This window comes from Serratia sp. JSRIV006 (genome assembly GCF_019968685.1).
Taxonomy (GTDB): domain Bacteria; phylum Pseudomonadota; class Gammaproteobacteria; order Enterobacterales; family Enterobacteriaceae; genus Chania; species Chania fonticola_B.
The window spans coordinates 403700-519042 of sequence record NZ_CP074137.1 but is presented as its reverse complement, the minus strand read 5'-3'; the positions used below and the strand labels follow the sequence as shown (position 1 = coordinate 519042).

106 protein-coding genes, 4 tRNA genes and 1 pseudogene (2 of these 111 running past the window's edge) are annotated in these 115343 nt (G+C 52.0%); 38 read left to right on the top strand and 73 right to left on the bottom strand.

Translation table 11 applies throughout. The features are described from left to right. The 7 genes from hflX to nnr all read right to left on the bottom strand — a co-directional run. Nucleotides 1-490: the beginning of a ribosome rescue GTPase HflX gene (gene hflX / locus KGP16_RS02345; RefSeq protein WP_021807555.1), read on the bottom strand. Its footprint begins 791 nt before the window's first position; the window shows 490 of its 1281 coding nt (coding positions 1-490); the start codon lies at nucleotides 488-490; its stop codon lies beyond the left edge, outside the window. 98 nt (nucleotides 491-588) lie between these two features. Further along, nucleotides 589-900, bottom strand: coding sequence for an RNA chaperone Hfq (gene hfq / locus KGP16_RS02340; RefSeq protein ID WP_021179001.1), 312 nt, complete (start codon nucleotides 898-900; stop codon nucleotides 589-591). A 114-nt stretch (nucleotides 901-1014) separates the two neighbouring features. Continuing rightward, on the bottom strand, nucleotides 1015-1956 hold the full coding sequence (gene miaA / locus KGP16_RS02335) for a tRNA (adenosine(37)-N6)-dimethylallyltransferase MiaA (protein ID WP_223500767.1): 942 nt from the start codon (nucleotides 1954-1956) through the stop codon (nucleotides 1015-1017). After that, a complete protein-coding gene (gene mutL / locus KGP16_RS02330; protein ID WP_094982809.1) occupies nucleotides 1949-3811 on the bottom strand; it encodes a DNA mismatch repair endonuclease MutL in 1863 nt (620 codons plus the stop codon). Before mutL ends, miaA begins: the two co-directional genes overlap by 8 nt. Nucleotides 3812-3839: 28 nt before the next feature. Continuing rightward, complete coding sequence (amiB, locus tag KGP16_RS02325) at nucleotides 3840-5582, bottom strand: N-acetylmuramoyl-L-alanine amidase AmiB (RefSeq protein WP_021807558.1); 1743 nt, start codon at nucleotides 5580-5582, stop codon at nucleotides 3840-3842. A gap of 7 nt (nucleotides 5583-5589) precedes the next feature. After that, nucleotides 5590-6060 (bottom strand): tRNA (adenosine(37)-N6)-threonylcarbamoyltransferase complex ATPase subunit type 1 TsaE, encoded by a 471-nt coding sequence (tsaE, locus tag KGP16_RS02320; RefSeq protein ID WP_021178997.1) that lies wholly within the window; start codon nucleotides 6058-6060, stop codon nucleotides 5590-5592. Nucleotides 6061-6070: 10 nt separating this feature from the next. Continuing rightward, nucleotides 6071-7585: a bifunctional ADP-dependent NAD(P)H-hydrate dehydratase/NAD(P)H-hydrate epimerase gene (gene nnr, locus KGP16_RS02315; protein ID WP_223500766.1), complete on the bottom strand. Its 1515-nt coding sequence runs from the start codon at nucleotides 7583-7585 to the stop codon at nucleotides 6071-6073. Between nnr and queG the strand changes: the two genes are divergently transcribed. Continuing rightward, on the top strand, nucleotides 7584-8723 hold the full coding sequence (gene queG / locus KGP16_RS02310; protein ID WP_059199518.1) for a tRNA epoxyqueuosine(34) reductase QueG: 1140 nt from the start codon (nucleotides 7584-7586) through the stop codon (nucleotides 8721-8723). The genes nnr and queG overlap by 2 nt on opposite strands. Before the next feature lie 288 nt (nucleotides 8724-9011). Here queG and KGP16_RS02305 read toward each other — a convergent pair. The 4 genes from KGP16_RS02305 to KGP16_RS02290 form a co-directional block, all read right to left on the bottom strand. Next, nucleotides 9012-9087: transfer RNA gene (locus KGP16_RS02305), tRNA-Gly, on the bottom strand. Between the two features lie 55 nt (nucleotides 9088-9142). Next, nucleotides 9143-9218 (bottom strand) — tRNA-Gly (locus tag KGP16_RS02300). Nucleotides 9219-9282: 64 nt separating this feature from the next. After that, nucleotides 9283-9358 (bottom strand) — tRNA-Gly (locus tag KGP16_RS02295). 233 nt (nucleotides 9359-9591) lie between these two features. Next, nucleotides 9592-10410, bottom strand: coding sequence for a helix-turn-helix domain-containing protein (locus KGP16_RS02290; protein WP_021807562.1), 819 nt, complete (start codon nucleotides 10408-10410; stop codon nucleotides 9592-9594). A gap of 102 nt (nucleotides 10411-10512) precedes the next feature. Here KGP16_RS02290 and KGP16_RS02285 point away from each other — a divergent pair, with 102 nt between their 5' ends. From KGP16_RS02285 to KGP16_RS02240, 10 genes are all read left to right on the top strand, one after another. Next, the gene (locus KGP16_RS02285) at nucleotides 10513-11679 is read left to right on the top strand and encodes an efflux RND transporter periplasmic adaptor subunit (protein WP_223500765.1); all 1167 of its coding nucleotides are present in this window, start codon (nucleotides 10513-10515) and stop codon (nucleotides 11677-11679) included. Continuing rightward, entirely contained in the window at nucleotides 11676-13202 is a 1527-nt protein-coding gene (locus KGP16_RS02280; protein ID WP_223500764.1) for a DHA2 family efflux MFS transporter permease subunit, read from the top strand. The genes KGP16_RS02285 and KGP16_RS02280 overlap by 4 nt, the downstream gene beginning before the upstream one ends. A gap of 38 nt (nucleotides 13203-13240) precedes the next feature. Beyond that, nucleotides 13241-13651, top strand: coding sequence for a hypothetical protein (locus KGP16_RS02275; protein ID WP_223500763.1), 411 nt, complete (start codon nucleotides 13241-13243; stop codon nucleotides 13649-13651). Nucleotides 13652-13920: 269 nt separating this feature from the next. Beyond that, nucleotides 13921-15093, top strand: a complete 1173-nt coding sequence (locus tag KGP16_RS02270) for an acyl-CoA dehydrogenase family protein (RefSeq protein WP_021807565.1) — start codon at nucleotides 13921-13923, stop codon at nucleotides 15091-15093. Between the two features lie 39 nt (nucleotides 15094-15132). After that, the gene (locus KGP16_RS02265; protein WP_021807566.1) at nucleotides 15133-15552 is read left to right on the top strand and encodes a thioesterase family protein; all 420 of its coding nucleotides are present in this window, start codon (nucleotides 15133-15135) and stop codon (nucleotides 15550-15552) included. A gap of 51 nt (nucleotides 15553-15603) precedes the next feature. Continuing rightward, the gene (locus KGP16_RS02260; RefSeq protein WP_037376538.1) at nucleotides 15604-16509 is read left to right on the top strand and encodes a CoA ester lyase; all 906 of its coding nucleotides are present in this window, start codon (nucleotides 15604-15606) and stop codon (nucleotides 16507-16509) included. A gap of 4 nt (nucleotides 16510-16513) precedes the next feature. Next, nucleotides 16514-17179, top strand: coding sequence for a pyridoxal 5'-phosphate synthase (locus KGP16_RS02255; RefSeq protein ID WP_223500762.1), 666 nt, complete (start codon nucleotides 16514-16516; stop codon nucleotides 17177-17179). Beyond that, nucleotides 17170-18399, top strand: coding sequence for a cystathionine beta-lyase (gene metC / locus KGP16_RS02250; protein ID WP_051363762.1), 1230 nt, complete (start codon nucleotides 17170-17172; stop codon nucleotides 18397-18399). The genes KGP16_RS02255 and metC overlap by 10 nt, the downstream gene beginning before the upstream one ends. Then, nucleotides 18393-19034: a glutathione binding-like protein gene (locus tag KGP16_RS02245; protein ID WP_094982814.1), complete on the top strand. Its 642-nt coding sequence runs from the start codon at nucleotides 18393-18395 to the stop codon at nucleotides 19032-19034. Before metC ends, KGP16_RS02245 begins: the two co-directional genes overlap by 7 nt. Before the next feature lie 23 nt (nucleotides 19035-19057). Continuing rightward, the gene (locus KGP16_RS02240; protein WP_094982815.1) at nucleotides 19058-19783 is read left to right on the top strand and encodes a glutamine amidotransferase; all 726 of its coding nucleotides are present in this window, start codon (nucleotides 19058-19060) and stop codon (nucleotides 19781-19783) included. 62 nt (nucleotides 19784-19845) lie between these two features. Here the strand turns inward: KGP16_RS02240 and orn are convergent, their stop codons facing one another. Next, a complete protein-coding gene (orn, locus tag KGP16_RS02235; RefSeq protein WP_021182111.1) occupies nucleotides 19846-20391 on the bottom strand; it encodes an oligoribonuclease in 546 nt (181 codons plus the stop codon). Nucleotides 20392-20553: 162 nt separating this feature from the next. On the opposite strand from orn, the gene rsgA reads away from it, so the two are divergent. From rsgA to mscM, 3 genes are all read left to right on the top strand, one after another. After that, nucleotides 20554-21603: a small ribosomal subunit biogenesis GTPase RsgA gene (rsgA, locus tag KGP16_RS02230; protein ID WP_021182110.1), complete on the top strand. Its 1050-nt coding sequence runs from the start codon at nucleotides 20554-20556 to the stop codon at nucleotides 21601-21603. A 64-nt stretch (nucleotides 21604-21667) separates the two neighbouring features. Next, complete coding sequence (asd, locus tag KGP16_RS02225; protein ID WP_021807572.1) at nucleotides 21668-22561, top strand: archaetidylserine decarboxylase; 894 nt, start codon at nucleotides 21668-21670, stop codon at nucleotides 22559-22561. 4 nt (nucleotides 22562-22565) lie between these two features. Continuing rightward, complete coding sequence (gene mscM, locus KGP16_RS02220; RefSeq protein ID WP_021807573.1) at nucleotides 22566-25919, top strand: miniconductance mechanosensitive channel MscM; 3354 nt, start codon at nucleotides 22566-22568, stop codon at nucleotides 25917-25919. A 50-nt stretch (nucleotides 25920-25969) separates the two neighbouring features. On the opposite strand, the gene epmA is transcribed toward mscM, so the two are convergent. After that, nucleotides 25970-26947 carry an elongation factor P--(R)-beta-lysine ligase gene (gene epmA / locus KGP16_RS02215; protein ID WP_021807574.1) on the bottom strand — a complete coding sequence of 326 codons (978 nt, stop codon included), beginning with the start codon at nucleotides 26945-26947 and terminating at the stop codon, nucleotides 25970-25972. 403 nt (nucleotides 26948-27350) lie between these two features. Here epmA and frdA point away from each other — a divergent pair, with 403 nt between their 5' ends. The 5 genes from frdA (at nucleotide 27351) to blc (ending at nucleotide 31290) form a co-directional block, all read left to right on the top strand. Then, nucleotides 27351-29153: a fumarate reductase (quinol) flavoprotein subunit gene (gene frdA / locus KGP16_RS02210; RefSeq protein ID WP_021807575.1), complete on the top strand. Its 1803-nt coding sequence runs from the start codon at nucleotides 27351-27353 to the stop codon at nucleotides 29151-29153. After that, nucleotides 29146-29880, top strand: a complete 735-nt coding sequence (locus KGP16_RS02205; protein WP_021182105.1) for a succinate dehydrogenase/fumarate reductase iron-sulfur subunit — start codon at nucleotides 29146-29148, stop codon at nucleotides 29878-29880. Before frdA ends, KGP16_RS02205 begins: the two co-directional genes overlap by 8 nt. 16 nt (nucleotides 29881-29896) lie before the next feature. After that, nucleotides 29897-30289: a fumarate reductase subunit FrdC gene (gene frdC, locus KGP16_RS02200; protein ID WP_021182104.1), complete on the top strand. Its 393-nt coding sequence runs from the start codon at nucleotides 29897-29899 to the stop codon at nucleotides 30287-30289. A 12-nt stretch (nucleotides 30290-30301) separates the two neighbouring features. Then, a complete protein-coding gene (gene frdD / locus KGP16_RS02195; protein WP_021182103.1) occupies nucleotides 30302-30661 on the top strand; it encodes a fumarate reductase subunit FrdD in 360 nt (119 codons plus the stop codon). 95 nt (nucleotides 30662-30756) lie between these two features. Next, the gene (gene blc, locus KGP16_RS02190; protein ID WP_021807576.1) at nucleotides 30757-31290 is read left to right on the top strand and encodes an outer membrane lipoprotein Blc; all 534 of its coding nucleotides are present in this window, start codon (nucleotides 30757-30759) and stop codon (nucleotides 31288-31290) included. On the opposite strand, the gene sugE is transcribed toward blc, so the two are convergent. The 4 genes from sugE to efp form a co-directional block, all read right to left on the bottom strand. Then, nucleotides 31284-31601, bottom strand: a complete 318-nt coding sequence (gene sugE / locus KGP16_RS02185) for a quaternary ammonium compound efflux SMR transporter SugE (protein WP_021182101.1) — start codon at nucleotides 31599-31601, stop codon at nucleotides 31284-31286. The genes blc and sugE overlap by 7 nt on opposite strands. Nucleotides 31602-31771: 170 nt before the next feature. Then, the gene (locus KGP16_RS02180; protein WP_021807577.1) at nucleotides 31772-31903 is read right to left on the bottom strand and encodes an entericidin A/B family lipoprotein; all 132 of its coding nucleotides are present in this window, start codon (nucleotides 31901-31903) and stop codon (nucleotides 31772-31774) included. 120 nt (nucleotides 31904-32023) lie between these two features. After that, the gene (locus tag KGP16_RS02175; protein WP_021807578.1) at nucleotides 32024-32155 is read right to left on the bottom strand and encodes an entericidin A/B family lipoprotein; all 132 of its coding nucleotides are present in this window, start codon (nucleotides 32153-32155) and stop codon (nucleotides 32024-32026) included. A 69-nt stretch (nucleotides 32156-32224) separates the two neighbouring features. Continuing rightward, nucleotides 32225-32791 carry an elongation factor P gene (gene efp, locus KGP16_RS02170; RefSeq protein WP_024484772.1) on the bottom strand — a complete coding sequence of 189 codons (567 nt, stop codon included), beginning with the start codon at nucleotides 32789-32791 and terminating at the stop codon, nucleotides 32225-32227. A gap of 42 nt (nucleotides 32792-32833) precedes the next feature. On the opposite strand from efp, the gene epmB reads away from it, so the two are divergent. Then, a complete protein-coding gene (gene epmB, locus KGP16_RS02165; protein WP_223500761.1) occupies nucleotides 32834-33862 on the top strand; it encodes an EF-P beta-lysylation protein EpmB in 1029 nt (342 codons plus the stop codon). Nucleotides 33863-33936: 74 nt separating this feature from the next. Here the strand turns inward: epmB and KGP16_RS02160 are convergent, their stop codons facing one another. From KGP16_RS02160 to KGP16_RS02150, 3 genes are all read right to left on the bottom strand, one after another. After that, entirely contained in the window at nucleotides 33937-34281 is a 345-nt protein-coding gene (locus KGP16_RS02160) for a DUF4156 domain-containing protein (protein ID WP_024484770.1), read from the bottom strand. A 303-nt stretch (nucleotides 34282-34584) separates the two neighbouring features. Continuing rightward, nucleotides 34585-36231, bottom strand: coding sequence for a chaperonin GroEL (gene groL, locus KGP16_RS02155; protein WP_021807582.1), 1647 nt, complete (start codon nucleotides 36229-36231; stop codon nucleotides 34585-34587). Between the two features lie 48 nt (nucleotides 36232-36279). After that, a complete protein-coding gene (locus KGP16_RS02150) occupies nucleotides 36280-36573 on the bottom strand; it encodes a co-chaperone GroES (RefSeq protein ID WP_004952634.1) in 294 nt (97 codons plus the stop codon). 391 nt (nucleotides 36574-36964) lie between these two features. On the opposite strand from KGP16_RS02150, the gene KGP16_RS02145 reads away from it, so the two are divergent. Further along, nucleotides 36965-38119 carry an IS481 family transposase gene (locus tag KGP16_RS02145; protein WP_371822128.1) on the top strand — a complete coding sequence of 385 codons (1155 nt, stop codon included), beginning with the start codon at nucleotides 36965-36967 and terminating at the stop codon, nucleotides 38117-38119. 80 nt (nucleotides 38120-38199) lie between these two features. Here the strand turns inward: KGP16_RS02145 and KGP16_RS02140 are convergent, their stop codons facing one another. Next, nucleotides 38200-38691, bottom strand: a complete 492-nt coding sequence (locus KGP16_RS02140; RefSeq protein ID WP_094982818.1) for an FxsA family protein — start codon at nucleotides 38689-38691, stop codon at nucleotides 38200-38202. 351 nt (nucleotides 38692-39042) lie between these two features. Here KGP16_RS02140 and aspA point away from each other — a divergent pair, with 351 nt between their 5' ends. The 6 genes from aspA (at nucleotide 39043) to KGP16_RS02110 (ending at nucleotide 44879) form a co-directional block, all read left to right on the top strand. Further along, entirely contained in the window at nucleotides 39043-40479 is a 1437-nt protein-coding gene (gene aspA, locus KGP16_RS02135) for an aspartate ammonia-lyase (protein ID WP_021807586.1), read from the top strand. A 122-nt stretch (nucleotides 40480-40601) separates the two neighbouring features. Then, nucleotides 40602-41903 carry an anaerobic C4-dicarboxylate transporter gene (locus KGP16_RS02130; protein WP_021807587.1) on the top strand — a complete coding sequence of 434 codons (1302 nt, stop codon included), beginning with the start codon at nucleotides 40602-40604 and terminating at the stop codon, nucleotides 41901-41903. Nucleotides 41904-42029: 126 nt separating this feature from the next. Beyond that, nucleotides 42030-42353, top strand: a complete 324-nt coding sequence (gene cutA, locus KGP16_RS02125) for a divalent cation tolerance protein CutA (RefSeq protein ID WP_021807588.1) — start codon at nucleotides 42030-42032, stop codon at nucleotides 42351-42353. Beyond that, on the top strand, nucleotides 42329-44044 hold the full coding sequence (locus tag KGP16_RS02120) for a protein-disulfide reductase DsbD (RefSeq protein WP_209530358.1): 1716 nt from the start codon (nucleotides 42329-42331) through the stop codon (nucleotides 44042-44044). Before cutA ends, KGP16_RS02120 begins: the two co-directional genes overlap by 25 nt. A gap of 40 nt (nucleotides 44045-44084) precedes the next feature. Then, nucleotides 44085-44660 (top strand): transcriptional regulator, encoded by a 576-nt coding sequence (locus KGP16_RS02115; protein ID WP_021807590.1) that lies wholly within the window; start codon nucleotides 44085-44087, stop codon nucleotides 44658-44660. A 143-nt stretch (nucleotides 44661-44803) separates the two neighbouring features. Continuing rightward, a tRNA-Phe gene (locus KGP16_RS02110) sits at nucleotides 44804-44879 on the top strand. A 229-nt stretch (nucleotides 44880-45108) separates the two neighbouring features. Here KGP16_RS02110 and KGP16_RS02105 read toward each other — a convergent pair. Together KGP16_RS02105 and KGP16_RS02100 are read right to left on the bottom strand one after the other, a co-directional pair. After that, nucleotides 45109-46152 carry a site-specific integrase gene (locus KGP16_RS02105; RefSeq protein ID WP_223500759.1) on the bottom strand — a complete coding sequence of 348 codons (1044 nt, stop codon included), beginning with the start codon at nucleotides 46150-46152 and terminating at the stop codon, nucleotides 45109-45111. A gap of 95 nt (nucleotides 46153-46247) precedes the next feature. Continuing rightward, nucleotides 46248-47546, bottom strand: a complete 1299-nt coding sequence (locus tag KGP16_RS02100; RefSeq protein ID WP_223500758.1) for a conjugal transfer nickase/helicase domain-containing protein — start codon at nucleotides 47544-47546, stop codon at nucleotides 46248-46250. Nucleotides 47547-47966: 420 nt separating this feature from the next. On the opposite strand from KGP16_RS02100, the gene KGP16_RS02095 reads away from it, so the two are divergent. Beyond that, on the top strand, nucleotides 47967-49100 hold the full coding sequence (locus tag KGP16_RS02095; RefSeq protein WP_223500757.1) for a DUF6035 family protein: 1134 nt from the start codon (nucleotides 47967-47969) through the stop codon (nucleotides 49098-49100). A 33-nt stretch (nucleotides 49101-49133) separates the two neighbouring features. After that, nucleotides 49134-50498 carry a hypothetical protein gene (locus KGP16_RS02090; RefSeq protein WP_223500756.1) on the top strand — a complete coding sequence of 455 codons (1365 nt, stop codon included), beginning with the start codon at nucleotides 49134-49136 and terminating at the stop codon, nucleotides 50496-50498. A 165-nt stretch (nucleotides 50499-50663) separates the two neighbouring features. Here the strand turns inward: KGP16_RS02090 and KGP16_RS02085 are convergent, their stop codons facing one another. The 5 genes and pseudogenes from KGP16_RS02085 to KGP16_RS02065 all read right to left on the bottom strand — a co-directional run bounded on the left by KGP16_RS02085 (nucleotide 50664) and on the right by KGP16_RS02065 (nucleotide 53447). Next, entirely contained in the window at nucleotides 50664-50918 is a 255-nt protein-coding gene (locus tag KGP16_RS02085) for a hypothetical protein (RefSeq protein WP_223500755.1), read from the bottom strand. 12 nt (nucleotides 50919-50930) lie between these two features. Then, the gene (locus tag KGP16_RS02080; RefSeq protein WP_223500754.1) at nucleotides 50931-51920 is read right to left on the bottom strand and encodes an ArdC family protein; all 990 of its coding nucleotides are present in this window, start codon (nucleotides 51918-51920) and stop codon (nucleotides 50931-50933) included. A gap of 113 nt (nucleotides 51921-52033) precedes the next feature. Then, nucleotides 52034-52429, bottom strand: coding sequence for a hypothetical protein (locus KGP16_RS02075; RefSeq protein ID WP_223500752.1), 396 nt, complete (start codon nucleotides 52427-52429; stop codon nucleotides 52034-52036). 566 nt (nucleotides 52430-52995) lie between these two features. Continuing rightward, nucleotides 52996-53179: pseudogene (locus KGP16_RS02070) on the bottom strand (transcriptional regulator); the annotation flags it as partial. 22 nt (nucleotides 53180-53201) lie between these two features. Continuing rightward, a complete protein-coding gene (locus KGP16_RS02065; RefSeq protein ID WP_223500751.1) occupies nucleotides 53202-53447 on the bottom strand; it encodes a helix-turn-helix domain-containing protein in 246 nt (81 codons plus the stop codon). Nucleotides 53448-53550: 103 nt separating this feature from the next. Here KGP16_RS02065 and KGP16_RS02060 point away from each other — a divergent pair, with 103 nt between their 5' ends. After that, on the top strand, nucleotides 53551-53811 hold the full coding sequence (locus KGP16_RS02060) for a helix-turn-helix transcriptional regulator (protein WP_223500749.1): 261 nt from the start codon (nucleotides 53551-53553) through the stop codon (nucleotides 53809-53811). Nucleotides 53812-53839: 28 nt separating this feature from the next. Here the strand turns inward: KGP16_RS02060 and KGP16_RS02055 are convergent, their stop codons facing one another. Both KGP16_RS02055 and KGP16_RS02050 read right to left on the bottom strand, forming a co-directional pair. Continuing rightward, nucleotides 53840-54721, bottom strand: coding sequence for an integrase domain-containing protein (locus KGP16_RS02055; RefSeq protein WP_223500747.1), 882 nt, complete (start codon nucleotides 54719-54721; stop codon nucleotides 53840-53842). Between the two features lie 1143 nt (nucleotides 54722-55864). Then, a complete protein-coding gene (locus tag KGP16_RS02050; protein WP_223500745.1) occupies nucleotides 55865-56128 on the bottom strand; it encodes a helix-turn-helix transcriptional regulator in 264 nt (87 codons plus the stop codon). A 118-nt stretch (nucleotides 56129-56246) separates the two neighbouring features. On the opposite strand from KGP16_RS02050, the gene KGP16_RS02045 reads away from it, so the two are divergent. After that, nucleotides 56247-56507, top strand: a complete 261-nt coding sequence (locus tag KGP16_RS02045; protein ID WP_223500743.1) for a helix-turn-helix transcriptional regulator — start codon at nucleotides 56247-56249, stop codon at nucleotides 56505-56507. Nucleotides 56508-56689: 182 nt separating this feature from the next. Here KGP16_RS02045 and KGP16_RS02040 read toward each other — a convergent pair whose 3' ends face one another. Then, nucleotides 56690-57457: a hypothetical protein gene (locus tag KGP16_RS02040; RefSeq protein WP_223500742.1), complete on the bottom strand. Its 768-nt coding sequence runs from the start codon at nucleotides 57455-57457 to the stop codon at nucleotides 56690-56692. 310 nt (nucleotides 57458-57767) lie between these two features. Here KGP16_RS02040 and KGP16_RS02035 point away from each other — a divergent pair, with 310 nt between their 5' ends. Continuing rightward, nucleotides 57768-58160, top strand: a complete 393-nt coding sequence (locus KGP16_RS02035) for a hypothetical protein (protein ID WP_223500741.1) — start codon at nucleotides 57768-57770, stop codon at nucleotides 58158-58160. Between the two features lie 31 nt (nucleotides 58161-58191). Here KGP16_RS02035 and KGP16_RS02030 read toward each other — a convergent pair whose 3' ends face one another. From KGP16_RS02030 to KGP16_RS02010, 5 genes are read right to left on the bottom strand one after another with little or no spacing between them, the layout of a single operon-like run. Further along, a complete protein-coding gene (locus tag KGP16_RS02030; protein WP_223501488.1) occupies nucleotides 58192-59733 on the bottom strand; it encodes a conjugal transfer protein TraG N-terminal domain-containing protein in 1542 nt (513 codons plus the stop codon). Beyond that, on the bottom strand, nucleotides 59733-60104 hold the full coding sequence (locus KGP16_RS02025; protein ID WP_223500740.1) for a hypothetical protein: 372 nt from the start codon (nucleotides 60102-60104) through the stop codon (nucleotides 59733-59735). Before KGP16_RS02025 ends, KGP16_RS02030 begins: the two co-directional genes overlap by 1 nt. Before the next feature lie 13 nt (nucleotides 60105-60117). Continuing rightward, entirely contained in the window at nucleotides 60118-61566 is a 1449-nt protein-coding gene (locus KGP16_RS02020) for an integrating conjugative element protein (RefSeq protein WP_223500739.1), read from the bottom strand. Between the two features lie 17 nt (nucleotides 61567-61583). Next, nucleotides 61584-62567: a TIGR03756 family integrating conjugative element protein gene (locus tag KGP16_RS02015; protein WP_371822659.1), complete on the bottom strand. Its 984-nt coding sequence runs from the start codon at nucleotides 62565-62567 to the stop codon at nucleotides 61584-61586. Further along, nucleotides 62564-62968 carry a TIGR03757 family integrating conjugative element protein gene (locus KGP16_RS02010; protein WP_223500738.1) on the bottom strand — a complete coding sequence of 135 codons (405 nt, stop codon included), beginning with the start codon at nucleotides 62966-62968 and terminating at the stop codon, nucleotides 62564-62566. Before KGP16_RS02010 ends, KGP16_RS02015 begins: the two co-directional genes overlap by 4 nt. A 171-nt stretch (nucleotides 62969-63139) precedes the next feature. Here KGP16_RS02010 and KGP16_RS02005 point away from each other — a divergent pair, with 171 nt between their 5' ends. Together KGP16_RS02005 and KGP16_RS02000 are read left to right on the top strand one after the other, a co-directional pair. Next, nucleotides 63140-63331 carry a stability determinant gene (locus tag KGP16_RS02005; RefSeq protein ID WP_223500737.1) on the top strand — a complete coding sequence of 64 codons (192 nt, stop codon included), beginning with the start codon at nucleotides 63140-63142 and terminating at the stop codon, nucleotides 63329-63331. After that, entirely contained in the window at nucleotides 63331-63606 is a 276-nt protein-coding gene (locus KGP16_RS02000; RefSeq protein WP_223500736.1) for a type II toxin-antitoxin system RelE/ParE family toxin, read from the top strand. The genes KGP16_RS02005 and KGP16_RS02000 overlap by 1 nt, the downstream gene beginning before the upstream one ends. 152 nt (nucleotides 63607-63758) lie before the next feature. Here KGP16_RS02000 and KGP16_RS01995 read toward each other — a convergent pair whose 3' ends face one another. The 27 genes from KGP16_RS01995 to KGP16_RS01865 all read right to left on the bottom strand — a co-directional run bounded on the left by KGP16_RS01995 (nucleotide 63759) and on the right by KGP16_RS01865 (nucleotide 93636). Next, a complete protein-coding gene (locus tag KGP16_RS01995; protein WP_371822658.1) occupies nucleotides 63759-66557 on the bottom strand; it encodes a conjugative transfer ATPase in 2799 nt (932 codons plus the stop codon). After that, a complete protein-coding gene (locus tag KGP16_RS01990; protein WP_223500733.1) occupies nucleotides 66557-66967 on the bottom strand; it encodes a TIGR03751 family conjugal transfer lipoprotein in 411 nt (136 codons plus the stop codon). Before KGP16_RS01990 ends, KGP16_RS01995 begins: the two co-directional genes overlap by 1 nt. A gap of 30 nt (nucleotides 66968-66997) precedes the next feature. Continuing rightward, nucleotides 66998-68473, bottom strand: a complete 1476-nt coding sequence (locus tag KGP16_RS01985) for a TIGR03752 family integrating conjugative element protein (RefSeq protein ID WP_223500731.1) — start codon at nucleotides 68471-68473, stop codon at nucleotides 66998-67000. Next, complete coding sequence (locus KGP16_RS01980; RefSeq protein WP_223500729.1) at nucleotides 68463-69353, bottom strand: TIGR03749 family integrating conjugative element protein; 891 nt, start codon at nucleotides 69351-69353, stop codon at nucleotides 68463-68465. The genes KGP16_RS01985 and KGP16_RS01980 overlap by 11 nt, the downstream gene beginning before the upstream one ends. Then, a complete protein-coding gene (locus KGP16_RS01975; protein WP_223500727.1) occupies nucleotides 69353-70003 on the bottom strand; it encodes a PFL_4703 family integrating conjugative element protein in 651 nt (216 codons plus the stop codon). The genes KGP16_RS01980 and KGP16_RS01975 overlap by 1 nt, the downstream gene beginning before the upstream one ends. Next, nucleotides 70000-70365, bottom strand: coding sequence for a TIGR03750 family conjugal transfer protein (locus KGP16_RS01970; RefSeq protein ID WP_223500726.1), 366 nt, complete (start codon nucleotides 70363-70365; stop codon nucleotides 70000-70002). Before KGP16_RS01970 ends, KGP16_RS01975 begins: the two co-directional genes overlap by 4 nt. 12 nt (nucleotides 70366-70377) lie before the next feature. Continuing rightward, nucleotides 70378-70755, bottom strand: a complete 378-nt coding sequence (locus KGP16_RS01965) for a TIGR03745 family integrating conjugative element membrane protein (protein WP_223500725.1) — start codon at nucleotides 70753-70755, stop codon at nucleotides 70378-70380. Between the two features lie 30 nt (nucleotides 70756-70785). Then, nucleotides 70786-71028: a TIGR03758 family integrating conjugative element protein gene (locus tag KGP16_RS01960; RefSeq protein ID WP_223500724.1), complete on the bottom strand. Its 243-nt coding sequence runs from the start codon at nucleotides 71026-71028 to the stop codon at nucleotides 70786-70788. Continuing rightward, complete coding sequence (locus tag KGP16_RS01955) at nucleotides 71028-71351, bottom strand: RAQPRD family integrative conjugative element protein (protein WP_371822657.1); 324 nt, start codon at nucleotides 71349-71351, stop codon at nucleotides 71028-71030. Before KGP16_RS01955 ends, KGP16_RS01960 begins: the two co-directional genes overlap by 1 nt. 159 nt (nucleotides 71352-71510) lie before the next feature. After that, the gene (locus KGP16_RS01950; protein WP_223500723.1) at nucleotides 71511-72674 is read right to left on the bottom strand and encodes a Shedu immune nuclease family protein; all 1164 of its coding nucleotides are present in this window, start codon (nucleotides 72672-72674) and stop codon (nucleotides 71511-71513) included. Between the two features lie 192 nt (nucleotides 72675-72866). After that, the gene (locus tag KGP16_RS01945; protein WP_223500722.1) at nucleotides 72867-73640 is read right to left on the bottom strand and encodes a TIGR03747 family integrating conjugative element membrane protein; all 774 of its coding nucleotides are present in this window, start codon (nucleotides 73638-73640) and stop codon (nucleotides 72867-72869) included. Further along, entirely contained in the window at nucleotides 73621-75723 is a 2103-nt protein-coding gene (gene traD, locus KGP16_RS01940) for a type IV conjugative transfer system coupling protein TraD (RefSeq protein WP_223500721.1), read from the bottom strand. The genes KGP16_RS01945 and traD overlap by 20 nt, the downstream gene beginning before the upstream one ends. After that, nucleotides 75716-76240 carry an integrating conjugative element protein gene (locus KGP16_RS01935; protein ID WP_223500719.1) on the bottom strand — a complete coding sequence of 175 codons (525 nt, stop codon included), beginning with the start codon at nucleotides 76238-76240 and terminating at the stop codon, nucleotides 75716-75718. Before KGP16_RS01935 ends, traD begins: the two co-directional genes overlap by 8 nt. 2 nt (nucleotides 76241-76242) lie before the next feature. Beyond that, nucleotides 76243-76866: a transglycosylase SLT domain-containing protein gene (locus KGP16_RS01930; protein ID WP_223500718.1), complete on the bottom strand. Its 624-nt coding sequence runs from the start codon at nucleotides 76864-76866 to the stop codon at nucleotides 76243-76245. Next, on the bottom strand, nucleotides 76845-77567 hold the full coding sequence (locus KGP16_RS01925) for a TIGR03759 family integrating conjugative element protein (RefSeq protein WP_223500717.1): 723 nt from the start codon (nucleotides 77565-77567) through the stop codon (nucleotides 76845-76847). The genes KGP16_RS01930 and KGP16_RS01925 overlap by 22 nt, the downstream gene beginning before the upstream one ends. Nucleotides 77568-77569: 2 nt before the next feature. After that, nucleotides 77570-78283, bottom strand: a complete 714-nt coding sequence (locus tag KGP16_RS01920) for a hypothetical protein (RefSeq protein ID WP_223500716.1) — start codon at nucleotides 78281-78283, stop codon at nucleotides 77570-77572. Beyond that, the gene (locus KGP16_RS01915) at nucleotides 78280-78873 is read right to left on the bottom strand and encodes a PilL N-terminal domain-containing protein (protein ID WP_223500715.1); all 594 of its coding nucleotides are present in this window, start codon (nucleotides 78871-78873) and stop codon (nucleotides 78280-78282) included. Before KGP16_RS01915 ends, KGP16_RS01920 begins: the two co-directional genes overlap by 4 nt. 421 nt (nucleotides 78874-79294) lie before the next feature. Beyond that, complete coding sequence (locus KGP16_RS01910) at nucleotides 79295-80209, bottom strand: hypothetical protein (protein ID WP_223500714.1); 915 nt, start codon at nucleotides 80207-80209, stop codon at nucleotides 79295-79297. A 159-nt stretch (nucleotides 80210-80368) separates the two neighbouring features. Beyond that, nucleotides 80369-81664: a hypothetical protein gene (locus tag KGP16_RS01905; protein ID WP_223500713.1), complete on the bottom strand. Its 1296-nt coding sequence runs from the start codon at nucleotides 81662-81664 to the stop codon at nucleotides 80369-80371. A gap of 62 nt (nucleotides 81665-81726) precedes the next feature. Next, nucleotides 81727-84393, bottom strand: a complete 2667-nt coding sequence (locus KGP16_RS01900) for a hypothetical protein (protein ID WP_223500711.1) — start codon at nucleotides 84391-84393, stop codon at nucleotides 81727-81729. Nucleotides 84394-85057: 664 nt separating this feature from the next. Beyond that, nucleotides 85058-86944, bottom strand: a complete 1887-nt coding sequence (locus tag KGP16_RS01895; RefSeq protein WP_223500710.1) for a hypothetical protein — start codon at nucleotides 86942-86944, stop codon at nucleotides 85058-85060. 2 nt (nucleotides 86945-86946) lie between these two features. Next, nucleotides 86947-87462: an ABC-three component system middle component 2 gene (locus KGP16_RS01890; RefSeq protein WP_223500709.1), complete on the bottom strand. Its 516-nt coding sequence runs from the start codon at nucleotides 87460-87462 to the stop codon at nucleotides 86947-86949. Next, nucleotides 87459-88586 (bottom strand): ABC-three component system protein, encoded by a 1128-nt coding sequence (locus tag KGP16_RS01885; protein ID WP_223500708.1) that lies wholly within the window; start codon nucleotides 88584-88586, stop codon nucleotides 87459-87461. Before KGP16_RS01885 ends, KGP16_RS01890 begins: the two co-directional genes overlap by 4 nt. A gap of 523 nt (nucleotides 88587-89109) precedes the next feature. After that, nucleotides 89110-90939 (bottom strand): hypothetical protein, encoded by a 1830-nt coding sequence (locus KGP16_RS01880; protein WP_223500707.1) that lies wholly within the window; start codon nucleotides 90937-90939, stop codon nucleotides 89110-89112. A 225-nt stretch (nucleotides 90940-91164) separates the two neighbouring features. Continuing rightward, nucleotides 91165-91602, bottom strand: coding sequence for a single-stranded DNA-binding protein (gene ssb / locus KGP16_RS27630; RefSeq protein WP_371822704.1), 438 nt, complete (start codon nucleotides 91600-91602; stop codon nucleotides 91165-91167). 97 nt (nucleotides 91603-91699) lie between these two features. Further along, nucleotides 91700-92170 carry an STY4534 family ICE replication protein gene (locus tag KGP16_RS01870; RefSeq protein ID WP_223500706.1) on the bottom strand — a complete coding sequence of 157 codons (471 nt, stop codon included), beginning with the start codon at nucleotides 92168-92170 and terminating at the stop codon, nucleotides 91700-91702. A 716-nt stretch (nucleotides 92171-92886) separates the two neighbouring features. Further along, on the bottom strand, nucleotides 92887-93636 hold the full coding sequence (locus tag KGP16_RS01865) for a PFL_4669 family integrating conjugative element protein (protein ID WP_223500705.1): 750 nt from the start codon (nucleotides 93634-93636) through the stop codon (nucleotides 92887-92889). Nucleotides 93637-93700: 64 nt separating this feature from the next. On the opposite strand from KGP16_RS01865, the gene KGP16_RS01860 reads away from it, so the two are divergent. Beyond that, a complete protein-coding gene (locus KGP16_RS01860) occupies nucleotides 93701-94426 on the top strand; it encodes a hypothetical protein (RefSeq protein ID WP_223500704.1) in 726 nt (241 codons plus the stop codon). 102 nt (nucleotides 94427-94528) lie between these two features. Here the strand turns inward: KGP16_RS01860 and KGP16_RS01855 are convergent, their stop codons facing one another. The 8 genes from KGP16_RS01855 to KGP16_RS01820 form a co-directional block, all read right to left on the bottom strand. Further along, entirely contained in the window at nucleotides 94529-95731 is a 1203-nt protein-coding gene (locus tag KGP16_RS01855) for an STY4528 family pathogenicity island replication protein (RefSeq protein WP_223500703.1), read from the bottom strand. A 68-nt stretch (nucleotides 95732-95799) separates the two neighbouring features. After that, the gene (locus KGP16_RS01850) at nucleotides 95800-96051 is read right to left on the bottom strand and encodes a hypothetical protein (RefSeq protein ID WP_223500702.1); all 252 of its coding nucleotides are present in this window, start codon (nucleotides 96049-96051) and stop codon (nucleotides 95800-95802) included. Nucleotides 96052-96112: 61 nt separating this feature from the next. Then, nucleotides 96113-96688: a DUF2857 domain-containing protein gene (locus KGP16_RS01845; protein ID WP_223500701.1), complete on the bottom strand. Its 576-nt coding sequence runs from the start codon at nucleotides 96686-96688 to the stop codon at nucleotides 96113-96115. Between the two features lie 186 nt (nucleotides 96689-96874). Beyond that, nucleotides 96875-98506, bottom strand: coding sequence for a ParB family protein (locus KGP16_RS01840; RefSeq protein ID WP_223500700.1), 1632 nt, complete (start codon nucleotides 98504-98506; stop codon nucleotides 96875-96877). Further along, entirely contained in the window at nucleotides 98503-99906 is a 1404-nt protein-coding gene (dnaB-PI, locus tag KGP16_RS01835; RefSeq protein WP_223500699.1) for an SPI-7-type island replicative DNA helicase, read from the bottom strand. The genes KGP16_RS01840 and dnaB-PI overlap by 4 nt, the downstream gene beginning before the upstream one ends. A gap of 13 nt (nucleotides 99907-99919) precedes the next feature. Continuing rightward, nucleotides 99920-100459: a hypothetical protein gene (locus KGP16_RS01830; RefSeq protein WP_223500697.1), complete on the bottom strand. Its 540-nt coding sequence runs from the start codon at nucleotides 100457-100459 to the stop codon at nucleotides 99920-99922. After that, nucleotides 100456-101331, bottom strand: coding sequence for a ParA family protein (locus KGP16_RS01825; protein WP_223500695.1), 876 nt, complete (start codon nucleotides 101329-101331; stop codon nucleotides 100456-100458). Before KGP16_RS01825 ends, KGP16_RS01830 begins: the two co-directional genes overlap by 4 nt. A 199-nt stretch (nucleotides 101332-101530) precedes the next feature. Next, on the bottom strand, nucleotides 101531-101749 hold the full coding sequence (locus tag KGP16_RS01820; protein WP_037376542.1) for a hypothetical protein: 219 nt from the start codon (nucleotides 101747-101749) through the stop codon (nucleotides 101531-101533). Between the two features lie 193 nt (nucleotides 101750-101942). Between KGP16_RS01820 and KGP16_RS01815 the strand changes: the two genes are divergently transcribed. Next, nucleotides 101943-103046: a hypothetical protein gene (locus KGP16_RS01815; RefSeq protein ID WP_223498750.1), complete on the top strand. Its 1104-nt coding sequence runs from the start codon at nucleotides 101943-101945 to the stop codon at nucleotides 103044-103046. A gap of 86 nt (nucleotides 103047-103132) precedes the next feature. Here KGP16_RS01815 and KGP16_RS01810 read toward each other — a convergent pair whose 3' ends face one another. Beyond that, the gene (locus tag KGP16_RS01810; protein ID WP_059199504.1) at nucleotides 103133-104053 is read right to left on the bottom strand and encodes a LysR substrate-binding domain-containing protein; all 921 of its coding nucleotides are present in this window, start codon (nucleotides 104051-104053) and stop codon (nucleotides 103133-103135) included. 348 nt (nucleotides 104054-104401) lie between these two features. Further along, entirely contained in the window at nucleotides 104402-112435 is an 8034-nt protein-coding gene (locus KGP16_RS01805; RefSeq protein WP_223500693.1) for an Ig-like domain-containing protein, read from the bottom strand. Between the two features lie 948 nt (nucleotides 112436-113383). On the opposite strand from KGP16_RS01805, the gene KGP16_RS01800 reads away from it, so the two are divergent. Beyond that, complete coding sequence (locus KGP16_RS01800) at nucleotides 113384-113881, top strand: CS1 type fimbrial major subunit (protein ID WP_059199502.1); 498 nt, start codon at nucleotides 113384-113386, stop codon at nucleotides 113879-113881. Nucleotides 113882-114350: 469 nt separating this feature from the next. Then, on the top strand, nucleotides 114351-115343 hold the start of the coding sequence (locus KGP16_RS01795) for a TcfC E-set like domain-containing protein (RefSeq protein WP_223498748.1). The gene runs 1128 nt beyond the window's last position; 993 of the gene's 2121 nt are visible here — the first part of the coding sequence; the start codon lies at nucleotides 114351-114353; its stop codon lies off the right edge, out of view.

Here is a 115343-nt window from a genome sequence, read left to right as displayed (position 1 = left end):
GGTCAGTTTCTAACTGAGTCTCCCCCGGCCCGCGTAGGCCAATCCCCCCTTTCTGACGTTCAAGGTGAGTCCAACCACGAACCAGACGAGTGGCAATATGACGCAATTGCGCCAACTCTACCTGCAGCTTACCTTCATGGGTACGGGCACGCTGGGCAAAGATGTCGAGAATCAACCCGGTGCGATCGATCACCCGGCATTCACACAGGCGTTCGAGATTTCTCTCCTGCGCTGCGGAAAGGGCGTGATCAAACAGGACAACAGACGCGCCGCTGGCTTTCACCGCATCTGCAATTTCTTCGGCCTTTCCTTCACCGACAAAGTATTTTGGGTGAGGTGCTTTGCGGCTACCAGTAACCACTTGCAAAGCCTCAACGCCCGCAGAGGACACCAGCGATTCGAACTCACTGAGATCTTCTGTATCTTTGTCTTGCGAGAAATAGATATGAACCAGGACGGCCTGCTCACCGGCTTCATAACGGTCAAACAAGCGTGCAACCTCTCAAACGGAACAAAACCGCGAGTTTGGGGGACATAAACAGCACTGCGCTGCTTATGCTCCCCGTCATGGTTGACTCGCAACGCGCTTTATTCAGCGTCATCGCTTTCCTGCTGCGGCTGTTGCGGCGCAGACGGGTTGTTACCATGGTGATAATTGCTGGTGCCGCCGCTGCTCGGGGTGTTGCTGTGGTGCGATACCGGGCGCGATGGAACAACGGTAGAGATAGCGTGCTTATAAACCATCTGGCTCACCGTGTTCTTCAACAGGATGACAAACTGGTCAAAAGACTCAATCTGGCCTTGCAGCTTAATACCATTCACCAAATAAATAGAAACCGGAACACGTTCACGACGCAATGCGTTCAGGAACGGATCTTGCAAAGATTGCCCCTTAGCCATTCTATCTTTTCCTTATTTGTTTGTTGTTTTTAACCAAGAACCTGTCGGCTCAAAATAAACGACCTAAAAAAATTTGCGCGCTGAATACTCATCAATTGTACACAATCACTCAACCTATGCACTAACAACCTGTGTTACCGAGTCTAAAGCCTCTCCCGGCTTTTCACTGTCCAACCACCGAACCGACTCCCAACCCCGTAACCAGGTCATCTGGCGTTTGGCCAACTGACGTGTTGCGCAAATACCTCGAAAAACCATCTCATCGTAACTAATCTCGCCAGAAAAATATGACCACATCTGGCGATAACCGACACAGCGAATGGAAGGCAAATCCGTATGCAAATCACCCCGTGCAAAAAGTGCACGCGCTTCCGCCTCAAAACCCGCCGCCAACATCTGATTGAACCGCAGCTCGATACGTTGATGCAACAACTCCCGGCTGACTGGCGCTATCGCAAATTGGTGAACATGATACGGCAACGATTCACCCGAAATTTTAGTCAGTTCAGTTAAAGTTTTACCCGAAATCAAAAAAACTTCCAGTGCTCTGGAGAGTCTCTGTGGATCATTCGGATGAATACGTAAGGCTGCAACCGGGTCTATCGCCTGCAATTGGCGGTGCAAAGCCTCCCAACCAAGCTCCGCCGCCTGCTGCTCAATCTGCTCGCGTACTGCGGGATCGGCAGAGGGTAATGGCGATAACCCTTCCAGTAACGCCTTAAAATAAAGCATTGTGCCCCCCACCAACAGCGGAATACGTCCGGCGGCAGTAATATCAGCCATTTCCCGCAACGCATCGGCACGAAAATCGGCCGCCGAGTACGCTTGCGCAGGATCGCGGATATCAATCAACCGGTGTGGTGCCAGGGCAAGCTCTTCCGCCGAAGGCTTGGCGGTTCCAATATCCATACCGCGATAAATCAGGGCGGAATCGACACTGATCAGTTCGACGGGCAAGCGCTCACGCAGCGCCATCGCCAAGGCGGTTTTGCCTGAGGCCGTTGGCCCCATGATAAAAATGGCTGGGGGACGAGAGTTCATTTCAATGTCAGTCATGCTTAAGCGCTGCCAATGCAGCCTGCAAATCAACGGGTTGTAAAAGAGCGGCAGGAGGGGATTTGACCAGTTGCGGGCAAAGTCGTTCAACTTCTGTCAACAATTGTATCGCTTGCGAGCTGTTCCACACTTCGTGTTCGCTGCCTAATTGGCTGGCGATCCAGATGGATAGCACCGTTGGCGACATCTCCTGATGTTCGGCCAGATAGCCTAACAGCTCGGGTATCAACTTTTGTAAATTTTGTTGGCGTAATGGTAAAGGTACTGCGCGCAACGTCACACGACCGTGATCGGATTGCAGCTCCAACCCCATTTTGACCAGCAGTGCCTGATGTTGCACGCAGGCGGCCGCTTCATTTTTATTCAACGTCAGCTTAATCGGGATCAGCAGCGGCTGCGGCCGTAATCCCTCTTCCGGCGGGCAAAGCTGCGCCTGACGCAGCCAACGTTCGGCCATGGTCAGATTCAGTAACGCCAACTGCTGACGCTGTTCAACCAGCGCATAGCTCGGCGGGCAAATCATCAGAACGCGGCCAAAACTGTGCTGACTACCAGCGAGCGGGGTTTCCTGCACGGCGTTAACCGGCGGGAACAGCGGCTGTTTTACCGTATCTGCTGGCGGTGTCGCCTGCAACAGCTTGCCATACAGCTCACCTTCACGCTTTTGGTAACCCGCACCGGCCTGATAGGCTGGCTGCGGGGCTCGTTCACGGGCAGCGGAGGGCTCTGCAGGCTGACGTTCACGCTGTGGCGCAGGCTGGGAGAAGTGGTTGCCACCGGCAGCAACGCGGTTCTCCGGCTGCCAGACGGGAGCCTCCTGCGCAGCGGACTCTTCAGCCAATGGCAGCGCGACATTACCCGCCTGCTGCAACACCGTGGTAACCGCCTGGTAGATAAAATCATGTACCAGCCGAGCCTGATGAAAACGCACCTCATGCTTGGCCGGATGAACGTTGACATCCACCTGATGCGGATCCACTTCCAGATACAGCACATAGGCAGGCAGTTGATCGTCTTTCAACTGATCCTGATACGCCTGACGAATGGCATGATTAATCAGCCGATCGCGCATCATCCGGCTGTTGACGTAGCAATACTGCATTTCGCCAAGCTGGCGTGCCCCTTGCGGATCCGCCACCCAGCCGCGGATGCTGAGATCGCCATGCTGCCAGGAAATCGCCAACGCATGCTGCAAGAAGGCGGGGCCACAAATGCTGGCCAGACGCCGCTCATGCTGGCTTTCTTCTTTTGCCGCGCGGTACTGACGCATTAGCTTGCCGTTATGGCTGAGGTTGATCGCCACATCGAAACGCGCCAGCGCAATGCGCCGTACCACTTCGTCGATATGACCAAATTCGGTTTTTTCGGTGCGCATGAATTTGCGCCGTGCGGGGGTGTTGTAGAACAGATCGAGCACTTCGAGCGTGCTGCCCACCGGATGAGCTGCCGGTTTGACGGTGACCGCCTGATCGCGCCCTTCCGCGTAGGCTTGCCAGGCTTCGCTCTGTTCCGCCGTGCGTGAGGTCAACATCAGGCGTGACACCGAGCTGATACTGGCCAACGCTTCGCCGCGAAAGCCCAGGCTGACTATGGCCTCCAGATCGTCAAGCGTACTGATTTTACTGGTGGCATGGCGCGCCAGGGCCAAGGCCAGGTCGGCTTTGGCAATGCCGCAGCCGTTATCACGGATACGGATCAGTTTGGCCCCGCCGCGTTCGATATCAATATCAATCCGCGTTGCCCCGGCATCCAGGCTGTTTTCTACCAGCTCTTTGACTACCGACGCAGGCCGTTCGACCACTTCTCCGGCGGCAATCTGGTTGGCTAGCTGTGGCGGTAACACCTGGATAGGCATGGGGCTCCCTCTGTTGTTGGCATCAGGCCTACGGAATGATCAGCGTCCGATCCAGCGGCGCAACATCCGACTTTAATTTGTTAACCCGTTTAAGCTCGCTGACGCTGACGCCATATTTCGCGGCGATGGATGACAGCGTATCACCGCGAGTCACCTTATGTTTGCTCGGTTTAGCGCTTTTTGCCTTGGCCTTGGCCTGAGCCGGTGCTGCCGCCGTTTTCCCGGCAGGGACCTTCAGACGCTGGCCAACCCAGACGCCATCTTTTTTCAGTTTGTTCAGCTCACGTAGCGCCGCCATGCTGGTGCCATAACTATCGGCAATGCCGGAAAGCGTTTCCGCCCGCTTCACCACATGGATCTGCGTTTTTCCTACGCTGGCGCTGCTTCTGGCCGGGCTGGTCACCGGCTCAGGCTGTCTGAGATCGTCTGTCGTGGAGTTAACCGCCGCTGCGACGTCCAGCGGGCGGTTTTCCACCTTTGGGTCGGCTTGTAGCGGATGCGCCAGGAAATAACTGCGCAGGCCGTTGTGGATCGCCCGTGCAATTTTATCCTGATATGCGCTACTGCCCAGCAGTCGCTCCTCCGTGCTATTACTGATAAACCCGGTTTCCACCAGTAAAGATGGAATATCCGGTGAACGCAGCACTCCCAGGCTGGCGTGTTCCGGACGGCGTTTGTGCAATGAACCTACGACCTGTAACTGCTGTAATACCTTGACGGCTACGTCATAACCGACGCGCTGCGAATGACCGAACTGCAGATCCAGCACCGCCTGACTCAGATAAGGGTCGGCCTGGCTATTGGCCAACAGATCGCCCGCACCGCCCAGCAGTTCGGACTGTTTCTCGTGCTGTTCCAACCAACCGGCCATCTCGCTGTTAGCCCGGCGATTGGACAATACCCAAACCGAAGCCCCTTTGGCGCTACGATTCGGCGCGGCATCCGCGTGGATGGACACCAACACGTTGGCCCCCTGCTTGCGCGCCACATCAGAACGGCCCATCACCGAAATAAAGTAATCCCCGTTACGCGTCATCACCGCTTTGAACATCGGATCGGCATCCAACAACGCACGCAGACGATGCGCGATAGCAATGGTGACGTTTTTCTCTTTCAGACCGTTTGGCCCGATAGCGCCAGGATCCTGTCCACCATGGCCGGCGTCGATCGCCACCACCACCCGATCGCCAGAACCGGCGGACACCCGGCTGCTACGTGGGGTAATGCTGGTTGCTGTGCCTGATACCGCAGCCGACTTCGGAGTAAATGGATTGGCGCTACTTGACGTGACCGGCGCCTTACGCACTGGCTCACTCACCACCGGCACAGGCACAGGAACTGGTGCCTTACGAACGGTGTTAGTCGCCGTCCTGGCTTCTGAGGTGATGGTGAAGACGACGATGTAACTGTTACCCTCTTGACGCGTCGCTACACGGGTTTTGGCACGTTGGGTTAAATCAAACACCAAGCGTACGCTTTGCGCATTTTTCGGCTGACTGGAACGAATTCTTTTTACCAGGTTCTGGCCGCTGAAGTTCAACGGTAGGCCGCCCACCTTGCCAGTTTGGGTAACGTCCAGCACCACCCGATCCGGGCCATGTAACGTGGCGAAGGTATACTCCGGAGGGCCAGTAAAGCTCACTGACACCGTGGCTTCACGCTGAGCATTGGTCACTTTGACGTCGGAGAGGGACGATGCCGCCCAGGCACCAAACGGCCCCAGCAGCGCAAGCAAGGCAATTACAGCAAATCTTCTTAACCCATACATCATTGCTGCGTCATCCTTGTTGCCTCTGGATACTTTCTAATAATTGTTCGCCATAGGCGGAAACCGCCTGGAGCTTCGCCTGACGCCCTTCGTCTTGGTAACTGAGATGCAGTTCCAGATCGGGATCGGGCAGCACGCCGGTACCCTGCTGCGGCCACTCCACCAGGCAAATCGAGTCCTGGGCAAAATAGTCGCGGATACCCATAAATTCGAGTTCTTCCGGATCGGCCAAGCGATAAAGATCAAAGTGATAGACCGCCAGCGGTTGCAGCGCATAAGGTTCCACCAGCGTATAGGTTGGGCTTTTCACATTGCCCTGATGGCCTAACGCCTGCAGAAAGCCGCGGCTGAAGGTGGTTTTACCGGCACCCAAATCCCCATAAAGATAAATCACGCTGGCACGATCGCATGCCTGGGCCAAGACGGCCCCCAGTGCGACTGTGGCTGCCTCATCCGGCAGCGGTAAAACGAGTTCTTTCATTCGATAATGTCTATTTTGCCAACTCAGGGTTAACGTAATAAGGGATCACCGCCAGCAGATCGGTGGCCAGTAATCCCCTTGTTCCTTGTTTTGCAGCAACCTGATCTGCCGCTGCGCCGTGCACTACGCAGCCCGCGCAGGCAGCATCATACAGCGGTAGCTTTTGCGCCAGCAAACCGCCAATGATACCCGACAGCACATCTCCCATGCCACCGGATGCCATGCCAGCATTGCCAACGTCGGCGATCGCCACCTGTCCATGCTCATCGGCGATCAAGGTACCTGCGCCTTTCAGCACCACAACGCCGCCGTATTGCGCGACCAACCTGCGGGTTGCAAGTAAGCGATCACTCTCAATATCAGCGGTGCGGCAGCTCAATAATCGCGCGGCTTCACCAGGATGCGGGGTAATAATACGATTCTGACGCTTCTCGGGGTGTAATGCCAGTAAGTTAAGCGCATCAGCGTCCCATAATGTTGGTTTATCACTGGCTTGCAGCTGTTGCAACGCGTTGCGGCCCCAATCGCCCTGGCCAAGCCCCGGGCCAATCACGACCACATCGGCCCAGTCCAGCGCCTGTTGCAGGATATCATTACTCAGGCGTTGCACCATCAACTCAGGCCGGGCGGTCAGCAGCGGCCCAATGTTCTCACTGTGAGTAAGCACTCGCACTAGCCCTGCCCCAGTACGCAGTGCGGCTTCTGCTGCCATGCGGATGGCTCCGCCAAAACCGTGATCGCCCCCCACCAGCAGTAAACGACCATGCTCCCCTTTATGAGAACAAGGGCGGCGAGGCTTCAGCCATCTACCCAAATCGTCAGCCGTAAGACGCTCGATTTGCAGGGACTGTGTTGCCAGCCAATCCGCTAATCCTAGCGTACTGTAATGCAGTTGCCCCACCCAATCACGCGCCTGCCCGGTCAGCAACCCTGGTTTGAGTGCAATAAAAGTCAGCGTAAGGGCCGCACGGATCGAGACTCCCGGCACGGCTCCGCTTTCAGCCAGCAGGCCAGAAGGGATATCCAGAGCAACCACTGGCGCCTCGGCTCGGTTGGCCGCTTCGATCAGGGCATCATAGGGCGCTCTGGGGGCCGCCCCCAATCCGGTGCCTAATAAACCATCAATGATGAGATCGACAGCCTCTGGCCAACGGCTGGTCGCGGGCAGGACTTCTCCGCCACTTGCCAACCAGGCTTGCCGGGCGTTGGCAGCCTCTGGTGGCAATGGACGAACGCCTTCGCAGGCAATCAGCGTCACCTTGATACCCGCCGCACGGGCCAGACGAGCAACCACGTAACCATCGCCACCGTTATTGCCATGCCCACACAGCACCAGCCAATGCCTGCTGGCCGGATACCGGTCGCACGCCAGCTGGTAAGCCGCCGCACCGGCACGCTCCATTAACGAATACAAGGAGAGACCCAGCGTTGCGGCAGCAGCAGGTTCTGCCTGGCGGATCCAGTCTGCAGACCAAACAGAGTGTGGTAAACTGGAACAGTATTGTTTCTCACTATGGCCCGTCATGACACACCCCCTCGATCTCGATCAACTAGCCCAACATATCAAGCAATGGGGGCAATCGCTAGGATTCCAGCAGGTGGGGATCTGCGATACCGATCTCAGCGCGGAAGAACCCCGATTGCAGGCGTGGCTGGATAAGCAATACCACGGCGAGATGGAGTGGATGGCACGTCACGGCATGATGCGCGCGCGGCCACATGAATTATTGCCCGGCACACTGCGGGTGATCAGCGTGCGCATGAACTATCTCCCCGCGAAAGCCGCGTTCGCCAGTACGTTAAAAAACCCGCAGCTGGGCTACGTTAGCCGTTATGCGCTGGGGCGTGATTATCACAAGCTACTGCGCCAGCGGCTAAAAAAACTCGGCGATCAAATCCAGGCTTACTGCGGTGAACTGAATTTCCGGCCCTTTGTGGACTCGGCCCCCATCATGGAGCGAGCCTTGGCCTCAAAAGCCGGCATCGGCTGGGTTGGTAAACACTCACTGATCCTCAACCGCGACGCCGGTTCCTGGTTTTTCCTGGGCGAGTTGTTAATCGATCTGCCCCTGCCGGTGGATAAGCCGCAGGAAGAGCAGTGTGGCCGCTGTGTCGCCTGCATCACCACTTGCCCCACCGGTGCGATAGTTGCCCCTTACACCGTCGATGCCCGGCGCTGCATCTCCTATCTGACCATCGAGCTGGAAGGTGCTATTCCAGAAGAATTCCGCCCTCTGATGGGCAATAGAATCTACGGCTGCGACGATTGCCAGCTCATTTGCCCGTGGAACCGCTTCTCGCAGTTGACGGATGAAGACGATTTCAGCCCTCGCGCTGCGCTGCATGCCCCGCAACTGATCGAGCTGTTTGGCTGGAATGAGGAGAAGTTTCTCCGTATCACCGAAGGCTCTGCCATCCGACGTATCGGCCATTTGCGCTGGTTACGCAATATCGCGGTAGCACTCGGCAACGCCCCTTATCTGGATCAGATCGTTATCAGCTTGCAGACCCGGCAGGGTCAGGATCCGATGCTGGACGAGCATATCAGTTGGGCACTGGCTCAACAGCTTGCACGCCGTGAAGCCCTGGCGGTTGAGGTGCAGACGATGCAGAAAAAACGTTTAATTCGGGCGGTCGAGAAAGGATTACCGAGGGATGCCTAGAAAACCCTCAGACTCTCCCTGTGGATTTGTGCATAAAAATAAAAATGCGTTGTCTTTCAAGCGTCACAAAAAGAGCAAGTGATCGAGATAACGTTTTATAAGAAATAAATATTGATTATTATCAATAAGATATAAATTTCATTTGTGAGGCGTTGCATTTTTGCACAGAAGGTATTATGTACAGGATCTGTGGATAACTCTGTTCACAACCTATTTTCTGAGTATGTATAACTGAAAGAAAGTCACACCAGAAGCGGCGTAGGATTGAATCTAAACTGGAGATAAATTTGGAGCGGGAAACGAGACTCGAACTCGCGACCCCGACCTTGGCAAGGTCGTGCTCTACCAACTGAGCTATTCCCGCATTGATATGCTTGAAGCATCCGGCCAACAATGAACAACATGGCCTTTGAAATTTTTGGAGCGGGAAACGAGACTCGAACTCGCGACCCCGACCTTGGCAAGGTCGTGCTCTACCAACTGAGCTATTCCCGCGTCGCATGGGTGTTACTTTAACTACTTTTTCTTCATCATGCTACATCAGCAGCATTTTTGAAGTTGGAGCGGGAAACGAGACTCGAACTCGCGACCCCGACCTTGGCAAGGTCGTGCTCTACCAACTGAGCTATTCCCGCCCGGCGTAACGATGGTGAATGAAACGAAATTCTTCATCGGTACGGGGTGCGCATTATACGAGAAATCCTTTTCGCCGCAAGCCCCTGAAAGCAAAAAAACGCGAATTTTGTCTGATTGCTGCTTTAAGCACCGAAATGGTGAATTTTCATGCCAGGATAGGTAAAAACCTGCTTTGCGGGCAACCAAGGTCAGGATTTGATCTCTCATCACGGTGAACAACCAATGGTCCGAATCACAGCGACTTGCGCTTGGAGAAATAATGGGCGGGAGAATCGCCGAAACACCGTCTAAACATCGCAATAAAGTTGCTGGGGGTCGCGTACCCCAAGGCATCCGCAATACTGCTCACAGGCATACCATTAGCCAACATTTCCAACGCGTGAGACAACCTTGCCTGTTGACGCCATTGTGCAAAGCTGTTGCCCGTCTCGGCCATAAACAATCGCGATAGGGTGCTGGGGGAAAGCCCTCCCCAAGCCGCCCAGGCTTGCAAGGTTCTGGTGTTATCAGGCTCGGCGAGGATCGCATTGGTGATCCGTAACAAGCGCCGGTCGGTAGGCATTCTCAAATGCAGCGGCTGATGGGGCGAACGCCGGATTTCATCCAACAACACCGCAATCATCCGCTCCTGTTCAACCTGCAAAGTCTCTTCAAACGACCAAGACACCGCACGGCGTACTAGCGCATTCATCAACTCACTGATGCCAATCACGCAGGGTTGGTCGGGCAAGTCTTTGCTCGCATCAGGCGTAATCAGCACCGTCCAGCCGCTCATGACGCCGCTGATGCTGACCTTGTGCGGCTCGTGTGAGGGTATCCAGCCAGCGCGGTTCGGGGGTAACAGCCAGGATCCCTGCCTGGTGCGAACATGCAACAAGCCGTTCTCCACGCAGAACAACTGCCCCCGCAAATGATGGTGCCAATCGTATTCGCGCGTCCCCAGACAAAACTCAAGCCCCGGATCGTCTTCACCCCACATAGCGATGAGTGAAGGGCCATCGGCTCGTTCACTGAGGTCGGAGGGATGGTTGGCAAGCACCGCTACCGTCATGATTGTTTCTCATTGTTTTTAGCCTAAATAACGTTACCCAACTTTTCGTCAATTGTCCATTATTCATACATTCTCCGCTCATTGACCAACCAGAGGCCCCTAATGAATGACGTTAAGACCCCTTCCCCCACCCCTGCCAAAAGTAAACGCCCTTGGCTGCTGTATTTACTGGGGGCAGCCTGTCTGCTTGCCGCTATTCTCTGGGGGGGATGGTATGGCATGTATGGCCGCTGGTATGCCAGCACCGATAACGCCTATGTTGAGGGTGATGTCGTACAGGTCACGCCACAGTTTCATGGCACCGTGGTGTCCATCAACGCCGATGATGGTGAATTGGTGTTCGCTGGCGATACGCTGGTTGTGCTCGATCCTGGTGACAGCCAACTGGCACTGGACAATGCCAAGGCCCATCTGGCCAACGTGGTGCGCAAAGTACGTGGTTTGTATAGTGCGGTCAGCGGTGCCAAGGCCGAAATCGCTGTCCGCCAGGCCACGCTGGACAAAGCACGCGCCGATTACCAACGACGCCGCGCACTCACCCTTTCTCATGCCATCTCCAAAGAGGAGTTAGCCCATGCCAACAACGCTTTTCTGGAGGCACAGAGCGCGCTGGACGCTATCGAGCAACAGTACCAGCAAACTCTCTCATTAGTTGATAACACCAGCCTGACTTCGCACCCAGAAGTACTGGCAGCGATAGCGGCATTGCGTGTCGCTTACCTCGATCGCTCACGCACCACCATCGTCTCCCCGGTCACAGGGTATGTCGCCAAACGCAAGGTGCAGTTGGGACAGCGGGTACAGCCAGGCGAAGCGCTGATGGCCGTCGTGCCGCTGGATAAAGTCTGGGTCGAGGCTAATTTCACTGAAGCTCAACTGCGTGATATTCGCATCGATCAGCCAGTAGAGATCTATGCCGATGTCTATGGCAAAACCATACGCTATAACGGCCAAGTTCAGAACCTGGGTATTGGAACCGGTGCCGCATTCGCGCTGCTGCCAGCACAAAATGCAACGGGGAATTGGATCAAGATCGTTCAGCGTGTACCGGTACGGATCTCCCTCACTCAGCCCGAGCAACTCATTAGCCACCCGCTACGCATTGGCTTGTCCATGCAGGTCAATGTGGATGTGCATGACCGCAGCGGTGCGTTATTAGCTCAACGCTCGCCAGAGCCCTTGCTGGCGACAGATGTCTATCTTGATCAACTGAGTCAATCAGACGCCTTGATCGAACAGATCGTTAAGGCCAACGGAGGGGACATATGAGCTCCTCTATCCCTGCCCAGGATTTCCGTCCGCCCAGCGTCAACTGGACCACCTTTGGCCTGGCTCTGGCGGTATTTATGTACGTGCTTGATGGCACTATCGCCAACGTGTCCTTGCCGACCATCGCCGGTAATCTGGGAGCCAGCAGTAGCCAGAGCGCCTGGGTGATCACCAGTTTTGCCGCCAGCAACGCGATTGCCTTGCCACTCACCGGTTTTCTGGTACGTCGTATTGGCCAACTGCGGCTGTTTCTCTGGTCAATGGGATTGTTCACTGCCGCTTCATTAGCGTGCGGAATGGCCATCAATATGGAAATGTTAATTCTCTGTCGCGTGTTACAAGGAGCGGTGGCCGGGCCACTGATCCCGACGACCCAAGCGCTGATGTTGTCGATTTATCCGCCGGAAAAACGGGGTTATGCGCTGTCGATGATCGCCATGGTCACCGTGGTCGCTCCGGTTGCAGGCCCTTTGCTCGGCGGGTGGATCACCGATTATTACTCCTGGCGCTGGACCTTCCTGATCAATATTCCCGTCGGCATTTTTGCCTGCACGCTGGTTGCCAGCCAAATGCATGGTCGCCCCGAGAGCACCCAGCGTGCCAAGGTGGATCGAGTTGGCCTAGTCGCGTTGATCCTGGGGGTTGGAGCACTCCAGATCTTGCTGGATAAAGGCAACGAAGAGGATTGGTTCAACTCTACCCAGATCGTCGTGCTGGCTATCGTTGCCGTGGTCAGCTTACTGTTTTTTGTGATCTGGGAACTGACCGACTCACAGCCGATCGTCAATTTGCAGCTATTTCGTCATCGCAATTTCCGGGTGGGTACGCTTGCGCTGATCGGTGCCTATTCCGCGTTTTACGCTACCAACGTCATCATGCCACTTTGGCTACAGCGCACCTTGGGCTACACCCCCATCTGGGCGGGGTTGGCTGTCGCTCCCATGGGGATCTTGCCGCTGCTACTGATGCCCTTTATGGGCAAATATGCGCCGCGTTTCAACATGCGCTGGCTGGTGTGCGGGGCTTTCATCCTGCTAGCTACGGCCTCTTACCTGCGCTCAGGCTTTGTCATTGAGATTGATTTCCAGCATATCGCGCTGATCCAACTGTTACAGGGGTTGGGGCTGGCCCTGTTTATCATGCCGATCAACGCCATCCTGCTCTCCGACCTCAAGCCAGACGAGATCGCGGCTGGCTCAGGGCTGGCCACTTTTATGCGTACGCTGGGTGCCAGCCTGGCGGTCTCCATCACCACCCTGATGTGGGATCGCCGTGCGATTTCCCATCACGCCCAATTAGGCGAGTCCCTGACGGCCTACGATCAAGACACTCACCAGGCGGTCGCGACTTTAGGGCAGGGCCAGGCGCAGCTAGGCTATAAACGGCTGAATAGCCTGCTCTCCGAGCAGGCCACACAGATCGCCTTCAATGATATTTCTTATGCGCTGGCTGGCGTATTTCTGTTAGCCATCGTGCTGGTTTGGTTTGCCAAACCGCCTTTTGTGCCTAAAGCCAAAGCATAGTCATCATCCCATTCACCTTAATAGACAGAGGAATCACCATGACACTGAGTTCACAACGCTTTACCGTCTACGACATTCGACAATTCCCTTTGGTGATCATGCGTAACCAGGCCATCGTGCCTGGTTACACCAAACGGTGGGAAGAGGAACTCAATAGCCTGATCGCTCAAGCTCTCCCCTTCGTGATCGTTTTCCCCCCCAATCGCCCTAAAGAAGAAAGCAATGACGATCGCAAATGCCGTATGCGCTGGTTCAAAGCGAACAAGGAAAAGTTTGGCAGCATCTGCCGCGCCCTGATTAGCGTCGAACCTGTTGCTAAAGAGCGTGAACAACAAATGGCTCATGCCAAAGAAATGATGAAGTTTTTCGGCACCCCGCTGGCAACAGCGGCAACCCTGGAAGAGGCGCTGACATTAGGTGAAAAGTTGATGAGTGCTGATAACCGTTAGCGCATTTTTCGGCGCTGTCGGGTGTCAGTCTCGCTGAATCTCCCAACAGCGTCGAAATAGGGCGACACAGTGATTCGCTAATATGGCCAAAATTCATTATTTTTAGTGCCAAAATCATTATCTGGCTTCCTTTTTATTGTTTAAATATAACCAGTAACGCTAAACCAGAAAAGCCAAGCCGAAAGATTATCAGTTTTTTCATTGATGAAAAAATACGTTTGTTATGGTGACATCAAAGGATCATAGCGAGAGACATGGAGGGGTTCAAAATGCAATTCGACTGGACGGAAGAGCAAAGAGAAATTCGAGCAAAATATTATGCTGTGGGTACCTCATTAGCCCATCAGGAAAACAACTCCCTCGGTGAATTTAATACCGAAGGATGGCAACGGCTTTTACAGGAAGGGCTTTGGCAGTATATCGTGCCATCGGAATATGGGGGTAACGGGTTAGGATGGTGGCATTTCACCACGGCGCTTGAAGGGGTCGCGTCATCCATCCGGAAACCCGGTTTATTGTTATCGATTATTGCTCAAGCGGGCATGGTACGCGCATTAACGCTGTACGGTAATGACATGCAGCGTGAACGGTATTTCCCTGCCATCCTACGGGGAGAGTTAAGTGCAACCGCCATAGCCGAGCCAGAGACAGGAACCGATACGCGTAACATTAAAACCATGCTCATTGAAGATGAACAAGGTTATCTGCTGACAGGCGAAAAATACAATATTGCTCACGCTCCTATCACTCAATTTACCTTGGTTGTCACTCGCCTGGCCAATACGGAAAATCAGGGTGGTATCGCTTTGGCACTCGTCGATCGCGAAACCACAGGGGTTACCTACCAAACACCAGACAATAAATTAGGGCTGGCAGATTTGCCTACCGGCAGCATACGTTTTGCAAATGTGCGTATCCCCCCTGAACAACTGCTTGGCAAACCGGGCGATGGCCATAAAAACTTAATACAAATCATATCACTAGGCAGAATATATTACGGCTTGGTCGCCGCGCTTATTCCCACCTGCTTTATGAAGGACGCCTTGTCTTACATCCACAGTCGGGCAAGCTTTGGCAGCACCATCGATCGGCACCAGTACGTTCAGCAACGCATCGTCGAAATACAGCTCGGGATCGAGCGCAGCCGCTGGCTGGCTTATGGGGCGTTAAGTCACTTGCTCAATGAGCATACGGAACAGGAATTATTGATGGTCAGTTCCATGGCAAAAATTATGGGTGCCAATGATTTGGTCAATAATGCCACCAGCTTGCTCAAACTGTACGGCAGTATCGGCTATCAGCAAGGGCCAATAGCCGACTTTGTTCGCGATGCGCTCGGTTTTTGCAGCGTGGGAGGAACAGAAGAAATGCATAAAAAGAATATTTTCAATCAGATTAATCGCCTGCCGATTTATAAGCAGCGCATTGACCCAACTCGATAATTTAACTCCCTATTTTCGTCATAACGTTGGAGAATACTTATGGAAAAGCAAGCCTTCATCATTGCGCTGGAAGTCAAATACCGTGACACTGATTCAATGGGGCATGTCAGCAGCCCGGTTTATTACGAATATATTCAGCATGCCTATGTAAAATATATGCACACCCTTTTAGCGATCCCTTACAGCGAAAAGTTACCGCAAATCATGGTGAAAACCTCTTGTGAATATATTGCGCCGGCTATATTAGGCGATAATTTAGAGGTCAGCTGCCGCGTGATCAATTTCGGCAGCAAAAGTTTTGAAATGCATTATGAAATCCATAAAAACCAGCATGGCGACAAGACACTGATTGCGCAAGGTGCCTCTACGCATGTCTGTTTTGATTACCTGATTAATAAATCGGTCCCAGTACCTGATGACATGAAACAACGAGTAATGAATTTCCAGGACTCGTTATAACGGCTCCAATACTCATCGCTTGATACAGCCTTTTAACACAGGGGATCGTTAATGCCATTATCCGCACCCATAACACCGTCAAACCCACGTCGTTCATGGCTATTTTTAGCTGGGGCCGATCGCGATGCCTTGCGACAAGGGGCAGAGAGTGGGGCTGATGTCCTGATACAGGAACTGGAGACTTTTACCCCCCCAGCACTAAGACCACAAGCCAGGCACTTGACCAAAGAGATCCTGCCCATCTGGCACGCCGCGGGTTCACTGACGTCAGTACGCATCAACCCGCTTGATGACGGGGGGCTAGAAGACCTTGATAGTGTGATGTCCGCACGCCCAGACATCATCATGATGTCCTTGGTTTCCACGCCACAACAGGTTGCAGAGTTGGATAAAGCGGTTCATCACTTTGAAATACGCTACGACATTGAGCCTGGTTCGACAGAATTGGTCCCCAATATCGAATCCGCTCGCGGGCTCATCAATACCTGCGCCATTGCACAGGCAAGTTCGCGTATTCGCGCCATTCTGGTCGGCACTGAAGATATGGTGGCCGATATCGGTGCGGAAAGAACCCGGGCCGGCAGCGAATTAAGCTACATACGCCAGCGCTTTTTGGTCGAATGTACGGCAATGGGCATTACACCGATTGATTGCCCCTACAGCTATTCGGATAACGAAGGTGCACAACGCGATATGCGCCAGTCCCGCAGCATGGGGTATCGGGCCAAAGCCATTGTTAATGAGCAATTTGTGGGGCTGGTGAATCAAACGTTAACCCCTTCGGCTCAGGAAATTGCACAGGCCAGGCAGATTATCTCCACGTTCGAAACCGCATGCCAGGCAGCAAATGGCAAGCGCGTTGCCGCCGCCGTGGTGAACGGCTTCCTCACCGAAGTGCCCGACTATCTTGCCGCACAGCGGCTTCTTACATTCGCCGCTCAATTTCACAGGGAGTAATGGCATGCTAATAGATATGAAAACCAAGCTGGCTCAGTTGCAGGTGTTTTCCGGTTATGCCCCCACACCGTTCGATACCGCAGTCGCTCCCGGCACACCCCAGGAACTGTTTGAACAATGGCTGGATCAGGCCATTGCCTTGCAGGTGATGGAACCCCACGTGATGACCTTATCCACCGTCGATCGTGAAAACATGCCCGATGCGCGCGCCGTCGTGCTGCTGGATGTCACCACGCAGGGTTGGCACTTCGCCATCAATATGCGCAGCCCTAAAGGCCAACAGCTCGATCATCACCCCTATGCTGCACTCACCTGTTACTGGCCTGAGTTAGCCCAACAAATCCGTCTGCGTGGCCCTGTCGTCCCCCTGTCTGCGGAAGCCAGCATTGCCGATTTTTCACGCCGCCCAGAACGCTCTCGTGCCGCTATTCTGGCAGCACGGCAAAGTGAAATACTCGAGTCCCCAAGGGACTTGGAGACAGCCATACAGGGACAACTGTATCGGCTTAGCGCCGAACCTGGCCTTATCTCTCCACACTGGGTTCTGTTTGCACTGGCCCCCAGAGAAGTCGAATTTTGGCAAGCCGATAGTAATCGCCACTTTACCCGCCTGCGATATCGTCGTGACGGCGACGATCAACGTTGGGAGCGTAACCTGTTATGGCCATAAATCACTCACACGACGAGGTCCTCTCCTCATCCCTAACCGTAGGCTGTAACACCTTGCTGACTCATACGGGGCGTAAATCCAGTGAGTACCACGGCTTTGTAAACCCACCGGTCTACCACGGTTCTACCGTGTTGAGCCCAACGGTGCAGGATTTACTCAACCGAACCCAGCCGTATATTTACGGGCGGCGTGGCACCCCCACTTCTGAAGCCCTGGAACAAGCCTTGAACCAACTGGAAGGGGGCGCAGGGGTGGTATTATGCCCCTCCGGCCTTACGGCCTGTAATCTGGCGTTACTCACCTGCCTGAAACCCGGTGACCACCTATTAATGACCCGGGGTAGCTATGCACCGGTGCGTCATGCCTGCGATACCCTGCTACGCCGTCTGGAGATCAAGACTTATTACTACCAGCCCACCATAGGCAGCGGCATAGCGGCATTAATCACTCGGCGTACCCGTGCCATCTACATTGAAAGCCCCAACTCCAACACCTTTGAGCTACAAGACGTTGCCGCTATTGCCCGTATTGCGCACCAGCGTGGAATTACCGTCATCATGGATAACAGCTGGGCCACCCCATTCTTTTTCAAACCCCATGAGCACGGCGTCGATCTCTCCATTCAAGCGGGCACCAAATACTTGGCAGGGCATTCCGATGCCATGCTCGGTACCGTATCCGCAACGGCACGGCTCTGGCCAAAACTAAAGCAGTTGCACGGCGATCTGGGGCTATGTGTCGGCCCTGATGATATTTATCTGGCACTGCGTGGCTTAAGAACGCTTGGCGTTCGGCTGCGTGAGCATCAACGTAACGCGCTGGCTATCGCACGCTGGTTAACCGGGCGGGAAGAAGTCCAGGCGGTGCTGTATCCGGCCCTGGAAGACTGCCCAGGCCATCCCATTTGGCAGCGTGACTTTAAAGGTGCATCGGGCCTGTTCTCAATAGTACTACGTCCTTTCCCGGCACAGGCGATTGCCGCCTTCTTAAACGGGCTCAGGCTGTTTGGCCTTGGCTATTCCTGGGGCGGTTTCGAAAGCCTGGCAATCCCATTTGCACTCGATAAACCAAGCGCAGCGGCACGCTGGGCCGCAGGGAGTTCAGGCATTCGTTTGCATATTGGGCTTGAAGATCCCGAAGATTTGATCGCGGATCTCAACGACGGTTTCACCCGGTTGACCACCGCATCCATTGGCTCACAGAGGGAGTTGCCATGCTAAGCGTTTGGGGGCGTAAAAACTCATTTAATGTGCAGAAAGTGATGTGGTTTATCGGTGAATTAGGCCTGCAATATCACCTTATTCCTTTTGGTGGGCAATTTGGCGATTGTGACACAGAGGAGTTTGCCGTCATTAATCCAACCCGCCATATCCCGGTGATCGACCTGGATCGGCAGGTTGTCTGGGAATCTCACACCATCCTGCGCTTCCTTGCTGCCGGTAGTCATTTTTGGCTTGATGACCCGCGAAAACGGGCCCATGTGGAATGCTGGATGGACTGGTGCCAAACCACCTTGGAACCGGATCTGATGATGGGGGTTTTTTGGGGGCTGATCCGCACCCCTGAGGCCGAACGGGACTGGCCAACTCTCCATGACAAGGTGGCCCGCTGTTCTCGTCATTTCCAGGTGCTGGAGACAATACTAAGCCGACAACCTTTTTTAAGCGGGGACAGTTTTGGCCTGGCTGATATTCCCACCGGGGCCACCTTGTATCGCTATTTTTCGTTGGATATCGAACGCCCGCCGCTCCCTGCCGTGGAGGCTTGGTATCAACGGTTACAAAGCCGCCCAGCCTATCGCGAGCATGTGATGGTTCCCTACGATGATTTACGTGGGCAGCGCATTCGTCTGTAAGGTTTCCCCAAAAAGATAATGATATGAAAACAATCGCTAAACCGGCATCTTTGCCAGTACTCATCGTTTTACACCGGGAGCAATCCGCTCCCGGGCGTGTTGGTCAGTTGCTGCTGCAACGGGGCTATTCCCTTGATATTCGCCGCCCACCGCTCGATGATCCGTTACCCGATACACTCGCCAAGCACAGCGGTGCGATCGTCTTTGGTGGCCCCATGAGTGCAAATGACAATACAGACTGGGTTAAGCGCGAAATTGAATGGATAGGAGTCCCCCTGCGTGAAGACGTTCCTTTTTTAGGCATTTGCCTTGGCGCACAGATGATGGTTCGTCATCTCGGGGGTCGGGTGATGGCCAGAGACGATGGACGAGTCGAGATTGGTTACTGGCCCATTTACCCAACCCGGCCAGGTCGAAAGCTAGGTGTTTGGCCGACACATGTTTATCAATGGCATAGCGAGGGATTCGACACTGTCGAAGGCATGGAGCTTCTTGCAACAGGTGAGCAATTTTGTCATCAGGCCATACGTTACGGCAGGCAGGCATATGGCGTACAATTCCACCCCGAGGTCAGCTACCAGACCATGCAACGCTGGGGTAGGGCTGCCGAACATAAATTAAGCCAGCCAGGGGCACAGTCCCTGGCCGAACAGCAACTCAACGGGCAAAGGTATGACCGTGAGGGTATTGCCTGGTTAAGCGCCTTTCTGGATATGTGGCTACGGCCAAACGATAGGAAAAATGATTAACCGCGCAATAGAAAAGGGGGCGAGGATTACTCCTCCGCCCCCTTTTATGAACCTGCTCCCGGCTACAGCTGAATAAAATGCTCGCGGTAGTACGCCAGTTCCGCAACGGATTCGCGGATATCATCCAACGCCTGATGGGTACCCTGCTTCTTGAAGCCTGGCAGGATTTCCGGTTTCCAGCGGCGTGCCAGCTCTTTCAGGGTGCTGACATCCAGATAACGGTAATGGAAGTAGGCCTCCAACAGCGGCATATAGCGGAACAGGAAACGGCGATCCTGACCAACGCTGTTGCCACAGATAGGTGATTTACCTGCTGGCACCCACGCTTGCAGGAAAGCGATAGTCGCCAGCTCGGCGGCACGATCGTCATGCTTGCTGGCTTTAACGCGCTCCACCAGCCCACTGCCGGTATGCGTACGCACATTCCAGTCATCCATTCGCGCCAGTTGCTCATCTGATTGATGCACCGCGATCACCGGTCCTTCGGCAAGGATATTCAAATTGGCATCGGTCACCAATGTCGCGATCTCGATAATACGATCGCGTTCAGGGTCCAACCCGGTCATCTCCAGATCGATCCAAATCAGGTTGTTTTCGTTTCCTGTCATGATTTTTCCTGCGTAAAAGCCGAAAGATAAACAAACCACGGGCAAACCCGCGGCTAATGCCAGCGTGCGTGGCGGTCAAGAACGGTTATTTAATATAAAATAGCGTGTATCATAGCCTTTTTGCTCGCCCCGAGCGATAAATGCCGATTCAAGTGAGGCTCAGTGAGTAAGAACAAACTGTCCAAAGGTCAAGAACGCCGCGTACAGGCCAACCATCAGCGTCGCCTGAAGCGTACTGACAACAAGCCGGAGCTGGATGATTCCCAATTGGGCGAACCGCAAGACGGGATCGTCATCAGCCGCTTTGGCATGCATGCCGACGTGGAAGCCGCAGACGGCGTCCAGCATCGCTGCAACATTCGCCGCACCCTACGTTCGCTGGTTACCGGCGATCGCGTGGTCTGGCGCCCTGGCGTAGGCACTCATGCGGGGGTCAAAGGCATCGTAGAAGCGGTGCATGAACGCACCTCGGTGCTGAACCGCCCTGATTTCTACGACGGCGTTAAACCTATCGCCGCCAATATCGATCAGATCGTCATCGTGTCGGCCATTTTGCCCGAACTTTCTCTCAACATGATCGATCGCTACCTGGTCGCCTGCGAAACGCTGCAAGTCGAGCCGCTGATCGTGCTCAACAAAATCGACCTGCTGGACGCCGCAGCGCGTAAGGTGGTCGACGGGATGATGGACATCTATCGCCATATTGGCTACCGCGTTCTCGAAGTGTCCAGCCAGACCCGCGAAGGGATGGAAGCCTTTGAGCAGGCGCTGGTCGACCGCATCAGTATCTTTGCCGGGCAGTCCGGCGTGGGCAAATCCAGCCTGTTGAACGCCCTGCTGCCGCAGACGGAAAAGCAAATTCTGGTAAATCAGGTTTCCGATGTCTCCGGCCTGGGGCAACATACCACCACGGCGGCGAGGTTGTATCACTTCCAACATGGCGGTGATGTTATTGACTCCCCCGGCGTGCGTGAATTTGGTCTGTGGCATCTGGAGCCAGAGCAGGTCACCCAGGCCTATGTCGAATTCCGCGACTATTTGGGCGGTTGTAAATTCCGTGACTGCCGCCACGACACCGATCCGGGCTGCGCCATTCGCGCCGCGATGGAAAGTGGCGCGATAGCCAAAGAGCGTTTCGACAACTATCACCGCATCCTGGAAAGCATGGCGCAGGTTAAAACCCGCAAAAACTTCCCGGACGCAGATAACTGATCCACAGTGCGGGGGTTGCGCTAATCGCCACCTTCGCCCTTATATCCCCTTTCAAGAGGTTAATGTGCTGGATAGCATCAAGATTAAATTACAGTATTGGCTGCCAAAGCTGGCGTTAACCCGCCTGGCGGGCTGGGGCGCAGATAAAAAGGCCGGTTGGCTGACTAAGCTGGTGGTAAAAGCGTTTGCCCGCTATTACCGCGTGCAGATGCAGGAAGCACAGAACCCGGATTTAGCCTCCTATGCCACGTTCAATGAATTCTTCGTTCGTCCATTACGTGATGGCGCACGCCCGATCGTAGAGGAGCCTCACGTGCTGGCACTGCCAGCAGATGGTGCCATCAGCCAGCTCGGTGCAATCCGCGACGATCAGATTTTCCAGGCCAAAGGCCATAATTACACGCTGGAAGCCCTACTGGCCGGTAACTATCTGTTGGCGGAGCCTTTCCGTAACGGCCTGTTCGCCACCACCTATTTGGCCCCAAGCGACTATCACCGTGTCCATATGCCATGTGACGGCGTACTGCGCGAAATGATCTACGTGCCGGGCGATCTGTTCTCGGTCAATCCGCTAACTGCCGCCAACGTGCCGAATCTGTTTGCGCGCAATGAGCGTGTGATCTGCGTATTCGATACCGCCTTTGGGCCGATGGTGCAGATCCTGGTCGGCGCGACTATTGTGGGCAGCATCGAAACCGTCTGGGCCGGTACCGTAACGCCCCCCCGCGAAGGCATCATCCGCCGCTGGACCTATCCAGCCGAAGGCATGGAAGGCGCGATCCAACTGGTCAAAGGTGAAGAGATGGGCCGCTTCAAACTCGGTTCCACGGTCATCAACCTGTTCACGCCTGGCAGCGTACAGTTCGCACCGCACCTGAACAACGGCACCGTAACCCGGATGGGCCAGGCTTTTGCTGAAGCCGCAGCCGCGCCAGAAGCCACCTTCGAAGGGAATTGATGCTGTGCGCCTGATTATCGCTTTATTGCTCAGCCTGCTACTGATCCAGCCGGCTCTCGCCGCCGCGATCCCCAACGAGTCCCAGTTACGGCAAGAACTGAAGCTGGCCGAGGGCAATAAAAACGCGCCTAATCAGGCGGAAACGGTTGAGGCGCTGCAAAGCGCCATCAACTGGCTCACCGAACGCAAAGAGTCGCAGAACAATTCCCAGCAGTATCAGCGGGTGATCGACGATTTCCCGAAGATGACGCAGGAACTGCGCCGCCAGCTTACCCTCGAAGAAACCAAAATCCTGCCCAACGGTGAAAACCTGCCCGCCAGCGATCTGGAACAGTTAATCCTGCAAACCAGCAGCCAACTGCTGGAACAGGCCCGCCTGTTGCAACAGGAGCAGGACCGGACACGCGAGATCAGCGACTCTCTCAGCCAGCTGCCACAGCAACAAACCGAAGCTCGGCGCGCATTAACGGAAGTTCAGCGCCGCCTACAGGCTCAGGGCAATAACCAAACCACACCGTTGGCACTGGCGCAGCTTGCTCTGTTACAGGCAGAAGCGGCGGCACGTAAAGCGAAAGTGGATGAGCTGGATCTGGCTCAACTCTCGGCCAATAACCGCCAGGAACTGGCGCGGATGCGTGCCGATGTCTACAAAACGCGGCATGAAAAAATTGATGTCCAGTTACAGGCGCTGCGTAACAACCTCAACAGCCAACGCCAACGGGAAGCGGAACGGGCGCTGGAAAAAACCGAGCAATTGGCCGAACAGAATGGCGATTTACCCGCCAGCCTGCGCAAGCAGCTGCAAATCAACCGTGAACTTTCTGCTGCGCTGAACGATCAGGCGCAACAGATGGATCTGATCTCTTCCCAACAGCGCCAGGCCGCCGCACAAACGCTGCAGGTACGCCAGGCATTGAGCACCATCATTGAGCAGTCCCAATGGTTGAGCGCCTCTACTGCACTGGGGGAAACCCTGCGCGCCCAGGTCGCCATCTTGCCTGAAATGCCAAAACCCCGGCAGTTGGACAGCGCCATGGCCGATCTGCGCGTTCAACGCCTGAATTTTGAAAACCAGCTGGAGAGCCTGCCTCAGCGAGCTAAAGAGCTTAAACAAGACGACGGTAGCCCCCTGACCAGCGCCCAGCAGCGTATCGTCGATGCCCAGCTACGCACCCAGCGTGAGCTACTGAATTCGCTGCTTTCCGGCTGCGATACCCAGATCCTTGAGCTGACCAAGCTGAAGGTGGCCAACACCCAGTTGGTCGATGCGCTGAACGAAATTCAGGATGCAGCGCACCGTTACCTGTTCTGGGTACCAGACGTCAGCCCCATCACCCTGTCGTATCCGCTCAATGTGGCACAAGATCTGACCCGTGTACTGTCACTGGATACTCTGACGCAGCTCAGCGGCGCTTTCGTGATGATGGTCACTAGCCGGGAAACCTTGATCCCGCTGTTTGGTGCGGTGCTGTTGGTGATTTTCAGCATCAGTTCGCGCAAGCATTACCATGCGTTCCTGGCACGGGCCAGCAGTAGAGTAGGCAAGGTCACGCAAGATGAATTCCTGCTGACGCTGCGTACCGTATTTTGGTCAATCCTGGTGGCCTTGCCGCTGCCGGTCTTGTGGGCAGCGCTGGGCTTCGGCTTGCAGAATGCCTGGCCGTATCCGGTTGCTGTCGCAATTGGTGAGGGCGTCACCGCCACGCTGCCAGTGTTGTGGATCTGTATGATCAGCGCCGCCTTCGCCCATCCGCAGGGGTTGTTCATCGTGCATTTCGGCTGGCCGGTGAAGCAGGTTTCCCGCGCCATGCGTTATTACCAGATGTCGATCTGGCTGATCGTGCCGTTGATTATGGCGCTGATCACCTTCGACAATCTCAACGATCGCGAATTTGCCAATACCCTTGGCCGCCTGTGCTTCATTCTGCTCTGTCTGGCGCTGGCGCTGGTCACCAACAGCTTGAAGCGGGCCGGTATTCCACTGTATCTGGATAACAAAGGCTCCGGTGAAAATCTGATTAACACCGCGTTGTGGGGGCTGTTGCTTTCCGCACCGCTGATTGCTGCGCTGGCTTCCACCGTCGGCTATCTGACCACCGCACAGAAGCTGCTGGCACGCCTGGAGACCTCGGTTGCCATCTGGTTCCTGCTGTTGGTGATTTACCACATCATCCGCCGCTGGATGCTGATCCAACGGCGCCGCATCGCCTTTGATCGTGCCAAACAGCGCCGTGCCGATATCCTGGCGCAGCGTGCCAAAGGCGAAGAAGAATCCACACATACCCCTAACAGCATCGAAGGTGCGATTGAGGTAGATGAAACGGAAATCGATCTGGATGCCATCAGCGCCCAGTCGCTGAGGTTGGTGCGTTCGATCCTGACGATGGTGGCACTGGTCTCGTTGATCGTCCTGTGGTCAGAGATCCACTCGGCCTTCGGCTTCCTGGAAAATATCAAGCTCTGGGATGTCAATTCCACGGTGAATGGCATCGATATCGCTCAGCCGATCACCTTGGGGGCGCTGCTGATCGCTATCCTGGTGCTGATCGTCACCATGCAGCTGGTGCGTAACCTGCCAGCGTTGCTCGAGTTGGCGGTGTTGCAGCACCTGGATCTGACGCCTGGCACCGGCTACGCCATTACCACCATCACCAAGTATCTGTTGCTGCTGTTCGGGGCGATCCTCAGTTTTTCCTGGATCGGTATCGAGTGGTCAAAACTGCAATGGGTGGTCACCGCGCTCAGCGTGGGCTTGGGCTTTGGTATGCAGGAGATCTTCTCCAACTTTATTTCAGGCCTGATCATTCTGTTTGAAAAACCGATCCGCATCGGCGATACGGTGACAATCCGTAACCTGACGGGCACGGTTACCAAGATCAATACCCGTGCCACTACCATTTCAGACTGGGACCGCAAAGAGATTATCGTGCCTAACAAGGCCTTTATCACCGAGCAGTTTATCAACTGGTCGCTGTCCGACACGCTGACCCGTGTGGTGTTGACCGTACCGGCACCGGCAGAGGCGAATACGGAAGAGGTGACCAAGATCCTGATCAACTCGGCCGAACGTTGCTCACTGGTGCTGGATAACCCAACACCGGAAGCCTATCTGGTCGATCTGCAACAGGGTATTCAGATCTTCGAACTGCGTATCTACGCCGCCGAAATGGGCCACCGCATGCCGTTACGCCATGAGATCCACCAGTTGATCCTGGCGGGTTACCGTGAACACGGCATCACGCTGCCATACCCACCTTTCCAGGTTCGCACCGAGACGCTGTCGCGCATGACCAGTAATGGCCGCACACCGCCTTCAACTCCTCCGCGCAACACGCGCCGCGAGTCGGGCGGGCTATAAAAGCAAAAAGGGTTCGGCAAGCCGAACCCTTTTTCATTGAGGCAAAAACGTTATGCCCGGCTGACCGGAAACGCGATCACTTCGCTCAGGCTTTCGGCTCCCAACGCCAACATCACCAAACGATCGACGCCCAATGCCACGCCCGCACACTCCGGCATACCATGCTTCAGGGCATCCAGCAGGTTGTTATCAATCGGGTGCTCCGGCAAGCCACGCGCCACGCGTTTACGATTGTCCTGCGTAAAGCGCTGGCGCTGCTCATCGCCGTCGGTCAACTCGCGGAAACCATTCGCCAACTCAAGACCTTTGAAATAGACCTCGAACCGCTCTGCGACACGGTGATCTTCGGTGCTGATTTCTGCCAACGAGGCCTGTGAGGCCGGGAAGTGGTAAACGAATGCCGGTTTATCACGGCCGATATGGGGTTCGACGCCCACGGTAAACAGCAGTTGCAGCAGGGTATCGCGGTCTTCTTCCGTATCGGCAATGTTGCTCAGATCGAGCTTGGCCGCAGCCTCACGCAGCTGTGCCTTCTCCGCCGACAGCGGATCGAGATCCAGATGGCGCAGGAACGCCTGCTGATAGGACAGGGTTTCGGCGCTGTCGCAATCCAGTACCTGTTGCAGCAGATCGTCCACCTCGTTCATCAGGCGATACATATCATAGTGCGGGCGATACCATTCCAGCATGGTGAATTCAGGGTTGTGATGCCGCCCCGCTTCTTCATTACGGAAGCTGCGCCCCAGCTGATAGATCGGGCCGCTCCCTGCCGCCAGCAGACGCTTCATGTGGTATTCCGGGCTGGTCATCATGTACAGCGTCAGGCCATCTGCCGCGCCCGGGCCGACGAAACGCGTCTGGAACGGGACCAGGTGGATGTCGGTGACTGTCGCCTGGCTCATCGCCGGGGTCTCCACCTCCAATACGCCACGATCGGCAAAGAAACGCCGGATCTCAGCCAGTATCGCTGCGCGCTTCAACAAATTGGCGATGGGTGCACTTGGCTGCCAGCTTGCCGTTTCGCTCATGGTAATTACTCCGAAATCAAACAGGGGGTGCAGTCTACTCGCATCCTCTCAAGCAAACAAATTCTTGGCTATTGTGGGCGCTGGTCTACATTAAAATCATAAAAAACATATAAGCCATATAAACCACCGACAATCGCGCGAATCAAAGACAAAGGCGAGGCAACACCTTATTTTTGCAGGAATGCCTCTTGCGTAACGGTTAAAAGGCAAAACAATCGATCACATCAAATTTCTACTACTTAACTTTAGGTATAGTGATAACCCTATATTCGGTAGCAGTTATCTATCCTTAGTGTTTAGTTTTAAAAGTCACTGAATTTAGCTTAGCACCCGAAGCACCTTTATAAATATTAAGCATAGATTAATTAAATTGTCGTTTTAACGAGAACATTGGAGGAGTGCAGTGCAAACCTTTAACGCCGACCTAGCCATCATTGGTGCCGGGGGAGCTGGTTTACGGGCCGCTATAGCCGCCGCGGAAGCCAATCCCCAACTGAAAATCGCGCTGATATCTAAAGTATATCCAATGCGTAGCCACACGGTAGCCGCCGAAGGGGGCTCCGCCGCAGTCACTCAGGATCACGACAGCTACGACTATCACTTCCAGGACACCGTAGCCGGTGGCGACTGGCTGTGTGAGCAGGACGTGGTCGATCACTTTGTTCACAGCTGCCCACGTGAAATGGCCCAGTTGGAGCAATGGGGTTGCCCGTGGAGCCGTAAGCCAGACGGTTCGGTCAACGTGCGCCGCTTTGGTGGCATGAAGATTGAACGTACCTGGTTTGCCGCCGATAAAACCGGCTTCCACATGCTGCACACTCTGTTCCAGACTTCGCTGAAGTACCCACAAATCCAACGTTTCGACGAGCACTTCGTGCTGGACGTACTGGTGGATGATGGCCAGGCGCGCGGCGTAGTTGCCATGAACATGATGGAAGGCACCCGCGTGCAGATCCGTGCCAACGCGGTCATCATGGCCACCGGCGGTGCGGGCCGTGTTTATCGCTATAACACCAACGGCGGCATCGTCACCGGCGACGGTATGGGGATGGCGTTCCACCACGGCGTGCCACTGCGCGATATGGAGTTTGTGCAATATCACCCAACCGGCCTGCCAGGTTCAGGCATCCTGATGACCGAAGGCTGCCGCGGTGAAGGCGGTATTCTGGTTAACAAAGACGGCTACCGCTACCTGCAAGACTACGGTATGGGCCCGGAAACCCCGCTGGGCGAGCCAAGAAACAAATATATGGAGCTGGGCCCGCGTGACAAAGTGTCGCAGGCTTTCTGGCATGAATGGCGTGCTGGCCGCACCATCGCCACCCCGCGCGGCGACGTGGTCTATCTGGATCTGCGCCACCTGGGCGAGAAGAAACTGCTGGAGCGTCTGCCGTTCATCTGTGAACTGTCGAAAGCCTACGTGGGTGTCGATCCCGTTAAGGATCCAATCCCGGTCCGTCCAACCGCGCACTACACCATGGGCGGTATCGAAACCGATCAAAACTGTGAAACCCGCATCAAAGGCCTGTTCGCCGTCGGCGAATGTTCCTCGGTTGGCCTGCACGGCGCGAACCGCCTGGGTTCCAACTCGCTGGCTGAGCTGGTGGTGTTTGGGCGTGTGGCAGGTGAACACGCAGCCCGCCGCGCGCTGGAAAGTGGCCCGGCCAACGGCAGCGCTTTGGAAGCACAAGGCCGCGACGTGGAAACCCGTCTCAGCAATCTGATGAAGCAAGAAGGTAGCGAGAACTGGTCGAAGATCCGCGATGAAATGGGCCTGTCGATGGAAGAAGGCTGTGGTATCTACCGTACGCCGGAGCTGATGCAGAAAACCATCGATAAGCTGGCGGAGCTGAAAGAGCGCTTCAAGCGCGTCAAAATTACCGACAACTCCAGCGTGTTCAACACCGATCTGCTGTACACCATCGAGCTGGGCTATGGCCTGGACGTTGCCGAATGTATGGCGCACTCGGCCTTCAACCGTAAAGAATCGCGCGGCGCACACCAGCGTCTCGACGAAGGTTGCACCGAGCGTGACGACGTGAACTTCCTGAAACATACGCTGGCGTTCCATAACCCGAACGGTGCACCACGCCTGGAGTACAGCGACGTGAAAATTACCAAACTGCCACCGGCCCAGCGTGTTTATGGCGCCGCAGCCGAAGCGCAGGACAAAGAGAGAAAGGATAAGGAGCAGGCGAATGGCTGAGCTGAAAACCCTGAAAATCGAGGTCATGCGCTATAACCCGGAACGCGACGCCGAGCCGCATTTCGAGACCTTCAGCGTACCTTACGATGAGCAGACTTCGCTGCTGGACGCACTGGGTTATATCAAAGATAACCTGGCGCCAGACCTGTCCTACCGCTGGTCGTGTCGTATGGCCATCTGTGGCTCTTGCGGCATGATGGTCAACCGCGTGCCTAAGCTGGCCTGTAAAACCTTCCTGCGTGAATATACCGATGGCATGAAGGTTGAGGCGTTGGGCAACTTCCCGATCGAGCGCGATCTGGTGGTGGATATGACCCACTTTATCGAGAGCCTGGAAGCGATTAAGCCTTACATCATCGGCAACGATCGCAAGCCGGAAGATGGCCCGAACGTGCAGACCCCGGCGCAAATGGCGAAGTATCACCAGTTCTCCGGCTGCATCAACTGTGGCCTGTGCTACGCCGCTTGCCCACAGTTCGGCCTGAATCCGGAATTCATCGGCCCGGCAGCGATTACGCTGGCGCACCGTTATAACCTGGATAACCGCGACCACGGCAAGAAACAGCGTATGCCGCTGCTTAACGGCCAGAACGGTGTCTGGTCCTGTACGTTTGTTGGCTACTGCTCTGAAGTCTGTCCAAAACACGTCGACCCGGCCGCTGCGATCCAGCAGGGTAAGGTAGAGAGTGCCAAAGACTTCATGATCGCAATGCTGAAACCGCAATAAGGGAGGGGAGACAGCAATGACAACACAACGTAAGCCCTATGTGCGTACCATGACGCCAACCTGGTGGCAAAAGCTGGGTTTCTACCGTTTCTACATGCTGCGTGAAGGCACTTCGGTGCTGGCGGTGTGGTTCAGCATCGTGCTGATCTACGGCGTCTTTGCCCTGAAGGGTGGCCCTGAAAGCTGGGCCGGGTTTGTCGGCTTCCTGCAAAACCCGCTGGTGCTGCTGATTAACATCATCGCCCTGCTGGCCGCCGCACTGCATACCAAAACCTGGTTCGATCTGGCACCGAAAGCCGCCAACATTGTCGTCAACAGCGAGAAAATGGGGCCGGAGCCAATCGTTAAGGCGCTGTGGGCAGTGACGATCGTCGTCACCGTGATCATTCTCGCCGTAGCGTTACTGTAATCCGGAGGAAACATGATAAATCAATCACCTAAACGCTCTGACGAGCCGGTTTTCTGGGGATTATTTGGCGCTGGCGGTATGTGGGGAGCGATCGTTGCTCCAGCTATCGTGCTGCTGGTCGGCATCCTGTTGCCACTCGGCCTGTTCCCTGGCGAAGCTTTAGGTTATGAGCGCGTCCTGGCGTTTTGCCAAAGCTGGATCGGCCGCCTGTTCCTGCTGCTGATGATCATTTTGCCATTATGGTGCGGGCTACACCGTATCCACCATGCCATGCACGATCTGAAAATCCACGTGCCTGCAGGCAAATGGGTGTTCTACGGCCTGGCAGCCATCCTGAGCGTCGTTACCCTGATCGGGGTCGTCACGCTGTAAGACCTCTGGCGGCCAACTCCCGTTGGCCGCCTATTCCGCTACTCCCACTCTTTCGACTACACTGTTTATCTGTAACTGAAAAACAGGAGTCACCCATGCGTTTTTGGTCAAAGCTTTGCGTCATTTTATCCGCCCTCGCTTCCGTTGCCTGTAGCGTGACACCCCCGAAGGACGTCAAGGTCATAGATAACTTCGATAGCAAACGCTATCTGGGCACCTGGTATGAAATCGCGCGTCTGGATCATCGCTTTGAACGAGGCCTGGAGCAGGTTACGGCCAATTACAGCCCGCGCACAGACGGCGGTCTGAAGGTGATTAACCGGGGTTTCGATAGCAAAAAACAGCAGTGGCAGGAGAGCGAAGGCAAGGCGTACTTTATCGGCTCGCCGCAAACGGCCTCGCTGAAAGTCTCATTCTTCGGCCCTTTCTATGGCGGCTATAACGTCATCGAACTCGATCCGGAGTACCGCTATGCGCTGGTTAGTGGCCCAAACCGCGACTATCTGTGGATATTGTCGCGCACGCCGACGTTGGAAGCCGCCACGCGCGACAGACTAGTGCAGATTGCCAAGGGCTACGGCTTTGATACCGAAGCGTTAATCTGGGTCAATCAGCAGCCCACTCATTGACTGCTGAATTTTAGCCCCAGGATCCCGGCCACGATCAGGCACAGGCTGAGAATACGCATGATGTTGGTCGACTCACCGAGCAGCACCATGCCCATTACCGCCGCGCCCACCGCCCCAATCCCGGTCCACACGGCGTAAGCCGTGCCCGCAGGCAACGTTTTCATGGCGTGCGCCAGCAACACCATGCTCACCACCATCGCAGCGACGGTAATCAAACTGGGGGTCAAACGGGTAAAACCGTGGGTATATTTCAGGCCAATAGCCCAGACGACCTCTAACAGGCCCGCAAAAAGCAAAATGATCCATGCCATGACACTGGCTCCAGAACTTATGGGGTCGTCCCCAGACAACAGAAGCGCAGGCGGGTCGTCCCACTTGGCTGATTGAAGACGTGGATTATAGCAAACAAGAGAATTAAATGGGTATTCCACGGAAGGGAAAATCAAGCGCTGCCGTGGAATACCGTTGAACCCAAAGGAATTTACTGTGCGCTACGCTGGATCGCCTGACCACCAGCTTCAACATCTTTGCCCACACCTTCGGTAGTATTACAGCCCACCAGCGATGACAGGATCAACAAGGAAAAAATGGCGAAAATAGTTTTCTTCAGCATAAGATTACCCTTATTCGTTATTAGTGAAAAAGTGTAGCTCTCTAAGCGTAGTAAAAATCAGGAGGGTTGCCGGAATAAACGGATTTTTCTGCATTATCCGATTAATGGCGCTAATAGGTATCAGCTGGCACTGCGGGAAATCGCGCCGCCTAGGTGTTGAACGTCTTCACCAAAACCACGGAAGGTATTACAGCCGCTGAGGGACATCAGCAACAACAGAGAGACCACGGCCAACAGCGTTTTCTTCATCATGCGGTTCTGCCAACGTGTGACGGGAAGGGATAACACAGAGGAACCACGAGGGTTCCTCTGTGTTGAAACTTATTTAACGCGGGAGACGTATTCGCCAGAGCGGGTGTCAACCTTGATCACTTCGCCAATCTGCACGAACAATGGCACTTTAACTACGGCGCCGGTGCTCAGGGTAGCTGGCTTGCCGCCGGTACCTGCGGTGTCGCCTTTCAGGCCTGGATCGGTATCAGTGATTTCTGCTTCGATAAAGTTCGGTGGCAGAACAGCGATAGGACGGCCATCCCACAGGGTGACGATACATTCCGCGTTGTCCTGCAGCCATTTCGCTACGTCAGAAACGGTTTTCTCTTCAACTTGATGCTGTTCAAAAGTCTCAGGGTGCATGAAGTGGTAGAACTCACCGTCGTTGTACAGGTAGTTCATGTTGGTATCTACCACGTCCGCGCCTTCGCAGGAGTCGGTAGACTTAAAGGTTTTCTCAACGCGGGTGCCGGTCAGCAGGCGACGCATTTTTACACGCGCAAAAGCCTGGCCTTTACCTGGTTTGACGAACTCGCTGGATTCGACAGCGTAAGGTTCGCCTTCGAACATGATTTTAAGACCCGGACGGAAATCGTTGCTAGAATAAGTCGCCATGATGGCCCTCTGAAAATTTAAACTGGTAGCTTAGCCAAAAAAATGGCACACATTATAACCCAAAACACGGCGCATAGAGAAGATTGGTTGCATCAACTCGCCGATGTTATTACCGACCCAGATGAATTACTGCAGCTTCTGTCACTAAATACGCACCCGGAACTGCCACAGGGGCGCGATGCACGCCGCCTGTTTGCGCTACGCGTGCCGCGAGCCTTTGCCGCGCGTATGCAACCCGGTGATGCCAATGACCCGCTGCTGCGCCAGGTACTCACCGCCAGCGCAGAATTCATCGATGCCCCAGGCTTCACCACCGATCCGCTGGATGAACAGCGCAGCGTGGTGCCGGGGTTACTGCACAAGTATCGCAACCGTGCCCTGCTGTTGGTAAAAGGCGGCTGTGCGGTTAACTGCCGCTACTGTTTCCGCCGTCATTTCCCCTATCAGGAGAACCAGGGCAACAAGGCAAACTGGCTTCAAGCGTTGGAGTATATCCGTCAACAGCCGGAACTGGATGAAATTATTTTCTCCGGGGGCGATCCGCTGATGGCCAAAGACCATGAACTGGATTGGCTGATCGGGGAACTGGAGGCCATCCCACACCTCAAACGCCTACGTATTCATACTCGCTTGCCGGTGGTGATCCCTGCCCGCATCACCGCCACGCTGTGCCAACGCTTCTCGGCATCGCGCCTGCAGGTGCTGATGGTCACCCATATCAATCATGCCAACGAGATTGACCCACCGCTGCGCGCCAGTATGGCACAGTTGCGTAGCGCCGGAGTGACGCTGCTGAACCAGAGTGTGCTGCTACGGGGGATCAATGATAACGCGGATACGTTGGCAACGCTGAGTAACGCCCTGTTTGATGCGGGTATCCTGCCCTACTACCTCCACGTGTTGGATAAGGTACAGGGCGCGGCCCACTTTATGGTCAGCGACGACGAGGCTCGTGCGATCGTGAAAAGTTTGCTGAGCAAGGTTTCCGGCTATCTGGTACCCCGTCTGACCCGTGAAGTCGGCGGCGAACCCAGCAAAACGCCGTTGGATCTACGCCTGACGCAAAGTTAAGTGGCCTACATGAATGCAAAAAGAGGAATGCCTAGGCATTCCTCTTTTGTTTTATACGGGTGCTTATGCCAGCGTTATGGGCACTTATACACCTGGCCGATCATTTTGCTGTCCAGCGGTGCAAAACTTGAAAGCAGGTTCTGGCTTGGGCTGGTCGCACCGTAAATCACGTTGCCGCCCATTGCTGCTGCCTTGTTGCGCAGATCGTTAGCCGCGCCGCGCATAGAGCTGCCCTCACCACCGCTCCCCGACAGCCAGTTGCTCTGAGTGCCGGTGACTTCGCCTACCAACTGGCATTCTGCTGCGGGCTTGGTGTCGGTAAATTTGACCTGTTGACCTGCGGCGGTCAGTTCATTGGTGCTGCTGCACCCTGCCAGCAGCAGCGCTGCCGATAGACCCAGTAAGGCTTTAATCCGCATCTTGTTCCCCATATGATGTTGAGAATTACGCAAAAGCTTATCAGAAAGCGTTGCCATCTCTTAAGCATCCGTTGCCACCGGCCACAGGTGCCTGGTCAACGTCTTGAGCGACAGCTGATGAACTATCAGTTTACACGCTTAATGGATACGGTCTGCAAAAATATCATCAAATTCAGCACTGACGCATCGTTAGCCGCTGACGTTGAAAAAAACGGGCACGATATTCAGCCCCACACAGAAGAAAGGAATAAAAAAACCCGGCCGAAGCCGGGTTTTGTGGTTAGCTCACAGAGGTGAGGGGAATTACATCATTCCGCCCATACCACCCATGCCGCCCATACCACCAGCGCCACCCATGTCTAACTTGTCTTCTTTCGGCAAGTCAGTGACCATGCACTCGGTGGTGATCATCAGGCCAGCTACAGAGGCCGCGTACTGCAGAGCAGAACGGGTCACTTTAGTTGGATCCAGGATACCCATCGCGATCATGTCGCCGTATTCTTCGGTGTAAGCGTTGTAGCCGAAGCTGCCTTCGCCTGCTTTCACCTTGTTGGCAATCACAGAAGCTTCTTCACCGGCGTTGATCACGATCTGACGCAGTGGAGATTCCATAGCACGCAGGGCAACTTTGATACCCACGTTCTGGTCTTCGTTATCGCCTTTCAGGCCAGCAATTTTGTCTGCTACACGGATCAGCGCTACGCCACCGCCAGCAACCACGCCTTCTTCTACCGCAGCACGGGTAGCGTGCAGGGCATCTTCAACGCGGGCTTTCTTCTCTTTCATTTCAACTTCAGTTGCGGCGCCAACTTTGATAACGGCAACGCCGCCAGCCAGTTTAGCAACACGCTCTTGCAGTTTTTCACGATCGTAGTCAGAGGTCGCTTCTTCGATCTGCTGACGGATCTGGGAGACGCGACCCTGAATGGTGGTTTCGTCGCCCACGCCATCGATGATGATGGTGGTGTCTTTGTTGATTACGATGCGTTTTGCCTGACCCAGATCTTCCAGGGTAGCTTTTTCCAGCTCCAGACCGATCTCTTCAGAGATCACGGTACCGGCAGTCAGGGTAGCGATGTCTTGCAGCATGGCTTTACGACGGTCGCCGAAGCCAGGTGCTTTAACCGCAGCCACTTTCACGATGCCACGCATGGTGTTAACCACCAGGGTAGCCAACGCTTCGCCTTCAACATCTTCAGCAATGATCAGCAGTGGTTTGCCCGCTTTCGCAACGGCTTCCAGCACTGGCAGCATTTCACGGATGTTGGAGATTTTCTTGTCAGCCAGCAGGATGAACGGGCTTTCCAGCTCGATAGAACCGGTTTCTGGCTTGTTGATGAAGTACGGAGACAGGTAGCCGCGATCGAACTGCATACCTTCAACCACGTCCAGCTCGTCTTGCAGGCCGGTGCCTTCTTCAACGGTGATCACGCCTTCTTTGCCCACTTTCTCCATCGCTTCTGCAATCAGTTTACCCACGGTTTCGTCGGAGTTTGCAGAGATGGTGCCTACCTGAGCGATAGCTTTAGAGTCAGAGCAAGGTACAGATAATTTTTTAAGCTCTTCAACCGCAGCGATAACCGCTTTGTCGATACCGCGCTTCAGGTCCATCGGGTTCATGCCGGCAGCCACAGCTTTCAGGCCTTCGGTGATGATGGATTGAGCCAGTACGGTTGCAGTGGTGGTACCGTCGCCCGCAGCGTCGTTCGCTTTAGAGGCAACTTCTTTCACCATTTGTGCACCCATGTTCTCGAACTTGTCTTCCAGTTCGATTTCACGAGCAACAGATACGCCATCTTTGGTGATGGTAGGAGCGCCGAAGGATTTATCCAGCACTACGTTGCGGCCTTTCGGGCCCAGAGTCACTTTTACTGCATCAGCGAGAACATTCACACCGCGGAGCATCTTCACGCGAGCGTCATTGCCGAATTTTACGTCTTTAGCTGCCATTGGTATTTCCCTTCAACTCGTTCAGTTCAGAAGATTTATAAAGCGTTATTACGCTTCAACAATTGCCAGAATGTCGCTTTCGGACATGATCAACACTTCTTCATTGTCGATCTTCTCTGCTTTCACGCCGTAACCGTCGTTGAAAATCACGATGTCGCCTACTTTCACATCCAGCGGCTGGATGTTGCCGCTTTCCAGAACACGTCCTTTACCAACGGCTACCACTTCACCACGAGTAGATTTACCCGCTGCAGAGCCAGTCAGAACGATGCCGCCAGCAGATTTTGATTCAACTTCTTTGCGCTTGACGATAACGCGGTCATGCAATGGACGAATACTCATTGAACGCTCTCCTGTAAGAAGGTTTCTATCAGATTTAGGGTTGTGCGCCAGATTATTGATACCGGCTCCGTGGGATTTGAAATGGGGGCGTTCCATCCCCCTTCAAGGGGCAGCAGCAAAAAAATTTTCGATTTGATGGTCTGCGGTGAACGCCATTAGCAAAAACGCGGCCAATCTCCCCCTCACCCCGACCCTCTCCCACTATACGGACCGGATAATACATGAGCACTTGTTTAGGGAGAGGGGGTAGCCCAGAGTCGCGGTCAGGTACCGGGGGCAAATGTAGCACGTTGAGTCCCCTCTCCCTTTGGGAGTGTACAGACCGGGGACATCATGAACACTTGTTCGGGGACATGGTAGACACTTACAACATAGGTATGAGTACTTCTGAGTGGAGTTGCTTATGCCGTGGGATGAGAGATCTGCCATGTCATTACGTACCGAGTTTGTGCTTTTCGCCTCGCAAGAAGGCGCTAATATCCGTGCGCTATGCCGCCAGTTCGGCATAGCGCCTGCTACCGCATACAAGTGGTTACATCGCTGGCAGTCTGATGGGAGGGCCGGTCTGAACGAACGTTCTCGAGTGCCACACCATTCCCCCAGCAGAACCTCTGACACCGTTGTCCAACATCTCCGCGCTGCGCACCTGACCCATCCGATGTGGGGCGCGCGCAAGCTCAAGCGGTGGCTCGAGATGCAGGGGCATACGTTACCGGCCGCCAGCACCGTGCATAACCTCATGCGCCGCCATGACCTGCTACCGGGCGGTCCGTCACCGACGCCCACCGTCGGACGCTTTGAACATGACGCACCGAACCGACTCTGGCAGATGGACTTTAAAGGCCACTTCCCCTTCGCCGAAGGGCGTTGTCATCCGCTGACCTTGCTGGATGACCATTCGCGCTTCTCGCTCTGTCTGGCGCACTGCCCGGACGAACGACGTGTCACCGTGCAGTCTCAGTTGATAGCGGTGTTCGAACGTTATGGCTTGCCGGAGAGAATGACCATGGATAATGGGGCCCCCTGGGGCGACACGACGGGCAGTTGGACCGCGCTGGAACTGTGGCTGATGCGTCAGGGTATCCGAGTGGGTCACTCTCGGCCTTATCATCCTCAGACTCAGGGTAAGCTGGAGCGCTTCCACCGCAGCCTGAAGGCAGAGCTCCTGCAGGGACGGTGGTTTACCCATGCCGCGCAGTTGCAGGAGGTGTTCGACGCCTGGCGAAATACCTACAACCTGGAGCGTCCACACGAAGCCCTGTCAATGGCGGTACCGGCGTCCCGTTATCAGCCTTCATCGCGACAGTACAATGGCAATCCGGCGGCAGCCGAGTATGACGAGGGGGTTTTGGTCAGGAAAGTGGATGTCAGTGGAAAACTGAGCCTGAAAGGGATGGGTCTGAAAGTGGGCAAGGCCTTTATCGGTGAATATGTCGGACTGAAGGAAAGTGAGAGAGAGGGCTACTACGAGGTATGGTGGTACAGCACGAAAGTGGGGACGATCGACCTGAGAAATAGGTCGATCATCATGGGTAAAGGATGTTAAAAAGTGTTCACCATGTCCTTGAACACCTGTCTACCATGTCCCCGGTCTGTACAGAGAGAGGGTTAGGGTGAGGGGAGATATCAGCGGTCGTCACGCTTGTCGCGATCGTCAGGTTGATGATCCAAGGTGTAGCGGTCGTCTTGCTTGCGCTGGAATTCTCCGTCGAAGGTGTTGCCATTAGCGGCACCTCCGCCTTGACCCCAACCGCCTGGACGATAGATGTTCAGATGCGGCATCAGCTTCAGCGTCAACGATTTCTGCACCGGCGGCAACAGCAGCAACAGGCCAAGGAAATCGGTGAAGAAGCCCGGTATCACCAGCAGGAAGCCCGCCAGCACCAGTGAAACGCTTTTCACCATCTCCGCTGCCGGGCTTTCGCCCGCCGCCAGCTTTTGTTGCATCTGCACAAAGGTCTTCATGCCCTGATTACGCACCAGGGAAACGCCGACGCAGGAGGTAAACACCACCAGCAGCAGCGTCATTGCCACGCCGAACACGGCGGCAACTTTGATAAACAAGGATATCTCTATGTAAGCCAGTAGAAATATCAGCAGTAACGGTAACCAGCGCACCTGGTTCTCTCCTCTAGGTAGAGTCGGCGTACCCGCCCGATGGCGCATACGTGATAAATGGGGCCACTAATCGGCCAACCTTCTTACAATGGGGGCTTCCCGCCGCCATTTCAACCGGGCGATCTTTTTTATTCTCTATGTTACAAACGTGAAGCTCTTCACAGAAATCAAAAGCTGTCATTTGCTGAAGCACCAGATAGTGATCTACGTTCATTCATTTATTACCAACCAGCATATGATCTGGGCAGCGACAATAGCTGCGGTCAATACTTCCGCAGTTGGCCCGCTCGGCAACATTATTTTGTTATCCTGCACATAATTATATTCGGCAGCAACATAGAGAAGGTTCTCATGTCAAACAACATTCGTATCGAAGAAGACCTATTAGGAACACGTGAAGTCCCTGCAGAAGCCTACTACGGTGTTCATACTCTGCGTGCGATTGAAAACTTCTATATCAGCAACAGTAAAATCAGCGACGTTCCTGAGTTTGTGCGCGGCATGGTGATGGTGAAAAAAGCCGCCGCCATGGCAAACAAAGAGCTGCAAACCATCCCACGTAAAATTGCCGACGTCATCATCCAGGCATGTGATGAAGTGCTGGATAAAGGCAAATGCATGGATCAATTCCCGGTGGATGTGTTCCAGGGCGGTGCTGGCACCTCGCTGAACATGAACACCAACGAAGTACTGGCAAACATCGGCCTGGAGCTGATGGGCCACCAGAAGGGTGAATACCAATACCTGAACCCTAACGATCACCTCAACAAGTGTCAGTCTACCAACGACGCTTACCCAACCGGATTCCGCATCGCGGTTTACGCTTCCAACCAGAAGCTGATCGATGCTATCAACCAACTGCGTGAAGGGTTTGACCGTAAGGCCAAAGAGTTCGAAACCATCCTGAAAATGGGCCGTACCCAGTTGCAGGACGCGGTGCCAATGACCCTGGGCCAGGAATTCCACGCGTTCAGCGTGTTGCTGAATGAAGAAACCCGTAACCTGCACCGTACCGCAGAGTTGCTGCTGGAAGTGAACCTGGGCGCGACGGCGATCGGTACCGCGCTGAACACCCCGGAAGGTTACCAACACCTGGCGGTTAAGAAACTGGCGGAAGTCAGTGGCCTGCCGGTGGTCCCTGCCGAAGACCTGATCGAGGCCACCTCCGACTGTGGCGCTTACGTGATGGTGCACAGTGCGCACAAGCGCCTGGCGGTCAAACTGTCCAAGATCTGTAACGACCTGCGTCTGTTGTCTTCCGGCCCACGCGCTGGCCTGAACGAAATCAATCTGCCTGAACTGCAGGCCGGTTCTTCCATCATGCCAGCCAAAGTGAACCCGGTGATCCCAGAAGTGGTTAACCAGGTTTGCTTTAAGGTGATCGGCAACGACACTTGCGTTACCATGGCCGCCGAAGCAGGCCAGCTGCAGTTGAACGTGATGGAACCGGTAATTGGCCAGGCGATGTTTGAATCCATTCACATCCTGACCAATGCCTGCTATAACCTGCTGGAAAAATGCATTAACGGTATTACCGCCAACAAAGAAGTGTGCGAGTACTACGTATTTAACTCTATCGGTATCGTTACCTATCTGAACCCGTTCATTGGCCACCACAACGGTGACATTGTCGGCAAGATCTGTGCTGAAACCGGCAAGAGCGTACGTGAAGTCGTGCTGGAACGCGGTTTACTGACCGAAGCTGAGCTGGATGACATCTTCTCCGTAGAGAACCTGATGCACCCGGCCTATAAGGCGAAACGCTATACAGATGAAAATGAACAATAATAGACTCATCCGGTAGCCTGAAAGGCACGCTAATCCTCTGGATAGCGTGCCTTTTTTCTTTCTAAGAATACAAAGTTGCAACCTTTGGTTTTCATAAAAATCCATTTTAAGGGGTAAACACTATGCTAGTAGTAGAATTGGTGATCGTTCTACTGGCCATCTTTTTGGGGGCCAGGCTGGGCGGTATCGGAATAGGCTTTGCAGGCGGTCTTGGGGTATTGGTGCTGGCGATGATTGGCGTTAAGCCAGGCAGCATTCCCTTCGACGTTATTTCAATCATTATGGCGGTTATCGCCGCTATCGCCGCCATGCAGGTCGCTGGCGGGATGGACTACCTGGTGCAGCAAACCGAAAAACTGCTGCGCAAAAATCCAAAATACATCACCATTCTGGCCCCAATCGTCACCTATTTCCTGACCATCTTCGCCGGTACCGGTAATATCTCCCTCTCGGCCCTGCCGGTGATTGCAGAAGTGGCCAAAGAGCAAGGCATCAAACCTTGCCGCCCACTGTCTACTGCCGTGGTTTCCGCGCAGATTGCCATTACCGCCTCGCCTATCTCGGCAGCGGTGGTGTACATGTCTTCCGTTATGGAAGGCCACGGTGTGAGTTATCTGCATTTGCTGATGGTGGTGATCCCTTCCACCTTCCTGGCCGTGATACTGATGTCGCTACTGGTTACCTGGCTGTTTGACTCCAAGCTGTCTGACGATCCGGTGTATCAAAAACGCTTCGAAGAAGGTCTGGTAGCCCTGCGTGGTGAGAACGTAATCGTGATCAAACCGCGTGCGAAAACCTCCGTGATGCTGTTCCTGGCTGGCGTACTGAGCGTAGTGGCTTATGCCATCATCAACAGCCCAAGCATGGGGCTGGTGACGACGCCGCTGATGAACACCACCAATGCCATCCTGATCATCATGCTGAGCGTGGCCACCCTGACCACCATCCTGTGCCGTGTCGAGACCGACCTGATTTTGAACTCCAGCACCTTCAAGGCCGGGATGAGCGCCTGTATCTGTATCCTGGGCGTGGCCTGGTTGGGTGACACCTTTGTGCAGGCCAACCTTGACTGGATTAAAGAGACTGCGGGTACCGTGATCCAATCCCATCCTTGGTTACTGGCGGTGATCTTCTTCTTCTGTTCGGCGTTGCTGTACTCTCAGGCCGCCACTGCCAAGGCGTTGATGCCGATGGCGCTGGCCCTGAACGTCACCCCGCTGACGGCGATCGCCTCCTTTGCTGCCGTTTCTGGCCTGTTTATTCTGCCAACCTACCCTACCCTGGTGGCGGCGGTACAAATGGACGATACCGGAACGACGCGCATCGGGCGCTTCGTGTTTAACCACCCGTTCCTGATCCCTGGCACCTTGGGCGTGGCGTTTGCCGTCATCTTCGGCTTCCTGATTGGTAGCGTTATTCTGTGATCCTCAAGCGGGGCTTCGGCCCCGCTTTCTCCTCCTCATTCTCCTGCTGCTGATAATCTAACCTTCTAGCCAACACCGCTTCAGGGTATAGTGCCCTGTTACCAAACCTGGTTGAGAGGGCCGAAGATGTCTGATTGCGAAGCTATCGTCATACTCTGTACCGCACCCGATGAAGCCACGGCGCAAGAGCTGGCGGCACGCGTCCTGGGAGAGAAACTGGCGGCCTGCGCCACGCTGCTGCCTGGGGCAACATCGCTGTATTACTGGGAAGGGAAACTGCAACAGGAATACGAAGTGCAGATGCTGTTTAAAAGCGATCGCCAGCATCAACAAGCGCTACTCACCTACCTGAAACAACATCACCCGTACCAGACACCCGAACTGTTGGTGCTGCCGGTGATGGCTGGAGATAAAGATTACCTGTCATGGATCAACGCCTCATTAAACTGATATTGCTGCTTTGCAGCCTGTTCTTTCTGCCGACTGCGGCCCAGGCTTCACTGTTCGGCCAAAACGCGGGCAACCAGTTCGTCCCCGTCGATCAGGCATTTGCCTTTGATTTTAAACAACAGGGCCCCCAGCTGACGCTAAGCTGGCAAATCCGCCCTGGTTACTACCTGTACCGCCAGCAAATCAAGCTGGTGCCACAGCAGGCAACGCTAGGCCAGTTCGAGCTGCCCGCCGGGCTGAAGCATAAAGATGAATTCTTTGGTGAAGTAGCGATATTCAAAGAGCCATTGGCGCTGAATATTCCCCTGTTGCAGGCGGGAGACAATGCCAGCCTGAGCGTCACCTACCAAGGGTGTGCTGAGGCCGGTTTCTGCTATCCACCGGAAACCCGCGTGATCCCTCTGAGCGCAGTAGCGCTGGCCGCAGAGCCCGCAGCACCGGTAGCCGTAACACCAGCAGAAACAGCACCGGCCAATCTGCCCTTCTCCCCCCTGTGGGCCTTGCTGATTGGTATCGGTATTGCGTTTACCCCTTGCGTGTTGCCGATGTATCCGCTGATTTCCGGCATTATCCTGGGCCGTGAGCGGCCACACAGCAGCGGGCGCATTCTGGTGCTGGCCGTGGTGTATGTGCAAGGCATGGCGCTGACCTATACCCTGCTCGGCCTGGTGGTTGCCGCCGCCGGGTTGCAGTTCCAGGCCGCGCTGCAACACCCTTACGTGCTGATCGGTCTGTCGGTGCTGTTTGTCGCCTTGGCTCTGTCCATGTTCGGCTGCTACTCTTTGCAGCTCCCCTCGTCACTGCAAACGCGGCTGGCCAACTGGAGCAACACCCAGCAGGGTGGCTCACTGGTGGGCGTGTTTGTGATGGGCGCTCTGGCAGGCCTGATCTGCTCGCCATGCACCACCGCCCCTCTCAGCGCCATCCTGCTGTACATCGCCCAAAGCGGTAACATGTGGGCCGGTGGTGGCACGCTCTATCTGTATGCCTTGGGGATGGGTATCCCGCTGGTGATTGTGACGCTGTTCGGCAACCGCCTGCTGCCACGCAGCGGCCCGTGGATGCAGTACGTCAAGGAAGCCTTTGGCTTTGTGATCCTGGCGCTGCCGGTGTTCCTGCTTGAGCGGGTGATCGGCGACGTCTGGGGGTTGCGCCTGTGGAGCCTGCTCGGGCTGGCATTCTTCGGCTGGGCATTCGTCCTGAGCCTGAAATCATCCCGTGGCTGGACGCGAGCCGTCCAAGTGCTGTTGTTGGCGGCGCTGGTGATTTCGGCTCGTCCATTGCAAGACTGGGCATTCGGTAACACCGCCTCTGAGCAGGCGGCCCAGCCACATCTGAATTTCACCCGTATCAATAACGTTGAGCAGCTTAATCAGGCGCTGCAACAGGCGCAGGGCAAGCCGGTGATGCTGGACCTGTACGCGGACTGGTGTGTCGCCTGTAAAGAGTTTGAGAAGTACACCTTCAGCGATCCAGCGGTGCAGACCCAATTGGCCGATACGGTGTTGCTGCAGGCCGACGTAACGGCCAACAATGCCGAGCAGGCAGCCTTGCTCAAGCACTTGCAGGTGCTTGGCCTGCCGACCATTTTGTTCTTTGACCGAGATGGCAAAGAGTTACCCGCAGCCCGCGTGACGGGCTTTATGAACGCAGAAGCCTTCGACGCACATTTGCAGAAAACCACTCGGTAAACGACACTGAGTTTCAGAACATTTTTTGGAGGGAGCACTAGTGCAACGTGAACAGGTTTTAAATACAGCCCTGGAGCTGTTGGAAAAACAGGGCCTGGCGACCACCACCTTGGAAATGCTGGCAGAAAAACTGGGTGTGCCATACAGCGATTTCAAACCGTTCTGGCCGGACCGTGAGGCACTGCTGTATGACTGCCTGCGCTACCACGGCCAGCAGATTGATACCTGGCGCCGCCAGTTGCAGCTTGATGAGACGCTGAGCCCGCAGCAAAAGCTGCTGGCGCGTTACGACGTGCTGGCAGAACACGTGCAGAATGAACGTTACCCTGGCTGCCTGTTTATTGCCGCCTGTAGCTTCTTCCCAGAGAGCGACCACCCGATCCATCAACTGGCCGAACAGCAGAAGATCACCTCGCTGGACTTCACCCGCGATCTGTTACGTGAGATGGATGCCGACGACGCCGATTCGGTAGCGCAGCAAATGGAACTGGTGCAGGAAGGCTGCCTGAGTAAATTGTTGATAAAACGCCAGTTGCAGGATGTGGCCGTCGCCAAACGGCTGGCCGAAGATATCTTGCATATTGCCCAATGCCGTCAGTTCGGTGCGTTAAGCTAAAGCGTGATATGCAGTGACCTGGTGGCAACAGAGGCAGAATTACGCGGCCTTTGCCTGAAAAGCCAGCAATCGGCGCTGTTTTCACGTTTTTCGACACAAATCCGTTGACGCCGCACGGCCAATACGGTTTAATGCGCCCCGTTGCCCGGATAGCTCAGTCGGTAGAGCAGGGGATTGAAAATCCCCGTGTCCTTGGTTCGATTCCGAGTCCGGGCACCACTAATTTGCATCAAAGCACGCTGGTTAAGAGATGAGATGCTTAACGGGCGGTTAATACAGGGGCCGGTCATAGACGAAATCTCCTAGTGTAAGTTTACGTTGCACTGGGTTGAATTCAGATTGGTTTCCTCAAGTCAGGGAGTCTGTTCCAGCAGACTCCCTGTTCTCGATCGCCTTACATAATTACGTTAATTGATTTAGCTGTCAAGTCGTACAAATTTTCTCCTACCTAGCCAGACAATCCTTCCTGATAAAGATCTACCTCTACACAAATATCCGTGTGTAACGCCAATTCGTTTTCCAGAGTTCTGCCGATGATGTCCATCTTCATATCGATGTATTCCATTGTCGTTGTCACGCTGCGGTGCCCTAACAGTTCTCTGACTAACTGAAGGTTTCTATCCGGCGCTTTCATTAGCTCTGTAGCTAACGTATGCCTGAACCTATGCGGTGAAACTGCAAACCCGCACTCTTTTGACAGGCGGGAGAAAAAGGAGCGCACCGACTGTAAGGCGTTGTCGGCATCATATTGATACTCTTTTAAAGAGTACCCGGGTGTAAATCGCCTGACATCAAACACAAAATCAGATGACTCCGCGCCAGACTGCTGCGTTCGCATTATCAGGCGCTGTAATTGATGCTTGAGTTGTCGCACGATGGGGACACGCCATTCGCGATGCGTTTTGCTGCCATCCAACTGAAGCTCGATAAATCCCTCATCGTTATTGATATCCCTCAGACGAATATGCAGTAGCTGATTCAGTCGCATACCGGTATAGCGCAACGTATCCAGTACTGCCAGCCAGAACCAGACGGGGTAGAGTGCACAACGCCGTCGTCTCGCGCCAAGTCGACACATGGCTTCATCTTTTTCAAACTGCTGCATAATAAGATAAATGCGAGTCAGCTGGTTTTTGCTTAGCGTCTTCTTCTTTTTCCGATCTTTCTGTACCGCACAATCCGTTAGCGGATTTTTATCAAAGCAAAACAGCTGTTCTTCCATACCAAAATTGAACAATGCTCTCAGGTGAGCCACCTTATTATTCCAGGTATGCGTCGATAAGTTCCTCTCTTTGAGCAATACCCGCCGCCACTGTAATATTTCCCTTCGCGTTATCTCCCCTGGGCACTTAGCCTCCCCAATAAAGCGGATAAACCCAACCACCACTTTACTGTAGCTCCATTCAGTAGCAGAGCGTAAATTGCGCGCAAAGAAATACTCATCCAACAGTTCTTCCCAGGTAATGCCTGTTGCTTTAGGTTGCAGTTCCATATTTTATTTTCCCTGAATTGTTATCTACTCCTATCAATGAAATGTATGTGATGGCCACATACACGCCAGTTATATAAATACCTATATATCGTTGGTTATTGCAACATAAACAACAGACTATCATCCGGCAGTGGATCGCCCCGATATAGGGACGAGGCCTTGACCAGATAGCCGGTAACCGCGCGAAACGTGCCTGTGCCAGCCGGATTACTATAGACCCGGGCCTGCATAAAACGCTCACCCGCCCGAATTTTATGAATGCCCAAGCGTTCAAAAGCCGACTGAATGGTATTGCGTTTGGTTTTACTGCCGGTGTCCTTAATAAATAAATAAAAAATCTCGGGAACACAGAGAAAAGCGCAGCCAGCAATAAGATGTATCCTGGCTTGTTCTTCATTAATACCAATGGAACCATTACGTAGCCCCGAAGAGAGCCAAAAAAGAAACTCACAGCCCTTCCCCTCTTTTTGATTAACGTCGCCTTTATCAGAAACCGCTTCATCAGCAGGCGTTACCGCTAAAGTTGTGGGTTGATGGCCGCCATTATCCAGGCTAAATAAATCAATCGCGGGCTGAATATCACTATCATTTTTCAGCGGCAAAACGGATGTTGTCATAGGCACGGAGCCGTTTTCTGATATGGCGGTATTACCGACAGGCAAGGAGGGGGTATCCAGCGTCTGTGCCGCTTTGCCTAATAGTTCATCGATCAGCGGGACTGAGGCCGACGTACCATATAACCGGTCAGACAGGCAAAATAACGCCTCAGGGACGGAACAAAGCCAGAGCATAGCCTCCTCAGGCAGCAGGCGGAATGACAGCATGGCTGACAGGCTCTGTACCTGCGCAGCATTAAGGGGACTGGCCCTAAACCGGAAACGAAATGGTCGGTCCGGCACCGTTAGACCGAGAGCCCATAGCGCGCCGTCCCGCAGTTCAGCTTCCAGTTGGAAAAGCAGCGGTACGTGATAAAACAGCGCTGCCCAATAGATCACTGCGTTCCATAACACATTCTGGGCCGCCTGCTCTTCCGGCTCTGCGCCCGGAGGAAACATATATCCCCGGGCCAGACGCATGGCACAGGTGGTAAATTTTATCGTCATATCCCCGAACCCACCGACGCCAGACCAGGGGCCGGAAGGTGCTGCGGGAACATTCTGGGTACTTAGCAACAGTTGATGGAGAGGAGCCAGATACAGCAACGGATACAATTCGGCTGGCAGCGCGCTATTCTCCCGCATCTGGTTGAGCAAAGGTTGCCGACCAGAAAAGGCCGTCAGCGTATCGAGGCCCTGAGGAGAGAAATAACCAGGGATAACAGTATCCGCTTCAGGTTTGATGACGCCGCCAGGCTTATCAGGTGTTCTCAATAGGTTTTTCAATCGGCTAAGCATAAAAACTCCCACTAAGGTGCCATAAGGACATTCACAGCCAAACGCTAACCCTGCCCAGTGAGAACGACGGTCTGTATTGGGGCGATGGTATAGGGCATGACCGGCTCCATCTGTGGCAAATGACGCTACAGTGTTCAGAGCCCGCGTGGAAAGCCACCTTAAACCAGTTGTGAAATGGGATAAATTAACGGCTTAGACAAGGTGCCAGCAGCCTCACTGGCGTAGGTTGCATGATAGTCCCGCACCAGAAAGTGCCATCGACCTTATGATTAATCTTGTAATATCAACCACTCACCGACTAGTTAAAAATCTAAAAACGTTGCATTGAAGTGCATATGTTAAATATAGTGGTTTAAATTCAAGCATTCGATAAGCGTTAGCGATGGAGGTGTTTTGATTAGGAATATGACATCGGTTTTCATGACCGAAGAAGATCGGCATATTAATGCAAATGAATTCTTGGACAATTGTGATGAGGAGAAAATTTTTACTTTTCGAAGAAAACTGGAGGAAGCGCGCACCACTAGTCCGATTGCTTTATGCAGCGTTTGCTACCAACCCATTGTTTTAAGAGGAAATATTCAAAGATCGTTCTTTTTCGCTCATACAAAAAACTCTGACGATTGCCCAATCAAGACAACAACAAATTTGACGCATGATGAAATTCTGGCGATGAAGTTCAATGGACAAAAAGAGGGGCGAGCGCATAAAGAAAACAAATTTAAGCTAGCTGAATTATTAAAAATAGATGAATTTTTCACTAATGAAATATTAGTTGAATCGACATTTAGAGAAATAAATAGCTCCGGAATAGCAAAGCGTTGGCGAAGACCTGATATCAGCACTATTAGCGCTGAAAAAAAATACTCAATCGTTTTTGAATTACAGGTTTCAACTACATTTATCGAAGTAATCATTGGCCGAGAGAAGTTTTACAAAGAAAATGACACTTATATTATGTGGATTTTCCTCAACTTTGATAGGGATAAATTCACAACTCTCGACATAGGATATGGCAATAATTCAAACGTATTTGTCTTCGACGACGAGGCAAAAGAGATATCGTCAAAAAACCAGCGATTAACGCTGAAATGCTACTATCGCAAACCATACATATCCAATAGCTTATCAATTGATTACGCGTGGGAATGTCAACTTGTAGACTTTAATGATATGTCATTTGACTCTGTCGAGAAAAAAATATATTTCGCAGATTCTAATTTATTGACTCAACAAGTCACCAATGAAATAAATCGTACAAAACAAAAAATAGAACAAGAAAGAATTGAACGTAAAGAGAGAGAATTAAAAGAAAGACAAAAAGATCTAGAAAATAGAGCGCAGATTGAAAGAAACAGAAACTCAAACAATAAAAACCTTATTAGCTACCCAAGCAAAAGAGATAAAACAAAAGACGTCTCTTCATTGCATAAGACAAGTAAATCATTTGGTGATGTAGTTAAATGCGCTCACTGTGGGAAGATCGTTAAGATTAAAAAAATCTGCTCAATTCTTTTGTGTGAGAATTGCTTTCAACCCATTGATAAATTTTAGTGCAACTCAACCCTTTGGAGGAGTGTAGGCAAAATGAATCAACAGACACCAGCATTAACAAGATTACATCATTTCTACGTAGGGATTGCTAAGTTCCTTTTTCATCATCCGATGCATGGAATTGTGTCTGTGCGTGATCCTATCAAGCTAGAAGATGCTGCACGGTATGGCCTTAGCCCCTTATTACTTTATGGATTGACCGTTGCTGGGTTACCCATTAGATGGATGACATTTACCAGCGTAGACCAGCCTAGAGCCCTCAGGGATGTTCTTCTTGATGCATGGCGCAATGCCGATGGTTTACGTGGAAAACCAGATATATTGTTAATAAATCGCAATATTGAAAAATCCTGCCCTGATTTAGTGAGCGAAATGAAAACAATAGGTGTCCATGTTAAGGTGGCTGATGCAAAGGAAAAATCGCTTCCAGGATCCCTGCGTTCAGCTCAAAACGCGAGTCTATGGCTGCTAGGAAAACGTAGTCGGGAGAAACTGCCCCTTATCAGGTCCATCCAAGAACTTTGCTTGGACGCTCAATACAACCACGAATCCAGTATTCGTGAGGATCGCAGCGGTATCAACAGCAACAAAATTAATAATGAAATCCAACAATGGTTAAACTTACCATCACAAATACCAGAGCCAATAGTGACTAATGAACTCGACTGGAAACCGGGGCCATGGTTGTCATCTTGGGAATCCTTACTACCACCTGCTCAGCCTCGCTATTTCAATATTAGCACCCTTAACGGCACTATGTGGCTTCTAATAGGTGAGAATATAACGGAAAATATCGATATAGATGATGAGTGGATTGACAACAGTTATGATAATACTGCTAAGGTCGTCAAAAATCTTGTGGCGTGCTGGCCTAATTCACCCAAAGAAATTGCAACAACGGTAGGAGTTACCTTAAAGGAACTTCAGTGGTTCATGTCAGGAAAAGCCGAACTTAGCAGGCAGGCGTATTTTGCCCTGCGAGATTTGCTCAGCATTGAATATAACGAATCTATGTGTGGTTATGTTGGGACTGGTCCTTATGTACTCATGGCCAAAACACCTATGGCACTTCAGGGAAGCTATGAAAACCTTTCTTGTGGAGGTGATGCATGTCCCTGCGAAGTCATCCCGTACCAGGGAGTAGCAGACCCAAGTTGGCGATATGTGTTGATTAATAACTACAGTGGACCGCCGAGCATTGTGATGGTTCCTCGCGGAGAAAAAATCTTAGAGCATCTTCCTGATTTATTGATGAATTATGGCGAAATTACGTCTGTATCTCAGGAGTTTTATAGAAATATCGTTTCTACCTGTGCCCGAGCATGTCGTGAACCGACTGCTAACATTCGTGAGATGCAACACTTTAGCAAACTCTACGAAAAACACTGGCCAAATTAAATTTTTCAACCAGATGCCTTCAGCTTTCTACACAGTGCCAGATAACAACATACTTAAGCACCTGCCTATACTCAATGCGGGCAAGTTTATCAGATAGCAGGATAAAACGCCTCCGAAGAGGCGTTTTCATATCAGGACTGTATACCTGATAGTGGTTTAAAGTTTTTACCGCCGCGGCTCAACCATTGGCTGTCCATACGCAGCGCGGTATTGGGCATGCTGAGCACAGTCGGCAATCAGCCCCATCTGCATCAACATTCCGCGTTCCCATGCGCCAGGGCGGCAGCTGCCGTCCGCAACGCATGCCAGAATATAGTTAATCAGCTCACCTACGCTGTCCACCTTAACCGGTGCACCATACTCACGGTGAAGCATCACGATATACTCAAGTTCGCGTAGTACCAGAGGGTTAATCTGCATAATAACTCCTTGTTAAGCGGCACGTTGGTTATCATCGTTACTGTTCAACCTCAGTAAATATTCACTGGCTTCACGCGCCTGCCGACAGGCGCGAAAAAGCGCTTTCTTATCGGCCTTCAACACATTCAGCCAGTGGTCGATATAACTTTCATGGTTAACCTCACCCAGAACCTCAAGGTGCGCGCAGAGAAAGGCACTGCCCATCTCTGCGCATAGCTCTTCAAAGGCATAAACCGGGTTACCGAACTTACCCGAAGAGGCGGTTATCCCCTCTCGGTTAAGCCGTGAGGCATGGCCAGTGCTATGGACCATTTCATGCAATAACGTGGCCCAATAGTCCGCCTCGGTAAAAAACTGCCTAGACAACGGCATTACAATACGATCGTGATTTGGCGAGTAGAACGCCCGGTTCTGCGCTGCCGATGTCACCTGAACGCCGCTGGCATTCAGTATCGCCAATACCCGGTTGTAGGTTTGCGCCGATAGGGTTTGCACCTCCTGGTCGGGTATTCGTTCAGCGGAGACCTGCAGATGCGCCGGTAGGTTGTCACACTGCAGCACATTGAACAGGTACAGTGATTTCAACATCGCCCGCTCAACCATTAGCGGCTGGCCATCATCAGCCAACAGTTTATTTCCGTCACGGTCTTCGGCCTGTACCTGAAGCGGTTTATAGATCACCGCACCGGTAGCCTGCTCACCTTTACGGACCTGGCCGCCCAACTGTTGTGCCTGGCGATAGGTTAACCAGCGATTGGTGCTAAACCCCCGCTCTTCGGCAGACATCCATAACAGCAGGATATTCACACCGCTATAGGCATTGCCGGTTAATGCATTCGACGGCACGATGCCACCCCGCTCGTTATTAACCGAACGCCAGGGGCGTTTCCAGGGCGCAGTGCCGTTTTCCAGCGCGGCCACCACCTTGTCGGTGATCTGTTGGTAAAGGTCTTTAGCGTTACCGGGATGAGGTTTGCCGGATTGAGTCAACTTCTTTTTCATAAGAGACACCTCAAAAAGCGGACGTATCTCTCCCCCCCTAAAGGCGAAAGATACGCCCCAGGGGGATTTAAAGAAAATCAGCACTACTGTACTGAAAGAGAATTATTTCATTGTTACCACCAGGGCCAAAACACTAGGTCCAGGCGTTCAAAGTCAAATTCATTGAGCAAGTGATGTGCCCACTTGCGAATGTCATTAACATTCGACCAATATATTTCTTCATACTCTGTTGAGCCAAAGAAGAAACCAGGTACTGTTGGAAAAAGTTGAGCACAGTTTGTTATTGTCAATTCAGACAACGTACTACACAGTTGCTCCAAATGTTGCCGAGTTATCGGTATCTCCTGACAGTTCTCCACCTTAGCTATATGGGTGCTAACCCAGCTAACCAGTGCGTTAACCTTACGGAAATAGCCAACTTCGAACTTTATCTGACGACCACCGGATAAAAGCAGTTCATCTTCATCGGGCTGTTTGTCAGAGGCCAAAAAGTAAATATCAAGTCCCATAGTAATACTCCTTGTTTATTGAATAAGAAGCAGGGACCTTTCCAGCAGGAAAAAGTCCCTGCTGGGTGGAAAATGCTAAATCAGACGATTAGGTTAACGATAAATAGGCATGATGTTCTCCTTGAGGTTGAGAAATGGGAAAACGCCTCTGCCCGCAGGGAAGAGGTGCTCCCCGCGTAAAAGGTCAGTTGGCTGACCAATAGAAGATTAATGTAGCTTTGGTGCAGCTCGTTTAGCACCGCTAAGGTTAGATGTCTGCCTTGATACCCTGCTTAGGGGAAATTTTCCCGCTGAGTAACATCGGCTAACGTCAAAAAACAGTGTGAAAGGAACCTTGATCGCCGCGCTATAGTGCACTGATATTGGCGATATCTGCTTTCAAAGGTGCGCAGACTTACCACACGGATGTGTTCTCCCTTGCAGGCTACGGGAGAGTTGTTTTGCAGTCACCCGAAGGCGTATCTCACAGACCGCTGATACATTAGTGGTTGTCCGAAGACAACGTTAAGCCTAAATAATCTACACCACGCATTGTTTAAAAATCAAGCAAATCATTGTTCCAACATCTACCGCTCACCCGATTTATAACGTTGATAAAGTGCCAGTACAGCATCAGTAAACTCATCGTCAATGATATAGAAATAGCACTCAGGCGGCAAAAGCGCACACCATATCAAACGAAGGCTTATGCGTACCCTTTTCGTAGTGAGATAGCTGCGAATACGCCGTCGCCTCGTCAATGGCAGCCATGAAAATCACCGCGCTTTAACCCTCAAAGCGGGGTTACCTTTGGCATTATCTTTTGTAAAAGCGCGGCCGGTTCAATCCCTAATAGCCCGGCGATATAGGCGAACTCCAGCACATCCAGCCTCCTCTCGCCATTTTCAACCTTGGCAATAAAAGACTGTGGACGCTGCAGGGCCTGAGCCAGCTTTTCCTGAGTAATGCCCTTTTGTATCCTCGTTTCACGAAGCGTTTTTATAACCAGTTGATATTCTGGTGAATATACTGATGGCATGATGGTAATTCCGCATGATATCCCAAAATCGAATATCAGCTATTTACAGGATTATCCCAAAACAGGATAATCGGTAACCTGATAACGTTACGGAGATAAGCGCATGGACCAACAAGACTGGCATCCGGCAGATATCATCGCCGGACTAAAAAAGAAGGGAACATCACTTGCGGCAGTTTCACGCTGTGCGGGTCTGTCGAGCTCTACCTTGGCGAACGCACTGCTCCGCCCATGGCCGAAAGGAGAAAAGCTTATTGCCAACGCCCTGGAAACTTCACCGGAAAAGATCTGGCCTAGCCGCTATTTTGATAGCCAAGGTAAACCGCTTAAGCGCCAGATAAGAGACAAATGCGCTAGCCAATAGGGAGTGCATGGCTTTCGTCACCCAGGGCTCAATCCGGCTGATTGTACACGCGGGCCACATAGTGCCCTCGCCCATCGCCGTGCCCCAAATCCATAGAGACTAATGCCTCGGCCTCTTTTTGGCTCATACCGTTAGCAAGGTGAAAATTAACCGCATCCCTTGCGTAGGCATAGCGTAAACTATGGGGGGCATTTTTCCCGGTCATTCCACCATCCCGAACAATATTCCGGTAGCGTTCTATTGCCTTATGCAGGCTAGGTTTATCAATCAACCTGCCGTGGTTTTCATCACAGTATCGAATCGCCTGATTAACTATGGCCAGCACCTTTTCCTTATTCAATATCGTAGTATCCCTTGGTCGCCCTCCTTTGGTACCAAATACCACCCTTACTCGCTGATGATGATTTATTATCGACTGCCGCCAGGTTTTAAGGGATTTAACTGACTGAACGGCCTCTTCCGTTCTTAAGCCTAAATAACGAGCAAGTTGAATAGCAATGGCAACCCCTTGATCTTTCGACATGGCAAAGTGAATAATCTCATTCAACTTTTGATCAGAAATGGCTGCCTTAGCCCCATCCCTTTTTGCTCCTGCAATCCCCAGAGCCTGATTGCTTAATCTGTCATGATTAGGATCTGCCAGTTTGCTTCTTCCGGCAGTCGTTAAAATATTTCTCAGCGCCGACATCTCATTTTGCAACGTTCTCAGAGAGATATTCTCATCCAGACGGCTTTTCATATATTGTTCCAGATGCCGGGTGTTAATATGTTTAACATCACGGATTTGAATATTTAGCCTTGCCAGTCGCCCCGCGAAGCGACTGGCAATCTTTGAGCGATCCGATACGGTTTTAAAACCTCCACCGCCCTTTCGCGCCAACGTCACCAGCTGTTTCTCCAGTTTAGCCATAGCCAATGCTCCTTAAATTGACTGTACCCCATGTTACCAAACGCTAAAAATCTCACCCCGACGACACGGTTACTTTTGCGCTTGCTGCGCTTCAACGGGTATCTGTGCATCGGGGCGGCGAGAAGTTGAGTTATTTCGAGGCTCCCCAGGTCTCTGACCTGTTCGCTGCTTTCACAGGGCTGACTGACGTCAGACTGCCTCCACACACTACTGCTGGTAGTGTCGCCATCGATACCGAGTTGATTTCCTCCTGATTGATTAAAACGGCTTGTTTCACCGTCATTAGGTTGATGTAAAAGTGAGTTGAAGCCCGTATTGATACGGACTACCCGTTGGTCAGATGGTAGTAGTACGTTGAAAGCCACGAATTTCGTGGGTTGAGACGTTGCGCGCTATGCGCGTCACTTGGTGTTTGCTTCGCTTCCAGCCAAGTGACGCCGCATACAAAACGCAGCAGGTCTGGCGCTAACTGATGCCTTTCGGCATAGAAGAGCGCAGCCAGCGGCGTTTATTTGACGTTAGAGATTTGGCGATAGATAGCCTGGGTCGCTGTGGGGCAGCCCGGATTTAAAGATGTGGTGACCGTAACGCTTCAGCAAACCTACGGCTTCGCAGCCCGTTGCTCTACTAACGGTTAGTCTCACTTGGTTGAAGGCCAATCACAGTATCCTCGGTTAGCGATACTGGCGGCCAAGAAATGCTGGTTGTTAGCCATTCCGCTGGAATAAACTTACCTTCATCACATTGACTGCGATCCCCGCTTTCAAAGGTTTAGGGGGTTACCGCTGCTAAAGCGCTACATTTCAGGTCTAGGTAGCTTGTGGTCGCTCGAAAGCGTCAGTCTCAGACCACACTCCATTCCTTATGACTTTGGGTTTGCGACCACCCTAAGGCGTTTCTCACAGATCGCTGGTATCATCCTGATACTGGAAACATTGGTGCTGTCATTGACAGCCAAGTAACCTGGTTAAAAATACGACAAATCTTTTAGCGGTTCAAGAACTTCAGTTAACCAGGGGGTTACCGCTTCAGTTGAAGAATAAAGGGTTCACAGAGGCTAAAGAAATACCCCCTATTTAATATCGGTGTATCTACTCTTATTCCGTCCCAGCGCATTATTTAGCTGGGCTGGCGCTCATTTTCTTATGTCGCAGCTTTTTCCTGCCTATCATAATACCCAAGAATCACATCAGCCAAATCGTCTTCCACGGCATAAAAATAACAGGCGGGAATAGTCAGAACAGATGCCAATCGGCAGGCCAGTTCAAAGTCTGGCGTGTGCGTTCCGCGTTCATATTGATTCATACGAGCGCTAGCCGTCGCCTCATCGATCCCAGCAAGAATACCCAGGCGCTCCTGTGACAGGCCGGCCTTTAAACGTGCGGCTTTTAAGCGATGAGGCAACATAAGGATCCTGATTTTTAACGTGACTTGTCGCGATTCTCATCTTTGCGCCTTGAAAATATACTAAGTAATCCTTAGTATTTATGCTGTACGTTTACTTGAGATCTTAACGGGGGCAGGTATGACACCACAAAAAGATTGGCATCAGGCAGATATCATTGCTGGATTACGTAAGAGGGGAACCACTCTGTCGGCATTGTCACGTTCGGCAGGGTTAAGTTCTTCAACGCTCGCCAATGTCCTTTCTCGCCCCTGGCCGAAAGGGGAATGGCTAGTGGCAAAGGCACTGGAAATCCATCCTGCGGAGATCTGGCCCAGCCGTTATTTTGATGATTCAGGAAGATTACTTGATAGAAAGGCCAGAGCAGAAAAGGGAGAATGAGTTAATGATTGCTCGGAAAGAGCCCCCCTCATTTTATCCCCCACGTAAGGGTGGCTCCCGCGATGGGCGCTGCGCAGTGACCTGAAGGCACTCTTCCCAAACTGCTGTAGCATTGGTGGCCGCCAAAGCGGTGGTGCGACAAAATCGATAACATCAACGACGATAACTGTCGGTCAATGCTTCTACCGCTTTATATATTGCTCAATTTCCAGCTCTATTGCTCGCTGCTGCTCTGCTTGAGCCTTTTTCTGTTCTTCAAGCTTTTTATACAAAGGGGGGTAATACACCATATTGCTTATCTCTCTCGGCCAGCAGACAGTAACAGCATATAGCAAAGAAAGAACTGCACAGTAGAAATTAACAGTCCAATGAGAAACACCTTCTACATATTGCATTAACACATACTTCAGCCAGTCCAGGAAAATAAACGTCGAGCCATTACTTGAGAGCAAATACCACTCAATAAGAAACAAGAGAAAGATCCCTACTGAAACATATTCTGACCGTTGGTTGTCCTTTATCTTTTTATTAAGCTTCTCATTTTCCTCATGATATATGTTGTAGATAAATCCAGACTGATTGTTTAACGCTTCATCGTGAAGCTTCGATAATCTTACATAGCCAGGCCCATGTTTAAGATAATCAGACGAATCATCAATCTTCATATATCTATATTTAACTTCAATCAATATATAAGAAAAGAATAAACTAATGAATATTAACAGTAGAGATGAGAAGAAACCAAAGCTAAGGATAACGCCTAAAATATCACCCAACACAAATTTCGCTTCACTCTCCGTGGCAAAATAGAAAACTCCTTTACCTGTAAAAATAGCAAACATCACATCGATAAAAAGAACACAATAAAAGACATTTGCAACTTTACTAAAATCCCACAGCCCATCCATCAAATTAAACATTGGCATAGGACTATTTTTTGAAAAAGACATTGTCACTCCTTTGTAATTTGTTATCTCTAATAAAAAAGTTCGATCTCCAAGCGATCGTTGTCCACCTAATCACTGGCCATTTTACGATAGCTGTCCGGGGTTGCCAGCCTAACCGGCGTTTTTCCTCGATGGCATTGGCGGCCCATCAGGCATCAACGGGTACCGCAGCATCGCTACGGCATAACACACCCTATTAGCCAGCCTCTCTTTTACCATTACGCCTATAGATCCTGAGCAAACTTTAATCTATATTCGACTATATACCAAACTAACAATGCCATAACCAACTGTATTATAAGGAGTAAGCCATATGGGCGCAGGAGCTTATCAGCGAGGGGTTAAAGTCGCTGGCCTATGGAAGAGGTTTAGCGGTCAGATCAAGTATCAGTACTCACGCTGCGTGAGCTGGGCCAAAAACCACCGCTTACCTACCTGGGTTGGGCATATTCCAGTGGTCGGGTTGGTTCTGGCTATCTGCGGTGCCGCTATTTTTGCCAGCCTGATCGTTGCCGGATGTCTGATATTTATCTGGGCGATTGTTTATATTATTCAAAATATCGGCAGCGATAATTCACAATATGATGATTATTATGAAAATAAAAACCAATCTGATAGCTTAATGCAAGAGGATGACTTGGTTATCAATAGTGCTTTGAATGGCGATTATGATGGGGCACCCTATAAATCACCGGCAGAAGAGTGAGCGGCTCCCAGAGAACAGGCCGTCTTTTTCGTTAATTGTTATTTGCAGTGAGATTTTTGCTCGCCTTACCGCTAATGGTATTCGCCCCCATATCACCAACTTTCCCCCCTGTATTCAAGGCGACTTCGCTACCACCTTTCATCGCGCTGGTCATGGCAACCCCCATATGAACGCCAGCCCAGGACAGCGCTCCTAGCCAAACGGCGGGTAACACCATAAACATAGTGCCCATTACCAGCATCATAATCAGATCGTCGGAGGTGTTCTGGAACCCCGCCATATTAAACCGGCTGTGGGTGTCAGAGCTGTACAACGACGTTAGGATCCAGCTATCCAGCCAACGCGCCAGTTCCCACCAGAACGTCAGGAAATTCAGGGCAAACATCACAAATGTCAGGGTAATTACGGTCTTAAACTCATAGGCGGCAAACGCCAGAATAAGCGGCAACATCACCGCGATGGCCATCAACATAATCGCCTGTACCATCGGCAGCGCCTGACGCATCGAGTCAAAGGCCGGAAACGCCGCCAGACTGCCCAATGAGTTACCGCCGATGGCACCCAGCCGGGTCACCGTATTATCGAAGCTAAAATCGGCATTACCGCCATAGCCAGCATAAACCTGGCCACTCTGCGACACCGTCAGGCTTTGCGGGCTCACCAAACGCCGGATTACCGCCTGTTTATAGTCGGTCGCATTCATGCCGATCATCTTCATCGCCGCCGACAGACGCAGCCAGGTCCCCGGATCGGCCTGATTAACCACCCGCGTTTCCAGGCCATTATCCCCGCTGTTCCACCACTCGTTACAGGTCGGGTAGCCACCTCGCCCGGTATTGGGGCGTCCGCTGTCCCTGCTTTCACTCCACGGGAACAAGGTCCGCGGAGTTTTTGACTGTAGCCTACCATAATAACCCTGCTGGAAGGTCTGGCTACCGATCCATTCGATATCGCGCAGTACCGCCTTATCGGTATTCTGCCCCTGATCTTGCTGTTTCCACAGATATAACGCCAGCGCATAGCAATCATTGGTGAAGTCCTGCAGCTCTGCCGCCAGTGCCTTATTATTAATTCGGGTATGTTGAACTTCAAAACGCAACTGGCGTAAATCGGGCCGACAGGGAATGGTGGCAACTGCGGCCTGAGTGATCCCCTTTGATAGCTTATGGATTAGCACCCACCAGACCGGAGCCGCCGCCGTCTGGTTGTTGATACTGGATATCACCCCGGCATAACCGCTCTCATCCGGAGCCTTTGGCGTCCAGGTGCCGCAGGCTTTAGCCCGGGACTCATCATAGGTCAGACTACTCAGGCTGACGTCAATCAGCGGTACACAGCAGGCAATCATCACCACAAATGCGCTATAAAGCGCCTGTTCAATACGCGGCAACGACAAAATCCCTTTATTTCCTTCATCGTCCCCCTCTTCCCGCACTTTTAGCCAGATACCGACCACCCTGAAGGCCAGCGGAGCCGCAAACAGCCCGGTACCTAACAGAACGTTCCAAAGGCCGTTATTAATCACCCAGCCCAGTAGGGTTAAAAAATACTCCAAATAGCTGTTGGTGGTCATCATCCCCCCACCATGCCGTGCAGCAGCGCATATTCACTTACTAGGATAAATAGCAGGCTGATAGCCGCCATACGTAACAACGCTGTCCGCCAGGCAGGTTTAAAGCCTGGCGCGTGCCAAATTTTCCATATGCCCCAGACCAATGCGGCATAGAGCACCATGCGCCAGGCCAGCCAGACTAACCAGGTGGATGCCATCCAATCGCGGACCGCGGACATCTGTTTAGGATGATTGATGGTGGCATCGGCCAGCAATAAAATGCCCCCCACCACGCAGGCTAAGGTGAATAGCACCATGAGCACGCTTTTAAATCTGCGATAAATACGCCGCTTTAGAGATAACTCCAGCGCCATCGATACCCTGGTCTGCATTATCTCTCTCCCTTTAGTTAGCCTGACTTTCCGGCACGCCCATCTGATAGAAACGACTATCGGTGTTGTCGTCGTTCTGCATCTGCGGGTTACTTTCCACTCGGTTATTTTCACGTTCGATAATGGTCAGTACCGAGTTACGCGCCAGCTCACGCTTTAGCTCCATCTCGCTTTTCAACGCCGCAATTTCCCTATCAAGCGCTTCAATACGGCGAACCCCTTGTTCTAACGCGTCGGGCTGCGCGGCCGCATTGGGCTCTGACATACCGGTCACCAACATACGCCGCATTAAAAGGGCGGTTTCCACCGTATCCGCCATCGCCAGTTCACCGGCCAGACGCCCGGCCAAGGCCGCATTATCCGGGTCGCGCTGCAAGGCTTTGATCACGCCAGCGGTGATAGTCAAACTCCCCGCCTTCAGCTTGGCCAGGTTAGCGGCCGTCGCCTTTTCAGTGCCGTTAACCAGCTTCGCCAGTTGTTCGGTATTGGTTTTAGTCGCCTCTTCCAACATTGGGACAAAGCCGGTACCGGCGATACTCATTCCCGGCTGATGTTCCTCACCGCCGCTGGTACATTCCTGCGCATTGGTGCAGGTACGCACAGAGACATCCCCCAGCACTTTCACCACGCTGGCGGCGGCCTGTTCAGCATTACGGAACCTGGCGCAGGCCGACCCCGTACAGTTGCTATCGCTTACCGAAGCATTACTCAGCACCGGCTGGCTATTCATCATGTTGTACCCGGCGGCGGCTAAATCATGAGTCGGCCGAATGGCCGGTTGTCCTTGCCCTCCCCGGGCCTGCCCGCCAATCCAGTTTTGTCCCTTGCGGCCAGTGGCCTGTTTGGCCTGTTGTTCAATACGTACCGCATCACCGTCTCCGCCATTAACCAACTGTTTGTACTCCGCCATCACCGCGGCCTGGGTCCATTTATTGCTATTACTGAACGCCATCATCCGTTTGGCCATGTTCTGGCAGCTCAGTTGCGACTTATCGAACGCCACATTTGCCTGCAGAACGCCGTTGGTCAGCATGTCGTACAGCCCCGGGTTAGCCCGCTGGATAATCATTGCTGGCAGGCTGGCAACCGCACCGGTTGCCCCCTGGATCACCTCACCCATTAGATTCTTGAAGCCGTTAGTTACCCCATTAAGCTGGTTGCCAACCGTTGTTTTTAGGTCGAAGTTGCCGCACATCAGGTCACTACTCCAGCCCACGTTCAGACCCAGTTTCTGCATATTGCTGCGAGTGGCCGGTTGGGAAATCACCGAGCCACCGCCCAGGGTATAAAAAAGTTTGTCTGATACGGCACCGCTAACGTCAGCGCCATAGCCAATGGCGCTATTATTTACCTGAGGCAGCGAGAGCCCCATCAGCACGTTGTCATCATCAGCCTGCGCTACGGGCAAAAGGCCGGTGACTAACACCGTAGCCACCACTAGCCCACATACCTGTTTTTTCATCCGCATGATTCACCTCACTAAAAGCTGGAGTTGCCCAGAAACTTCTGGCCACGCCGCTGACAGCAGCTGTAGGGTTGCCATAGGGCATAGGCCGCATTGCCGTTCTCGGCCGCGCTGTAACTACCGTCGGGAAAAACCGCGCAGGCGTGGGATAAACCGGGAGCAAGCCGTTGCCACTTATGGTTTTTAGTGCCGGTATTCTCCATCACCGGTTCCGGTGGCCAGTAGCCGGGGCGGCTATTGCCTTTCAGTACCTGATAAACGTGAGGCTGCCCGGTGCGCGTGATAATGTCGGCAACCCGCTGAGCGACCACCGCCGCCGCTTTATCATCATCGGTCTGGCTGATAAACCCTGAGCGGGGGTAGATATTGCCCCACATAGTGGCGCTTAGCTGGCTACCCAGTTCGCGCCGACCGGGGATCAGGGCTTCCGGATATAAGGACTCAGGCACGCCGGTACGCCAGGCAAGCGCATCCAGCGTACTGAGGAAATAGGGCATAAACGGTGTGGCCGCGCTGGGACAGGAATAGCCGGGGATCTTGCCGCCAATAATCGACGTTGCGGGGTGGCCAATCGCATCGGCATACTTAAAACGGATATTGGATTTACGCCGTCCCGGGTCTTTAATATCCGCAGGGCTACCGCCACCAGCCGATAACCCTGACAGAGCATTGGTCAACGTATTTTCCACCCCGCCAGCGGTCTGACTGACCAGCGCCATTTCCTGCCACGGATTACCGCCGGGTGCTACATAGGTAGAAACAACCGCCTGAGGAACGAAGTGGGTCACGCGAACCGACGTTTTGACGCTACAGCCATGGATAGAACAAAATAACCAATAGCAGATGCCACTCACCCGCCAACCGATACATCCTGGTGAAGCCGCACTGGCGACGATCTGTGCGGTATTTAGCGCGGCTATCGCCGCTGGCTGGCCGGCCATTGCCAGCAGAATACCCGCCACAACAGCGCGCAACCGGGAGCGGCGAGTTAATCTCATCGAACACCGCCTCGCGCCCTTAACGCGTTGGCTTTCGCCACATCGGCAGTACCGTACACCACCTCACGATCGTCGAAGACCACCGCCGGATATTGACCTACTCCCAACGCATGGGCACGTATAACTCCGCGCCAGGATGCAGCCAGTTGCTGTTGCCGCTGCGCCCACTGAGGTGACTGCATTAGCGCTGTTGCCCGACCGGCCGCCTGTTGCGGATCGTCAGGCAGTTCACCAAACCACTGCGCCAGCAACTGAGTCGGGCCATCCAGAAATACCACCTGAGTGTCCGGCGTGATATTGGCTGGCGGATGCCCAGCGTCGGTATATACCACCGTATCTGCCAGTACCGATATCGGCAGCAGCAAAGGGGAAAATAATAGTAAGGATGATCTTATGTTCATCACCGACTCCGTTAGCGTTATGAGTAACTGACAGCCTGAGTAATAAAGGCGGCAGAAACAGCAATAAACTCTTCGCCGGGAGTTGAAAATTTAGCTAACGGTAGGATTTGGTTTGCGCGATGAAAAACGCTATACTGGTTAAATAGTCAGCAACATTAGGAGCCATATACTATGACGATAAAACTCTCCCCCATCGTCTCCGAGTTTGAAACTCAGGAACAGGCCGACAGTTACGATCGCTGGTTCCGGGCTAAAGTCGAAGCGGCCATGAACAGCACCAAACCTCGAATCCCCCATGATGAAGTGATGGCTGGTGCACGAAAAATCATTGAGGAGGCTAAAGCGAGGAGGAAGCAGGCCTGATGCTAACTGTCAAATGGACTGACGAAGCCAGAAACGAACTTTACGCACTGATCAGATTTATCGCTGAACAAAATCCGTTTGCTGCTGAATCACTAATGCAACGGATTGAAGACTCAGTACTTCCTGCTACAGAACACCCCTATCTTTTCCGCCCTGGACGTATTCCTGGAACCCGAGAAATTGTGGCGCACCCAAACTATATTGTCGTGTATCAGGTTAAAGATGATTTCCTTGAAGTTCTTGATGTCCTACATGCTCGCCAGCAATACCCATAAAATCAACCTAGCAACAATGCCATCCTTATAAGGCTGTAATCACAATAAAACCAAATGGGTGAGAGTTTTGTAGCAAATCCGTGATCAACGCTACCATTCATCACGGATAACGCCAGTTTGATCACGGATAGCCGATCACCGTTGCAATGCGATCATAATGGCCCCCCCTGCGGTGTCAGACCGCGCAGGCGGTCGAGCTTACGCGCTACTCTGATGGCCGCGTCCAGCTCACTACATTGATATTCTCTCATCAAAGCCCGGCGCTCGGCCTTCTCTTCCTTTTCGGTCATCCCCAACGCCAGATATAAGCTCGGCGGTACGGCACGGAACAGCGCTTCAATTTTCTTCGATAGCACCACGCCTTCGGTATAGCACCCTGACAGTTTGCTGGCCGACAGCAGTACCGCTTGCTGCTCTTCGGTGAGGGTCTTAAAGCGTGAGATGTCCTCGACTTCCTTTTTCGGCATCGTCAGGCACAGCCACCATTCCGCCATATTGAGCATCTTACCGGCGGTGTCGGGAAAATCTTCCAGGTTCTGGGTGGCCAGCCACAGCCAGGCACCGAGCTTGCGCCACATCTTCACCACCTTGGTCATATAGGGCGCTAATAATGTATTCACCGTCACAATATGTGCCTCATCCACCACAAAATTGATATCCCGCGCCAGAAACTGATCGCGCTCGGCGATATTATTAATGGTGTTGGTTAGGCTGACCATGGTTAGCGCCATTTGCGCCTCATAGCCTTCGCGGGCAAAATGCCCCAGGTCAATCAGCGTGACGTCGGCCTCCGGCCACAGTTCGCCCTGCCGGTTGAACAGATCGGCTTCAAAGCTCCCCGGCTGGGTGAATAGCCCCAAAGATTCCGCCATCTCCGCTGCTTTAGCCCGACGTTGTTCATTACGGCCGCTGTTCTCATCCCGAGCGATAGCGTTTAACGCCAACTGTAGATCGGATGGCAACATCTGGCGATTGGCCTCAAACGTCGTACGCGCCGCCTTTAGCAACGCCTCGCGGATCATCGCCCGATCAGCACGCTTTAGCGCTGCTTCTTCCCGGGCATCCCCACCGGTAATCATCATGCGGGCCGAGATCTCCATTTCGCCCAGAATGTCGCGCTGATCCTCATTCTGCTCCCCGTCATCCTCATCAATATCGGGCAGATCCTGTTCATCCACCGGCAGATGGGTTTGCTCCAGCAGACGATGGGCATCCGCAAACAGCGGCAAACTGACCCCGCTACCGGGTTTGATGCTGACTTTATTCACCGTCAGCCCCAGGGTGGCAAAATAATCAGCCAGCAGGCCAAAGCTATTCCCCGCTTCGGCAATAAATAAGCGCGAACGATGTATGGCCATTAGCTGCGACAATAGGCCACAGAGCGTGGCCGACTTTCCCGCGCCGGTGGGGCCAAACAGCAGTAAATGCGCATTTTGGGTGCGATCATACTTGTTCATCGGATCAAAACTCAGCACATCACCGCCGCGGTTAAAGAAACTAAAACCGGGGTTGCCGCTGCCAGTATCGCGCCCGGTTACCGGTAGTAACCCGGCAAGGTGCTGTACCCAGGTTAAGCGGGTATACCAGTGCTTTTTATCCTTTTGCGGGTTAAAGCACATGGGTAAAGCCCGTAGCCAGCTATTGAGCGGCGCGGCATCAAACTCGGGCCGCACCGGCTGTAGGCCAGCCCCCAACAGCGTCGAGACCAGTTCCAGACGGCGCTGTTTCAATTCGGGCATATCGCGCGCGCAGAGTAGAAAAGTCAGGTTCGCCCGATACAGCTTATGTCGTTTACCCAGCAGTTCCTTTACCGCCTGCACATCCTGACGTACGCGGCCTGACTCGGTGTTCTCCCCCACCGCATTCTTGCTCAGGCGGGTAAAATCCTCTTCCAGAGAATCCTGCGGCTGAACCACAATGGTCATACAGACCATCGTCCCCGCCGGGAACATATCCATCAACGCATTGATATTGCGCTCTCCTCGCTGTTGCTCACCGGTTAGCGTACCAGGCTCAGGGGGCCGCCTTAATCGTTCAACCGGTAGCGCACAGTGTGGCCGGTTGTCCAGCCACCAAACCCCGTTATCCCTATCTGACCGCGGCGGGGTGAACCACAGAGACTCAGCAAAATCATTAAACACCGGCACGGTTCCTACCGGCGTCTCTTCCTGATCGGCATAGGCAGCATCACGATATAAGGTGGCTTTATCCACCCACTCTGGCGCTGGGTTAAACAACCGCAGCAACCAGTCATGGACCTGAGCTCCGGATTGACGCACGCAGACTATCCCCACCCCGCTCAGGGCACTGGTCAAGCGATCGCAGACCTGATTTAACATCGTTAGCGGCGGCATTGGGTCGCGGCTGTGGTTGCTGACCCAGCGATAAATCACCATCCGGGTACGGCGTTGCTGCCCTCGCCACGGCTGGCCGGTAATTAATGAATCTTCAAACAGGCCTTCAGGGCGAGCAATGCCGCGCATATGGCGCGCGGTCTCCGCCAGCCAGGCCTCAGTGTAGGGGGTATGTTGAGCGTGAGGTTTCACATAACCGCGCAGCTTTTCCAGATACGCTTCCACATTATCTTCATCCTGACAGAAAAACTGAACTACCCACGGATTGATATCATGCTCATCAAAGCTGTCCTGCAGGGCATCTTCTACCCGGTCGCGGATTTGCTCCAGGCGTTCAAGGGTACGCCCCTCAGTGGCCGCCGGAGCCACTTCATATACCGCCCCAACCGAGATACCATCATCCAGCAGCAGGCATCGATCGCGCTCCAGATATTCGGCCCAGGGTAAATAGTCAAGGATCGATGGGTTGGCGTGATATAACCTCAGCTCATCCTGAACGGTCATATTGCCCGGCCGCGTCAGGGTATCGCGAGGGGCAACCATGTCACCGTTCGCCGGTGCTTTGCCGATTTTTTGCTTAGTGAACAGGGATAGCATTACAGCGCCTCCGTGCGTTCGCCCGGCATGGCATATTGCGTCTGGCTATATAACGGAAATACCGTACTGTAGCCCGGCACCGGACTATTACCTTCCGCCAAATGCGGGAAGAGATACATCACCATGTCCGGGTTGGGTAAACGGGGAAACTGCTGGCTGATTTCACTTGCCTGACTGCGACTATAATCAGCATCCTGGCGCACTGCGGTTTGCCGCTCAGGTTCGGTCAGCGGGCGGTGTAGGGTTTCCCGGGGTGCTACCGACTGTCGAACGCTACCTTCACCCTGCCACAGCTCCAGCATGGTGTTATCCCCAGCCGGTAATAGCGTCTCTTTGGAGGTTGAACAACCGCCCAGCGCCAGACTGGTGAGTATCAGTACCACGGTTGGAATAAATAGATAATTTTTCATAGCCTGTTCTCCGCACAAAGCCCATTTCCTTTAATCCAGGCCGTCTGAGTAAGCGTCTTGGTCTGGCAGAGTAAAGTCATAGCGTACGTGACGCCCTTTTTCTTCATAGTCAATAGCCAACTGGCGGGTAATATGAACCGCCAGCCGTTTACCCGGCGGGACGTAAATCGCATCGAAGGTTTGGCCATAACGCTGCTTTATCCAGTCAGTGGCTTCACTCATTCCGCCTGAAATGGCTTTGCCCATCGCTGCCTGGCCCGCGCTCCCGGTGAGCGTTGATGAGATACCGTTGACGTTGTTCTGCGTGGTGTACTGGCCTTCGCTAACAGCACTCCCTGCGGCACTCGCGGCAGACAGCGCGAAAATCGTGGGTAAATAGCTTGAGGCATTGGATTTACGCTCACCGCTAATACATGGAATACCGTTGTCATCGGATAGCCAGCCAATACCGCCATTGCTATTGTTTTGATTGTTATTGGCGTTGCTTTGGCCATTGATATCAGGCTGCGGCAAAGTACGCACAGTACCGTCGGCAAACACAAAAGTGATGCTATTGACCTGACCACGTACGCACGACAGGGTCCAGTCGCCGCTGGCGGTGCCAGCAACGATTGCCCCCTCTACATCCGGCAGTTCAATACCGTTAGCCGTTAAGTTGTCTTTGCCGATTAATACCTTGAACGGATAGGGGTCGGTGACGGTACCGTTAATCGGCACTCGCCCCAATAATGCCGTCATCGCCCGGCTACCGATTAAGGTTGCGTTCTCCGGCAGGGTGTAGACCGGCAAAGTCGGATAGTTGGCCCGCTCGTTGCTGTAGCCCTTAACCTGCTGCTCATAGGCCGCTTTTTGGCGCGTCAATGGATTATCGTCGAGAAACGAGGTAGGAAACTGGGGCGAGGCTTTTGCGCTGGCGACATCTATGGAGTCGATCGGTTGCTGGTCCTGTGGTGCCACCCACAGTAAGCCATCGGTTCCCAGCGTGGACCTTGAACCGCTGCTGGCCCCCATGCCGTCCAGCCCCAACCCCAGCGGAATATCGCTATCACTCTGTTGACCGGGTGCCGGGTTATTCAGCCTGTCGGCCAGCGCCTCGATCTTGCCGATCAGCGACTGCTGCTCATGCCGTAACTGTTGCTGGCGCTTCTCGGCCTCTTCCCGTACCAGTGATACTGCGTTATCCACCTGGCCAGATACATCGGTTTTGACCTTACGCAGCCTCTCATTTTCCTTTAATACCTTGTCGATCTGCTTTTTCAGTTCGGTCTGTTCGCTGCGGGTGGTGCGGTAAGAGCCAATCAGGGTTTTCAGGGTATCTTCCGGCGTATCGCCCTCAACGCCCAGCGCCCTCAGTTCATCGGGTGACAGATCGGCCAGCACATTATTGCCGGACGATGATGGAACCGACGTTTTCCCAGAACTGCAGCTTTTGATGCCAACCAAGATGCCCGCCAGCAGTACCGTTGGCACTAAAATTTTGACCAGCGTATTCGATTTAATCTGCATTGCCCGCCCCTCGCTTGGTCACTGTAGCCATCGCGCGCCTGACGGCAGGCTCAGCGATAAACGCCCGATCGGGCCGCCCGGTGGTCACCAGATATAGCATGGTGGTATCTTCCGGCGTTCCGCTTGGCCCCAGCCAACGGTGCTGAAAGGTCGCGGCCACAAACCGCCCCTGCAACAGGCGTGGATCGAGCACGATTTTACCCTTAGCGGTATTGCGTACCTTTAGCGCCACCACGCTACGTTGCCCCACACCCCAGCCCGCCAACGGCTGTACCTCCAGCGGCTCGGTTGGATATAGGGTGGTTAGGCGCTTCGGCAAATGCAGATTAACCGGATGGATCCCCGGTACTGCCTCTAGGGTTCGCAACGGTGCATACAGACTCTGGGCGGCATAACGGGTCAATACAACCGGCAATGGTGCGTTGTACTTCACCGCAGGGCGTGTTGCCGGTGGGCCGTCATCAGCCTCGGGGCGAGAGGTTTGGGTCTCACCGCTGCGGCTTACCGTGCTAACGTCCCCGTGATATATCAGGCGTATCGGTTCAACTGAACCTTGGTCGCTGGCAGTGACATCCAGCAGGATCATCTGCCCGTTTTCCACATCCTGTAGCTGCAGACGAGTCAGCGAAAATGCCTGTTCAGCCTTTAAATAAACCGCACCACCGCTGCTCTGCACCCGTAACTTGCCGTTCAGCGCCGGAGGGAACCCTACCCGCACGTTTTTATCGGCAAATATCACCCGTTCCTGTCCCACCTTTAACGTAATGGGCAGCGGAATACGCTGCCATTTGATCAGTTCATCCGCCTGTAGCATTGGCGGTAATATCAGCGCAGTCAGGGTCAATACCCGCGCCCAGGCACGGCTATAAACGATTGGCATCACGATGTTCCCCCTTGCTGAGTATCCGGCAGGGAGGCCTCCAGCCGCTGTGGCGTATAGTCATAGCAATCAAGCGCCAAACCAAACTGATTGCGCTCCGCATCGCCTTCCCAACGCACCACTTTTAACGGGTAACGCACCAAGGCCCGTTTGACCGGCTCGGCATGAAAATACTCGTCCGCCACCAAATCTAGCCGGACCACCCAGTTATCACGATCGCGAACGGTAACGCTGCGGGTGCTGTAACCCCGGCCGGGGATCTCATACATGACCCGAACCCGGTCAATTAGCTCGCCGCCGTCAGCGCGACGTTTCACCTCCAGTTGTAGAAAATCCTGACAGGCCGGGGTCAGATAGGCGGATAGCGCACTAATTTTAGCCGGGTAATCCTCTGCGCCGTTTTTGGGCCAGGCGTTCAACTGCTGAAAAATATAAAACGCAAAGCTATATACCGTGGAGGGCGGAACCTCCCACCACGGGCGGGTGCTGCCGGTTCGCAGATCCGGCGGGTTGTGAACGGTCAAATTGCGCGGGGCCAGCATCCACCCCACGCAGGTCAGTAACAGCAACACCAGCAAAACGCCACAGATAGTGCGCAGCGTTAGGATATGCTGGTCACGATTTTTCACCGCGTGACGAAAATGGCTCATTTGCTGCTCCGGGTTGCCCGACAGCGTTTCAGTGACCAGCCCTGGGTGACCAGAATCAATGATGGATCTCCCATTCCCAACCGGCGCTTTTTTACCTCAAGGCGTTGCCAGATAAAATTTTCCGGTTTGCCGCGCTTAAGGCGGGCCAGTATTTTTCCGCCAAACCAAACCACCATCAGCGGGGTAACCAGCATACCGGTCGGAATAATCATCCAGCCAAGCAGCAAGGAGAGCGGCAGCGATATAAGCAATCCGATGCCTATGCCGAACAGCGCTGCCAGCCCCATCTCCGGAGTAGTAAAGCCGCGAAAGACCACCGGTTCAGCATTCAGGCGGTCGGGCAAAAAGCGGATAGTCTGCATCGCCAATGCCCCTTACAAAATAATGCTGGCCGACTTGCCCAGCAGCCAGATAATGGCGACCAGTAGCACCACACCGACCACCACAATGGCGGCAAAGGTCATCCATGAGGATTTGCCCTCCCGTACTTCAGCAAAGGTTGCTAAAGCCGCAGAAGCCACGTAGATAAAGGCCACCGCCGCCAGTACCAGGCCCCCAAGAACCACCCCATCCTGTAAATAGCCTTTAATTTGCCCGGTCAGGCCGCTACCGCCGCCGGATGACGGCGGTTCTACCGTAGGTAAATCCGCATAGGCTGGCTGACAGCTTAGCCAGGCCACTAGTGCCGCTGCGCCTAAACGAGAAGGCAGGCGCGTCGACCACTGGCGCAGGGAAAAAAATAGTATTTTCATAGCCGGATAAACTCCTTTTAAGTCATAAGATCAGCTGGCAAACATCCATATGCTCACCACCAATAGCAAAACGGTGCGAATACAAAAGCGGACCAGGGTCGCATTGCGCACCCGGGTATGTGCCCAGCCGTTATAAACATCCATCAGGCCCCAGGCGGCCCATAAAAACAGCGTTGCCAACAGCAAGCCGATACACAGCAGATGCAGTACGCTGGCATCGATATTGCCGGATGCGGCCTTAAAGGCGGTCGATTGTGCCGATGACATCCCCATCAGGGGCGTTCCCGACGGAAATTGCCCGCTACCGTTCCCGCCTCACGGGGTTGTGCCCGCGAGGGTTCGAGATAGTGGTCAATACCGGCTTTGATGGTGTTGATATCCGCCGTGACCCGTGAGTAGTCAAAGAAGTAGCGGCCGTGTGCCGCAGGGTCCGACTGTGCGGCCGCGACGCGGGCACGTTCAAGTGAGGCCTGCGCCTGATCGAGCAGACGCAGGCTAGTGGCAAGCTCATCTTTCTCGGCAGCCTGGGCACAGCACGCCATGCCCAGCAAGCAGCCGAACGCAACGCCGTGAGTTAGCGGGCGGAGGGGAAACATAGTCACACCTTTTCGTCAGTTAACGGATGTGAACAGGATGGGGAAAGCCGGAAAGGGGATCAGCTATTAACTGTTTATGTAACGGTGATAATTAATCTAAGAACATGGCACGCCATCAACGCACCATAAAAATCAATTAGAGTAAAAATGGAAATAGATCTAAACCGTACTCTCTTCACTGGTAGCCACGATGAAACGTGCTCGCTCATATAGTTCATCAAACGTAATAATCTCTGGGGATATGAGATTTTTCCTGTAATTTTCAAATGAACGCAATTTGTCTTGATTCACACCAAGTTCAGTAACAAATTGCTCAAGATCCCCTACAACAAGAAAAGCCTTAGGATTGTAATTATATAACTCTTCTTTCATTGGGTTACCATACGAATCAGTTAGATTTAATTTCCCTCTAATAGATTCTAAAGCATAAGATGTTGTCCCCTGAATTTGCGATATTGCGCCAGTCATTTCTGCTGATGGAGACCAACAACCAGATCGGTATGGAGTCTTTGATAATAATTCAGTTTTGTGTGTCTTAATTTCTACGAAGCATAAATTTGATATAACACCTTTAGTTTTCAATAAACCATCAACACGCTTGCCATGCTGGCCTATCTGAAAACCTTGCACAACCTGCTCAAGTTTTTTATCATCTAAATTAGAGAGATAGATGTAACTTAGTCCATAGCCAAATATCCACGTATTTTTCTCAAAGAATTTCTGCCAAACGGCTTCAGCTGAACATGATTTTTCTTTTTTTACATACTCAAAATAACTTTCATCCTCAATAAGCCTTTTAAACACTTCAAGTTGTTTCTTTCTATACGCAATAGATACAATATCTTTTTTAGTTATATATGTTTTTAACGCTTCAGATATTGCCTGTTCATTCACGACAAGAATTTCTTCAGCCTGATTATTTGTAAGTACAATTTTCTTCAGTTCTTCATCTGAGATTTTAATTGCACTGGCATTATCGAATTTCAAAGCGTGTATATTGGTAAGAAACTCAACAAACTTCCCTATCTCATTCCCTATAAATGAAAAACCTGAGCCATAAGGTTGACCTGTCTCTGCAGAAAACTTCTGAATAGATAAAACAAATATTTCTTTTGTTACCTCCACAAATTTAGCTGTTATATAAGTTGAGGCATCTAACTTATGACGCAGAACGACTTCGTCTTTTATTTTTGCAAAGTCATATCCTTCTGGGCTAACTATCGCCTTGGAAGCTATTCTTATTTTTACATTTTTATTTTCAAAAGAAGTCAAGCTGGGGCTAATATACGTTTTTTCAGGCTTAGGGTCTGTGTAACTGTCCATCTGAGCTGCTCTCCACAGAAATCATAAAAGACCTCTGCAGTATACAAAGGAAATCACCTCAGATCTCAGGCAATTTGATTATACTTTCAATCTAGTACCAAATCTGACGCGCCGGGATACGCTATTCCATGGGCTTATCTGCTGACGGTAGCGCACAAAACCCGTTTTGTACGCTACCGTCCAGCGCCGATATTAGAGATACTTCTTAAACGAAGCGGTGGTGACGGTAATTGCCGCCCCCAGCAACAGCGCAGCAGGCAACAACAGCAGGTTGGGATACACCGTCCCCGGCCAGGAAAGGTATACAATGCAGGGAATTGCCACCGCCGGTTTTACCAGCCGTTTAGCGTGATGATAGACAAAGCTGGACTCATAGGCCGCACCATAGCGCCGCAGGTCCCGCCGCCCTAATCCCTCCACTACAGCGACCAGTATCACCATCACAAACAAGGGCACCGACAGCAGCAGAATAGTCACCCGAACCAGCAAGATTAGCGTGACGTAAACGGTCGCCATCAGGTACTCATGCAGATACCCGGCTAACCAACCGCTCCAGCTATCAAGCTGGCGAGACAGCTCATTATCCGCACGCGTTTGCGCCTGATATTCTGCTTTAGCCCAGGTAATAAACCCGCTGTCCTCAAAGGCCCACCGATACGCCAAACCTATCCAGCGAGTGACCGTCACCGAAGGCTCAGATAACATCAGACTCCGCCGGAACTCCGATGACAGATAGCCTAACTCAGTATTCATTACCGTTTGGCTATGGGTTGCCCCCTGCTGCGGCCAGATAAACGCCATGCCAATATATTCAATGAGTAAACTTAGCAGCAGCGAGGCCAGCAATATCCCGATCAGGGCCCACGGCCAGCCCCATAGCAGGTTATACAACAAGCCGTGGCGTTTGTTTACATACTCCCCACTCTGCTGACGCGGGGGCGTTTGATTACGCGATGTCTGCGCCATAGGCTTCCCCGTCATCCGGCATTAACGCGCTGGCAGACCACCAGTTTTCACTGGTGCGGTAGTGACGTCGCATAGTTTCGGCAATTGTCAGTAAGCTTTCGGGCATCAGGCTATCACCCTTATCATCGCCATCGGGCAGCGGCATACGGATCTTCCATAGCTGGCCACCTTCCAGGAGTGCAAAAGCCTGCCCTTTGGGCAGATTAATCATCTCAGCAGGGGTGATCAGCGGAGTTTTAATGGTACTGACACGGTCCTGGGTGCTGGAGGTAAAATCCTGCCCCTGCTCAACATCGGCGACATCCGAGTGGCCGGAAACCAGCGTCTTAGTAAAAACCTCCACCTCTGGCAATTGGCTAGTCAACAGCTCCGCCGTCCGGTTCTCACGAACGCGCAGCATAATCAGAGTATTGAAGTTACCGCTAACCTGCGCCGCTTTCGCCGGGCTGCCGATTCGCGCTTCAATATCAGACAGCGTCTGGGTATAGGCGGTGACCTGCATTCCCGCGCCGCCGCCTTTATTAATCAGCGGAATAAACTCCTGCCCCATCAGTTCGTTAAACTCATCACAGTGCAGATTTATGGCTAACTTGCCGTCAGCCCGAACCGGCAGCCCGGCATTAATACCGTGCTTATAAATCTGACCGGCCACGCTAACCAGGTCGGCAAACATGCTGTTACCCACCGCCGAGGCCACCTCACTATCCGACAACGCATCCAGCCCGATATACACCACCGCCCGTTGACGAATAGCCTGTTCCCAGTCAAATATTGGCCGGGTATCCTCCATGTCCAGATAGTTCGGGGAGAGCAACTCAGCGGTTTTGCCCGTAGTCAGCTTTTCCAGCAGCGGCAGCAAAGAGGCGACAATCTTATCGAAGTAGGTGCGATCGTAACGTACCACCGAACGCAGGCCATCGAGGATCGGGTCATACAGCTTTTTACCGGTATCGGAACTCAGCGCTACCTCTATCGCCCAGATACGCAGCGCATCCGGCTGGCCCTGCATATTGCGCGGCACATCCTTCTCACTGAGCACGCCAAGGTTATTGCCGATCAGCGGCCGCAGCTCGGGCAGTTGCTCGCGCATAACTTTACCCGCATAGCGCAGGTAGAGATCGGCGATATTGTTAACGTAACGCATAATCAAGGTGTAATCAGGGCGTTCGCCCAGTGCCACCAGGGCGCGGGCAATAATATTGACAAAGCGCCAGGCAAACTCGCGAAACGCTGCGCTGTTACCCTCACCGCTTAACTGCCCCGCCACCCTAGTTGCCACTTCAGATACTCGGCCAAAACGGCCAACGGCGTTATAACGCGCGGAGATATCTGGCCAGCCAAGGTGAAACAGCAACAGCTCTCGTCCGGCGCGATGGGCCTCAGCCCACACCCGACGCAGCAGATCGGCATCCCCTTTGGGATCAAATACTATTGTGATATCTCCCCGGCGAATATCCTGAGCGATCAACAGCTCGGCCAGCCGGGTTTTACCCACCCGCGTAGTACCTAATACCAGGGTATGGCCAACCCGCTCACGCAAATCCATTGATACATCGCATTCGTCCGGCTCAACCCCGTGCAATACCGGGTTACCCCCCACCGGCGGCAGCGGGCGTAGCGGATTCAACGGCGAATCTGTCCGTAATAGCCGCGATAGCCAGGACAGACGATACTCGGTCTGTTGCTCCAAACGCCGGGCAAATTGGTATAGCCTGGCTGGCTGAACATATTTCTCCACCTCCGGACGTCGCGTATCCAGCAGCCGTTGGGTATGTTTTTGCTGCCAGCGAAATCCCTTACCCAAAAACAGCCGTTGATGACTGACAGGGATTTGGCGGGCGCTCATCACGTAGCGCGGTAATCGGCGTAGGTTACGGCGATAGCGGATCACCGCTAACCCCTGACGGATACGAACGGCGGCCAGCAGAGCAAAACCAGCGGCGGTGACATAGCTCACGGAGGGAGCCAGCGCTACCGCCCAGGGTGCGCTAACACAGACAAAGGCCGCCGTCGCGGCGACCAATGCCGTATTCAGCTCAACGGCGGGCCGTAACAGCGCCTCAATAACATAGCGGTTACTCATCGAGTCGTCCTCCCACCCGCTGCGATAACCCGCTAGCGCCAATGAATACCGGGTAGTGCTCTATCTGCAAACGACCGGCCAGTTGTGAACCTGATGCCGGTACCATGGGTACACCGGGAACCAATGCCCTTAGTCTATTAACGCCATCCATACTGGTGACATTAACGATCAGTCCAGCGGCATTTTGCTGGGCTAGCCGCTCAGCATTAGCGCGAAGCCAACGCATAGAAGCATCATCATCCCCGACCAAGAACAGTGCACCAATACCCGGCAACTGCAGCAAACGCTCGGTAACCGGCCCGGGGCTCAATTCCGGGGTGCTGACCGGCAACATAGCCGACTCACCCTGCGGTATTGGCTGCATGGCAGACGGTGAAGCGGGTAGTAGCTGGCGATTAATCCCCTCATACCAGGGTGCGGTATCTTCTCCGCCAAGATCGGCAATCACCTTTAGCCCCGCCTGCACGGTTGGAATAGACAATATCAAGGCAGCCAGTAACAACATCGCGTTTTTCATGGTTATGGTCTCCGGGGTTCTGTCCAGATAAAGGCAGGATCGGGCGTCAGCGTCGCTAGCCTTACCGGGGTAAGCGTCGGTATGGATGCCGGTACCAGCGAAGCCAGTTTGCGTTTCACTATCGCCTGATAGCGTGCAGCGGGTGCACCTCCGGCCGGATGGTGATAACAACCGGCAGCATTGAGCCAGTTCCCGGGACGGCGGTCATAGCATTCGCGCAGAATGGCCGCCGCCGCATTGAGATTGGCGTAGGAGTCGAAAGCATCCCAGGTTGATGAGAAGCGATGACCGTTCCAGCCCAGATTGACCTGAGCAATGCCAACATCAATACGTTTAAGCGGATATTGACCGATAAAGACCTGCAGTGCCTGCCAGGCCGCCAGTCGGGTGCGATAACGATACCCCTTACCAGCAACGTTGATGGTCCATGGCCAGGGGCGGTAACCCTGCGGGAGCTTTTTTGACGACTCCGCCAAAGCCAGCGAATAGAGTGATTCAGGGGGAACGCCATGTCGCTGAGCTACCTGACGATACCCCTCAGGAACCACCTGTTTATGACGAGACGGGTGACCAACTGCTGGCAGTGCCAGCAGCAGTGTGAAGATCAAAATACCGCAATGCGCCATCCGTCTCTCCCCTGCTGTAATACTACCGGCATTTGCCCTTGCCCCAGCTTCAGCCAGCGGCCGCCGTCATGGTTAAGCGTAATTTGGCGCGCTCGCACCTTGTCGATCGGAATACCATGCCCCGTTGCCCACTGGCGTAACAGCTCATCTTTTCCCTGACTATCGGTCAGATAAATATCTACCGGGCGGCCGCTGGCCAGTACCTCCGTCAGGCGGGCATCGCACGCGGCACAGTTCTGAGCCCGGACAAACAGCGCCAAACGTTGCCCAGTACCCAGAGCCGTTCCGCCCTCATCCCCCAGAGAGACCGGCAATGTCTGTGAATATAAACGTCGCCAGGCGGCATCGACCTCGCGCTGAAACCTCAGCTCTTTTTCGGTGCGGGCAAACTCTTCCTTTACCCATAGTTCAGCGAAATGGCGGCGCTCTGCCTGGCTTTTCGCCTCAATCCCCAGCGTGGTTAGCGGGTCCAACCCCGGTGACTGAATGCCTCGTGGGCCGTTTATCAGTTGCCGATAACGCCGGTATTCCTCAACGCTCAGCCCCCATTGCCCGGCCTGACTTTCCAGACTTTGAGACTGACTCTGTTCCACCTGGCTATCCTGCACCGCAGACGTTTGCGGCTGGCTCTGCTCGGACCAAGCCGCCTGCACCACAGAACTGAACAGTAACCCACCGACCAAGGTACCAATTGATTTCATGTTTATTGCTCCACCACGATGGTTGTCAGCCGACCGTTTACCCGAAACGTCGCCTGCCGCTGCCCTACCTGAACCAGCATCCAGCCAGAAACCGTCTCCCCCTCAGCTAGCAGATAAATTTGCGACAGGCTGCTGTAACCGCGCGGGGCCAAAGCGGCAAAAGCGTCAGCCCCGCGCTTCTCAATGCCGGTCAGCACAAATGGGGCCTTACGGGGCATCCTGCTAACGGATTTAGCCGGAGTTTTGGCGGTCGCAGAGGTTGCATCGGCTGCGGGGTTCGGCGGGGAGAGTTTGGCTGCTTTCAACCGTTCAACCGCTTGATGAAGCGCGGTCAAACGGCGATCCTGTGCCTGTTGCGCAGACGCCAGAGTACTCAGCGTTTTTTCCAGAGCGCTAAGCTGCATTGCCCAGTCGCTGGTCTGTAGCAACGATTGACGCAGGCTCTCTGCTAACTGGCTACGTTGCTGTGAGTTTGCCGATAGCTGCCCCACTCTCTTTTGTAGCTCACTGAACTCATCAATATGCACCACGCCGTTCTGCTGACCTTCCAGCTGCGTCAGTCGGCTATCGACATCGCTCAGACCGCTGACTATGATATACAGCAGCAGGCTTAGTAATATGCCAAAGACGATCGTCAGGCCGGTGCAAAGAATAAATCCGTTCGGCCAGTGGCTGCGCTTGGTCGGTTGAGAACCGATATTTGCCCGTTCGCTCATTTGTTAAGTAACCCTCCTACGGTGGAAGCTGGCGGAATAACCTCTGCGCTAGCGGCAGGTACCAACGCTAACCCTATGGCCGGTAGCTGATACCCTTCGCGCAGGCTGTGGCAAATCACCCGCTGCACATCATCCACCTCAAGCTGCCAGGCCGGACCGGCCATCACCTGTAGCGCGGTGCGCAAACGCATTGGCCCCATCTGGTAATGCACCCCGGGCAAAGGCTGACGGTATAGCACAGCATTAGCCTGGCCGATGGCACACAGCGTATAGCCGGACTGCTGAAGGGCATAACGCAGGGCGCCCGCTACATTTGGCTTGAGTGAGGCAGGAATGCGTATATCAATAACCTGGGAAAGCGGATCGTGCTGAACTGCAGCCGGGTCGGTGCTGACCAATAGGTAACGGTCATAGCGCACCACTTCCGGGGGGCGACCATAGGCATCAGCAGCCACGGTCTGCAGATTGCGGCTAACGACAACGGACGGCGTGGGAACTACCGGTTCGCGGCTCTGGAGCTTTTGCAGCGGCGGCGAGCACCCGGCCAGAAAAACCAGGGGCAACAGACTGAGTAAGCGGGCTAATTTCATCCAAAGAGCTCCTGTACAGTGATAAAACAGCCTTCACTGTGCAGAGCCCTTTAGGCACGCTCAAGCAACAACTCTATTTCCGTTGGTGAAAAAAACGCCGGAATTGCATATGTCATCAGGGGGTCTATAGGCAGGGACAACGTAATCGGGTGGTCGGTTAAGAGAGAGAAGTGGACTTTAAAGATTGACTCTGTTGCGGAGAAAACGGAGGCGAAGCCAAAGCTTTACCCTGTCAGGCAGCAGGCGCTTGTTAGTGACTAGGGTGTGTCCCGTAACTGTTTTTTGTACAGTTCCAGCGACGAAAAATCCACTTGAAGCTCTGATAATTGTTTGAAAAACGCTCGAAATTGAACCGGTTTTTGCTTTTTAAACGAGATTCTCACCGCTTCCCTAAATATGTGGAGGGGTTAAGGGACACAGCCTAGATTGATATGATTTTCTTACCACTTTGCTCTTGCACTTCTTTTTTGAAAACATCGAAAAGGAGCTCATCTCTAATTATTTGATCGATAGTCATTCTTCCCATCACCAAGTCATATATTACATAGTAATACGATAATAAAAGCTCATGGATATATATAGAAATATCACGACCACGAACTATATCCACACCGATCTTCACATCATATTCTGCAGAATAAATTGCGTTAGTCAATTTGTAGTAATCATTTGATAAATCGAAGTATACTAGTGGCACCTCATATTTACCTCTTGCCACATCTGATTTGAAAATATACTTAAAACCATCCATGCTAACTTTTAGTTGAATACCTGCAGTGATAGCGCAATTTGTATTATTGGTTATCTGCAATAATTCCTCTTTTTCACTCTCCTTGTTTATCCATATAACATCACGCTGTGGGTCTGATGGGCTATATTTTGTTGGATATAACCTCTGAGTTGAATTTAACCCAGTCCCAATTGCTCTAAAGGAATCCAAACTCTTATGTGATCTCCGTCCCTTTCGAGCATACATTCCCCATAGTCGATTTGCTTCTGCACTTTCATTGCATTCTTTTACCACCATTGCTTCCGCAATTTTCCCGAGTAGGCGCATGACCGAAACATTTGGGTCTGGCGTGATAAAGATCTTAGCATATAAAAATCCTTCATCATTTACGTCAACTAAACCCAACTCTTCAGACAAGATAGTCATCAAGTCATAACCATGGGCATGTGCTACCAAACGGCTATTTCGCACTCCAGAATTCCAGTCATTAAGTGGCTGAATGTTTGATAGATCGATACTGCCGTCATTATTCAAGCTCGCGATAACCAGTTGAGGTTTTCTATAAATTGGAGCACCAAACTGATCTACAATTGTTGTCTTCTGCACCCTATGTCCTTTGAGCCAGTGATAGTTGATTACCCCAAGAGTGCCGACTTTAGCGGCTGGTTTCAAGCGCAGCGTAAACCAGTCCGGCAGCATGCGGTTGATACTTCATTGAACCTTATCTCTGGACCAGCCTGATTAGCTAAAGTAGGGGTAATAGGCTTATCCTTGGTTTAATCGCTCTTTCGGCGTTTTCCATTTCAACAACCGCTCAACAGCCGTATCTTCTGACAGGAACTGACGAGCCAGTTGCAGGCGTTCCATAACCTCTACCTTCTGCTGCTCATCAAGCGTTAGCGCATCTGACTCTGCCTGGTGGAAAAACTGTTCCAGTCGTTTGTCTTCAGTCCACTGGGCCATAATGGATTTCAGCTCGGTACGGCTGGCGCTGTACGCTTGCTCTTCTTGCTCTATGCGTTTCTTTTCCAGATATATGGCGTGTTCCCGCTCACATCGAATGCGCCACTCCTCAGCTTCGATTCTGGCCTGCTCTAACTGCTTTGAAATGAGCGGAACGGCCTCCTGCATCGCCGAAATCATCTTAGGGATCTGGCTAATCAATCCACACTGTTTTGTCTGCCGGAACTGAAGTAACCATTTGGCGGAAGGATAAGGCGAGTAAAGCTGCAACAGAAATCGCCCGGTAGGGAGGGTATTTTTCGATACGTGAGGGAAAAGCCCGCTATTTCCCCGCATCCACCGTACCATCTTTTCATCACGGACATAGCGATTTTTGACTTTTTTCGCTGGAACATACTCCGTCATTTCAGCAAGATTAAACGCAAAGTACATATTCCCGATACAAATAATACTTGGCGTATAAGGCCGCCATAAATTGTGCCAACGATACCCTCCCTCTTTCGGATCTTCCTTAATATCAATATCCGCACGAAGCAGCCTTTCTTCCTGCAAATCCAGCGTTACGCGATACCCTTTTTTCCCTAGGGCATCAAAGAAGCGGCTCAGGAACTCTATTGCACTATCAAATCCCGTATCAGAAACGTTGAGATCCAGTAATTTCTTTTTCGTAGGCTTGTAATAGCCATCGTCGGTGACCGAGGAGGCTGGCAGATACGTTTTGAGATCGTTTATCAATCCGTAGCCATTCCCCGTAACGGGAGCTTGCTTTCGGGTTACTACTGCAGACGCTGGCTTTGCTGCCGTAATGGCGGGGGGTTGCACTGATGGGGTATTATTCTTCAGTGCCTTTACCGCCTTACTCTTTTTCAAAGCAGGCAACGCAGGAATTGCAGGCGCAGTCCCTTTCACCAGCGCCTTCCAGTAACCGGCCAGCGGTCTGGGTATACCCAATTCGCTGCATCGTTTCGCCAGTAACTCAGTAGTGATGCCATACAGCACGGTTATACGCTCCGCAGGCTCGCTCCAGACCAGGTGATACAGCGTTTCCCGATCCTGAGGTAAGGTCTGTACGGTATTATGTAAATTAATCTCTGACATTACGCCTCCCTTCTTTAGCCAGCTAATTCCACTATTTGTTTCGATTGTAGATATTTTAGTTGCTACAAGGATGCCATCAAATCGGCAATTTTATCCGTAAAGCCCTGATCACCTTTATCAAGAAGAGTTCCCCATAGCGCAAAACTGATAGCCGAACGAGGTAACTTCCAAGGGCGGTCATAGGCTTTGGAGGGAAACTTACCGCTTCGTACTGATTCCAAACGTTGTCCGGTTCTTTTTACCAGCACATCTGCCGCTTGCTGGCCTGATACCGGATACTTTTGTTTGTAATCGCTGGCTGACATTGCCCCCAGATAGGCCAAGTGAAATGTATGGGCAACAGGGAGTTCATTGACTAGTTCACGGGTGAGATCAGATATCTCTTCTGTATTGCGTGGTTCAGGCCAATTGCGCTCTTGCGCGAGAAAACCGATATATTGAGCCACTTCAGATCGGGCGATCTCTAAAGACAGGGGCTGAACTTCCTTTCTCCATTCATCGGGAATGTCCCCATTGATGGCACGAAGTTGTTCCACGACAGAGGCACAGGAAGGAGATAAGCGCCATCTGATACGCCCGAAACGCCAAGCGCGGATAAAGTCAGAGTCATCTTCGACAACAAATGCGTCAAGTTTGGTTGCTGGATGAACCGCAACCAGTCCTGTTTTTAGTAGATCAAACAAAATCGAGTTGTTACTCGCCATTGGGCCAAATGGTGTCTCACACTGACTTAACATGGGAAGTTCAGTATCGTCAGGCTCTGCATTAGCACAGCGGAACAATGCCAGCAGGGCAACAGCAGCACGCAGAGTGATTTCGGATATAGCAACGGGCTGCTCAACCAACTGAGGTAATTTATTTATCTCTGCAATGACAATTCGTCTTTTTGCGTCATCCTTGTCTTCACATCTTCTCGATGCTCGGTGCAATGCGTCTTCCAGTTTTGTTCTTTCAGACTCGTCATCGCTTTTATAATCCAGTACAACCGGCTTAATTTTTTCCACGAGTGGCATGTCTGCCTGAGAAGTACATAATAGAAGGATGTTAAAAATTGCCGAGTAGTGATTGGGATTTAAATTAATTGCATTCTGGTATGCTACTTTTGCTTTTGTATAGTACTTCATCGCATGTGAAGATAGACCAAGGTAAAACTGAACGGAGCTGCAATTATCTTCACTCGCAACAAACCCCATTAGCTGGTAAAACTCACGCTTGACGTCATGAACTGCAAGTAAGTGAACGAGCTCTTTAATTAAGTCATATATCTTTGGTGCGGGAACCTCAATCACTTTAAGCTGACTAATAACACCCTCAGTCAATTTCTTTAATGCACTCGTGTGTTTTTTGGCCTTCTCGATAATTAATTCATTGTAGGAAAAATCAATTTCTTTCTGATTGGCTATCCATTCGGATACTATCCAATTCTGTCCAATGATATTCCAGTCAGGATCCCTACGCTGAGACTCAATTACGGTATACAAAGAAAGAAGCCGACCATCAAACTCGTGCTCATACCCGGTTATATCTCCAATAAGCTCTGCCTGTAGCTCCCAAAAGTCGTCTGGCAAACAGGGATTATCATCCTCAAGCTCATCGCATGCATCATCCAGTTTTAGAATGGCATACGCCATGCGGTAGAAAAACTGAGTACGTTTATTCGCTAAATCAGTAAGAATGTCCTGATAGGGGCGCAAATCGCTGCAGGGCCAAGCATGCCCATAATTGCCCCAATTACTTCCACTAACGGGAAAATCGTCGTCATAGAGATCAAGTGCGTCAAGATGAAAACCACTTTTCCTTGACTCCAGTAGTTGAACAAGTTCTTTGGCAAACTTAAGAACGTGTTCTTGAGAGGTTCTGCATGCAACAGCAAGAGCTGCCCGGGTAATTCGTATTCGGTTTTCAATAGGAAGTAACGCATTATTCAATAGGTGTTCGAAACCCGAAAGTCCCTCTTTGGGATCTATTTTTGCCTGTATATCACTACGAGCTAATGTTATTTCCCAAAGCATTTCTTCTGAAGCAGGCTCATAACTTTGCTCTATCTCTTCGAGTTGACGAAGGAATTCAAGTGCCTCACTAGTTTTTCCTGCATTTACAGCAACTTCCGCTGCGGACCAGAGAAGACTCTGCATTCGGGGTGGATACTCTGGTGTGCTTATTAATGTATATTGTTCACAGAGCGGTGCCTCACAACGTTGCATGCAGGTAAGAACGGCCAGACGAATCTGTTGATGTCTTGGATAAAGCGAAAGAAGGTGCTGAAGGTCGTTAAGTCGTTGATGAGGGTTTTCATAATCTTCAGACCACCAAGATGATGATCGGGCAATAGCGGCCAGTGGTGGTACAGAGTCCGATGAAACAACCTGCTTCAATTTGGGCCAAATTAAACGCTTATCTGCAGAACTACGTTTATAGTCGCTATCATGGGTAATAAGCATCCCCAAAAGACCGATACCTTCAGCATCTAAATCGTCTCCGAGCGATAGAAGCCGATTCCTAGCATCTTCATAACGATCCAGCATCCATTCGCAAAATGCGATCTTAGCGATGAGTTGAGGCGTTGATACATCAAGCTGCTCGTACCCAGATAGCGCATCTTCGTACCTTCTGTGTTTAAGATGAACATCAGCTATGCTTTCCAGACCTGAAGAGCCAGCGATCTGAGTATGCTCATCAAGAACAGCTGACAAAGTGTGAGGTAATGGACAATCCATATTGTTCGCCAAAGTTGTATCCCCCAACTGTATGTTTAGAAAGTTATGACCTTAGTTTCCTTATGGCATTATACAGTTGAAGTGCGAAAAGCATCTTCAAAAATGTCTGATCCGGGCACATAACTGACTATAATTCTTATGTCGGCTGCTGATATACAGTCAACAGGTAACAACCTGCTTCTACATTTTGTTGGCTATGAGGTAAGTAATACGACGTCCAGTCGTATGGGGATAAGTATCAGAAATTGTCACTTGAAGTGGCAGATAACGTAAAAGGATAGCCTGAGACTACGAATTAGCGGCCTTGGAGTTTTGCAGCGACGAAGAGCACTCGGCCAGAAAAAGCAAAGGCAACAGACTGAGTAAGCTGGCTAATGTCTGCAAAGAGCACCTGTTCAGTGATAAAGCAGCCTTCACTGTGCGGAGTACTCAAATAACAATGTTATTTTCGTTGGTGAAAAAACGCCGAAGGCATGCATATGCAATCGAGGGTCTATAGCAGGGAGCAGCCTAATCGGATAGTCGGATAAGAGCGAAGAACGGACGTTCATGACGCCCGTTCATATCCACGATCAGAATAATGGGAGCAGTTCAGTAAGAAAAACCGCCTAGATATATAGAGGAAAATTCATACTGAAAATTTAGAAAAGCAACTTTCAAAAACATTGCTCCCCGTTTAAGAAATTGCTGGAGGTTCGCAGGCACCTGGAATCAATGCAGAACGCTCTTCAGCCTCAGCATACTCGCCCGCAAACCATTCGTAATGCACTTTTTTCATAATTGAAGCTGGCGGCTCTTTATTTTCAATAATAATAACTTGTAAAGTTTCAGGTAATTGAGCCAATGAATTCCAAAATCCAGTTTCGACACCCGCAGAAATTGGTTCGTCTGAGCCTGATACTTTTACGGCCCCTTTTTTCTTGTAACTGGTTAGCGGTGAATCTATTACCACTAACCCTGGGTGCGGCCGTCCATTTTTAACACAGTACTTTAATAACCCAATGATAAAGGCCGAATAGAGAATTGCGCGGACCCCCTTGCCGTGTGACTGACGGGGTTGACCGTCAACAATGATATCGTACTCTTTCTCATCAAAGGCAACTCTAGGTTTAGAGCTCCATTTCCAGTCGGTTAAAACTGCTTCAATTTCTGTACAGAGGCCAGTCAGTGATTGAGAAGACAGCCCTTCCCATTCCAATTTTGGTTGGTTGCCTTGGGTAAGCGATTTCTGGATATCTATTTGGAGTTTATGCAGTTCATCCCACCGTTGGAAATCAGTAAGCTCAGCATCTCTTTCTGATCGGTACTCGAGCAGTTTTTCGAGGCGCTCTATGGTGCGAGCAAGCAGAGGTGTAAAGTTACGAGTGAGATTTCTCCGTAGATTTGCAAGCATGTTCTGAGCATTGTCCTTCTCTTGCTCAAGCTCTCCCTTTCTTTGATTGAGATTGCCAATTGCTTTTTGGAGGTCCGCCAAGTACGCATGGATCTTTGCAGCTTCCGCTGTTGCAGAATGCCGAATTTTATCACTATTCAACAAGATCTGCGTTTTTTCACTGTGATAATGGTCAAGAGTTATATTCTGCCCACAGAGAGAGCAAGGAACCTCTTGGAGAGATTCAAAGTAATGAGCCCCTTCCGCAAGAAAATCTAACCGTTTCAGGTCGGAGTGGTATCGTTCTCCGAGCAAGCTATATCTTAATTGGATTTCTGCCACACCCAGTAACTGAGATTCAGCTTTTAGACTAAGAGCTGTTGCCTCCTGCATTTCCTCGTGTAAACGGGAGATGTCGTTTGTTACTTTTTCTACTTCTTCAGACAATATCACGATCAAATCATCAAGCTCATTATCGTGTTCGTGACCGAGCGCAGGGGTATCCGATCTAGCGCCAAAGCGTTCTTCAAACGGTTGAATCATTTCTTGCACAATCTCAAGCTTTGCTTGCAGCCGTGCTCTTACAATTTCAGTTTTTTCCTCAGCAACTATTCCATCATCATCTATGCCAGTGAGAATATACGAGAACATGCGTTTTCGGGCGGTATCATCATAACCGGAGCGACCAATTACTGGCGAGAATTCGTCGATGATGGATACTTCATCAATCAGGAATATGGGGGCAAGCGTACGAATGGAAAGGCGTTGCGTTGCGCCATGTGCATTCTTGCGCAGCTTAGCCTCCTTAATTCCTGCGAAAGGGAAAAGTATAGATGTAACATCAGGCCCTGTGCTCTTGCCTTTGCGGACTGCTGCTATCGACTCTCCTTTTCCATCAATGCTGTGAATTGGAACATAATGAGCAGTTAGTTTTCCGCCATCCAGTGCACGAGTTAGCGTTAACATATTTTTTGTTGAGTTTTCGAACTCAACAAAAAGGTGTGTATAAGCAGCTGCTTCTTTAGGCTTCTTTTTGAGTTTCTCGGCACCAAGAATATAATCTAAGCAGCTAATAAGGTAACTCTTGCCGGTATCAGACTCTCCCGCAAGAATGTTCGCACCCTTATCGAAGTCTACATAAGCATCTTGAATGTCTTTTCCACGTAAAAGTATTTTTCTTATCCGGAACATTTTCACAAATCCAATAAGTCTATTGCAGTCAATCGATCGAATTCAGATCCCCATCGACCCACATTTTGTGTCATAAATGAAGCAAGTTCTTCATTTGAGTAGTGGCAAAACTGTTTCGTTACCCAAAAGGCACGTTCAGCAAGTTCGCTTGCATAAGGAGACTCTAGGAGCTGCACAAATCTTCCTGTCAATTCGGAAGCCTGATATAAAATTCCTTCGGGAGAAAAAAACACCTCGATCAATTCCCTCGAAAGCATCAGATTAAGCCCTGCTTGAATTGAACCACGCTTCACAAGTAGCTCAGTTCCTCTATGGGGCACCGCCGGATGAAGACTTTTTGGCCCATCTTGCACATCGCTGGTATGTACAAGAAGGTAGTCATAAGAAACTATTCTTTGTAGATCCATAGCCATATCACCGGCTGCGTTCAATATGAATAGCGCACGGAAGCCATACTCCAGAGGGGAGTTGAAAGGTCTATCTTCGAAGTGTCTCTTTGTTTCTATAGTTTCAATCATGGATTGCACCAGTCAATCACCTTATTGTTGGCTAATTGATGGCACATACCTTCACGGTCTTTACTTGTGACGTGAGCAGCAAGTGGATGCGCACCAAGCTGTAAAGTTTGAGCAGCCTTTACGGTACTTTTCAGACGGACCAATGGTGTCCCTTCGTGATCTGTGTATGTGTAGTACAGCCCATCATTGAATTCCTCCAGTAAGGTATTAAAGAATGCTTGATTAGCCATCTGATCTCTAGCAAGTTCCTTCAACCCTTCTGCACAATAAAAGGTAATCCGAGAACGTTCGAAAAGATTTACGTGACTAATATTCCGTTCAAAATCAGCGAAGGTCCGAACTGGGTTTGCTATATCGTGGCTAATGACGGCGTACAGTTGATCAATATATGCGGTCTCTATAGGGTCAACTGCTGATGGAGGAGCCTCTGGCGGATCACGTTCAATTAGGGGTGCTCCGAAAACCGTGAGATGGAATGAGGTTTTTCTATGTTCGTCGAGTAAATCATGTGGTTGCTTTGCACGGAAAATACTGAAATCAAATTTTTTTATATAGTTTTGGAGTTCCATTGTCAGAGGGACTTTATTTTTTGATGTGATCGTTTTGGCATAAGACGGCCAACCGGAAAGAATCGCCTGTTTGAGTTTTGCTGGATCGTCAAGAAGGTCTTGAAATGGTGATGTGACACCTTTATGTGTAACAAAGTAATATTCTTCAGGTACAGTGTAGTCCCTGATAAAAGTATAATAAATGACTTTTGCAATTTCGACACCCGCCTTTGCAAGGCCTAAATTGGCATCATAATGTTTACATTGATACAGGAGCCACCGCCGAGGTGAAACATTTGCAGAGTCAAGCCACACAACGATGTCCCGCCCCTTATCCCCAGCACCGCCACGCTGCTGTATTTCATTTACATATTGCTGCCTAGCAAGGTAATCAGATGCCCATTCGAGAGTGAAACGTTCAAATTCAGTGGCACTAAACTGCGCCAGACGAACAAGAGGTGCGATAGGTAGCCCTACGCCTAACCCAAGCAATCTAGCATTGGCGCCCGGCCATGGTGTAGGTGCCGATAGCCCGCTAAATGTAGAGCCAAGATCTTGTTTTATTTCCTCTGTCACCACACCCTCCATGCCGAAGTGATACATCAAGGTTTTATTTAGTCAATTTCATTTCAAAAATTACCACACTGGCGCATGAAAAGTAAGTACCTACCTACCCCCTATTTGTTAACATGCCAAAATGTTAATAACGTCCACTTCAGGCACTAAACTGACTATCAGACCAGATTAGTTACTCATAAGCTCAAGATGACTAGATAAGATCGCAGCCACAGAGCTGTGGGCATGGTAGGCTTGAAGCTAGCCCAGCCAATAAGTAACGGTTATCTGCCGTTTGGCCATAAGCATCAGAAGTCTTTGGCTGTACATTAGGGCTAACGAGGGATCACTGGTTAGTGGCTCTGGAGCTTTTGAGGGGATGATGAGCACGGGATCAGAAAAAAACCTTTTGAGCAAGTTAGTCTTAAGATAAATATCGTCCTCAAAGACACCACATCCATCAGGATCTCGACTCTTACCTAGCATACCAAACTTGCTCCAACCTCTTATACTACCGTTGGAACTTTAGCTAACTGAAATTATTTCACTTATGCAAACTGAGCCATTTAATGAGCAATGTATCCACTGAAGGATGCATATTTTTTTTCATCTCAGCTTCTACTTTTTTCTTCTCACTTCCATCCATGCCGAAATATGGAACCATCTGATTTATTGTGAGTTCATAAAAGTGAATATAACGTTGAAATGCTTCTTCAGGAGAACGGATCACCGGCAACATAGAAGATGTATAATACAAAGCATTAATGCTGCCTCGAAGATAGTGCTCAAGATTAACAGTCAAAAACTCAATGTATGGGCTTGTTTGAGCATTATGCGCCAATTCATTTCTAAGGGTATAAAGACGATATAGATGCCTTTCTACTTTATTAGTATGCTGAATGATCTTCTCGCCTAACTCAAGTGGTGAACAACAAAGAGAAACAAACTTATTGAACATAAATAAAGCATATGGATAAAGGCTTAACTGGCTATTCATCTTATTTGTGAAATCACTATCTTTTAGCAATTGGAAAATTTCGTCCAAGCTACATTTCGCAGGTTTAATAACATGGCCACCACCTAGGGTAATAGTTATATTTAAATAACTTGCAATCCCACGCAAAGCGATCAATTGTTTAACTACATAGTCAAGCCCCATACAAGCAGGGGTAGTATGAATCACATGATCATCATGATCCATTTGCTTAGCGGATACACCAAGGGTTAATGCTTCGAGAGCAGACCAAAATGAGGTAAACCGAGTTTCATGTGTTCCGCTACTGATTCCATTGCGCAGAAAGTGAAATACAGAGCTTACCTTACGAACCGATTCAAGCGACGCATTATTATACAGCCCTGATAATGATTTCATAAAGTGGCTAAAGTCATTGACTGTCAAGCGATCATTATTTGAGTGAATTTCGTTATCAAAGTTTTTAATAGTCAGTTCTCTTCCATTGCTTTCTACCACAGTGAAATTTCGCTGTACAATAAGCTGACTACGCCCACACATATAACCTAGTACATCTAACGACTCTTTAAGTATGCGCTCTGCCTTTACTCGTGCACTTAGTACAGAAATTGCATTAGTCTCTACTGTTATTTTTGTCCCACGAACATTATTATTGCCAATAGTAATGGGAGAATATAAACAACCGTTAAATTTTGTATCACCTTCACTTGTGGACAACATATCAAAGAGTTTTTCATTTTCGATACGAAGAGTAACAATAAACTTATCCTCTCTGACATTAATCTTGCTTGCCCATGAGGTAAACCGATGCTCAAACGTTCTGTCATGGTTCATTAAAATTCTAGCATAATGGATAAAACACTCAGAGAGTGGCATTCCAGCCGTTAATAAAAAACTCATTATGTTATTGCAGATTTTCACTATCAGAGCATAATCACTATTAGTAGGCAGATTCTGTTTTTTTAATTCTGTGCCCAATAGTTCAATAGCTTCTTCAATATAATGCTTTTCCAGAAGTTTACTTAGCTCTACAAAAAGGCTTCCCATCAAGCCCTGTTGCTTCTCCACAGGGCTCCTTGCAGTGTCTTCCCAAGCACCATTGTGATCCAGCAATTGTTCGATTTGTTTGGGGATACCTTCGAAACATGGTTGTAGTAGCACAGGATCATCTTTCAATATGTCCAGAAGCTCTTTTGCCGAGCGTCTTCTTTTATCTTTACCCTTGAACTTATCTCCCTGAGAAAAAAGGGTTTTCATCTCTAGCATAGAGTAGAGGATATTATTGAAGCTTGCCCTATCGGTATCTATACTCTCTTTATGAGATAGGCTTCCCCAGCATTCAATAAAAAAAAGCTCACGGGGGGCGAGTCCGTTTCGGTTTAGGCGATTATCAATTCTCACTGTAGTTGCGTCCTTTCGTTAAGATGCTATACTAATGTCATAGTAACCTATTTTCTTCATCTGCTGCATAGGCTGATGATACAACCGAAAAAAAGGCCCCCTTCTGCTTCGCCTGTGGCTTAGTCCCGGACAGAAGATGGGCCATACTTTAAAAAAACGCCTATATAGGCGTTTTTTTGTTTACAATATTTCTCCCTTATGTTTACTCTACAAGCCAATCTTACCTCAAAAAACATATGTAACATATTGATTGATAATCATATTATAACGAAATTTCATCTTCAATATCCACCGATACACCAACCTCACTGTCAGATAACTGAGCCGGAGAAGAGTGGTCTCCCTGTAGCGGATGAGTAGATGAGTAGCAGTGCCACAACTTGATCCCTCCAGCATTCTCCAAGTACCGTTGATGCTGACAACCCCCTCTGTAGCATAACGATCCTGGCCTGATGACTGACCCAGCCATTTACACTGGCATTCACCGGCCACTTCGGCCAGCTTGCCATACAGGATAATGCGGTGCCATTCGGTTTTCTTACGCTGTTCTCCGGTCTGTTTGTCACGCCAGATGTCAACGGTGGCCAGCGAAAAAATGGCTACCACATCGCCTGCGGGCATATAACGAACTTCAGGGTTTTTCCCTAGGTATCCAACCAGAATGACCTTGTTAACGCCGCTGGACGTTGTATTTTCCTCCTACCAGCAGCCAAGAAAATAACCCCTGGCGAAAACCAGTTCCGTCAGGGGTTAAGTGCGATCAGAATGAATCGGCCGTGTAGTCTTTCTGGGCAGTGCCACTCTGAGGAGGTAAGGAGTCGGATTTTTCGGCCCGGTAGACCATATCTTGCCCTACCTTTATCCAATCCAGCTTGATTAAGCGGGCTTTTAGGCTGACGCGCTGTTCACCGGCATGTTCGCCCTTGTTCAGCGTAAAAATCTCGGTCGAAGGGTTGCTCAGGGTAAAGCCTATCAGCACTTTTTTGTCTTCATCGACCGCCTTCTGGCAGCGGCCTATTAGACTGCTGGCCTCTTTACCCGAGACCGTAACGTCAAAACGTACATAGCACGGATTGTCAGTAGCGCCGCTCAATGCGTTAATTACGCAACAGAGAAACTCACCGTTATGAACATTCACCTGACGAACGTTGCTCAAGTAGCCCAACCCTTTGAGGGTCAGATTGAAATACTCGGTTTTCTGAGATTGAGGGTTATTCATAGCATCGGACATAGTGATTTCTCCATCGAGATAAAAACGGGAACGACGGGGAAATACCTCTTCCCTGACGGGAAGTGAGTATCCCGTCGGGGTATCAGAATCAGCGAAATTCTGAGGGTCTGGTAAGTTAATGAAACTTTCATCGCCCTGCGATAAACGCGTTGATTTTGGCGATATCTGCTTTCAAAAGTGTGCAGATGTACCACATATATGCATGTTCTCCCTTACAGGCTATGGGAGTGTTGTTGTGCAGCCACCCGAAGGCGATCCTCACAGGCTGGCGGACCATTGGTGGTCGTAAATACGACGGATAGAGCCTGGCTATTTTTAAATCAGAGGATCGGCCTGTCAATAAGCAAATCAAATACCAAAGGCAGGAAAATTACGGCGGCAGCAATACGAAAACGGCGCCGAAAAACGACGCCGTAAGGGGAATGACCGGTTCCCGAGGTCTATCTCATCATCTCTCCGGGGATATCCCGACGCGATTTTCACGGAGTTATTGCGTCTTGCAGGCTGGTCAGTGTGCATTGACTCCCTGCCTGGCCAACAACCGCCGGAGCCCGTTATGCCTGGCGGTTATCCCGAAGCCTGTCGGGGTACTTTACATCAAAGCCCAAAGATCTTATCAGATCTATAACGTCTTATGTAGCCGGATTAGCTTTGCTTTTTAGTCGATTTACCGGCGGTATCAGCGGTAACTCTCTGACGTTTGCGTGTACCACCTTTCAAGTCACGCTGATGCCCTTGTCGCTAATATCCCTGCCCGTGCTATCCGCATCTGGCAATGGAGGGGAAAAGGAAGAACGCTGTTTACCGGACATCACATCGGGCTCAGGTTCCCCCAAACGCTCGATAGCATCCAAACCCGTTAGCGTTTTGGTCAGGATATCGTGGCGGGTCACATTGATAGTTTTGTAGGGCTGGATAACGCCATATACACGCCTGACGGCATAACCGCCATCGCTTAACACTCTGTCCCGCTGTGAGCGAGAAATCAGTCCGTAATGGAATGCCTGAAAAGCCTTAAGGGCAAGCTGATCGTAACCAACCAGCAGCCAGACACAGCGGTATCCCAGCGGAGAACGGCTATACACGCTGATATTCAACGGTTCCAGCGAAGCAATATCCCCCAGCGTAATATGGCAGGGTACGCACTTAAGGATCTCCTCCAGTTGCCTGACATACTGTTGCACCTTATCTGTTGATAGTGCCAATATCTGTTCCAGCTTTAGCAATACTGCATCAGCATAAGGGTTGTCTGCCGCAGAGTCCCGCGTAGCGATCCCAGCCCGAAAAATCGCCTGTGGCATACTGAGGATCTCCGGACGTTTGCGTTTTTCTGGCGATAGATCCGCTCTTTTTCGACCTTCCCACAGCCTGATTGCATAGTGTGAATGCAGTTCAATACTTAGAGAGGACTTCAGTGCCCCTGCTTTCGCAGCGGCTGACGGGGCCATTGTTTTATCTTCTGCCATAACTCGCTCCTGTATCTGTGCTAAAGCATCTGGTTTTACAACGCAGGCAGAGATACTCGGGGTGATGGGCAAGCAGAACAATAAGAAACCAATTATTGGCAGGAGGAAAATTGTCGGTATAGCTACTGCTGGCACTGCCAGCACGGATTACAAAGGTGATAATGCCTTTGACACCTGCCGGTTTTCACGGCATATAGGCAGCTATACGTTTTTAAAAGGGATATCAGACGTTATGGCCTCGATTGCAATAGACGTTATTAGTAAAGCTATTATTTCCGGTATTGAAAAAGCACATGAGGATTACCGGCGCATGTCGGGAGGGTACTGGGTGTGGACCGCAGCGGAATATATGCTGACGACCTATATAGCAAAAGAACTGAGCGATATGCGGGGCGCTAAGTTTGTTACCGTCGAAAGTAATGGGTTAAGCTCGATGGATCACGCAGGTGCGATTGCGCCAGGTCGGAAACCCAAGCTAGCCCGGCTAAGCGGACGTTTTGATATTCTGCTGTGGTGGGGGAAAGCGAAGCCTCGAGCGGTAATTGAGGTAAAAAATCAGCCAGGTGGCCCGTCCTGTTGGTATCACGATATCGACAGGATCACCTCGGTGCTTAGAATTAACAAGGATAAGTCGACTATCAAATTTGGGGCGTTCGCTTACTACTATTCGGCGGCCGACGGCAAGTTGCTCAGCGCAGAAGAAAAAGTTTTCAATAAATTTGAACGCGTTGAACAATATGTCAGAGAAAAACTGCCTGACGGCTTATTCGGTTTATCAGGTAACTTCTGATATTTATGATGAAGGCAGCGAAGGCGCATGGGGAGCAGCATGTTTAATTATTAAACGTAGCTGACTTCACCCACTGCTGGCACTGCCAGCAGTGCACGTTTTTTAACCGCTCTTCGCCTGTGCCATACGACGGCGTATTTCAGCCACCACCTGATGAACGTGTTCGGGGGCCGATGGCGTCACAATCGGCTCAGGTTCAGCTAAAACAGTACGGCATACCGGACTTGGTTTACTCGCATGGGCGCTCGATGCAGCAGCAAACAATTGCCCTTCACGCGCTCGTTTCATCACCGTTAACAACCAGCCAACCGGATTGGCCAACTGGCCTCCCGCCAGCCTGCGGTTCAGGTTATCCACGACCTGTCTGGCGCTTTCCTCCGGCAACGCCTGTAATTGCTTGGTCAGCATCTGGATATCATCCTCTTTCAACTGCCGGACAAGGTTTTCAGGCAACTGTGCTACGTACGTATTATTCATCACACTCTGTGTGATATTACGTACGTAATGGTTCGGTTGCCGAACTTTGGTGTAACCCACTGATTTTGTATTGAGTTCGGTTTCCGAACTCGGCCGATTAAGCCCCTCGCTGTGACTGAGTTCGGATGCCGAACCCGGTATTTTCTCCGCCAGTTCGGTATCCGAACTTGGTTGGTTAACCGCCAGATTAACACCTTGGCGTGCGGCCAACTCCCGGGGTGTCTGTACACCGCCAAGCCGTTGCTCTATCAGCGAGATATGGCTATGGCGATGTCGCATCATCGGATCGTCCCTGATATCCAATAACACCGCTCGGGCCGTCTGACTGATAGTGCCATTTTTATGCCGACAGGCTTGTGCTACGGTATCCAGCCAGCCGGGATCTAACGCCTCGGCATCCAGCAACGTAAGTGGTTCATCGTGCTGGGCATAGATATTCCCGCGCACTCGACCCTGTTCGTCACGCACCCGTTTGCACAGACTTAACCAACCGGTAATACGCAACATCAGCAGAACCCGGCTAACGGTTTCGCGGGAGGCTTTACCTTTATGGGGGGAAGCCAACTGCAGCTGTAATTCATCATAGCTGGGGAATATTGCCCCCTCATTTTGCTGTGCATACAGGCGGATCATCATCCACGCCGTTTTATCCAGCGGGGAGAGTCGGGTATCAAGTAGTAATTGACGCGGGAAGGCATCATGCACATTGCCCATATAGAAAAGGCCGCTGCGTATCGGCATTGCTGGTTCACCGGGTATTCGTTCCGCAAGACGCGCTTTCATTTTCTTCAGCGAATACGCGATAAGGCTGTCTGCCGGTAGACTCATGATTGTTCCTTATATCCGAACGGTATGCTTATGGCTGCACCCGGCAGACCGGATGCAGAATAAGTACACTATTTACGGATCGCTTTGCTATAGCGCTCATGGCTCATCAGTTCCCAATTCTGTCCCTGATTACAGCTAAGCAAACGCCAGAACGGTCCAATATTAATTTTCAGGTAACCAGCCCCCTTTTCATTAATACGGATATAGTTACGCTCACCCCGGCGAAAACGTCTGACCTGCTGCCGCGCTTTATGACAGCAGGTGGCGGGTACCGCTAAAGGGGCCTGTAGCCCTGGCATCACTTCCCGTAATTTACCCATCGCTTTCCTCCCGATTAACCATCATCAAAGATGCCCCCGAACCTCAGGTTGGTTGCCATATTTATGCCATTTTCCTTACCGGCTGAACCTGATGCCAACCCCGCACTGCGTGCCAGACGGCGGTAAGAGAAGCATCCATCTGCTCAGCGGCCAGCAGCATCACATCCAGCCCATCGGCGCTATCAATGTTATATATCTCCGCCTTCTGCCATATTCGCCATAACGTGGCATTATCTTCATCCGTTAGCACGATCCCCCGGCCTGGGCGTACGCCAATACCGGCAATGCGCCGCCGGGCGGCGACCTCAACGCTGGATAAGCCAAAATAGTGTTGCAGCAGCTCAATTGAGCCTCCAAATGCCAACGCACGGTCAATACGCTGTAACCGTTTTTGTTCCGTTCGTGCCTGTTGCAGCATTCGCATCAGGTTTTCATGATTAATCTGGAATGACAGCACCGATACTTCGCTATTGGCCAGATAGTGCAGATCTTCAATGGTTAACGATTGCAGCATTTTCATCTCTTTTGGCTGCAACCCCAGCGATTCACAGCGGCGGATGTAGCCACTTTTTAGATCCATCACCAACTGAGTTAACAGGCTGTTGGTGGTCTGGGATAAACTATTGGTATTCGCCATAAGCGTTCTCCTTCGATTTCAGATGCCAGCCAGAAACCGGGCTGACAGCAGGGCCTCTTGCCTGAGGCGGGGTATGCCGCAACGTTATTCCTTGGCTGGAAGGTGGCGAGAAATGCCGTTTGACCACAGTATCAACATCGGCGACTAGCGTAATTTGTAGTGAAAAATAAGTGGTCAATAGAGGCATTACTCTGCCCCCGGTTCAGGCCCGATCCGCCGTTGCAGCTCGCGCAATCGGCGAACAACCCGAATCAGCCGTAAAAAGCGGATGGTCTGAGCATCATCCAGCAGCGGAACCTCACTCTGCCCTACGCCGCCGGTCAGCATATCCATTAAGCAACTGGGTAAATGCCCCTCGCTAGACTCCCCGCATAGGGATAACAACAGGGAAGTTAATGGGGAATTATCCGCTAAATTAGCGGTGCAATAGCCCGATGAGAGCGTGTCGGATGACGCTGGTAGGATTTCATTTTCACAGCCCAGCGCTTCGGCCAGCTCAAACGCCAGACGAAACGCCATGCCTTGCAGATGCTCAATATCATCCTGTAGCGGGCTGAGGGTCCAGATATTAGCCACCGACTCTAACCCCTTAACAGATACATCCTGTGTATCGGGGGCAATGGCAACAGATCCCGCAGGAGCGGATAACGGGGGGATTTGGCCAACGGATACGCTACCTACCTCCATTACCGCAGGCGCGTGCAAATCTGGCTGAAACTCCATACTGCTACCGGCTATCTCTGCATCTGAAGTTTCCTGCTCGCCAGAGGCGTTAATTGGATCTGGGTTATCGACTTCAGCGCGGCGAGATTGCGTTGGCGGTTTGGCAACGACAGGTGAATTGATAGGTATAATATCGCAGGGTGGGCTTGGTATATTACCGGATGAAATATCGGGTGGGCTAAGTAGTTCCTGCTCGCCGAACAACTGTCGGCGGTTACGCTCTTTAGGATCAAGTTCTAATAGCCAGCGGTCGTAGTTCAGCAAGGGATGAGGTAATGCATTGACCAGGTCGCCGATTAACTCATCACGAAACATCTCTAGTGCCCAAATTTCCGGTGAGTCAAACCGACGACAGCAACCGCCAAAAACATCGTCGAATACCTGTGCGGGTGCCGCTGCCGATTGATATTGGTTCCAGATACGCCCGGCCTCCTGCCTTAATGCCAAAAGCTGCCGAATCTGCGGCCCCCCCAGCCCTGACTCCAGTAATACCGGTATCCAGGGATACAGATACTTTAGAGTATTCTCCATCCGGCTAATGGTTGAATTGTCGACAGGCAACCCCTGCTCGGCCAGCAATGATGACAACTCACGCAGGGAGACGTTTTTCTGCAACTGTTCTTGATAGATTTGTCGGGCCTTATGGATACCAAACGCCTTTTCGATAAAGGTGAGTTCGCCGCGTACTTCGTTTTCAGCCAAATGGCCAATGACACACTGTAGTCGTCCGGGCCAGGGTTTAAATAGAGTGTGGATACGGTAGAAACGCTCGTCACCGGTTTCCTGCCACAGCTCGCACAGGATCTCATAGCGGGTGTTGCCACCATCACTAAAGATATAGATATTCGTTGCGCCGTTGGGATCTTGGGTCACTTTGGGCACGGTATCCAGCCCACGGGCGCGGATACTTGCTTTGATCTCCTCATATCTGGGGTTACGGCTGGTACGTGGGTTATCCGGATTGGGGCTAAGCTGATCCAGCGTCAGTACCATCGGCATTTCGCTCATCGGTATCACGGCTATTGCCGCCGGAGACTGACGCCCACCCTGCAGCATGGCACCGCCAAGATCGACCTGTTTTAGCTTCCCGCTCATACAGACCTCCCTTGGTCGGCATAACCAAGGTGAAATCCACCGCCATCGGAGTCAGAAAAGCGCGTGTACCGGCCATCGAATTGGACTTTCACCGTACCGATCGGCCCCTGTCGCTGTTTACCAAGGATCAGTTCCGCCACGCCAGTATCCTGCGTATCCGCGTGATACACCTCGTCACGGTAGATAAACAGAATAAGATCGGCATCTTGCTCCAGCGCGCCAGAATCCCTCAGATCGCCGTTATATGGGCGTTTGTCTGCCCGGCTTTCTACCTGACGATTCAACTGTGATAGCGCGACGACCGGACAGTCCAGCTCTTTGGCCAGCGCTTTAAGGCTGCGTGATATTTCGGTAATTTCTTGCGTCCGGTTTTCCTGACCGGGGCAACGGATAAGCTGTAGGTAATCAATCAGGATAAGTGACGGTGGCCCGTATTTACGCGCATAGCGACGGACGCGGGCACGCAGTAATGCCGGAGTCTGGTGACTGTTATCGTCAATAACCAACCGGCCATTCCATGCGGTGAATGTGTCAATTGAGTGGCTGATACGCGCCCAATGCTCATCGTCCAATTGGCCGCTGCGTAACCTGGACAGCTCAACGCCGCTTTCCATTGCGGTCAGGCGCATCATTAGCTGTATTGTTGGCATTTCAATGCTAAAGATCTGCACCGAGCCTTCAGCATGACCCTGTAATGCCCCGGTGCCGAATGAGAGCGCCAACGAAGTCTTACCCATTGAGGGGCGTGCCGCAACCAGAACCAGATCGCCCGCCTGCAGCCCACAGGTCATATGATCTAATTCGCTAAAACCGGTTGGTATTCCGGTGATGCCATTACCGCCATTGACCTGCTCTAAATGAGTGACCAGCCGATCCATAGCATTGAGTACGCTAATTTCCTGATGCTGCTTTGCACTACCCTTCTCGGCCAAAGCGAACAGCGTACTTTCAGCCTGTTCAGTAATAGTGGAGACCTCAGCCCGAGGTCCTGATACATCGGCGCAAAGGCTTTGCCCCAGATAAAGCAGTTGCCGCAAGCGGCTTTTCTCCAGCACAATCTGCGCATAGGCCACAATATTGGCGGCGCTGGGCGTGTTTTTACCCAGTTCAGCCAGATAGGCAAATCCCCCCACCTGTTCCAGTAGCGCTTTGCGTTCCAATAGCTCAGACAGCGTTATCAGATCGAGCGGGCTGCTCTCCATCGCCAGTTCGGCCATAGCACCGTAGACAATACGATGGCCACCGGTAAAAAAGTCCTCCCGATCCAGCAATAGAACAACCTCGTCCCAACGGTTGTTATCCAGCATCAGGCCGCCCAATACGGACTGCTCCGCTTCCAGAGAGTGGGGTGGGAAATATTGTTTTTTATCATTACGCGTAATAGCGGAATTTATATTCATCAATATCCCCCAATTAATTGCGATCGGAAATGCTGGGATGGTTCAGATAAGACTCACAGCAAGAACAGACGCCAATCCCGGTTTCTCTATCTACCTGCAGCCAATGGCAAGGGGCCCTAAACTTATCGAGACAGGCGTGACTATCAGTACAGCCACACCCGATGCAGCGTGCCTCTTTGATCAAATCGCTATGAATTAGGGTGTTATATGCAGTCTCCAGCACGCAACGCAGCGAAGGAGAAGCGACTAAAATAACGGGGTCAACATCATAAACTGCACTCCCCTCCGGCCCCCCGGTCCATCCACACTCCAGTAATGGGCTCCCTGACGGGTGTTGCGGCCCGAGAGCGATATCGCGCAACTCTGTCTCATTGCTCGGGTTATAGAATTCAATATAATCAGGGGCTATCCCCCACTCATCGGACAAGCGTTCAGCAATGCGCAGCTTGGCGCTTTCACGGTCGGGTGCATCAACATAGACAAAAACTTCATCGTGCTTTTCAGCGGGGTCGACTGAAAAAGCTACCGCTCTCCATATCAGATTCTGATTCATACGTTACCCCCGAGGCTTTCCAACAAGGCATCAAACTGAATTCTCCATTCAGGAAACAGTTCGCTGGCAAGGCTGTGCATGGTTTCCGCCGCAGCCGGGCTCTTTCTATTGGTTTTACATTCCAATCGATGCACCGGCTGAGCTTTGACATGGCCCAGCTTATAGATATCCAGAGAGTCAATGCGCGTATTGAGCAGGTGGTAAACATCACGTTTACCCAGGGAGGAGGTGTCATAGCGCTTATTGGTGACGATCGCCGTCAATTCAGCCAGGCTGACTCTGTCGAGGATCGTATTCTCGATACAGTTAACCAGAATGGCGATTTCCGGCAGGCAAATACCGTAATTTTCAAAAGGCTGTAGACGGGTCAACATGCGTATTGAACCACGCAGAAACTCTCGAACGTCTGGGAGGACCGGTTTAACAATCCCCATCGCCCGCCCGGTGGCCGATAGTAGCGTAAGCTCTACCATCACGCCGGTAGCCCCTTTGGAATCAACAATAATCGTATCGTATTGAGCAAAAGCCGGGTGTTGAAGCACGTTTCGCAGACGCAAACGCCCATCCGGCGCATGTAGCATCGCCGTAGGCAGCATCTCATCCGGATCGTTTGAAATAATGACGTCGAGATTGGTGATAGAAGAGTGGGAGATAGCCTGCGCAGGTTCCGGCACCATCTGCATAAGAAGCTCGTACAATCCCGCAGGTGCTTCATAGTTTAGAGAATAGATACTGCTGGCCGTAGGCTGGGAATAGTCGCCGTCAATCAGGAGTGTCCGGAGTCCGGCATCAGCCAGAAAACCAGCAAGATAGGCTGCGAAAGTCGATTTACCTTCACCACCTTTAGGAGAGATAACGGGCAGAATTTTCATAGTTGCACACTCATGTATGCGCAACGAAATTTAACACCATTTTAACAAGTAGACTATGGGATTGAAAATCCCCGTGTCCTTGGTTCGATTCCGAGTCCGGGCACCACTATTTAGAAGAACCCGCCTATGGCGGGTTTTTTGCTTTCCAGCCTGACTCAACGATTGCCTAATACTCTCATCCAACCAGCCCCCACTAGCTTTACTCAGCATCAAGCCCTTGTGCGACTACAATCAAAAGTAAAGTCTGATTCGCTAATATTGCCCCTCTTTCACTATCAGTAGGCCTGTCTATGGCTCCACTGACGCAAAAAATCCGTGCAGCCAAACGTAATACAAGTCCTATAAGCTCGCAGACGACGGCAACATGCTTTTGCTCGTTCATACCAACCGCTTTTCTGAGAAGTGACAGGAATGACATCAGGCGATCCGGGTTACGGGTACCTCATTAAAACAGCATAAAAAAACACCTGATTGTCCCCCGGTCATCAAGGAAGCAACTATTGTTAAGGTACGGGCTGTTTGTCTGCTTAAGGCTCCCACCACAGATGTTAGCGGAAAGACCCCAAAGAAGCCGTACCACCTAAATAATCTTGTCATTTTGCGAGGTGCACATGCTTTATGTTGATATCCCTAGCCGTGAAGAATATGCCTATTTAGCTGATATTCATGCGGATGCTTGTATCTCGATTTATCTTGAAACCTCGCCTCTACGCCAGCACTTAGAGGCCAGTAAAATTCAACTTGGTAACTTCATCAAGGAGGCGTTGCTGCAGGTTGCAGACAGCGGCCTGGATAAACGCCGTGTTGCCTTGTTGGAAGAACAGCTTCGTTCAGTGTTGGAAGATGAGTCATTTTGGGACCTGCATGCACGCAGCCTGGCGGTGCTTGCAACACCAGACAGTATCCGAACTTACCGGCTGGCCAATGAGCTATCCAATCGACTTGAAGTGGGCAAACGTTTCTACCTTAAACCATTATTACGTGCGTTAACCTTCCCACATTCGGCCTACATCCTTGCACTCTCTGAAAACCAGACACGCCTGATAGAATTTTTTGCTGATGCTCCCGCAGAAGAGATGACAGTGCCAGAGATGCCCACCACCATGAAGGATGCCATGGGGGATGCAGCATTGAATGACCACCACCATGGCGCGACACATCACAAAGTGCGACTGGCGCAATATACTCGCAAAATTGACCAGGCATTACGTCCACTGTTTGCCAGACATGATTCTCCGCTTATCCTTGTCAGTACCGAGCCGCTGGCCTCGATCTACCGTTCAACAAACTCATTGGCTAACCTGGCAGAGGAAACGCTTTTCAAAAATGCTGAGCACCTTGGTACTTCTGAATTAGTAACGTTGGTGCGGCCATTAATGGATAACTATTATCAGGAGCAATTGAACGCGTTAGCCTCGCGCTTTGAAACACGCTTAGGAGAACGCCGGGTCACTCAGGATCTTTCAGATGCGGCAAGAGCAGCCACGTTCGGCGCCATTGATTTGCTACTGATTAACCTCGACTGCAAGCTGAAAGGCATCATTGATGAGCAAGGATTAATCACTTTCAGTGACAACGATGAGGATGACGCCTACGATTTAATTGATGAGATTGCCAAAAGAGCGATGGCTACCGGAGCAAGAGTTTTAGCAGTACGCAGCGACGATTTACCTTCCAGTGCCGATCTTAACGCCATATTACGTTTCCCACTATAAAAGACTCTGTCTGGTCAAGGAAGGTGCGATCAAATTAGGTCGCACCTTCTTGGATAGCCAGCACCGAGGAGCAAACTTCCGTAAAATCAATTCTCATCAGAGAGAAGTTTTAAACACGCCGCTTTGACTTCATCCATCAGTTGTTTTGCCAGCGGAGTCAGCCCATGTTGTTGTTTGTGGATAATAACATATAGGGCATCAGGCAATCTTTCTTTTATAGGTATCACGGTGATAAGATCTTTTACATAAGAAATATCGAGAACTGCCCTGGGTCCAATAAAAAAATAATCCTCATTTAACACCATTTGCTCACCAATGCTCAATGAGTCTCCATAAATCACGATATCCTTGCTCGTTTTCCCATTTGGGAAAATAAATTTCTCTAGTTCTTTATAATACCCGGTTCTGGTACTGGGGAAATACCACTTCGCCCCTTGCAATTCGCTTAATGAGCGGCAATGAGAGAGAGGGTGCCCCTTTCTGGCAATAATACAAAATTCCGCATTGATCGGTTGCTCGACAATAAACTCACTCATTGATATTTCAGGTGACGCGATACCAATAAAAAAATCCAATCGCCCTAACCGAAGTGAACTCACCAGTTCACAAAGTTGTCCTTCAATAATGGTAATATTGGATGTTGGGTGTTCCACTTGAAATTTATTGACTAAAGAAGGGAGAACACTTAAAGCTGGCAGGTGCGAGCAACCAAAGACTACGTTGCCCTGAGATTGTTGACTCAATTGATGCAACTCATCTACGGCTCTTTCCAGATCGTTAAGTAGCGTGTTAACTCTGTGTTCAAAAACACGCCCCATTTTGGTTAACACCATGCCCTGTGGCCCTCTGGATAATAAGGTCACCCCCAAAATCCGCTCTAACTCCTGGATGCTTTTGGTCATCGCAGGCTGGGTTTTGAACAAGGCCTGTGAAGCGGTTCTGATGTTTCCATAATAGATAATCGCCTGAAAATCCCTGAGCTGATTGATTTTTGGAAGTTCTTTCATAACTCACCTTATATTGAGACAACTCTGGAATGAATCAACTTAAGCTTAGATGCAGATGCGGAAAATGTAAACGCGAGCTCTTTATTTAAGAGTGTCAGTTCTGATAGCTTAACGACCAAGTGTATAACTTGTGATAATTGAGAAGGAAAATTCAACTGTTATTAAACTCACCTTTTTTCTCCTGCAAGAGATGTACACAATGAGACAAAACCAACAACTGACCATGGATCAACGATGCCAGATCGAAGACAAAAAAAGCCCCTGTTAAAACAGGGGCTTTTATACTAAGTCATAGTGCCGGGCACTATAGCCGTCAAGCAAAAGTACATTGCCCGACGACCTAGCTGATTAGCCCTTTCCTAAAACAAACTTATTATTGACTGGCGTTGTTCTGAAATCATCTTTAACACCCGTCACTGTGATTGTAACATCTGTGCTGACAATACCATTCGCGTCAGCTAATGCTTGGGTCAAGTAACTATCACTGCCGATAGCATAACTACCACTGACGCCACTTAGCCGTTTCTGATCACTCGCGGCACTTATAGTAATTGTCTCTCCATTTATATCTTTGGCACTTGCCATACCTAACGTATAGGTCAATTCTCCTGCGATTGTATTACCGTAATTATCGTATAACGGTAGCACCTCTACATTCACATAATTTCTCTTGTAGGCATTATTAGTGAACCTTGAATATACCGTCGGTTGACTCACCACCATTATTGGCGTGTCTTGTGCTGCGTTCCATGCGCCCGGTGTTATTGTCACCGTGGTTGACAACCCCTCTAACGCGACACCGGAAGACAATACGGTAATGTTGGCAACACCAGTCTTGGTACCATTAATACTTGCGGTATAGGTACCATTGTTATTGTCAACAACCGCCGTTATCTCGGTGTTCGCCAGATCGGTAACAAACTCAAGATCCAGACCAGTGATTGCGTCACCGTACTCATCCTTGGCCGTCAGGGTGATAGTAGAACCCGTACGGTCATCGGCATTGATACTGGCTTTGCTTGCAATCAACCCCGATTGGGCCGTGCCTACTGCTCTTGGTGTTAACGTGACGGAGCCTGTCACACCTAATGCATTTCCACCTACTTTAACCCCCAGTGTTGCAGTACCCGCAGCCTTACCTGCTGTCAACGTCGCGGTATACACCCCGTTGTTGCCCTCAGTTACACTACCTATGCTACCCAGCGTAGTGCTAAAGGTCACGGTCTGGCCGGTGACTGGATTATCGTTGCTGTCTTTCAGCGTCAACGTAATCACCGTGGCGTCTGTCCCGTTCGCCTCAATACTGGCGGAGGCCGTCTCCAGGCTGGAGTTTTCAGCAACCACATCCCCTGCCACGAAGCTCAGCTCGGTGCTGCTGGTCACGCCGCCCACCTCTGCTTCCACCTTCACGCTGCCCGCCTTATCGCTGGTCACCGGCAGAGCGGCGATACCGTTCTCGTCGGTGGTCACCGTCTGCTGACGGGTCGAACCGTCCGGGTTGGTCACGGTAAAGGTGACATCAAAGCCCGGCAGTGGGTTACCCAGCGCGTCTTTCACCGGCAACTGCACGAGATTCACATCACTGCCGTTGGCCACGGTGTTACCCGCTTCTGCCGTCAGCCCGTTCTCGTCGATCTTGGCCGTGCTGCTGTCAGCCACGAAGCTCAGCTCGGTGCTGCTGGTCACGCCGCCCACCTCTGCTTCCACCTTCACGCTGCCCGCTTTGTCGCTGGTCACCGGCAGAGCGGCGATACCGTTCTCGTCGGTGGTCACCGTCTGCTGACGGGTCGAACCGTCCGGGTTGGTCACGGTAAAGGTGACATCAAAGCCCGGCAGTGGGTTACCCTGCGCGTCTTTCACCGGCAACTGCACGAGATTCACATCACTGCCGTTGGCCACGGTGTTACCCGCTTCTGCCGTCAGCCCGTTCTCGTCGATCTTGGCCGTGCTGCTGTCAGCCACGAAGCTCAGATCGGTGCTGCTGGTCACGCCGCCCACCTCTGCTTCTACCTTGACGCTACCTGCTTTATCGCTGGTTACCGGCAGAGCGGCAATGCCGTTCTCGTCGGTGGTCACCGTCTGCTGACGGGTACTGCCGTCCGGGTTGGTCACGGTAAAGGTGACGTCAAAGCCCGGCACTGGGTTACCCTGCGCGTCCTTCACCGGCAACTGCACGAGGTTCACATCGGTGCCGTTGGCCAGGGTGTTACCCGCTTCTGCCGTCAGGCCGTTCTCGTCGATCTTGGCCGAGGCATTGTCAGCCACGAAGCTCAGCTCGGTGCTGCTGGTCACGCCGCCGACTTCTGCTTCTACCTTGACGCTGCCTGCTTTATCGCTGGTTACCGGCAGAGCGGCAATGCCGTTCTCGTCGGTGGTCACCGTCTGCTGACGGGTACTGCCGTCCGGATCGGTCACGGTAAAGGTGACGTCAACGCCCGGCAGTGGGTTGCCCTTGGCGTCTTTCACCGGCAACTGCACGGTGTTCACGTCGGTGCCGTTGGCGGTGGTGTTACCCGCGTTACCGGTCAGGCCGTTCTCGTCGATGGTCGCGGTGCTGCTGTCGGCCACGAAGCTCAGTTCGGTGCTGCTGGTGACGCCGCCCACCTCTGCTTCCACCTTCACGCTGCCCGCTTTGTCGCTGGTCACCGGCAGAGAGGCGATGCCGTTCTCGTCGGTGGTCACCGTCTGCTGACGGGTAGAGCCGTCCGGGTTGGTCACGGTAAAGGTGACGTCAACGCCCGGCAGTGGGTTGCCCTTGGCGTCTTTCACCGGCAACTGCACGGTGTTCACGTCGGTGCCGTTGGCGGTGGTGTTACCCGCGTTACCGGTCAGGCCGTTCTCGTCGATGGTCGCGGTGCTGCTGTCGGCCACGAAGCTCAGTTCGGTGCTGCTGGTGACGCCGCCCACTTCTGCTTCCACTTTCACGCTGCCTGCTTTATCGCTGGTCACTGGTAGAGCGGCGATGCCGTTCTCGTCGGTGGTCACCGTCTGCTGACGGGTAGAGCCGTCCGGGTTGGTCACGGTAAAGGTGACGTCAACGCCCGGCAGTGGGTTGCCCTTGGCGTCTTTTACCGGCAACTGCACGGTGTTGACATCGCTGCCGTTGGCCAGGGTGTTACCCGCTTTGCCGGTCAGCCCGCTCTCGTCGATCTTGGCCGTACTGTTGTCGGCCACGAAGCTCAGCTCGGTGCTGCTGGTGACGCCGCCCACTTCTGCTTCCACTTTCACACTGCCTGCTTTATCGCTGGTCACTGGTAGAGAGGCGATGCCGTTCTCGTCGGTGGTCACCGTCTGCTGACGGGTGCTGCCGTCCGGGTTGGTCACGGTAAAGGTGACGTCAACGCCCGGCACTGGGTTGCCCTGCGCGTCTTTCACCGGCAACTGCACGGTATTGATGTCGGTGCCGTTGGCGGTGGTGTTACCCGCGTTACCGGTCAGGCCGTTCTCGTCGATGGTCGCGGTGCTGCCGTCGGCCACAAAGCTCAGCTCGGTGCTGCTGGTGACGCCGCCCACTTCTGCTTCCACTTTCACGCTGCCCGCTTGTTCGCTGGTCACCGGCAGAGCGGCAATGCCGTTCTCATCGGTGGTCACGGTCTGCTGACGCGTAGAGCCGTCTGGCGCAGTCACGGTAAAGGTCACATCTACGCCCGGTACTGGGTTGCCCTTGGCGTCTTTCACCGGCAACTGCACGGTGTTCACGTCGGTGCCGTTGGCGGTGGTGTTACCCGCGTTACCGGTCAGGCCGTTCTCGTCGATGGTCGCGGTGCTGCCGTCGGCCACAAAGCTCAGCTCGGTGCTGCTGGTGACGCCGCCCACTTCTGCTTCTACCTTCACGCTGCCTGCTTTATCGCTGGTCACTGGTAGAGAGGCGATGCCGTTCTCGTCAGTGGTCACGGTCTGCTGACGGGTAGAGCCGTCCGGGTTAGTCACGGTAAAGGTGACGTCAAAGCCCGGGATCGGGTTGCCCTGCGCGTCCTTCACTGGCAACTGCACGAGGTTCACATCGCTGCCGTTGGCCAGGGTGTTACCCGCTTTGCCGGTCAGCCCGTTCTCATCGATCTTGGCCGTGCTGTTGTCGGCCACGAAGCTCAGCTCGGTGCTGCTGGTCACGCCGCCGACTTCTGCTTCTACCTTGACGCTGCCTGCTTTATCGCTGGTTACCGGCAGAGCGGCAATGCCGTTCTCGTCGGTGGTCACCGTCTGCTGACGGGTACTGCCGTCCGGGTTGGTCACGGTAAAGGTGACGTCAAAGCCCGGCACTGGGTTACCCTGCGCGTCCTTCACCGGCAACTGCACGAGGTTCACATCGCTGCCGTTGGCCACGGTGTTACCCGCTTCTGCCGTCAGGCCGTTCTCGTCGATCTTGGCCGTGCTGTTGTCGGCCACGAAGCTCAGCTCGGTGCTGCTGGTCACGCCGCCCACCTCTGCTTCCACCTTGACGCTGCCCGCCTTATCGCTGCTCACCGGCAGAGAGGCGATGCCGTTCTCGTCGGTGGTCACCGTCTGCTGACGGGTCGAGCCGTCCGGGTTGGTCACGGTAAAGGTGACGTCAACGCCCGGCAGTGGGTTGCCCTTGGCGTCTTTCACCGGCAACTGCACGGTGTTCACGTCGGTGCCGTTGGCGGTGGTGTTACCCGCGTTACCGGTCAGGCCGTTCTCGTCGATGGTCGCGGTGCTGCCGTCGGCCACAAAGCTCAGCTCGGTGCTGCTGGTGACGCCGCCCACTTCTGCTTCCACTTTCACGCTGCCTGCTTTATCGCTGGTCACTGGTAGAGAGGCGATGCCGTTCTCGTCAGTGGTCACGGTCTGCTGACGGGTAGAGCCGTCCGGGTTGGTCACGGTAAAGGTGACGTCAACGCCCGGCACTGGGTTGCCCTTGGCGTCTTTCACCGGCAACTGCACGGTGTTCACGTCGGTGCCGTTGGCGGTGGTGTTACCCGCGTTACCGGTCAGGCCGTTCTCGTCGATGGTCGCGGTGCTGCTGTCGGCCACGAAGCTCAGTTCGGTGCTGCTGGTGACGCCGCCCACTTCTGCTTCCACTTTCACACTGCCTGCTTTATCGCTGGTCACTGGTAGAGAGGCGATGCCGTTCTCGTCGGTGGTCACCGTCTGCTGACGGGTGCTGCCGTCCGGGTTGGTCACGGTAAAGGTGACGTCAACGCCCGGCACTGGGTTGCCCTGCGCGTCTTTCACCGGCAACTGCACGGTATTGATGTCGGTGCCGTTGGCGGTGGTGTTACCCGCGTTACCGGTCAGGCCGTTCTCGTCGATGGTCGCGGTGCTGCCGTCGGCCACAAAGCTCAGCTCGGTGCTGCTGGTGACGCCGCCCACTTCTGCTTCCACTTTCACGCTGCCCGCTTGTTCGCTGGTCACCGGCAGAGCGGCAATGCCGTTCTCATCGGTGGTCACGGTCTGCTGACGCGTAGAGCCGTCTGGCGCAGTCACGGTAAAGGTCACATCTACGCCCGGTACTGGGTTGCCCTTGGCGTCTTTCACCGGCAACTGCACGGTGTTCACGTCGGTGCCGTTGGCGGTGGTGTTACCCGCGTTACCGGTCAGGCCGTTCTCGTCGATGGTCGCGGTGCTGCCGTCGGCCACAAAGCTCAGCTCGGTGCTGCTGGTGACGCCGCCCACTTCTGCTTCTACCTTCACGCTGCCTGCTTTATCGCTGGTCACTGGTAGAGAGGCGATGCCGTTCTCGTCAGTGGTCACGGTCTGCTGACGGGTAGAGCCGTCCGGGTTGGTCACGGTAAAGGTGACGTCAACGCCCGGCAGTGGGTTGCCCTTGGCGTCTTTCACCGGCAACTGCACGGTGTTCACGTCGGTGCCGTTGGCGGTGGTGTTACCCGCGTTACCGGTCAGGCCGTTCTCGTCGATGGTCGCGGTGCTGCCGTCGGCCACGAAGCTCAGCTCGGTGCTGCTGGTCACGCCGCCGACTTCTGCTTCTACCTTGACGCTGCCTGCTTTATCGCTGGTTACCGGCAGAGCGGCAATGCCGTTCTCGTCGGTGGTCACCGTCTGCTGACGGGTCGAACCGTCCGGATCGGTCACGGTAAAGGTGACGTCAAAGCCCGGCACTGGGTTACCCTGCGCGTCCTTCACCGGCAACTGCACGAGGTTCACATCGTTGCCGTTGGCCACGGTGTTACCCGCTTCTGCCGTCAGCCCGTTCTCGTCGATCTTGGCCGTGCTGTTGTCAGCCACGAAGCTCAGCTCGGTGCTGCTGGTCACACCGCCGACTTCTGCTTCTACCTTGACGCTGCCTGCCTTGTCGCTGGTTACCGGCAGAGCGGCAATGCCGTTCTCGTCGGTGGTCACCGTCTGCTGACGGGTGCTGCCGTCCGGGTTGGTCACGGTAAAGGTGACATCAAAGCCCGGCAGCGGGTTACCCTGCGCGTCTTTCACCGGCAACTGTACGAGATTCACATCGCTGCCGTTGGCCACGGTGCTGCCTGACTTGCCCGACAGGCCGTTCTCGTCGATCTTGGCCGAGGCATTGTCAGCCACGAAGCTCAGCTCGGTGCTGCTGGTCACGCCGCCCACCTCTGCTTCCACCTTCACGCTGCCCGCTTTGTCGCTGGTCACCGGCAGAGAGGCGATGCCGTTCTCGTCGGTGGTCACCGTCTGCTGACGGGTGCTGCCGTCCGGGTTGGTCACAGTAAAGGTGACATCGAAGCCCGGCACTGGGTTGCCCTGTGCGTCTTTCACCGGCAACTGCACGGTGTTGACATCGCTGCCGTTGGCCAAGGTATTACCCAGCTTGCCGGTCAGCCCGTTCTCGTCGATCTTGGCCGAGGCATTGTCTGCCGATAACGTTACGGAAGCCTCTTTCACTGCTATCGCTGACCCGGATACGCTTGCCGTGATCTTCACTACACCCACGCTGCTGCCAGCAGTGAACGTGGCAAGATAGACACCTGGGCGATCTTTGGATTCGCTTACCTCACCTATGGCATGAGCAATGGGGTGTACTGTGGCAGAAGCAGGACTGATTTTGCTTGCCGCTGATGGCGGTTGGAATTGGCTGTTCAGCGTAATCTGCCCGGCGATCCCACTGATTGGACGACCGCTGCCATCCTTCAGTGACAATTCTACTTGCGTTGTTGAGCGACCATCTGCTGGCAAACGCGCATTTTTAATCATCAGATTAGAGGTTGCTGCAATACCAAAACCGGTAACCACGACTTCCCCCTGAGCAGGCTCAGAACGGTTACCCGATTTGTCGATGACGGTCACGCTGATAGGATAGTTGTTATTTCCCAACAGGTTATACGATGGCAACACGGCCTTCCACCCCTGACCATTAGGGATGATTTTCCCGCCAGCGGCGGTAAACAGGTCTGCTTTCCACTCGAATGAAGCAACACCATGCTTACTGGTGACGGTGATCGGTAACTCAATAGTTTGGCCTGAATCCCCCTGTAACAGCGGATCCATCACCACGCTCAGTAACTTCTGCTCACGATATTGCAGAACAATTTCATTATTGCGGTCTACCAGATCGTAACGGCTGCCTGCCAGCGTACGTTTTGCCGCCATATTGGCCGGATCGAGCTGTTTTGACAGTTCGGTGCCGAAGGAATAATTGAGGGAAAGATTGAAACGGGTATCCTCCATACCGCTGGTTCCCTGCTTGTGGTCTACGCCGAAGCTAACCAATGGCACAGGAGAATAATTCACACCGAAAGTGACGGCAGCAGGATCGGACTGGCGTTTATCCTTACCAAATAAACCGACTTCATCACCAAAATACTGCTCATAAACCAGCTTGCCGCCCAATTGTGGCATTGATGGCAGATAGGCTTCTGTACGGATATCAAAGCCATTAGCGGCCTTTTCATCAAAACCGTCCAAATCGCGCGAGTTCTTCCAACCACTCACGCCAAAATAGCCATTGGTAGCAATCCGTAGGTAATCACGTGCATATTCAGCACCAATACCGATGCGTGAGTGACTGCCTTGGATATCGCGATCCAGGAAGAGGTTATAGCCAAACATTTGCTGATCGATAAAATGACGTTGCCCTATGCCAGCGTTGAGCGTGAGGCGATCGTCAATATAGCGCGTACCCAGTTGGCTGAAGGTAAGCAGGCTTGGGGTATCTTGCAGGGGTAACAGAACGTCTAATTGGCTGCCTTTCAGATTAAGTTTGTCATCCAGGTTCAATTGTACTTTGGCAGTACCAAATTGATTCAGCCAGTTTTCAACGGCGTCATTCGCGGTACTGGTCGCAGCACCACGAGCGATAGATTCGGCCTGTTTGGTTGGATCGCCGCTGGCTAACACACCCGCCAAACGGCTTGCTGCCGTCGCAACCGCCTGTTCATCCCCAGTATGGGTATTTTTCGCCGCCATGACTGCCGGGGTATAGGCAATACTCATCGGGAAAACCACTTGGGTAACAATATTAGCCCAGGCTAACAATGTAGCTATCCGAGATTTTTTAAATGCTCCAGCCTTGTGGCGTGAAGGTAAATCGTGCTTTTTCACTGCAACTACCTTATAGATAAATTGAAAAGACATACTTGCAGGAGGGGCCCAATGCATCAGCCACACCTGTTTTTAAGTATTTAAAAGATGTTTTTCTTAATTAAAACCAATACCAATCATTAAGTTATGACTTGAGCGACAATAAAGATGTGACGCTTACACCAATAAAATGGATCTGTGAATTAATTACCTGGCATTAAAATTTAACAAATTAAATCAACAAGATGAAAACCATCAGAAAATAGATTAAGTTCCTCCCGACCAAAGATGATTTTAAGCATTAACGGTAAATGCTGACAGGTGAAATCATTGCAAGCAAAAACCACGACCTTCCGTGATTAAGTTAATGTCCAGTTTCGCTTCTCATGGGGAATGTTCACTGCAGGATAATCATTGGTCTTCCGACTATGATAACTTCATGGCTGTACTTTTCCCTGTTCATCTTGCCACCAAATTTTCACCATTGTATTGGGTATCTTAAAGAACGTAAATAAAGTAATTTTTATCGGTGATAACATAATTTCAATCGATAGCGTTTTTCAGTTAGAGATTGAGTATTAACTTTTCCTATCACTGATAAAAATCTATTGGCTTGTAATCGCTGTTGCGCGGGACTATATTCATCACACACATGAGAGGTTCGTATAAAAAACCAGCCATATGTGGCTTGCTATTATTTATGCCATAAAGTCTAGTGTGAACCAAGGTAAATTACGCTAAGCAGACTGCAAACAATCCTTTAATAAGGGTTTTTTTCACCCTGTTTGGTTTGAACAGGCAATTCAAAGCGATCCTTGATGACAAGGACGTCTGTTAGTTTTAATAATAAGGAAAGTCACCATGAAAAAGATCCTTCTGTCTGTTGTTGCTACCGCTCTGCTGTCGGCCGGTATGGCACATGCCGCCAATGGCGTAAAAAAAGAAATTACCATCGTAGCTAACATCAACGATGCTATTTTTGTTTCTAAGCCAGACGGTAGCACCTGGTATGACAAGGAAGAATTGTTTGCCAAAGATTATACCCAGACTGAGTTTGCTTCTAACGATCTGCCAGTGCGCGTTTACACCACCGACAACGAAGTCAACGTATCTCTGGTTCAACCACTGACTATCAACCGTGCTGATGGTGCCCAGTTGTCTAACGTAGTGGTCAGTTTTGCAGGTAAAACCGTCGTTCAGGGTACCCCGCTGAAAGTGATGCAAACCACTACCGCTCCTGGTGGATATGACAACACCTATACCCTGAAAATTGATGCCAAGGCGCCAACCAATGCAACCGGTAGCACCAATGGTTCATACCAGGGCGATCTGGTCATGTTGTTCGAGCCAAAGGCTTAATAACGCTGTCCTCTTCATACGTCTAGTTGCCTCTGTGTCGACGGTTGTTGCTCGCTCATTCTTGGGGGAGACAGTATGCCACTTTCAGGCAACTCGAATTATTGTAGAGTCGATATCGTAAAGTGTTAAATGACGCTTAATTTCGTAATAAAACTAGGGTTATCTGCGGATAACCCTAATAGCATACGAAGAACGCCATCTTCTGTTTTTATAACGGAAGCTTTCTGTACATCTAGTAAAAGAAATAGATAGGATGTGGCTTATTAATTATTAAAATCAAAAAAATTAATAATAGGTTACTGGCCGTGTTGTTGAGTCTCTATATATGGAATATAAGATGGGCAAATGTATCCCAGGATGGGCAACAGGTTTATTATTATTGACTCCGTCAGCAGCCATTTATGCTGAGGGAGCTCAAATTGAATATCAGGTGCCCGCCGGCTTCTCTGAAGCCGAGCAGGATTCCTCCATGCAATTTCTCGCCACCCTCGACAGCACTCCCTTACCTGGCCCAGTCCGTTGGTCTGCCCAGCAAAATCGGCTTACTTTTGATGAGGCGCTGTATCGCCAAAATGGGATTTCAACCGAGCAGATCGAGTTGCTGAACAAGGTACTGGCACAGATACCTTATGCGGTCTGTCCCAACGGTTGTGACTATACCGTCAAGGGTCAAACCGTCTCGCTCGATAAGGTCAAGCAGTCACTGACTATCACCGATGGCAGCAAGCGTTACGTACAGCCCCGGACCATGATGGGCTTCATCCACAATCAATCGCTGGATGTGCGCACTGCGTCCAACGAATACCGTGCTGTCTCCGCCTTCGGTCAGGGTTATCTTGGTCTGCCTTCACAGAGCTATGGCTACCTGAGCTGGTATTACAACGACAGCAAAAATTTCGATACTCGGACCACCGATCAGGGCATCAGTACCTGGTATTTGCAGAAGAATTTCGCCAATACCTACCTGCGCAGTGGCCGTCAGGACAGCCGCGATACCGCCGCTGGTAGCGTCAGCACGTCACTCAACCCGAGCTTTGACCAGTTTGTCACCTTGGGCAGCCAGGACAACCTGAAGCGCGACAACCAGTCCGCCGGCAAGATGGTGCTGTTCGCTACCGCTGACGGTGACTACGAGTTCTATCGTGATGGCCGTCTTATCCGCCGTCTGCCAGCGGTGATCGGTCGTAACGAGATTGACTATAACCAGTTGCCCGGCGGCTTCTATAGCGTCGAGGTTCGATTGGTCAATCGCAGCGGCCAAGTGGTGAGCAGTGAGAACCAACAGATTGCCAATATCAATTACGGCGGCAGCACTGGCTGGTATGTCACGCTGGGTAAAGAGCTTGATACAGAGAAAAGCCTCCTCAGCGCAGGTGCCAGCTTTCAGACCAACTGGTTTGCGGCCAGCAGCGCACTGCTAAAAGGGACCGGCAACCGTTGGGCGATGGAGCATAACCTCACC

Coding starts and splice junctions, on each gene's coding strand:
- hfq (WP_021179001.1), bottom strand. CDS start 900: ATGGCTAAGGGGCAATCTTTGCAAGATCCGTTCCTGAACGCATTGCGT.
- miaA (WP_223500767.1), bottom strand. CDS start 1,956: ATGACTGACATTGAAATGAACTCTCGTCCCCCAGCCATTTTTATCATG.
- mutL (WP_094982809.1), bottom strand. CDS start 3,811: ATGCCTATCCAGGTGTTACCGCCACAGCTAGCCAACCAGATTGCCGCC.
- amiB (WP_021807558.1), bottom strand. CDS start 5,582: ATGATGTATGGGTTAAGAAGATTTGCTGTAATTGCCTTGCTTGCGCTG.
- tsaE (WP_021178997.1), bottom strand. CDS start 6,060: ATGAAAGAACTCGTTTTACCGCTGCCGGATGAGGCAGCCACAGTCGCA.
- queG (WP_059199518.1), top strand. CDS start 7,584: ATGACACACCCCCTCGATCTCGATCAACTAGCCCAACATATCAAGCAA.
- nnr (WP_223500766.1), bottom strand. CDS start 7,585: ATGACGGGCCATAGTGAGAAACAATACTGTTCCAGTTTACCACACTCT.
- KGP16_RS02290 (WP_021807562.1), bottom strand. CDS start 10,410: ATGACGGTAGCGGTGCTTGCCAACCATCCCTCCGACCTCAGTGAACGA.
- KGP16_RS02285 (WP_223500765.1), top strand. CDS start 10,513: ATGAATGACGTTAAGACCCCTTCCCCCACCCCTGCCAAAAGTAAACGC.
- KGP16_RS02280 (WP_223500764.1), top strand. CDS start 11,676: ATGAGCTCCTCTATCCCTGCCCAGGATTTCCGTCCGCCCAGCGTCAAC.
- KGP16_RS02275 (WP_223500763.1), top strand. CDS start 13,241: ATGACACTGAGTTCACAACGCTTTACCGTCTACGACATTCGACAATTC.
- KGP16_RS02270 (WP_021807565.1), top strand. CDS start 13,921: ATGCAATTCGACTGGACGGAAGAGCAAAGAGAAATTCGAGCAAAATAT.
- KGP16_RS02265 (WP_021807566.1), top strand. CDS start 15,133: ATGGAAAAGCAAGCCTTCATCATTGCGCTGGAAGTCAAATACCGTGAC.
- KGP16_RS02260 (WP_037376538.1), top strand. CDS start 15,604: ATGCCATTATCCGCACCCATAACACCGTCAAACCCACGTCGTTCATGG.
- KGP16_RS02255 (WP_223500762.1), top strand. CDS start 16,514: ATGCTAATAGATATGAAAACCAAGCTGGCTCAGTTGCAGGTGTTTTCC.
- metC (WP_051363762.1), top strand. CDS start 17,170: ATGGCCATAAATCACTCACACGACGAGGTCCTCTCCTCATCCCTAACC.
- KGP16_RS02245 (WP_094982814.1), top strand. CDS start 18,393: ATGCTAAGCGTTTGGGGGCGTAAAAACTCATTTAATGTGCAGAAAGTG.
- KGP16_RS02240 (WP_094982815.1), top strand. CDS start 19,058: ATGAAAACAATCGCTAAACCGGCATCTTTGCCAGTACTCATCGTTTTA.
- orn (WP_021182111.1), bottom strand. CDS start 20,391: ATGACAGGAAACGAAAACAACCTGATTTGGATCGATCTGGAGATGACC.
- epmA (WP_021807574.1), bottom strand. CDS start 26,947: ATGAGCGAAACGGCAAGCTGGCAGCCAAGTGCACCCATCGCCAATTTG.
- KGP16_RS02205 (WP_021182105.1), top strand. CDS start 29,146: ATGGCTGAGCTGAAAACCCTGAAAATCGAGGTCATGCGCTATAACCCG.
- frdC (WP_021182104.1), top strand. CDS start 29,897: ATGACAACACAACGTAAGCCCTATGTGCGTACCATGACGCCAACCTGG.
- frdD (WP_021182103.1), top strand. CDS start 30,302: ATGATAAATCAATCACCTAAACGCTCTGACGAGCCGGTTTTCTGGGGA.
- blc (WP_021807576.1), top strand. CDS start 30,757: ATGCGTTTTTGGTCAAAGCTTTGCGTCATTTTATCCGCCCTCGCTTCC.
- sugE (WP_021182101.1), bottom strand. CDS start 31,601: ATGGCATGGATCATTTTGCTTTTTGCGGGCCTGTTAGAGGTCGTCTGG.
- KGP16_RS02180 (WP_021807577.1), bottom strand. CDS start 31,903: ATGCTGAAGAAAACTATTTTCGCCATTTTTTCCTTGTTGATCCTGTCA.
- KGP16_RS02175 (WP_021807578.1), bottom strand. CDS start 32,155: ATGATGAAGAAAACGCTGTTGGCCGTGGTCTCTCTGTTGTTGCTGATG.
- efp (WP_024484772.1), bottom strand. CDS start 32,791: ATGGCGACTTATTCTAGCAACGATTTCCGTCCGGGTCTTAAAATCATG.
- epmB (WP_223500761.1), top strand. CDS start 32,834: ATGGCACACATTATAACCCAAAACACGGCGCATAGAGAAGATTGGTTG.
- KGP16_RS02160 (WP_024484770.1), bottom strand. CDS start 34,281: ATGCGGATTAAAGCCTTACTGGGTCTATCGGCAGCGCTGCTGCTGGCA.
- groL (WP_021807582.1), bottom strand. CDS start 36,231: ATGGCAGCTAAAGACGTAAAATTCGGCAATGACGCTCGCGTGAAGATG.
- KGP16_RS02150 (WP_004952634.1), bottom strand. CDS start 36,573: ATGAGTATTCGTCCATTGCATGACCGCGTTATCGTCAAGCGCAAAGAA.
- aspA (WP_021807586.1), top strand. CDS start 39,043: ATGTCAAACAACATTCGTATCGAAGAAGACCTATTAGGAACACGTGAA.
- KGP16_RS02130 (WP_021807587.1), top strand. CDS start 40,602: ATGCTAGTAGTAGAATTGGTGATCGTTCTACTGGCCATCTTTTTGGGG.
- cutA (WP_021807588.1), top strand. CDS start 42,030: ATGTCTGATTGCGAAGCTATCGTCATACTCTGTACCGCACCCGATGAA.
- KGP16_RS02120 (WP_209530358.1), top strand. CDS start 42,329: ATGGATCAACGCCTCATTAAACTGATATTGCTGCTTTGCAGCCTGTTC.
- KGP16_RS02105 (WP_223500759.1), bottom strand. CDS start 46,152: ATGGAACTGCAACCTAAAGCAACAGGCATTACCTGGGAAGAACTGTTG.
- KGP16_RS02100 (WP_223500758.1), bottom strand. CDS start 47,546: ATGCTTAGCCGATTGAAAAACCTATTGAGAACACCTGATAAGCCTGGC.
- KGP16_RS02095 (WP_223500757.1), top strand. CDS start 47,967: ATGACCGAAGAAGATCGGCATATTAATGCAAATGAATTCTTGGACAAT.
- KGP16_RS02090 (WP_223500756.1), top strand. CDS start 49,134: ATGAATCAACAGACACCAGCATTAACAAGATTACATCATTTCTACGTA.
- KGP16_RS02085 (WP_223500755.1), bottom strand. CDS start 50,918: ATGCAGATTAACCCTCTGGTACTACGCGAACTTGAGTATATCGTGATG.
- KGP16_RS02080 (WP_223500754.1), bottom strand. CDS start 51,920: ATGAAAAAGAAGTTGACTCAATCCGGCAAACCTCATCCCGGTAACGCT.
- KGP16_RS02075 (WP_223500752.1), bottom strand. CDS start 52,429: ATGGGACTTGATATTTACTTTTTGGCCTCTGACAAACAGCCCGATGAA.
- KGP16_RS02065 (WP_223500751.1), bottom strand. CDS start 53,447: ATGCCATCAGTATATTCACCAGAATATCAACTGGTTATAAAAACGCTT.
- KGP16_RS02060 (WP_223500749.1), top strand. CDS start 53,551: ATGGACCAACAAGACTGGCATCCGGCAGATATCATCGCCGGACTAAAA.
- KGP16_RS02055 (WP_223500747.1), bottom strand. CDS start 54,721: ATGGCTAAACTGGAGAAACAGCTGGTGACGTTGGCGCGAAAGGGCGGT.
- KGP16_RS02050 (WP_223500745.1), bottom strand. CDS start 56,128: ATGTTGCCTCATCGCTTAAAAGCCGCACGTTTAAAGGCCGGCCTGTCA.
- KGP16_RS02045 (WP_223500743.1), top strand. CDS start 56,247: ATGACACCACAAAAAGATTGGCATCAGGCAGATATCATTGCTGGATTA.
- KGP16_RS02040 (WP_223500742.1), bottom strand. CDS start 57,457: ATGTCTTTTTCAAAAAATAGTCCTATGCCAATGTTTAATTTGATGGAT.
- KGP16_RS02035 (WP_223500741.1), top strand. CDS start 57,768: ATGGGCGCAGGAGCTTATCAGCGAGGGGTTAAAGTCGCTGGCCTATGG.
- KGP16_RS02030 (WP_223501488.1), bottom strand. CDS start 59,733: ATGACCACCAACAGCTATTTGGAGTATTTTTTAACCCTACTGGGCTGG.
- KGP16_RS02025 (WP_223500740.1), bottom strand. CDS start 60,104: ATGCAGACCAGGGTATCGATGGCGCTGGAGTTATCTCTAAAGCGGCGT.
- KGP16_RS02020 (WP_223500739.1), bottom strand. CDS start 61,566: ATGAAAAAACAGGTATGTGGGCTAGTGGTGGCTACGGTGTTAGTCACC.
- KGP16_RS02015 (WP_371822659.1), bottom strand. CDS start 62,567: ATGAGATTAACTCGCCGCTCCCGGTTGCGCGCTGTTGTGGCGGGTATT.
- KGP16_RS02010 (WP_223500738.1), bottom strand. CDS start 62,968: ATGAACATAAGATCATCCTTACTATTATTTTCCCCTTTGCTGCTGCCG.
- KGP16_RS02005 (WP_223500737.1), top strand. CDS start 63,140: ATGACGATAAAACTCTCCCCCATCGTCTCCGAGTTTGAAACTCAGGAA.
- KGP16_RS02000 (WP_223500736.1), top strand. CDS start 63,331: ATGCTAACTGTCAAATGGACTGACGAAGCCAGAAACGAACTTTACGCA.
- KGP16_RS01995 (WP_371822658.1), bottom strand. CDS start 66,557: ATGCTATCCCTGTTCACTAAGCAAAAAATCGGCAAAGCACCGGCGAAC.
- KGP16_RS01990 (WP_223500733.1), bottom strand. CDS start 66,967: ATGAAAAATTATCTATTTATTCCAACCGTGGTACTGATACTCACCAGT.
- KGP16_RS01985 (WP_223500731.1), bottom strand. CDS start 68,473: ATGCAGATTAAATCGAATACGCTGGTCAAAATTTTAGTGCCAACGGTA.
- KGP16_RS01980 (WP_223500729.1), bottom strand. CDS start 69,353: ATGCCAATCGTTTATAGCCGTGCCTGGGCGCGGGTATTGACCCTGACT.
- KGP16_RS01975 (WP_223500727.1), bottom strand. CDS start 70,003: ATGAGCCATTTTCGTCACGCGGTGAAAAATCGTGACCAGCATATCCTA.
- KGP16_RS01970 (WP_223500726.1), bottom strand. CDS start 70,365: ATGCAGACTATCCGCTTTTTGCCCGACCGCCTGAATGCTGAACCGGTG.
- KGP16_RS01965 (WP_223500725.1), bottom strand. CDS start 70,755: ATGAAAATACTATTTTTTTCCCTGCGCCAGTGGTCGACGCGCCTGCCT.
- KGP16_RS01960 (WP_223500724.1), bottom strand. CDS start 71,028: ATGGGGATGTCATCGGCACAATCGACCGCCTTTAAGGCCGCATCCGGC.
- KGP16_RS01955 (WP_371822657.1), bottom strand. CDS start 71,351: ATGTTTCCCCTCCGCCCGCTAACTCACGGCGTTGCGTTCGGCTGCTTG.
- KGP16_RS01950 (WP_223500723.1), bottom strand. CDS start 72,674: ATGGACAGTTACACAGACCCTAAGCCTGAAAAAACGTATATTAGCCCC.
- KGP16_RS01945 (WP_223500722.1), bottom strand. CDS start 73,640: ATGGCGCAGACATCGCGTAATCAAACGCCCCCGCGTCAGCAGAGTGGG.
- traD (WP_223500721.1), bottom strand. CDS start 75,723: ATGAGTAACCGCTATGTTATTGAGGCGCTGTTACGGCCCGCCGTTGAG.
- KGP16_RS01935 (WP_223500719.1), bottom strand. CDS start 76,240: ATGAAAAACGCGATGTTGTTACTGGCTGCCTTGATATTGTCTATTCCA.
- KGP16_RS01930 (WP_223500718.1), bottom strand. CDS start 76,866: ATGGCGCATTGCGGTATTTTGATCTTCACACTGCTGCTGGCACTGCCA.
- KGP16_RS01925 (WP_223500717.1), bottom strand. CDS start 77,567: ATGAAATCAATTGGTACCTTGGTCGGTGGGTTACTGTTCAGTTCTGTG.
- KGP16_RS01920 (WP_223500716.1), bottom strand. CDS start 78,283: ATGAGCGAACGGGCAAATATCGGTTCTCAACCGACCAAGCGCAGCCAC.
- KGP16_RS01915 (WP_223500715.1), bottom strand. CDS start 78,873: ATGAAATTAGCCCGCTTACTCAGTCTGTTGCCCCTGGTTTTTCTGGCC.
- KGP16_RS01905 (WP_223500713.1), bottom strand. CDS start 81,664: ATGTCAGAGATTAATTTACATAATACCGTACAGACCTTACCTCAGGAT.
- KGP16_RS01895 (WP_223500710.1), bottom strand. CDS start 86,944: ATGTTCCGGATAAGAAAAATACTTTTACGTGGAAAAGACATTCAAGAT.
- KGP16_RS01890 (WP_223500709.1), bottom strand. CDS start 87,462: ATGATTGAAACTATAGAAACAAAGAGACACTTCGAAGATAGACCTTTC.
- KGP16_RS01870 (WP_223500706.1), bottom strand. CDS start 92,170: ATGTCCGATGCTATGAATAACCCTCAATCTCAGAAAACCGAGTATTTC.
- KGP16_RS01865 (WP_223500705.1), bottom strand. CDS start 93,636: ATGGCAGAAGATAAAACAATGGCCCCGTCAGCCGCTGCGAAAGCAGGG.
- KGP16_RS01860 (WP_223500704.1), top strand. CDS start 93,701: ATGGGCAAGCAGAACAATAAGAAACCAATTATTGGCAGGAGGAAAATT.
- KGP16_RS01855 (WP_223500703.1), bottom strand. CDS start 95,731: ATGAGTCTACCGGCAGACAGCCTTATCGCGTATTCGCTGAAGAAAATG.
- KGP16_RS01850 (WP_223500702.1), bottom strand. CDS start 96,051: ATGGGTAAATTACGGGAAGTGATGCCAGGGCTACAGGCCCCTTTAGCG.
- KGP16_RS01845 (WP_223500701.1), bottom strand. CDS start 96,688: ATGGCGAATACCAATAGTTTATCCCAGACCACCAACAGCCTGTTAACT.
- KGP16_RS01840 (WP_223500700.1), bottom strand. CDS start 98,506: ATGAGCGGGAAGCTAAAACAGGTCGATCTTGGCGGTGCCATGCTGCAG.
- dnaB-PI (WP_223500699.1), bottom strand. CDS start 99,906: ATGAATATAAATTCCGCTATTACGCGTAATGATAAAAAACAATATTTC.
- KGP16_RS01830 (WP_223500697.1), bottom strand. CDS start 100,459: ATGAATCAGAATCTGATATGGAGAGCGGTAGCTTTTTCAGTCGACCCC.
- KGP16_RS01825 (WP_223500695.1), bottom strand. CDS start 101,331: ATGAAAATTCTGCCCGTTATCTCTCCTAAAGGTGGTGAAGGTAAATCG.
- KGP16_RS01820 (WP_037376542.1), bottom strand. CDS start 101,749: ATGTCATTCCTGTCACTTCTCAGAAAAGCGGTTGGTATGAACGAGCAA.
- KGP16_RS01815 (WP_223498750.1), top strand. CDS start 101,943: ATGCTTTATGTTGATATCCCTAGCCGTGAAGAATATGCCTATTTAGCT.
- KGP16_RS01810 (WP_059199504.1), bottom strand. CDS start 104,053: ATGAAAGAACTTCCAAAAATCAATCAGCTCAGGGATTTTCAGGCGATT.
- KGP16_RS01805 (WP_223500693.1), bottom strand. CDS start 112,435: ATGAGTATTGCCTATACCCCGGCAGTCATGGCGGCGAAAAATACCCAT.
- KGP16_RS01800 (WP_059199502.1), top strand. CDS start 113,384: ATGAAAAAGATCCTTCTGTCTGTTGTTGCTACCGCTCTGCTGTCGGCC.